The sequence below is a fragment of the Telluria sp. ZB4P34 genome (assembly GCF_059686055.1).
The window spans coordinates 1-112,763 of the sequence record NZ_JCASIF010000001.1 but is presented as its reverse complement, the minus strand read 5'-3'; the positions used below and the strand labels follow the sequence as shown (position 1 = coordinate 112,763).

Below are 112,763 nucleotides of genomic sequence, written 5' to 3'. Positions count from 1 at the left end.
CATCCACCAGTACTCCGACCTGCACCTGCAATCGCGCGATGCCAAGGCGGCAGGAATGGTGAACGACATCCGTGACTTCCGCCCGCCGAAAGGCAGCATGCTGCGCAATATCTGAGCACGCCGCGCCGCGGGTGGCGCTGCGCCCGCCGTCTCGTCCCTTCCAGGCAAAACAGCCCATCGCAGTGCGCGATGGGCTGGCGACTCCGTTAGCGCCGGCAGGCCGGCCTGCCCCGCGGTCAGCGGTTCTTGTCGTTCTTGTGGCTCTGGCGGCCGGCTTCCGCATGCTGTTCCGGGGTGCCGCCCCGCGTGCCGCCGCCGCTGCCGCCGCTGCCGCCCGAACGCGAGCCCGAGCCCGAGCCCGATTGCTTGCTGCCGCCCTGGCGGCCGGCTTCGGCGTGCTGCTGCGCGCTGCCGCCTTGCTTCGACTTACCTTGATTCGAGGCCATGATCATTTCCTTTCACAGTGGGGAAAAATGTCCTGCTTGCCGAGCCGGGGCGCTGCCCCTGGCGTGTCCGGTCGAGTCATCATGCTGCCCGTACTGATGAATCGGTATCGGAGCGGAACGTGAGCTGGCGTAGGACGGCCACCGACGCCTTCCGGGCATTACTGCCTTCACTGTGATGGCGAAACGACAGATGGCGGGGTGGATCGCAGTATGTATGCATCCTTTCTATTGCCACACGGAAATAATATGGCACAATGGAATTTCCTCGTCGAATCGCCAAGGTCGTGAATATCGCCCAGACTCCTGCTGTCCGAAAGGCTGCCGCCACGCAGGGCGCGGTGCTGGACGAACTTGTCGGTATCGCCGTCAGCGCGGTATCCGCCGCGCTGATGGACACGGTCAAGCGCATGACGGCCGTCCTGCTGGACCTGACCTGCGCCGGACCCGACCCGCAGGAGGCAGGGCGCCGTATCCGCTCCGGCAACCTGTTGCGGGACAATGCCTACGCCTTCGTGCATCTGGCATCGACCGGGATCGAGCTTGCCCTGCGCAAGGAAGTGGCTGCGCTGGCGCCCGCATTGGCGCCGCCTGCCGCCGCTCCGCTGTCGCTCAGCCTGGTGCCGATGGAAGAATTGGACGACCAGCTTGCCTTTGCCGCCATCAGCCGGCCTTTCGACATCCAGCAGTCCGAACGCCTTGCCTGCCTGGGCGTACGGCTGGGCATGCTGCTCGGACGCGAACTGGTGCGGGCCGGCCACAACCCGTTCCGACCCGAGGTCGTGCTGCGCGCGCTGCGCGAAGCCTGGTGCGAGTTCGAGCCCGACGTGGCTGCGCAGGGCCTGGTGCTGCCACTGCTGCGCCCGGGCGTCGTGTTCGAGCTCGGTCCGGTCCTCGATGCCCTGAACGACCGGCTCAAGCCGAACCGCGCCCGCGAGGAACGCTTCGCCAAGACCGACGACAGCGCCGCCATCCGGGCCGCGCGGGCGCGCCGCGACGCCGCCGTCGCCCTGGGATTGCGCCAGCTGTTCGGCGCAGCCGACGCCGCGCCCGGCGCCGACCTCGGGATTCCCCTGATCCCCAATCTGCCGCCGGGCGGCGGCTGGCGCCCGAGCGCTGCGGCCGGGTTCGCGGCGGGGCAGGCTGCCGACCACCCGCCCGCGACGGCCGGGTTGCCAGGGCAGGGCGCCCAGGCGGCCCATCCCGCGCCCCTGATCGACGTCCTGGAGCAACTGGCCGGGTCGGCGCCGCCCGTCGCTGCCACCGGCGGGCAGGCAGGTCCGGGCGCGGCCGCGCACGGGGTGTTTTACCTGCCGCGCCTGAAGCAGAGCCTGCCGCAGGGCAGCCTGTCGCGCGGCGACGAAACCACGCTCGACCTGCTGTCGCGCATCTTCGAGACCGTGCTGCTGGACGAGTCGATTCCGCAAGAGACGCGCGAACTGATTGCCTTCCTCCAGGTGCCGGTGTTGAAGGCCGCCCTGAAAGACCGCAACTTTTTCTTCGAGGACGCGCACCCGGCGCGGCGCATGCTCGACCTGCTCTCGAGCGCAGGCTGGGAGCGGGCCGGCAACCCGGACGACCCGGTCTATCGCGCCATGCGGCGCGGCGTGGACCGGGTGCGCCGGGAGACCGGGCCGGACGACTCCGTGGTCGCCTTCGCCGCTGCGGTGGCCGAACTGGAAGCGAGCATGGCCGAGCGCGACGGTGCCGAGCAGGCCGCGATCGCCGGTCCGATCGCACAGGCGACACACCAGGAAAAGGCGGCTGCGGCGGCCCGCTCGGCCAGGAAGGCGGTGGCCCTGCGACTGGCGGGCGAGCAGGTGGTGGCCCTGATCGGCACCTTCCTGGAACAGCGCTGGACGCCTGTCCTGACGCTGGCCTACACCATCGAGGACAGCCGTCCGGGCGCGGTCGACAACGCCACCCGCGCCATGGATGACCTGATCTGGAGCGTCAAGCCCAAGGCCACCCAGGAGCAGCGCAAGGCCTTGATCAAGCGTCTTCCAGGCCTGCTCACGACGCTCAACAAGTGGCTGGACGCCGTTAAATGGCAGGATGCCGAGCGCCTGCAGTTCTTTGCCGGCCTGGCCGAATGCCACGCTGCGATCGTGCGCGCGCCGGTCGAACTGTCGCCGGAGCGCCAGCTGGAACTGGCCGTGGAAGCCGCCCAGCAGGATGCGCTGCGGCGCATTGCCCAGGAAGCGGCGGCCGAGGAAGAGCCGCAGGCGCCGGTGGACCCGGCGGACCCGGCCACTGCGGCGCTGGCGGCGCTGGAGCGCGGCATGCGGGTGGAATTTTCCAACCCGGCCGGTGTGCGCCGTGTGCGGCTGGCCTGGGTCAGCCCCCTGCGCACGCTCTACATCTTCTCCGGCGCCGGCCGCCAGGAGGCGTTCTCGGTGCCGGCGGAGCGCCTGCTCGACGCCTTCCGCAGCGGCAGCATCCGGGTGCTCGCCGCCGAAGGCGTGGTGGGCCGCGTGCTGACCCAGGCGGTGGGCGAGGCGGCCATGAACGATCCTGCGCGCGCGTCCGGTCCTGCCTTGCGCAAGGTCTAGGCGCCCGGCCGGACGCCTGGCGACCGCTCTACCGGGTTCGGGAGGCCGCTTCTTGGCCGAAATGCAAGCAACCAATGATATGATGGGGCCTTTGACGACTCTCTAGCCCAGCCGAAGCGAACGTGCGCCTCTCCTCCATCAAATTGTCGGGATTCAAGTCTTTCGTCGATCCCACCAATTTCCAGGTGCCCGGCCAGCTTGTCGGCGTGGTCGGCCCGAATGGCTGCGGCAAGTCGAACATCATCGATGCCGTGCGCTGGGTGCTGGGCGAATCCAAGGCGTCCGAGCTGCGCGGCGAGTCGATGCAGGACGTGATCTTCAACGGCTCCACCTACCGCAAGCCGGCCGGGCGCGCCTCGGTCGAGCTGGTGTTCGACAACAGCGCGGGCAAGGCGGCGGGGCAGTGGGGCCAGTATGCCGAGATCGCCGTCAAGCGCACCCTCACGCGCGACGGTACCTCCACCTACTACATCAACGGCCAGCCGGTGCGCCGGCGCGACATCCAGGACATCTTCCTCGGCACCGGCCTCGGGCCGCGCGCCTACGCCATCATCGGCCAGGGCATGATCTCGCGCATCATCGAGTCGCGCCCGGAAGAGCTGCGCGTCTTCCTCGAGGAAGCGGCCGGGGTGTCGAAATACAAGGAACGCCGGCGCGAAACCGAGAACCGCCTGTCCGACACGCGCGAGAACCTGCTGCGGGTCGAGGACATTCTGCGCGAACTGAACGCCAACCTGGAAAAGCTCGAAGCCCAGGCGGCGGTCGCCAGGCGCTTCCACCAGCTGCAGGCCGACCAGGAAGAAAAGCAGAAGCTGCTCTGGCTGTTGCGCAAGAACGAAGCCAAGGCCGAGCAGCTGCGCTATTTCCGCGAGGTCGAAGAAGCGCAGACCGGCCTGGAAGCGCAGACCGCCAGGCTGCGCAACGTCGAGCTCGAACTGGAACACATGCGCCAGGCGCATTTTTCGATCGGCGACCGCCTGCATACGGCACAGGGCGCCCTGTACCAGACCAATGCCGAAATCGGCAGCCTGGAAGCGCAGATCAAGTTCGTGGTCGAATCGCGCACCCGCCTGCAGAACCAGCTCGGCACCCTGGGCGCGCAGCGCGACCAATGGCTGGCCCAGCGCCAGCAATACGAAGAACAGCTGCTCGAGGCCGAGATGACGCTGGAAGAACTCGGCGTGCGCGCCGAGGGCGCCCAGATCGCGGTGGAGGCGCATGGTGAGCGCGTGCCGGAACTGGAAGCCGCCTGGCGCCAGGCCCAGGAGGCTGCCGGCGAGTCGCGCGCCCGCATCATGGCGGTGCAGCAGCGCATCGAGCTGGCCAGCGCCCACCAGCGCAACGCGGCCAACATCCTGACCGGCCTGGCGACGCGGCGCGAACGGCTGCAGCAGGAGAGGAACGGCCTGAACCTGCCGGACAGCGCCACCCTCGACAACCTGCGCCAGCAGCTCGAGGAAAAGCAGCTGGCGCTGGAAGAGCAGACCATGCTGCTCGACGAGGCCAGCGCGCGCCAGGAGGTGGTCGAGGGGGAGCGCAGGGAGGCGCACGCGCTGGTGGCGCAGGAGTCGGCCGCATCGGCCCAGCTGGAAGCGCGCCTGGCGGCGCTGCGCCAGGTGCAGGACCGGGTCCAGACCCAGGGCAAGGTCCAGCCATGGCTCGAGAAGCATGAACTGTCGGGCCTGCCGCGCCTGTGGCAGAAGCTCGACATCGAGGAAGGCTGGGAAGCCGCGCTGGAGGCCGTACTGCGCGAACGCGCCGGTGCGCTCGAGGTGTCGAACCTCGACTGGGCCAAGGCCTTCTTCAGCGATGCGCCGCCGGCCCGCCTGGCCCTGTACGCGCCGGCGCCGGGCGCAGCCGCCCCGGTGGATGCGCAGGGCCTGAAACCCTTCGCCAGCCTGCTGCGCCTGAACGACCCCGGCGTGCGCGGCGTGCTGAACGACTGGCTGCAGCATGTCTACGTCGCCCAGGATGCCGCCGAGGCCTTTGCCAACCGTAGCCGCTTGCCGCCGGGCGGCTGCTTCGTCACGCGCCAGGGTCACCTGGTCGGTGCATCGAGCGTACGCTTCCACGCCCCCGATGCGGAACAGGACGGCATGCTGGCGCGCCAGCACGAGATCGACAATACGACCAAGCAGTTGCGCGCCCAGGCCCTGCTGCTGGACGAAGCGCGCAGCCGCGCCACCCGCGCCGACGCGGCCGTGAGCGAACTGACGCGGCGCTTGCAGGATGCGCGCCAGCGCGTCGCCACGCTCACGCGCGAGGTGCATGCCCTGCAGATCGAGGTGCTCAAGCAAAGCGAGATCGAGGCGCGCTTCAACCAGCGCAGCGGCCAGATCGCGGCCGACCTGTCCGAGATCGCGGCCCAGGAAGCCGAGCAGCGGCAGGCCGCTGCGGAAGCCGAGCAGGAGTTCGAACAGCTCGACATGGAGCTGGCCGAGCTGCAGGGCAGCCACGAGGACGGCCAGACCGTCTTCATCCAACAGGAGCAGCTTCTGGCCGACGCGCGCCAGAAGCTGCGCGACCTGGAACGCGGAGCACAGGAAGCCCAGTTCGCCGAACGCCAGCAGCGCAGCAGGATCGACGAACTGCGCCGCAACATCGCCACCGCCACCAGCCAGGCCGAGCAGGTTGCGGCCAGCCTCGGCGCCGGCCGGCTCGAACTGGAGGCCCTGGAAGCCGGCACTGCCCATGAAGGGCTGCAGGAACTGCTCGAGCGGCGCGGCACGCAGGAACGCGCGCTGGCGGACGCGCGCCATGAACTCGACCAGATCACGCTGCAGCTGCGCCAGTTCGAGGAAGCGCGCATGGGCAACGAACGCAGCCTGCAGCCGCTGCGCGACCGCATCACCGAGCTGCAGCTGAAGGAGCAGGCCGCCCGCCTGAACCAGGAACAGTTCGCCGAGGCGCTGGCCGCCACCGGCGCCATCGAGGCCGAGCTGGCGGAAAAGCTCGACCCCGAGCTCAAGCCGCAATACCTGCAGGGCGAGGTCACGCGCCTGGGCAACGCCATCAGCGGCCTCGGCGCCGTCAACCTGGCCGCCGTCGACGAGCTGGCCCAGGCCGCCGAGCGCAAACGCTACCTCGATTCGCAGAATAACGACCTGCAGGAAGCCATCGGTACGCTGGAAGACGCGATCCACCGCATCGACCGCGAGACGCGCGACCTGCTACAGGACACCTTCGATCGCGTGAACACCCATTTCTCCGAGCTGTTCCCGATCCTGTTCGGCGGCGGCAACGCCAGGCTGGTGATGACCGGCGACGAGATCCTCGATTCCGGCGTGCAGGTGATGGCCCAGCCGCCGGGCAAGAAGAACGCCACCATCCACCTGCTGTCGGGCGGCGAAAAGGCGCTCACGGCGACGGCCCTGGTGTTCTCGATGTTCCGCCTGAACCCGGCGCCGTTCTGCCTGCTGGACGAGGTGGATGCGCCGCTGGACGACGCCAATACGGAGCGCTTCTGCCGCATGGTCAAGCGCATGTCGGACCAGACCCAATTCCTCTTCATTTCGCACAACAAGATCGCGATGGAGATGGCCAATCAACTGATCGGTGTGACGATGCAGGAGCAGGGCGTATCGCGCATCGTGGCGGTGGACATGGAGTCCGCCGCGAACTTCGCAACTGAGGCACAAGCAGCATGACTGATTTCCAAATGAGCCTGATCGCAGCGGCCGGCGTCTTCGTCGGCGGCGTCATCGCGTACAACAAGTGGCAGGAGTACCGCGCCCGCAAGAGTGTGGAACGCGCCTTCGCATCGGACCACGACGATGTCCTGATGCGCTCGGGCGACGCGCCGGCCGAGCGCGGCGCAGCCGAGGGCGCCTTCGTCGAGCGCCAGGAGCCGGTGCTCGACCTCGGCGCCGAGAGCCCGCTGGCCCCGCTCGACGTGGAGCCGGGCGGCGCGGCGCCGCAGCCGGGCCTCGACGCAGCCGCGCCCCCGGAACCGGAGCCAGCGCCGGCGCCGGCTCCCGCGGCAGGCGCGCGCAAGCCAACCACCATTGCTTCACTGGCGCCGGCTGCGCCGCTGCCGGATGCGCCCGCACCCGCCGAACTGGCCGAAAGCCTGGTCGACCCGCTGATCGACTGCATCATTCCCCTGAATTTCGAAGGCGCACTGCGCGGCGACAAGATCCTGCCGGCCCTCTCGAGGCTGCGCCTGGTCGGCAACAAGCCGATCCACTACATCGGCTTTGCGGTGAGCGGCGACTGGGAACCGATCGTGCACGGCGGCGTATACACCAGGCTGCAGGCCGGCGTGCAGCTGGCGACCCGCACCACGGCCCTGAACGAGATCGAATATTCCGAAATGGTGACGCGCCTGCGCGCGGTGGCCGACGAGATCGGCGCCGAGCCGGAAGTGCCCGACATGATCGAGGTGATGAGCGAAGCACGCACGCTGCACCGCTTCGTGGCCGGCCACGACGCCCAGCTGGGCGTGAACCTGGCCGCCAACGGCGCTCCCTGGGCGATCTCGACCCTTATCGGGGCGCTGGAAAACCACGGCTTCGACGTCCGTCCGGACGGCCGCTTCTCGATGCCCGACAAGGGGGAGGGAGGCACCGGCGGCGTGCTGTTCACGCTGACGACCAATGTCACCCTGGGCGCCGACACCACCTCGCGCCTGACCCTGCTGCTCGACGTGCCCTGCGTCGCGCCAGGCCGCGACGGTTTCGGCGCCATGGTCAAGTGCGCCAAGGAGCTGACCGCGCGCCTGGACGCCACCATCGTCGACGACTTCGAGCAGCCGCTGCCCGATCCTGCGCTGGAAGAGATCAAGGGCCAGGTCGCCGAGTTCTACCAGGAGATGGAAGCGGCCGACATCCCGGCCGGTTCCACCCGCGCGCTGCGCCTGTTCGTCTGAGGGAGGCCAGGTGGCTGAACGACAGGATCATCTGACCCGGATGGCGTGGCTGGTCGAGGAACTGAATCGCCACATCTACAACTACCACGTCCTCGACGCCCCGACCATTCCCGACGCCGAGTACGACCGCCTGTTCAAGGAATTGCAGGACCTGGAGAGCGCCCATCCGCAGGCGGCCAGCCAGGACTCGCCGACCTCGCGCGTCGGCGCGGCGCCGATCCCCGAGTTCAGGCAGGTGGCGCACTCGGTGCCGATGCTGTCGCTGAACAACGGTTTCTTCGATGAAGACGTCGAACACTTCGACCGCCGCGTGCGCGACGGGCTGGAGGCGAAGCAGGTCGCCTATTCAAGCGAGCTGAAGTTCGATGGCCTGGCGATCAGCCTGCGCTACGAGGACGGCGTGTTCGTGCAGGCCGCCACCCGCGGCGACGGTTACACGGGCGAGGACGTCAGCGCCAACATCCGCACCGTGAAGGTGATCCCGCTGCGCCTGCATGGGCCGGACGTGCCGGCCGTACTCGAAGTGCGCGGCGAAGTCCTGATGTTCAAGGAAGACTTCAAGCGCCTGAACGCGCGCCAGCGCGAGCTTGGGCAGAAGGAATTCGCCAATCCACGCAACGCGGCCGCGGGCAGCCTGCGCCAGCTCGACGCGCGCATCACGGCCCAGCGCAAGCTGCGCTTCTTCGCCTACGGCATCGGACGCCTGGAAGGCGCCGCACTGCCGGAAACGCATTCCGGCGTACTCGACTGGTTCGACCGGCTCGGCCTGCCGGTCTCGAAAGAACGCGCCGTCGTCGCCGGCTGCGCGGGCCTGCTCGGCTATTACCGCAGCATCGGCGAGCGCCGTGCGAGCCTGCCCTACGAAATCGACGGCGTGGTGTACAAGGTCGACCGCGTGGCCGACCAGGCCCAGCTCGGCTTCGTATCGCGCGCGCCGCGCTTCGCGCTGGCCCACAAGTTCCCGGCAGAGGAAGCCCTGACGCAAGTGGCCGCGATCGAGGTGCAGGTCGGCCGCACCGGCGCCATCACGCCGGTGGCGCGCCTGCAGCCGGTGTCGGTGGGCGGGGTGACCGTCACCAACGCCACCTTGCACAACGAGGATGAAGTCCTGCGCAAGGACGTGCGCGTGGGCGACACCGTGATCGTGCGCCGGGCCGGCGACGTGATTCCCGAAGTGCTGGCTGTGGTGCTGGAGCGCCGCCCGAGCCCGGAGCCGGCGCGCTACAAGCTGCCGGAAACCTGCCCGGTGTGCGGCTCGCACGTGGTGCGCGAGGAAGGCGAGGCGGTCGCGCGCTGCACCGGCGGCCTGGCCTGCGCCGCGCAGCGCAAGGAAGCGATCCGCCATTTCGCCGGCCGCCGCATGATGGACATCGAAGGCCTGGGCGACCGCTACATCGACAGCCTGGTCGAGTGCAGCCTGGTCCACGGCGTGGCCGACCTGTACAAGCTCACGCTCGACGACCTGCTCGCCATGAAGCGCATGGCTGACGAGCGCGACGGCTCTACTCCGGAAACCGTAAGGCAGGGGAAGGTCGCCACCAAGTGGGCCGATAACCTGCTTGCTGCGATCGAGGCCAGCAAGACGCCGCCGCTCGAGCGCCTGCTGTTTGCGCTCGGCATCCGCCACGTGGGCGAATCCACCGCGAAGACCCTGGCCGACTGGCTCGGGCGCTTCGAACTGGTGCGCCAGGCCCCCGCCGCGCTGCTGCGCGTGCTGCCGGATATCGGGGGCACCGTGGCCGAGGCGATTGCCGAGTTCTTCGCGGAAGAAAAGAACCAGCGCGAGATCGATGCCTTGCTCGCGGCCGGCGTGGCGCCGCAGGGCGAGCACCCGCCGAAGGCGCAGCTGCGCGAGAAGCTGGAAGAAGTGAAACTGCTGGCGGCGCTCGGCATTCCCAAGCTGAGCGAGCCGCGGGCACGCCAGCTGCTCGGCGCCGGACAGACGCTGGAGTCGCTCGCGCACCTGAACGTGTTTACCGTGTTCGGCCTGCCGGCCAACGTCGCCGCTGCGCTGGAAGCCTGGATGGCGGCCCCCGGCAAGCGCGAGGAACTGGCTGCGCTGGCGCGGCTGCGCGCCGAACTGCTGGCCCAGCTGCCACAGGAAGCGGCCGCGGAAGGACGCTTCGCCGGCAAGACCTTCGTGCTGACCGGCACGCTGCCGACCATGAGCCGCGAGGCCGCCGGCGCCCTGATCGAGGAGGCGGGCGGCAAGGTGTCCGGCTCGGTCTCGAAGAAGACCTCGTACGTGGTGGCGGGTCTTGATGCCGGCAGCAAGCTGGCCAAGGCGGAAGAACTCGGTGTCGCCATCCTTGACGAAGCGGGCCTGCTGGCCCTGCTCAATTCCTGAAAGAAGAAGAACATGACCCTGATTCGCAAGGCAGTCTTTCCCGTCGCCGGCCTCGGCAGCCGCTTCCTTCCCGCCACCAAGGCGCAGCCGAAGGAAATGCTGCCGATCGTCGACAAGCCGCTGATCCAGTATGCCGTCGAGGAGGCGGTGGCGGCCGGCATCACCGAGCTGGTATTCATTACGGGCCGCAACAAGCGTGCGATCGAAGACCATTTCGACAAGGCCTACGAGCTGGAATCCGAGCTGGAGGCGGCCGGCAAGCACGCGCTGCTGGAGACGGTGCGCGGCGTTATCCCGAAGAACGTCAACTGCATCTACATCCGCCAGTCGGCCCCGCTGGGCCTGGGCCATGCGGTACTGTGCGCCCGCCCGGTGATCGGCAACGAGCCCTTCGCGGTGCTGCTGGCGGACGACTTCATGGATACCGACGGCGGCACGAAACCGGTGCTGGCGCAAATGACCGACCTGTATGCCTATGAGCGTTCGAGCATCCTGGCCGTGCAGGACGTGCCGCGCGAGAATACCCGCCAGTACGGCATCGTCAGCGCTTCGCCTTATCGTCCCGACCTGGAGCTGGTGTCCGGCATCGTCGAGAAGCCGGCGCCGGAAGTGGCGCCGTCCACGCTGGCGGTGGTCGGCCGCTATGTGCTGTCGGGCTCGATCTTCGGCTATCTCGAGACCCTCGGCAAGGGCGCGGGCGGCGAGATCCAGCTCACCGACGGGATCGCCGCGCTGATGCAGGCCGAGCGCGTGCTGGCTTACCGCTACCACGGCCGGCGCTACGACTGCGGTTCCAAGCTCGGCTACCTGCAGGCCACCGCCGCCATGGGCCTGAAGCATCCGGAGACCGCCGCGGGCTTCCGCGCCAGCCTGGCCGCGCTGCTGCAACAGGGCGCTTGACCATGGCCGTCCGCGAGATCCTGCGCATGGGCGATCCGCGCCTGCTGCGCGTGGCCGACAAGGTCGAGGACTTCGACACGCCCGAACTGCACGCCCTGGTCGCCGACATGTTCGAGACCATGCAAGCCGTGAACGGGGCGGGCCTGGCCGCGCCGCAAATTGGCGTCAACCTGCAACTGGTGATCTATGGCTTCGCGAACAACGCGCGCTATCCGGATGCGCCGCCGGTGCCGGAGACCGTGCTGATCAATCCGGAGCTCACACCACTGTCGGACCACATGGAAGAGGGCTTCGAGGGCTGCCTGTCGGTGCCCGGCCTGCGCGGCAGCGTGCCGCGCCATACGGCGCTGCACTACGAAGGCTTCGACCAGTTCGGCAAGCGCATCGTGCGCGACGCCGAGGGCTTCCATGCGCGCGTGGTGCAGCACGAGGTGGACCACCTGTTCGGCATCCTGTACCCGATGCGCATCCGCGACTTGTCGCGCTTCGGCTTCACCGAAGTGATGTTTCCCCATCTCGATCCGAAGGCCGACGACTGATGCGTCTTGTTTATCTTCCGCTGCTGCTGGCCTGCTCGGCGCCACTGGCACAGGCCCAGTTCCAGGGCGGGCCGCTGTTCACGAAAATCGATGCCGCCCCGAGCAGCGAATTCTGGCTCGACACCGGCTTTGCCACTGCCCACTTCGACAGCGACAAGGACCTGAACGGGGCCAATAAGGGTCTTGGCGCGGAGTACCGCTTCAACGGCGCCACGGCCGCCATCGCCGGCCGCTTCCACAACAGCGACCGGCGCTGGTCGAACTATGCGGGGGTGATCTGGCAGCCATACGCGCTGGGACCTGTGCGGGTGGGACTGGCGGTGGCGGCATTCAACGGCTACCCGAACATGCGCGACGGCGGCTGGTTTCCGGCGGCGATTCCGACGCTGACGTATGAGTACCAGCGGGTCGGGGTCAACGTCGGGATCATTCCGACTTACAAGGACCGCCTGTACGGAGGGGTGTCGTTCCAGCTCAAGTTCAGGCTCTTGTAGGGCAGGCGGCGAGGCCTCTTCAGGACTCCTTCGGATACGGCGACTTTCCGCCCTCCGCAATGAAGGCATCGATCCGCTGCTGCAGCACCGGCAGCGGCACCGACCCCAGTTGCAGCACGGTGTCGTGGAAGTTGCGGATGTCGAACTTCGGCCCCAGCGCCTTTTCCGCGCGCGCCCGCGCTTCCTGGATCGCCATCTGTCCCAGGTAGTAGGACAGCGCCTGCCCTGGCCAGGAAATGTAGCGGTCCACTTCGGTCTCGACTTCGTGCTTCGCCAGCGCCGTGTTCTCCATCAGGTAGGCCTGCGCCTGCTCGCGGGTCCAGCCTTTCGCGTGGATCCCGGTGTCGACCACCAGGCGCGAGGCGCGCCAGGCCTGGTAGCTGAGCATGCCGAAGTGCTCGTACGGCGTCTCGTAGATGCCCATTTCCACGCCCAGGCGCTCTGCGTACAGGGCCCAGCCTTCGCCGAAGGCAGAGATGTAGGCGCGGCGGAAGTTCGGCACGTTCTTCTGTTCCATCGCGACCGGCATCTGGAAGGCGTGGCCCGGGGCCGATTCGTGCAGGGTCAGGGCCGGCAGGCTGTACAGTGCGCGCGCGGGCAGGTTGTAGGTGTTGACCCAGTAGGCGCCCGGCCCGCCGCGGCCGGCCGTGTAGAACGGCGCCTGGTCGTCCGGCACCGGAATGATCGCGAAGCGGCGGCGCGGGAGGTAGCCGAAATACTGGTCGGCCTTGGCGTCGAATTTCTTCGACGTCCAGGCCGCGTGCATCAGGAGTTCCTTCGGCGTCTTCGCGTAGAACTGCGGATCGGTGCGCAGGAAGGCCAGGAAGGCCAGCAGGTCGCCCTTGAAATCGGCCTTCTTCATGGTGTCGAGCATTTCGGCGCGGATCTTCGCCATCTCGGCCAGGCCAATGGCGTGGATCTGCTCTGCGGTGAGGTTCGTGGTGGTGAATTCGACGATCTTCGACTGGTAGTAGGCCTTGCCGCCTGGCATGCTCTCGGCGGCCAGCGTGGTGCGCGCCTTCGGCACGTACTCGTTGCGGAAGAAGGCCAGTACCTTCGCATAGGCCGGCTGCACCGCATCGCGGATCAGGCTTGCCGCCTGGCTGCGCAACGCTTCCTGTTCGGCTGCCGGCACCGCCGCCGGGAAATTCTTGAAGGGCGTATAGAACACGGTCTCCTGCGGCGTCTTCGCGTCCGCGACCGAGGCCAGTGCGACGTCGCGGCCGGTCAAGGTCACCTGCGGCGGCGTGAAGCCGCGCGCCAGGCCGGCGCGCATGTTCGCGGTCTCCTGCACGAAATAGTCTGGCAGCGCGGCAAGCTGCTTCAGGTAATTGCGGTAATCCTCGACCGTCTTGAACGGACGCCGGGCAGCGAAAGTGACGTCGGTCCAGAATGCGCTGTCGGCGTTGACCGGCTGCTCGTACTCGCGGAAGCGCTGGGCGTCGAGCAGCGCGGCGATCTGGGCCCGGTACACGGCGAAGTTTACCCGCTCGGCCGGGGACAGGTTCGCCGGCCCGATGCCGTCGAGCTCTCTCAGGATGCCTTCCCAGTAGACGCGGCGCGCCTCCTGCGCCGGCGCATCCACGCGCGCCAGCGCGGCGCTGACGCCGCGCTCGTCGTCGGCCCGGGCGAGGCGTTCCGTGACGCGCCATTTCCACTCTTTCGTGTAGATTGTCTTGAAGCGCGCATCGGCGCCTGGCGCGGCGCCGGCAGGGGTGCTCGCAAGACTCAGCACGACACACGCCGTCATCGCGACGGCCCGCAGATTTTTTTTCATGGCTATCCCGTAATTGGCGAGCAAGCTTGCTCGGCGATATGCATCTTAGCGGGTAAGTGCCGAATTGACACGAGTAAAAATGTTTCTGAAAGTTCGTTGGCGAAATACACAGCTTGCCGATTCGACACGCTATAATTCCCTCTGCTACGGGGCCGATTACCCGCGCCCGCGTCCGGTGACTCGCGCCAGTCACGGAGAACAACATCACCAGCGGCAATCATTGTTCAATGACGAAGATATGACGAATAGTAAGGGCGCGCAGGAATTCACCGCTGGACGCGGCGATCCCTTGCAAGCCTGGCGGCACATCGCAAGCAAGCTCTCCCCATTGATTGGCGAGAGCGGCTTTTGCGCCTTGTTCGGCCGCGCAGTGCACGTCATCGGGCCCGACCATGCATGGCTGGCCCCGCACCAGTCCTGCCGCTCGCCCGAACAGCTGTTCAGCACGCTCGCGGAGCGCATGTTGCATGCCGACCCAGAGCGCGCCGCCTTGGCCAACGCCGCATTGCTGCGCACTTTCACCCAGCTTCTCGCCTCACTCATCGGCGAGAGGCTGACGCAGCAGTTGCTGGCGTCGGTCACGGCCCCTGCCCATACGGCGGCAGAACAGCAGAACGCACAGGAGCAGAAATAAATGAGCGACAAAGTAAGCTTAGGGAAATTGGCTACGGGTATACCGGGGCTCGATATTCTCCTGGGCGGTGGCTTGAACGAGTATTCGTTCAACCTGATCACCGGAGCTCCCGGTTGCGGCAAGACCACGATGGCCCACCAGATGATGTTCGCCCTGGCCAGCCAGGAGCGTCGCGCGCTGTTCTTCACCGTGCTGGGCGAACCGCCCCTGAAGATGCTGCGCTACCAGCAGCAGTATGGGTTCTTCGACATGGCGAAGGTCGGCACCTGCATTCGCTATGTAAACCTGGCCAGCGACCTGCGCGCCGGCGACTTCAGCGGCGTACTGGAACGTATTACGAAGGAAGTCGAGGACTTCGGCCCAAGCATGGTCTTCGTGGATTCCTTCCGGTCGGTCATCCAGACGGCCCGCAACGGCAACGAAGGGACGAGCGACCTGCAGCACTTCGTGCAGGAGCTCGGCACTCGCATGACGAGCTGGATGGCGACCACCTTCCTCATCGGCGAGTACCAGCACAACGACATCGAAGCCAACCCCATCATGACGGTGGCAGACGGCATGATCGCGCTCAGCCAGCAGCACGAGCGGCACGCCGTGGTGCGCAAGATCCGCATCGTCAAGATGCGTGGGCAGGCCCACATGGCCGGCACGCACACCTTCCGGATCACCGGGGACGGCCTGCGCATCTATCCGCGCCTGTTGCCGCCGCTGGCGGAGGACCGCACGGCCGGCGCAGCGCCCGACCTCAGTCCAGCGCGCATCCCGACCGGCACGCCCGGGCTGGACGAGCTGCTGCACGGGGGGCTGCCGCAGGGACACTCGCTGCTGGTCATCGGCCCGACCGGCTGCGGCAAGACCATCATGGGAACGCGCTTCCTGCAGGAAGGCTGCGCTCAGGACGAGCACGGCATCCTGATGTGTTTCGAGAAAGGCACGGCGCGGCTGCGCAATGCCGAGCTTGCCTCCCTGACGCAGGCGGGCCGGGTCACGGTGGTCGAAAGCCGGATGATCGACTTGACGATGGATGAGCTGGAAGACGAGCTGCTGACCGCCATCGACCGCACCGGTGCGCGCCGCGTGGTCATCGACTCGCTGTCCGAGGTGACCCTCTACCTGGCGCCCGAATGCGCGCGCGACCTGCGCGAAGGCGTGTTCCGCATGCTGACCAGCCTGGCCAAGCGCGGGGTGTCGGTGCTGGTGACGGTAGGGCTCGACGAGCGTGTGAGCAACATGAACTACGCGCGCCCGGATATGGCCTACATTACCGATGCCATCATCGGCATGCGCTACGCCGAAGTCGACGGCCAGGTGCGCAGGTATATCGGCGTGGTCAAGGTGCGCGGCAGCAGCCACAGCACCGATATTCGTGAATACAGGATCACCGGCGAGGGCCTCGAGCTCGATCCCATCGCGGCGCCGGTCAATGGTGTACTGTTCGGCGGCACCGAGCGCGTGAACAACGGCGAATAGGGTGCCATGAATGGGAATGTATGACGAATCAAGTGCCGGCTCCGAACAACGCTCCCTGATGGGCAACGAAAGCAGCCACGATCCCGCCCTCGGCGGGCTGCAGCGCGAACAGCAACTGCAGCGCCGGATCGCCGTGCTCGAAGCCGAGCTGTCGCATGCCCGCATCCTGGCGCGCGAGCGCGAGCGCCTCGAAGGGCAGATCGAGCAGCTGCGCGAAGCTAACGAACACCTGGTGATGGCAGCCGTCAGCGCGCAGTCGCTGCGCGACCTGGCCGAAGCCACGAACCGGCGACAGACCGAGTTCCTCGCCATGCTGGCGCACGAGCTGCGCAACCCGCTGGCGCCGCTGAGCATGTCGGCCAGCCTGCTGCAGAGCCTGGGCGGCAGCTCGGGCCAGCTGGCCCATGTGGCCGGGGTGGTGCGGCGCCAGGTGGACCAGATGGCGCACCTGCTCGACGACCTGCTCGACGCGGCCCGCATCAGCAGCGGCAAGATCACCCTGTCGGTGCGCCCGCTGGCGCTGGGCGGCGCGATCGACCAGGCCATCGAAACGGTGGCGCCCCGTATCCGCGAGCGTGGCCAGTCCCTCGCGGTCGAGCTGCCTGAGGAGCAGATCGTCATCGAAGGCGACCCGGTGCGCCTCACCCAGGTGTTCTCCAACCTGCTCGGCAATGCGTCCAAGTACACGGGCCAGGGAGGACGCATCGTGCTGCGCGCCTGGCGTGCGGCGACCGACGTCGTGGTGCAAGTCATCGACAACGGATCCGGGATCGCGCCCGAGATGCTGCCCCAGGTCTTCGACCTGTTCATGCAGGGGCCGCGTTCGCTGGCCCGCTCCGAAGGGGGGCTCGGCATCGGCCTGAACGTGGTGCGCAACCTGGTCGGCATGCATGGCGGGACAGTGTCCGCCGAGAGCGACGGGGAAGGGCAGGGAAGCTGCTTCACGGTGCGCCTGCCCTTGTCGGCGGCGGCCGCGCCGGTCACCGAAATCTCGTCCGGGCCGAGTGCCGCGGAAGGAGCCTGCCGGATCCTGCTCATCGAAGACAACGTCGACGCCTGCGACACCTTGCGCACGCTGCTGGAGCTGGCCGGGCACGAGGTGGCGGTGGCCTACGACGGCCGCGCTGGACTCGACGCCGCCCAGGCGCGTCCCCATGACATCGTCATCTGCGACATCGGCCTGCCCGGCATGGACGGCCTCGCGCTCATGTCGCAGCTGCGCCAGGCGCAGGCCGAGGGTGGTCCGTTCACCATCGCGCTGTCCGGCTACGGCCAGAGCGAGGACCGGGAGCGCGCCCTGAACGCGGGTTTCGACCGCTACCTGGTCAAGCCGGTGGCGCCGGACCTCCTGCTTGGCATGGTGGGCGAAGCCCGCGAGATCCGGCAGGCCTGAACCGCATCCCTCAGGGACGCAGCAGGGGCGCCATGCGCGCGAGCGCTTCCTGGATGCGTTCCAGCCGGGTGGCATACGAAAAGCGTACGTGCCGGCGCGGCGCCGCGAAACCGAAGTCGTCTCCCGGCACGATCGCCACGTGCGCGTCGCGCAGCAGCGACCAGGCGAACGCCGTGCTGTCGCCGCTGTCGCGGTGCGCCAGCGCAGAAATATCCGCATATACGTAGAAGGCGCCGTCCGGCATCACCGGCACCCCGAAACCGAGTTCGCGCAGGGCCGGAACGAGCAGGTCGCGGCGGCGCTGGAACTCGCGGCGGCGCTCCTCGTAGATGCCGAGGGCCTCGGGCGTGAAGCAGGCCAGCGCGGCCTGCTGGGCCACCGTCGGCGCACAGATGAACAGGTTCTGCGCCAGCTTCTCGAAGGTCGGCACCAGCGCGTCGGGCACCACCAGCCAGCCCAGGCGCCAGCCGGTCATGCTGAAGTATTTCGAGAAGCTGTTGACGGTGATGACGTCCGGATCGAGCGCCAGTGCGCTGACGGGCTGGTGGTCGTACGACAGGCCCTGGTAGATCTCGTCGATGATGGCGAAGCCGCCGCGGGCGCGCACGGCGCCGAGCATGTCATTCAACTGCGCCGGGGTCATCGAGGTGCCGGTCGGGTTCGAGGGCGAGGCCACCAGCACGCCGCGCGAGCGCGGGCCCCAGTGGGCCTCCACGTGGGCGCCGCTCAGCTGGTAGCGGTCATTGCTCGACGCCGGAATGAGCACCGGCTTGCCGCCGAAGGCGGAGACGAAGTGCCGGTTGCAGGGGTAGCAGGGGTCGGGCATCAGGACCTCGTCGCCGTCCGCCACCAGGGCCGCGCAGGCCAGCAGCAGGCCGGCCGAGGCGCCGGCGGTGACGACGATGCGGCGCGGATCGATGTCGAGGCCATGCACGGCAGCGTAGTGGCCGGCAATCGCGTCGCGCAGTTCGCGCAGGCCGAGCGAATCGGTGTACTGGGTGCTGCCCGCCTTGATGGCTTCCATCGCGGCGTGGGCGACGATGTCGGGGGCGGTGAAATCGGGCTCGCCGACGCTCATGCCAATGACGTCGGCGCCGCTGCGCTTCATGTCGCCTGCGGCTTTCACCATCTCCATGACGCGGAAGGGTTCGATGGCGTGGACGCGCTGGGCGACCCGCAGGGCGCGCTGGGCCTGGTTTTCGGAAGGAGTGGAGGTAGTCATGCCGGAATCCGTCAAATCTGATCCGCCATGATAGCGTAGGGTGGTCGGCTCTGCCGACCGCGCGTCCAAACTACCTATGCATCGATGCGATGCGACTGCACGCCCGTCTGCCGAACGCGCGGTCGGCGAAGCCGACCACCCTACGATCGTTTGGCAAGCAAATTCACTGATGCGCGTGGTGCGTCGCCGTCAGCCTGCGCATCAGCGGCAGCGCCGCCAGCGCAATCAGCGTGCAGGCGATCGCCGCCACCCCCAGCTTGTTGAACAGGCTGGTGTAGACCGGCAGCGTTTCCACCGCACTGGTCATGCCCTCCGGCACCGCGGCAAGGTTCGCCACCACGCCGCCCAGGTATTGCGAAATGCCGACGCCGACGTAGTAGGCCCCCATCATGAAGCCGCCCATGCGCGCCGGCACGTAGCGGGCGATCATGGCCAGCCCGAGGCCGCTCACCAGCAGTTCGCCCGGCGAATACAGGCCGTAGCCGGCGATCATGATCCACGACGAGGTGAGCCCGTCCACGGCGAAGGCGCCGGCCACGCCGTAGGTGAAGAAGCCGGCCGCCACCACCGCGAAGCCGAGCGCGAACTTGGCCGCGATCGACAGGTCCTTGCCGCTGTTGCCGGCGCGGGTATAGATCCAGGCCAGCACCGGGCTCAGGACCATGATCCAGATCGCGTTCAGCGCCTGGAACTGGGCCGGCGACCAGGTCCACAGGTGGGCGCCGAGCACACTGAACTCGAGATCGACGTTACGCAGCGCGAACAGCGACAGCGAGGTCGACATCTGCTGGTAGAAGATGAAGAAGAACACCGTCTGCAGCGTCAGCACCAGGGCGGCGATCAGGCCCGCGCGGTCGCTCGGCTGGCTGGTGCGGATCAGGTGGACAAAGATCCCCAGCACCACGAAGCCGGCCACGTACACGAAGGCGCGCGCGACGTCGCGGTATTCGAGGATGACCGCCGATGCGGCCACCGCCACGACGCCGCCGGCCAGCACCGCCAGCAGCTTGCCCATCTCGAGCGGCCGGGCATCCGGCGGTGATCCGATATGGGCGATGGTCTTGCGCAGCACGCCGACGGTCAACAGGCCGATGCACAGGCCGACGCTGCACACGGCGAAGGCCACATGCCAGCCGAAGTTGTTGCCGTAGGTGGCGTTGATGGTGTCCTTGATCCAGGGCGTGGCCAGCATCGAGAAGGTCGAGCCGACGTTCACTGCCATGTAGTACATGGTGAAGGCGCTGTCCATCCTGGAGTTGTCGCCCTCGTAGATCTTGCGTACCAGGTTGGCGGTGTTCGGCTTGAACAGGCCGTTGCCGACCACGATCACGCCCAGGGCCGAGAACGTCATCCAGGTGTTCGTGGTGGGCACCGCCATCAGCGCGTAGCCGAGGGTGAGGATCAGGGCGCCGAGGATCATGCAGCGGCGCGTGCCGAGCACCTGGTCGCCGATCCAGCCGCCGATGGCCGGTGCCACGTAGATCAGGGCGGCGGCGGCGCCCCACACCAGGTTGGCGCGGCTGTCCTCGAAGCCGAGGCGCTGCACCATGAAATACACGATCAGCGCCTGCATGCCGTAGTAGCCGAAGCGCTCCCACAGTTCGATCAGGGCCACCGTGAGGAAGGACCGGGTCTGGCTCACGGAGGGATGTTCGTTCTTCATCTGTCTCCTTGTTCTAGCTGGTCGCACGGCGCGCGTGCCCGCGTGCGGTGAACCGGGGCGATGCTACGCGAGCAGCATGCAAGATGCAATCTTGACAGTGCTTGGTGTCAGTGAGATAACATGGCGCTTTGGCCGGACGCAGGCGTGCGCGGCCCACTACGATCGAGGTGTATGCATGAAGCGTCTTCCCCTCCTGCTCTGGGCCATCCTGGGCGCAGCGTCGGCCGCCCCGGCCACGCCGACCGTGCCCGCGCTCAGGGCGCCGGTGGCGGACCATCACCAGCTCGTCTATAGCCCCGCGGCGGCGGCCTTCCTGTCTTCGGCGGCGGTGCTGCGGCCAGTGTCGGCGCGCGACCTGATCCCGCAGCTCGACGCGGCCGGCATCGAACGCGCCGCGCTGCTGTCGGTGGCCTACGCCTACGGACAGCCGGAGCGCGCGCGCGAGGACGAGCACGCGGAAGCCACGGAACACGTGCGCGAACACGTGCGCGAACACGTACGCGAATACGTGCGGGTGCGCGCCGAGAACGACTGGGCCGCGCGCCAGGCCGCGGAATACCCCGAGCGCCTGGTGGCCCTGTGCAGCGTCGACCCGCTGAGGGACTATGCGCTGGCCGAACTGGCCCGCTGCGCGGCCAGCCCGGGGTTCGGACGCGGCATCCGGCTGCAGCCCTCCAGCGGTGGCATCGGTGCGGACGACCCGGAACAGCTGGAGCGCCTGCGCCGTGTGTTCCGCTCGGCCAATGCACGCGGCATGGCGATCGTGCTGCAGTTGCACGAAACCGGCACGCGCGAGGCGCGTTTGCTGGTCGAGCAGCTGCTGCCGCACGCGCCCGACGTGCCGGTGCAGGTGGACTATGCCGGTGCATCCGACGCCGCGCCGCAGCTGGCAGCGCTGGCCGTGCTGGCCGATGCGGCGGCGCGCCGCGATCCACGTGTGCGCCACGTGTGGGTGGACGTGACGGCCTTTGCGCGGCCCGGCCTGTCGGCGCCCGATGCGCGCCGGCTGGTGCGCCGGCTGCGCCAGGTCGGCATGGAGCGGGTGCTCTACGGTTCCGACGCCGCGATCGGCGCGGCAATCCGTCCGCGCGAGGCCTGGACCGCCTTCCGCAGCCTGCCGCTCACCGAGGCCGAGACGGCGCGCGTGGCGAACAACGTAATGCCTTATTTGCGCTGAGCTGCGCTGACCCCCTTCCCGGGATTGTCCCGAGACGGCACCCGCCTGCTGCGGGTTTCAGCGCCGCTATGTGCGCGCGCTAACCGAAGGCCGCGCTCGCTTGCCTACACTGGCCCAACACATGGACGGCGAGGGGGTGGCGAGGATGACGCGGACGACGACGGAAGTTGCGATACTCGGGGGTGGGCTGGCAGGGCTGGCATGCGCGGTCGCGCTGGCGGATCACGGCATCGCCGTGACGGTGGTCGAACGCGCCGACGGGCTGGGCGGACGGGCGCGCTGCTGGCGCGAGCCGGTGACGGGCGACGTGGTCGACATCGGGCCGCACATCTTCCATTCCGAATACCACAACATGCTGGCGCTGCTCGATCGCCTCGGCAGCAAGGACCTGATCTGCTGGCAGCCCGGCAAGGTCCTCACGATCGCCAGCAAGCCCAGGCCCACCGTCCTGCGCCATTGGCCGCTGCCGGCGCCCCTCAGCCTCATGCCGAGCATCCTCGGCGCGCCGGGGCTGAACATGCACGACTACCTTTCGATGGCGCCGACCGGCTGGCGCGGCATGCGCTTCGGCGAGGAACGGGTGGCGGAGCTCGACCGCATCTCGGGCCTCGACTTCTTCCGCTCGCAGGGCATCAGCGAGGCCATGATCGACTGGTGGTGGCGCTTCGCCTCGATGGTGGTCACCAATGTACCGCTCGAGCGCGTGTCGGCGGCTTCCTTGATGCGCATCCATGCTCAACTGAGCGGCTACCGCGGCCTGCATTTCGGCTTCGCCAGGGTCGGGCTGGGAGAGTTGTATACCCGGCAGGCCGTGCGCGTGATCGAGCGGGCCGGTGGCCGAGTGCTCAAGGGCAGGGGCGTGGCTTACCTGGCAGGCCGTGAGCGTGTCGACGGGGTCGTGCTGTCGGACGGCAGCGGGATCGCCGCGCGCCATGTCGTGTCCGCGCTGCCGCCGCAGGACCTGGCCTCGGTGCTGCCGGCCGCCTGGCGCGCCAGAGCACCCTTCGACGTGTTGCCGCGCTTCGAGCCGAGCCCGTATATCTGCTGCTACCTCTGGTTCGACCGCGACATCAAGGCCGAACGCTTCGCCACCCACCTCTGGTCCCCTGGCCGGCTGAACTACGACTTCTATGACCTGTCGCAGATTCGCAAAGGCTGGCCCGGCCGCCCGACGGTCATCGCCAGCAATATCATCTACAGCCACCGGGCCCACCACCTGAGCGACGCCGAGATCGTGCGCCGCACCGTAGCAGAACTGGCCGAGATGGCGCCGCGCGCAGCCCGCGCGCGGCTGGTGCACGCCGACGTGCACCGGATACCGATGGCGATTCCTTGCCCGACAGTCGGCTTCGAGAGCATGCGTCCGCCCGCGCGCTCGCCGCTGCCGGGCCTGACCCTGGCCGGAGACTGGATCCGCACCCACATGCCCTGTACGATGGAAGGGGCGGCCAAGTCCGGCTTCATGGCGGCCGAAGCCGTGCTGGCCGAACGCGGCGTGCGCGCCCGGCTGGCGATCGACGCCCGCATGTACGACGACCTGGCTGGCATGGCGCGCATGACCGTCCCCGGCCGGACGATCCCGTAAGTTTGCCTCCGGCGCCGAAGATTTTATGTAACTTTATTACATAGCACTTTTTCCACGGCCGGAATTCTGTCATGCTCTCGCTTGTCCCATTGACAATCGAGACCATGACCAAAACGACGATCGCCCGGCTGGTGCTGTGCCTGTTCACGGCCGCCCCCGCCTTCAGCCCGCTTGCCCTTGCCCAGAACGCCGACCGCCAGCTGCAGGGAGTCACCCGTAACCAGAACACGCTGGAGTTGCGCACCAGCGATGGCCGCTACCTGATCAAGCCGTATTCGGCGCAGGTCGTCGAAACCACCTTCATCCCGAACGGCCAGCAGCACGAGCCGGCTTCGCACGCCGTGGTGCTGGCCCCGGGCGACGTGGCGACGACGCTGAAGGAAGAGGGCAGGCGCATCGAATTCGCCACCCCGGGCATCACGGTGGTGGTCGACAGGCAGCCGTTCCGGATCAGCTACCTCTACAAGGGCAAGCCGCTGGTGGCGGAGAAGGGCGGTTATGCCCGCAGCAGCAGTCACGAGAGCATCGAATTCGCGCTGGACGAAGGCGAGGCGCTGTACGGCGCCGGTGCGCGCGCGGTAGGCATGAACCGCCGCGGCAACCGCTTCCGCCTCTACAACCGCGCCGACTACGGCTACGGCAAGACGTCCCAGTTGTTGAATTACACGATTCCGGTGGCGCTGTCGTCGAAGAAGTACGCAATCCACTTCGACAACCCGCAAGTCGGCTACCTCGACTTCGACAGCAGCAAGGACGGCAGCCTGCGCTACGAAGTGATCGGGGGCCCCAAGACCTACCAGGTGGTGGCTGGCGACAGCTGGGCCGACGTGATGGCGAACTATACGGGCCTGACCGGCCGCCAGCCGCTGCCCCCGCGCTGGGCCTTCGGCAACTTCGCCAGCCGCTTCGGCTACAAGACCGAGGCGCAGACCCGCGCCGTGGTCGACAAGTTCGCCGAGGAGAAAATTCCGCTCGACGCCGTGGTGCTCGACCTGTTCTGGTTCGGCAAGACGGTCAAGGACACCATGGGCAATCTGGCCTGGGACCGCGACAGCTTCCCGCATGCCGAACAGATGATGGCCGACTTCCGCAAGAAGGGCGTGAAGACCATCGTCATCACCGAGCCCTTCGTGCTGACGACATCGACGCGCTGGCAGGAAGCGGTGCAGCAGAAGGCGCTCGCGACCGACGCGGCGGGCAAGCCTGCCACCTACGACTTCTATTTCGGTAACACCGGCATCATCGACCTCTACCGTCCAGAAGGCCGCGACTGGTTCTGGAACATCTACAAGGACCTCAAGAAGGGCGGCGTGGCCGGCTGGTGGGGCGACCTGGGCGAGCCGGAGGTGCATCCGGCCTGGGTGCAGCATGGTCCGGACGGCGCCAAGCGCGGCGCCGACCAGGTTCACAACATCTACGGCCACGACTGGGCGCGCCTGATCGCGGAAGGCTACCGCAAGGATTTCCCGAACGAACGCCCGTTCATCCTGATGCGGGCCGGTTACTCGGGTTCGCAGCGCTTCGGCATGATTCCCTGGTCGGGCGACGTCAGCCGCGGCTGGGGCGGTTTGCAGTCGCAGGTGGAGATCTCGCTCCAGATGGGCATGCAGGGCCTGGCCTACATGCACTCGGACCTGGGCGGTTTCGCCGGCCCGGTGCTGGACGACGAGCTGTACGTGCGCTGGCTGCAATACGGCGTGTTCCAGCCGGTGTTCCGCCCGCACGCCCAGGACGACGTGGCGCCGGAACCGGTGTTCCGCTCCGAGCGCACCAAGGTGCTGGCGCGCGAAGCGGTGTGGCTGCGCTACGCCATGCTGCCGTATAACTACACGATGGCCTTCGACAACAGCCAGACCGGCATGCCGCTGATGCGGCCGGTGCTGTTCGAGGACGACGGGGCGACCACCCTGGCCACGACTTACCTGTGGGGCCGCGACCTGCTGGTGTCCCCGGTAGTGGAGCCTGGTGCGACCCGCCAGGAAGTGCACTTCCCGGTCAAGGACAGCATCTGGTTCGACTTCCACACGGGCGAGAAGCACCACGGCGGCATCAATGAGGTAGTAAAACCGGTCGAGGCAAGCATTCCGGTGTACGTGCGCGCCGGCGCGTTCATCCCGATGGCGAAGGTGGTGCAGACCACGCGCGACTACGCGACGCGCCAGATCGACCTGCACTACTACCATGACGCCACAGTCAGCAGCGGCGAAGGCAAGATGTACGATGACGACGGCGAAACCCCGGATGCCTACGCGAAGGGCAAGTACGAGATCGTGCGCTTCGCCAGCAAGTTCGCTGCCAACGGCGACGGTGGCAGGCTCGAGGTGCGCCTGCAGACCGAAACCGGCAGGGCGCAAGCGCCGGCCGAACGCGGCTTCGCGCTGAAGGTGCACAACCTGCAGCGTCAGCCGCGCGCCGTGACGATCGACGGCCGCGCCGCGCAATTCAGCTGGAACGGCAGGCAGAAACTGCTCGAAGTGCCGGTGGCGGCGCGCAGGCAGCCATCGAGCACGGTGGCGATCACGATGTAAGCCGCCGGGGGCCGCTGGCGTACGGCGGCCCCTTGCGAAACGCGCTAGATTGGGGCCTTCGATCAATGGAGGCCCCAATGGCCGGTTTTGCTCCCATCCCGTATCAGGCCTCGTTCGAGGTGGTCCGCAAGGACGAAACCGACGCTATCGAGACGCTCCAGAACGCCTTCGCCGGCACGGTCAGCGAGGTGGCGCAGAAGCGGGGCCATGCCTACCGCGCCGTGCATGCCAAGGGCCATGCCATCCTGCGCGGCAGCCTTGAAGTGTCCGGCGGCCTGGAGACCTGCTTCGCCCAGGGCCTGTTCGCCGCTCCCGGCAGCTACGAAGTCCTGCTGCGCTGGTCGTCGCCGCCCGTCGAGCCGCTCCCGGACGGCATCTCGACCCCGCGTGCGGTCGCGTTCAAGGTGCTGGGCGTGCCGGGCGAACGGCTGGACGCGTCGCGCCCCGGCCGCTCGCAGGACTTCCTGATGGTGAACGCGCCCGCCTTCGCGCTTGCCGATCCGCAGCGCCTGCTGCCGGCCACGCCGCTGCTGGCGGCCAGCACCGATCGCTTCGAGGCCGGCAAGAAGGCCTTCTCGGCCGTGATGCGTACGGTGGAAGGGGCAATCGAGGCGCTGGGCGGCATGAGCGTCAAGCTCAAGGGTATCGGCGGCGAACCCCAGCGCCACCCGCTCGGCGAAACCTACTACACCCAGACACCCTTCCTGTACGGCCCGTACATGGCCAAGTTCGCACTGGCGCCCGTGTCGCCTTCGCTATTGGCGTTGGCCGGCGCCCCGCTCGACAATGGCGACGACGCCCAACGCGCGGCGCTGGCGGCGCACTTCGCGCAGGAGGGCGGCGAATGGGAGCTGCGCGTGCAGCTGTGCACGGACCTGGAACGGATGCCGATCGAAGACGCAGCGGCCGAATGGCCGGAAGCGCTCAGCCCCTACGTGCCGGTGGCGCGCCTGAAGGTCGCGCCCCAGCCCAGCTGGGATGCGGCCGCGTCGCCTCGGCTCGAGGACGCGATCGCCTTCGATCCGTGGAACTGCGTGGCGGCGCACCGGCCGCTCGGGGGCATCAACCGCGCGCGGCGCCAGGTCATGGCCGTGTCGCGGGAGCTGCGATCGCGCCTGAACCGCTGTCCGATCCATGAGCCGGCCGCGGCGCGTTCAACGGGCGACGATCAGCCTTAGCCCCAGGCCCACGAAGATCGCGCCGGCCAGCCGGTCGAGCCACATCCCTGCGCGCGGCGTGCGGTTCAGCCACTGGCCGATCGTGCCGGAAAAATATCCGAGCAGGCCGAACAGCAACGCCGCCTGCAGCGTGAAGGTGAGGCCAAGCCAGGCTATCTGCCAGTTCGCATCGCCACGCGAGGCGACCACGAACTGCGGCAGGAAGGTCAGGAAGAACAGCACCACCTTGGGATTGATGGCATTGGCCAACAGGCCCTTGAGGAACAGCTGGCGCGCCGACTCGTCCGGCACACTGCCGGCCACTTGCGCGCCGCCGCGGCTGCGCAGCGCGCCAATGCCCATCCAGATCAGGTACAGGCCGCCCGCAAGCTTGAGCGCCGTGAACGCCGCCGGCGACGCGGCGATGAGGGCGCTGACGCCGATCGCGGCCAGCAGGGTGTGGTTCAGGCAGCCCAGTGCGCAGCCGAGGCCGAAGGCAATGCCGCGCGCCCGGCCCTTGGCGATGCCCACGCCCAGCACCATCATGTTGTCGGGGCCGGGCGAGAGGGTGATCAGGATGGCGGCGGTGAGGAAGCCGAGGAATTGTTCGGGCGTGAGCATGGCAGTGCGGGTCGTTGGCAGGGCAACATCTTAACGCAAGGCATGGCATAAGAAGGGTTTCGTAGGGTGGCCGGCTCCGCCGACCGCGCGTCCAGCTCCGGCATGCGATCCAACGACGCGTGCGACAGTCGAACGCGCGGGCTAGGCGCCCCCGTCGCAAGCCGACCACTCTACGCCGTGACCACCGCTCCCATGTCCAGCTCGACCCAGGTCGGCGCGTGGTCGCTCGGCTTCTCCTTCGCGCGCTGGAATTTGTCGACGCCGGCGGCGCGCAGGGCCGGCGCCAGGGCTGGACTGAGCAGCAGGTGGTCGATGCGAATGCCCGCGTCGCGCCCGAAGGCATCGCGGAAGTAATCCCAGAAGGTGTAGATGACCTGGTCCGGATACATGGTGCGCAGCGAGTCGGTCCAGCCCTGCGCCATGAGGCGCTCGAAGGCGGCGCGCGATTCGGGCCGGAACAGCGCGTCGTTGACCCAGCGCTCTGGCTTGTACGCGTCGAGTTCGGTCGGCATCACGTTGAAGTCGCCGCACATGAGGACCGGGACCTGCGCCGCCATCAGCTCGGCGCCGCGTGCGATCAGGCGCTCGAACCAGGCCAGTTTGTAGTCGAACTTCGGGCCGGGCGCGGGGTTCCCGTTCGGCAGGTACAGGCCGCAGACGAGGATGCCCTGGTAGGCCGCCTCGATGTAGCGGCTCTGTTCATCAAGCGGGTCGCCCGGCAGGCCGCGCTGCAGCTCCTGCGCCGGGCCGTCGCGGGTGAGGATGGCGACGCCGTTCCAGCTCTTCTGGCCATGCCAGATCGCGTGGTAGCCGGCATCCAGGATCGCCGCCTCCGGGAATTTCTCCTGCGGGGCCTTCAGCTCCTGCAGGCAGACGACGTCCGGCTTGCGTTCCTCGAGGTATTCCAGCAGGGCGCCGAGGCGGGCGCCGATTCCATTGACGTTGTAGGTAACGACCAGCATCCTGTCTCCGTGTGGGTCCGTGAGTTGCTTGCTACTTTAGCATGGGTGCCCGGCCGGGGTCCGGTACGGGAGGTGGCGTAAGAATTTCTTAGCGCTTATAGTCGAGAACACATTTTCTTATGGCTAATTGATCGTTCGGCCATGCAAGACCATGCCGTATACTGCGGCGATCGCATTGTTGCAGTCTGGAGAAGAACATGTTTACCCGCCGTCACATCCTCATCGGCACGCTCGCCCTGGCCGCCAGCGTGCTCGCCAACGCCGCGCAGGCCGACCAGCTCGCGGACATCAGGAAGAAAGGCGAGATCGTGTTCGGCGTGCTGGGCACCGACGAGCCGAACAGCTTCATCGATCCGAAGACCCGCCAGCTGGTGGGCTACGAGATCGACATCGCCACCGCAGTGGCCAGGAAGATCGGGGTCAAGCCCGTGTTCAAGCAAATGTCGGTCTCGAGCCGCATCCCCGAGCTGCAGCAGGGCCGGGTCGACGTGCTGGCCGCCACGCTCACCCACAACAAGGAACGCGAGTCGCAGGTGGACTTCGCGCTGACCCACTTCGTCACCGGTTCGAAGGTGATGGTGCGCACCGGTAGCGGCGTCACCGCGCTGCCGCAGCTGGCCGGCAAGAAGGTCGTCACCGTGCGCGGCGGGACCCAGGAATCGAACATCCGCAAGGCCGTACCGAGCGCCGAAGTCGTGACCTTCGAGAACACCCAGCAGGCTTTCCAGGCCCTGCGCCAGGGCAAGGGCATCGCTTACGTGAACGACGAATCCTCGCTGCTGGCCGACTACGGCAAGCTGGGACCGGCCGCGAAAGGCTTCGCGATCCTGCCGACCAGCATCGGCATCGAGTCGATCGCCCTCGGCCTGCGCAAGGGCGAGAAGACCCTGAAGGCGGTGGTCGACGAGACCCTGCGCGGCCTGGAAGCGAGCGGCGAGGCCGAGAAGCTGTTCAACAAGTGGTACGGCCCGGGTACCCGCGCCAACATCGCCAGGCGCACATTCAAGATCAGCACCGACAAGATCTGAGTCTGGGCTTTGCAGTTCTTCGATCCCGGTATCCTGCAATCCGGCCAGTACCATGACTGGCTGGTGCAGGGACTCATCCTGTCGCTCCAGCTGACGGCGGCCAGTTTCGTCGTCGCCCTGCCTTTCGGCGCACTGCTCGCCCTGATGCGCAGCTCCGGCTTTGGACCGCTGCGCGGCGTCGGCGCCACCATCGTGGAAGGCATCCGCAATGTGCCGCTGCTGGCGCACCTGCTGTTCTGGTACTTCGCGTTTCCCGAACTGCTGCCCGAGGGCGCACGCGAACTCCTGTACGCAAACAACCCGGAAGCCGTGTGCGCCGTGATCGCACTGGCGCTGTACAGCGGCGTGCACATGGCCGAAGACATCCGCAGCGGCATTCGCGCCGTGCCGGCAAGCCAGCTGGAGGCCGCGCGCTCGCTCGGTCTCGGCCGCTTCGCCAGCGTGCGCCTGGTGTTGCTGCCGCAGGCCCTGCGTGCGGCGACTCCGCCGCTGCTGTCGCAGACCGTCAATCTATGGAAGGACACCAGCGTGGCCACCGTGATCGGCGCCGCCGAACTGATGTACCAGGCCGCGCGTGTGGAGACCAGCAGCTTTCGCAGCGTGGAAGCCTTCAGCTTCGCGACCCTGGCCTACCTGACGGTATCGCTCCTGATCTCCCTGGCCGCCTGGCTGTTCCAGCGGCGCTATCCGGTCCGCCCGGCGTAAACGGAGGCGACCGACCATGCTCCATTCGATCCTCGAACTCATCGATACCTACTGGCTGTATTTCCTTGTCGGCCAGTACCCGGAGGGCCCGCTGGGCGGCCTGGCGCTGACCGTGCTGCTGTCGTTTGGGGCGCTGCTGCTGGCAATGCCGCTCGGCCTGTTGCTGGGCGTGGCGCGCGTGAGCAGCCGGCGCGCCATCCGCTGGCCGGTCGCCACCCTGGTGCAGCTGGTGCGCGCCGTGCCGCTGCTGCTGGTGGTGTTCTGGGTCTACTTCTTCCTGCCGGCCGTCACCGGCGTCAAGACCGGGCAGGCGACCACCATGCTGATGGTGCTGGTGCTGTTCGACGGCATCTACCTTGCCGAGATCGTGGCGGCGGGCCTGCGCGCGCTGCCCAAGGGCCAGCTGGAGAGCGCACGCTCGCTCGGCCTGTCCTATCCGCAGGCGCTGCGCCTGGTGGTGCTGCCGCAGACGTTGCGCCATGGCCTGCCCTCGATCGTCAGCCAGCTGGTCTCGACCATCAAGGCGACCTCGCTGGGCTACATCATCGGCCTGTCGGAAGTCTCGTTCATCGCGACCCAGGTGAACACCCTGGTGTTCACCCAGGCGGTCGAGGTCTACCTGATCCTGGCGCTGAGTTATTTCATCCTGTGCTTCGGCCTGTCCCGGCTGGCCTTCCGGCTGGAGCGGCGCACGGGAACCCAATCTGCAGGGAGGTGAACGATGATCGTTCTCGAAGGAGTCAACAAGTGGTACGGCCAGGGGGCGAGCAGGTATCACGCGCTGGTCGATGTCAGCGAGCGCGTGGAAAAGAATGAAGTGGTGGTCGTCTGCGGGCCTTCCGGCTCCGGCAAGTCGACGCTGATCCGTACCCTCAACCGGTTGGAAGAGATCGACGGCGGCCGCATCAGCATCGATGGCGTTGAGGTCCACGCCAAGGGTACGGACGTCAACGCCTTGCGCGCGGGCATCGGCTTCGTATTCCAGCATTTCAATCTGTTCCCGCATCTCACGGCGCTGGAAAACTGCACCTTGGCCCCGGTGAGCCTGAAGCGCGCCACGCCGAAGGAGGCCCGCGAATTTGCGATGGGCTTGCTCGAACAGGTGGGGCTGGCGCACAAGGCGGATGCCTTTCCGAACGCGCTTTCGGGCGGACAGCAGCAGCGCGTGGCGATCGCGCGCAGCCTGGCGATGCGTCCGCCGGTGATGCTGTTCGACGAGCCGACCAGCGCGCTCGACCCGGAAATGGTGGGCGAGGTGCTCGGAGTGATGCGTTCGCTGGCGCAGCAGGGCATGACCATGGTCTGCGTGACCCACGAGATGGGGTTTGCGCGCGAGGTGGCCGACCGGATCCTGTTCATGAGCGAAGGGCGCATCCTCGAGCGCGCCACGCCCGAAGAATTCTTTACCAACCCGCAGCACCCGCGCGCGCAGCAATTCCTGGCCGACCGCCGGCGCGACTGAGCGTTGGCCCCGTGCGTGGCGGGCCGCGAGGCCTGGTCAGTCGGTCACGATCAACCAGGGCAGGTAGGCAATCCCGTGCTGTAACGTGCCGACCAGCGAGGCCACGTGTTCGCTGCTCTCGCTGAAAGCCAGCAGCACGTCGGAAACCTCGGCCGCACCGCTGTCGAGGGCCTGGGTCCAGAACGCGGCGCCGGCCGCATCCGGCGTGCGGTCCAGGATGTTCGTGTAGAACTTCGCGACGATGTCGGCATGCGAGGGCGCGGCGCCGTACAGGCTGCGGAACTCGGCGGACGCGACAAACGCGTCGGCGACGGCCTTCAGGCTGGCACCTGCGTCGAGCTGGTGGATCCAGAAACCGATGCCGGTCTGGTCGGGCGTGCGGTCCAGGGACGCCTTGTACAGGCGGTAGGCCTGGCCGGCATTGCCGTCGACGTCCAGGGCGATATAACGCTCGACCCGCTGCGCGTCGAGGTAGCCGAGGCGCTCGACATCGATCAGGACGTCCACGTTCGGACTGGTGCCGTCCATGGTCATCACGTTCCATTCGTGCGGCTTGCCCGTCGTGTGAGACAGCAGGTAGAGGTCCTGGCCGATCACATAGGTATCGCGCCCCGCGCCGCCGTCGATGCGGTTGCCGCCGATTGCGTGGCGGATGATATCGTTCCCGCCCGCGGCGAAAATCTCTTCGCCGTAGCCCCCGGCGGCGATGGTCTGCGCGCTATCCGTGCCGAGCACGACGACCTTGTTGGCGATGCCGAACTGGTGATCGGCGCTGGCGTCCGCATAGTCGACGAACAGGCGCACCGCGGCAGGCGCGTCGGCACCCAGCGTCAGGGTGGGACCGGTGGCGCCCGGCACGGTGGTCCATGCCCCGTTCCGGCCCATCACCTCCCATGCGTAGTGGATGGTCTCGATGCCGTTCGGATCGCTGACCTCCGCGCGCAGCACCGCGTTCGGGGTGACGCTGCCGATGATGCCGGCCTTGCCGGGCATGTCGAGGGGGATCGGGCGGTCGCCGCTGACGACCGTTGTCAGGCGCCCGCTTGCGTCGGTATAGCTGCCATGCAGCCTGACCGGCTGGCCCGCGAAGCGCGCTTCGAGGATGAACTCGCTGCCGAATGCGCCGGCGATCGGCTTGTCGCCCACGAACCACTGGTAACTCATCGGGCCGCGGCCGTCTTCGTCCCGGATCCCGTCGATCGCCACATATTTGGTGTCGCCGCCTGCGGCTTCGGTGGTGAAGAACAGCACGCCGGTGGGCTGGTCGTTGATGCCGGCCACAAGCTTGGTGTTGCTGGCGGCGATCTTGCCGACAGGTTCGCTCCCGCTGACGGGGAAGACGGCTGTCACCGAGATTTGCTTGCCGATGTCGGCGTCGTCCGGCGTGTAGCTGTTGACCGTGCCGGTGTTGACGATCCGGTCGCCGATCTTCCATTCGTAGGTTACGCCGCGCAGGTCCTCGGCCTTGATACCGGTCCAGACCGCGACAAGGGCGCGTTCTTCATAAGCGTAGGTGCTGCGGAGCAGGGTGCCGCCACCCTGGATGTTCAGAACGCCTGGTACCGATGTCATGACGGGCCGCCTGGAATGTGTTTGATGGACTGGACGATTCTAGGTGTCGTGTTTCGGCAGCTGCAATGGTGAATTTGTACGGATATGTAGAACTATGTAATCTCCTTGTCCTCGGGCAGGGCGTCGGGGGTCTCTGGCGGATAGAGGATCCGCGTCCCGTCGACCCGCGCGAAGGGCGTGAGCGTGTGCGGCCTCGGTTTACCCTTGTTGATGATGTGTTCGACCGGTACGCCGCGCACCGCCAGCGCGTCCGCCACCATAGAGCGGTGGCAGCGCCACGGCACCGCCTCCGCGCACATCAGGGCGCAGCGCAGCCCGGCCGCCATCTGCGCCACCTCGTCGACGTGCGCGTTGAATTCGCCGGTCTGCATGTGGTCGGCATAGCCGCGGAAGGACGCGTTGCGCCAGGCGCCGTTGGGCGTGTCCTTGTGCGGCTTGCGCAGGCCGCCCAGCTCGCGGATGTACGCATAGCCGATGCCGGCCTGCGCCAGCGATGCCGGCAGTTGGTCTTGCGCGAACTGCGGGTTGTGGCGCGACTTGGGGACGGTCCTGATATCGAGCACCCGTTCGATGCCGTGCTCGCGCAGCAGGTCCAGGAATTCTTCGATCGGCCGGTTCGAGTGGCCGATCGTGTAGACCGGTTCCATGTTGTTCTCGCGTCGTCGTTGCTGATGGGGCCATTGTCGCGCAGCAGGGGCGGCGGCGGCGCATGGATGGGCGCCCAGGTATGGTAGGGTAGCGCTGTTTCAGTCAACCACGATGGAGGAGACAGGGATGATCTACGAGGGAAGCTGCCACTGCGGCGCAGTGGCATTCGAGGCGGAAGGGGAAATCGACGGGGCGCTGGCCTGCAACTGCTCGATCTGCAGGAGAAGGGGTTCGCTGCTGTGGTTCATCCCGCGCGAGGGGCTGCGCCTGAAGACGCCGGAGGATGCGGCCAGTACCTACACCTTCAACAAGCACGTGATCAAGCACCGCTTCTGCCCAACTTGCGGCATCCATCCCTACGGAGAAGGCATCGACTCGAAGGGCAACGCGATGGCGGCGGTGAACCTGCGCTGCCTGGAGAATGTGGATCTCGACAGCATTCCCGTGCACCACTATAACGGCCGGGGAAGCTGAGCGCCGGCCCCCGTTTTCAGAACTGCTCGTCCGGCCGCAGGTAGCGCCACTGCCCCTGCGGCAGGTCGCCCAGTTTCACCTTGCCGATGCGCACGCGCTTCAGGCCGATCACCTTCAGGCCCACCATGTCGCACATGCGGCGGATCTGGCGCTTGCGGCCTTCCTTCAGCGTAAAGCTGAGCTGATCCTCGTTCTGCCAGCGCACCTTGGCCGGCAGCAGCGGCTTGCCGTCCATCCACAGGCCGTGGTTGAGCTTGCGCAGGTCCGCCTCGGGCAAGGTGCCAGGCCTGGTGTACTGCACGCGCACCAGGTATTCCTTCTCGATGTCCGTGCGTTCGCCGATCAGCTGCTTGGCGATGCGGCCGTCCTGGGTCAGCACCAGCAAACCCACCGAATCGATGTCGAGGCGCCCCGCCGGCACCAGGCTGCGCAGCTGGGTCGGGTGGAACTGTTCCGGCGAGGGGTCGTCAGGCCAGCGGTTCTCCGGCTTGACCAGGACGACGGCCGGCTGGTAGCCGTCCTCGGCCTGGCCGCTGACGTAGCCTACCGGCTTGTTGACCAGGACCGTGACGCGCTTGGACTGCTCGGCGGCGGCCTGGCGCTCGACGGTGATCTTCTGGTGCGGCAGCACCTTGCTGCCCAGCTCCGAGACGACCTTGCCATCCACGCGCACCCAGCCTTTGGCGATCCAGTCGTCGGCTTCGCGGCGCGAGGACAGGCCAAGTTCGGACATGCGTTTGGAGAGGCGGACAGGTTCGGTCATCGGAAAACAATCAGGGTAGAAGAGGTTGGATCTCGGCTTCAGATCTTGAGCGCATCCAGCAGGTCGGTCTCGAGCTGCAGCTGGGTGCGTGGATTGCCGAGGGCAGCGCCGTCGATCAGGAACACGTCCTCGACGCGTTCGCCCAGGGTCATGATCTTAGCGGTGTGCAGGTTGATGCGGTAGCGCGTGAGCACGTTGGCGACCGCATACAACAGGCCGGGGCGGTCGTTGGCCGCCACCGACAGCACGTAGAACTGGCCGCGCTCGTCCGGCCTGAGCTCGACGGTCGGGGTCACCGGGAAGGTCCGCGACAGGCGCGACAGGCGCCCGTGCGTGGGCGGCGGCAGGGCTTCCTGCGAGGCCAGCTGGAGGCCCAGGTCGTGCTCGATCAGGCTGATGATGTCGCGGTAGCTGCCGGCGAAGTTTTCCTCGGTGACGAGGAAGGAGTCGAGTGCGTAACCGTGGCGCGTGGTGTGGATCTTGGCGTCGAGGATGCTGAAGTTCTTGCGTTCGAAGAAGCCGCAGATGCGCGCGAACAGGTCTGGCTGGTCCTGCACGTACACCGCCACCTGCAGGCCTTCGCCGATCGGCGCCAGGCGCGCCTTGACCACCGGGCGCGGGCTGTCGGTCTTGTCGTGCAGGGCGCGCGTCTGCCACGCGATGTCCGAGGCGTCGTGGCGCAGGAAGTAGGCGACGTCGAGCTGCTGCCACAGCGCCTCGTGCGCCGTGGCGCTCAGGCCGTACAGGCGCAGCGTGGCCAGCGCTTCCTTCTGGCGCGCGCGCAGTTCGCGGTCGGCGCTGTGCGGCTCGCCGCCCAGCACGCGCAGGGTTACCTTGTACAGGTCTTCCAGCAGCTTGGCCTTCCAGGCGTTCCACACCTTCGGGCTGGTGCCGCGGATGTCGGCCACGGTGAGCAGGTACAACGCGGTCAGGTGGCGCTCGTCCTTCACCTGTGCGGCAAAGGCCTGGACCACGTCCGGGTCCGACAGGTCCTGTTTCTGCGCCACCGTCGACATGCTCAGGTGCTGCTGCACCAGGAATACGACCAGTTCGGTGTCCTCGCTTGATAAGCCGTGGCTGCGGCAGAAATCCTGGGCGTCCTGCATGCCCAGCTCGGAGTGGTCGCCGCCGCGGCCCTTGGCGATGTCATGGAACAGGGCCGCGACATACAGCAGCCAGCGATCGCGGAAATTCGCGATCAGCTGGCTGCCGAAAGGGTATTCGTGGGCGTGTTCCGGCATCGTGAAACGGCGCAGGTTGCGCACTACCATCATGATGTGCTGGTCCACCGTGTAGACGTGGAACAGGTCGTGCTGCATCTGGCCGATGATGCTGCGGAAGGCCGGCAGGTAGCGCCCCAGGACGCCCATGTCGTTCATGCGCCGCAGCGCGTGCACCAGGCCGCTCGGCGCTTTCAGGATGCGCAGGAACAGGGCGCGGTTGACCGGGTCGGCGCGAAACGCCTCGTCGATGACGTGGCGCGCATGCCAGAGCGCGCGGATGCTGCGTGCGGTCATTCCCTTGATGTCGGGCCGCTCGGTCATCGCCACGAACACGCCCAGCACGGTCGACGGGAAGCGCTCGAAGCTATCGTCCTGCGCGATGTCGATGAAGCCGTTGACTTCGTTGAAATGCTCATTGAAGTCGCCGCCGATCGGGCTGGATGCCGCCGGACGCGGGAACAGCTGGGCCTCGATATTCTGCAGCATGATGGTGTTCATCTGGGTGACCACCTTGGCCGCCCAGTAGTAGCGCTGCATCAGGAATTCGCTGGCGCGGCGCCCGTCGACGTTTTCCAGCCCGAAGGTCCTGGCGATCGCGGTCTGGACGTCGAACACCAGGCGGTCTTCGCGCCGGTTCGCATGCAGGTGCAGGCGCACGCGGATGTCCTTGAACGCGTATTCCTTCTCCATCAGCTGGCGCGCCTCGGCCCGGGTGATCAGCTTGGCGCGCGCCATCTGGCTCCACGACCCGGCCAGGCCGGCGGCCTTGGCCACCCACAGGATCACCTGCAGGTCGCGCAGCGCGCCCGGGCTTTCCTTGACGTTCGGCTCGAGCGCGAAGGCCGTGTACTCGTACTTGGCGTGGCGCAGCCGCATCTCGGCGGTCTTGGCCTGGAAAAAGGCTTGCGGGTCGAGGGCGGCGCGGTGGCGCCGGCGCAGTTCGTCGAAGAGCTGGGCGTCGCCGCTGACCAGCCGCGCTTCCAGCAGGCTGGTTTGCACGGTGATGTCGGCGCCGGATTCGACCAGGCATTCGTCCACGGTGCGGATGCTGTGTCCGATCTCCAGGCCCAGGTCCCAGAACAGCTGCACCAGCCCTTCCAGTTTCGCCTGGGTGATGGCGTCGGCCGGCTGCCCGAGCAGGATCAGGAGGTCGACGTCGGAATAGGGGAAGAGTTCGCCGCGGCCGTAGCCGCCCACCCCCACCAGCGCCGTGCTGGCCGGCAGCCCGGCCGCGCGCCAGGCCTCAAGCAGGACGCCGTCCACGCAGGTGCGCAGGCCGCGCAGCAGCTTCTCCGGCTTGCCGTCCTGGTGGAAGGCGTCGATCAGGGCTTGGCGCTCGGCCTTGAGCCGCCCGCGCAAGCTGGCGCGCGAGCTGTCGAGAAGCGCGGGCTGGCCCATGTCGATCTCTCCGTTCAGGCGGGGACGGCGGCGCCCTGGGTCAGCAGCGGCAGCACGATGGCGGGCGGCGGCGGGCTGCCGGCCGACATGGTCAGCACGTCGACGCCGGTCTCGGTGACGAGCACGGTGTGCTCCCACTGCGCCGACAGGCTGCGGTCCTTGGTCTTGATGGTCCAGCCGTCCGGCATCTCGCGGATCTCGCGGCGGCCGGCGTTGATCATTGGTTCGATCGTGAAGATCATGCCGGGGACCAGCTCTTCGCCGGTGCCCGGGCGCCCGTAGTGCAGCACCTGCGGCTCCTCGTGGAACACGCGGCCCACGCCGTGGCCGCAGAACTCGCGCACCACGCTGTAGCCATGCTTCTCGGCGTGCTGCTGGATCGCATGGCCGATGTCGCCCAGGCGGTTGCCCGGCTTGACCTTGGCGATGCCCAGCCACATGCACTCGAAGGTGACCTCCGACAGGCGCTTGGCCAGGATCGTGGGCTCGCCCACCAGGAACATGCGGCTGTTGTCGCCGTGGAATCCTTCCTGGGTGATCGGGGTGATGTCGATGTTCAGCGCATCGCCGCTCTTGAGCACGCGATCGCCCGGGATGCCGTGGCAGATGACGTCGTTGATCGAGGCGCAGATCGAGCCGGGGAAGGGCGGGTAGCCCGGCGGGGCGTAGTTCAGCGTGGCCGGCACGGTGCCTTGCACATTGATCATGTAGTCTTTGGCCAGGCGGTCCAGTTCGCCGGTGGTGACGCCGGGCTTCACGAAGGGCGTGATGTAGTCGAGCACTTCCGAGCCGAGCCGGCAGGCGACGCGCATGCCTTCGATTTCTTCCGGGGTCTTGGGGATGGAGGCCATAGAGTCGTATCCTGCAAATAAATTGGCCCGGGAGCCGGGCGATATTGCGTCATTATAAGTGATGGATGATGGCCGTAGGGTGGTCGGCTCCGCCGACCGCGCGTTCAAACAGTGCCAGAAATGCGGTAAGGTCCAATCATGTTGTCGTTGAACGCGCGGCCGGCAAAGCGTAGTCCAGTCCACTGGACTGGACTACCCCTACAGAACCCTTGAAACATACGCCAAATCCCGCTAGAATCTCGGGTTGCTCGTATTCGCATCGAGCAATGTTGTTATATTTATCTTTTAATTGAAATCGCGAACGTCGCCGCAAAAGGGTGCCTCCAGGAGAGGTGACTGGCAACGTTCAAGACCCAACCCTGGAGAATTACATGTCCGTTACTATGCGTGAAATGCTGGAAGCCGGTATCCACTTCGGCCACCAGACCCGTTTCTGGAACCCGAAAATGGCGCCGTTCATCTTCGGTCATCGCAACAAGATCCACATCATCAACCTGGAAAAGACCATGGCGATGTACCAGGATGCGATGAAGACCATCAAGCAGATCTCGGCCAACCGCGGCACCATCCTGATGGTCGGCACCAAGCGCCAGGCCCGCGACATCATCGCCGCCGAAGCAGCGCGCGCAGGCGTGCCGTACGTCGACCAGCGCTGGCTGGGCGGCATGCTGACCAACTTCAAGACCATCAAGACCTCGATCAAGCGCCTGAAGGACATGGAAGCGCAGATCGAATCGGGTGAAGTCGAGAAGCTGTCGAAGAAAGAAGCGCTGATGTTCTCGCGCGAACTGGACAAGCTGCAGAAGTCGATCGGCGGCATCAAGGACCTGGGCGGCGTGCCTGACGCGATCTTCGTCGTCGACGTCGGCTACCACAAGGGCGCCATCACCGAAGCCGGCAAGCTGGGCATCCCGGTCATCGGCGTGGTCGATACCAACCACTCGCCGGAAGGCGTCACCCACGTGATCCCGGGTAACGACGACTCGTCGAAGGCGATCACCCTGTACGCACGCGGCGTCGCCGATGCGATCCTGGAAGGCCGCGCCAACGCCACCAACGAAGTCGTTGAAATGGTCAAGGCTGCCGGCGCCGACGAGTTCGTCGAAGTTTCCGAGCAGGCATAATGCCGGGCAGGTCGATCCTGCCTGAGTAGCGAAGGGGCGCCGAGCCATAGCACGAGCGCCCCTTTTTTCAAGCACGACGCTTGGCAAGAAAATATCATGCGGGTGTCCACGGGACATCCGCGTTTTACATCAAACAATTGGGAGAATTCAACATGGCAGCTATTACTGCAGCGATGGTTGGTGAACTGCGCGCGAAGACCGACGCGCCAATGATGGAATGCAAGAAGGCACTGACCGAAGCCGAAGGCGACATGGGTCGTGCCGAAGAGATCCTGCGCGTCAAGCTGGGTGGCAAGGCATCGAAGGCAGCATCGCGCATCACCGCTGAAGGCGTGGTCGCTGCTTACATCTCCGGCAACGTCGGCGCGCTGGTTGAAATCAACAGCGAAACCGACTTCGTCGCCAAGAACGACGACTTCCTGGCCATGGCCAACCTGGCGGCCCGCCTGGTCGCCGAGAACAACCCGGCCGACGTTGCCGCCCTGGCAGCCCTGCCGCACGAAGGCAAGACCTTCGACGACGTGCGTACGGCACTGATCGGTAAAATCGGCGAGAATATGAGCGTTCGCCGCTTCCAGCGCTTCGACACCACCGCCAAGCTGGCTTCGTACCTGCACGGCGCCCGTATCGGCGTCATGGTCGAGTTCGAAGGTGACGACCAGGTCGGCAAGGACGTGGCCATGCACATCGCCGCGATGAAGCCGGTCTCGCTGTCGGCAGAGCAAGTGCCTGCTGAACTGATCGAGAAAGAGCGTTCGGTTGCCCAGCTGAAAGCCCAGGAAGACGCCGACAAGGCCGCCGCCGAAGGCAAGCAGCCGCAGTCGGCCGAGATCGTCGCCAAGCGTATCGACGGTTCGGTACAGAAGTACCTGAAGGAAGTGTCGCTGCTGAACCAGGCGTTCGTGAAGAACGACAAGCAGTCGATCGAGCAGATGCTGAAGGCCTCGAACGCCAGCGTGAAGGGCTTCGTCATGTATGTCGTCGGCGAAGGCATCGAGAAGAAGGTGGACGACTTCGCAGCAGAAGTCGCAGCCCAGATGGCTGCCAACAAGCAGTAATCGACAAAGCGGGCCGTAAGGCCCGTTTTTGTAGGGTGGTGCCGCGCGCGTCGGTAGGTGCGCAGCGGCGGGGGCGCGCCGCGAGCGGCGGCCCGCACCGCCCGCCAGCCATCTGTTCGCTGCAGATGAGACCGCCGCCCGGCGGCGGTCGGACCCGAATTCGAAACACAACATAGGAGCCGCTTCATCATGACCAAACCAGCCTACCAACGAGTCCTCCTCAAACTGTCTGGCGAAGCGCTGATGGGTGACGACCAGTTCGGCATCAACCGCGTCACCATCGACCGCATGGTGGCCGACGTGGCGGAAGTGGCGAAGCTGGGCGTGCAGGTGGCGATCGTGATTGGCGGCGGCAACATCTTCCGCGGCGTTGCGCCCGGCGCCCAGGGCATGGACCGCGCCACTGCGGACTACATGGGCATGCTGGCCACCGTCATGAACGCCCTGGCCCTGGCCGATTCGATGCGCCACGTGGGCATCACCGCGCGCGTGATGTCGGCCATCAGCATCGAGCAGGTGGTCGAGCCCTACGTGCGTCCGAAGGCGCTGCAGTACCTGGAAGAGGGCAAGGTCGTCGTGTTCGCCGCCGGTACCGGCAACCCCTTCTTCACCACCGACACCGCCGCCGCGCTGCGCGGCGCCGAGATCTCGGCCGAGATCGTCCTGAAGGCCACCAAGGTCGACGGCGTCTACACCGCCGACCCCAAGAAGGACCCGACCGCCACCCGCTACAATTCGATCACCTTCGACGAGGCGATCGCCAAGAACCTGCAGGTGATGGACGCCACCGCGTTCGCCCTGTGCCGTGACCAGAAGCTGCCGATCAAGGTCTTCTCCATCACCAAGCCCGGCGCCATGAAAGCCGTGATCATGGGCGAAGACGAGGGTACACTGGTACACGTTTGAATCCCGTTTCGGAATCTCGCGATTCCCGTCTCGGGAGTCGCGCATCAACATCAACAAGAACAGGAGTGCAGCATGTCCTTAGCTGACGTCAAGAAGAACGCGCAGGAGCGCATGACCAAGTCCATCGAAACCTTGCGCGCCAACCTGGCCAAGGTCCGTACCGGCCGCGCCCACGCCGGCATCCTCGATTCCGTCATGGTCGAATACTACGGCTCGCCGGTGCCGCTGTCGCAGGTCGCCAACCTGACCCTGATCGACGCCCGCACCATCGGCGTGGCCCCGTTCGAGAAGAAAATGGCAGGCACCATCGAAAAGGCGATCCGCGACTCCGACCTGGGCCTGAACCCGTCGTCGCAGGGCGACACCATCCGCGTGCCGACCCCGCCGCTGACCGAGGAGCGCCGCAAGGAAATGGTCAAGCTGACCAAGTCGGAAGGTGAAGACGCCAAGATCGCCGTGCGCAACATCCGCCGCGACGCCAACGAAGCCGTCAAGAAAATGGTCAAGGACAAGACCGCGTCGGAAGACGACGAGCGCCGCTCGAGCGACGAGATCCAGAAGCTGACCGACAAGTTTGTTGCCGAGATCGACAAGCTGCTGGCGGACAAAGAAAAAGACATCATGACCGTGTAAGACCGGGCCCATGCAGGTGCGCTATGCGCACCAGGCCCAGGCGGACCGGCCCCGGCATTAAAAATGCTGCGGCCGGTCCGACTCCCTTTAAGACCGGCTGCCGCGCCACACCGGACGCGCCAGCCCTGCTGGAAGCAACGATGTTCAAAAGTTCGACCACTGCCATTCCCGAAGCGCCTGCCGTGCCGCGCCATATTGCCATCATCATGGATGGCAATGGCCGCTGGGCCACGAAGCGCCTGCTGCCGCGCGTGGCCGGCCACGTCAAGGGCGTGGAGGCGGTGCGCGGCGTCGTCGAGGCCTGCGTCGAGCGCGGCGTCGAGTACCTGACGCTGTTTGCCTTTTCGTCCGAAAACTGGCGCCGCCCGGCCGAGGAAGTCTCGCTCCTGATGCGCCTGTTCGTCACCGCGCTCGAGCGCGAGGTGGCGAAAATGCATGCCAATAACATCCGCCTGAAAGTCGTAGGCGACCTCAGCCGCTTCGATGCGAAGCTGCAGGAAATGATCATGGCGGCCGAGCGCCGCACCGCCAACAACACCCGCCTCACGGTCAGCGTGTGCGCCAACTACGGCGGCCGCTGGGATATCATGCAGGCAACGAGCAAGATGGTGGCCGCCAACCCCGGGGTGAGCGAGTTCACCGAAGAGATGCTGGCGCAGCACCTGGCAATGGCCTACGCGCCCGAGCCCGACCTGTTCATCCGCACCGGCGGCGAGGAGCGCATCTCGAACTTCCTGCTGTGGCAACTGGCGTATTCCGAGCTGTACTTTACCAAGACCTTCTGGCCGGACTTTTCCAAGGCCTCGCTGGACGAAGCGATCGGCTCCTTCCAGCAGCGCGAGCGGCGCTTCGGCCAGACCGGCGACCAGGTTGCGCAGAAGACCAAGGCCTGAGAGGCGCTGACAAGATAATGCTGAAAACCCGGATCCTTACCGCGCTCGCACTGCTGGCCATCCTGCTGCCGGTCCTGTACTCCAACAACTATACGGCGTTCGCGGTAGTGGCTTCGGTGTTCTTCGGCGCCGCGATCTGGGAGTGTTTCCGCCTGTTCAATCCCGGCACCGGCAAGGCGACCCTGATCGCCGCCTTCTGGACGGCGGCCTTCGTCTACGCCTTCTTCATCTCCCCCAGCCCCAACCCCACGTTCTGGTTCGCCATCAGCGTGCTGGTTTGGGCGCTGCGCTTCGCGCCTTCGCTCAAGCTCGGGCTGCCGCCGCTGAACAGCACCGGCAATACCTTCCTGAGCCTGGTCTACGCGATTGCCGTGGTCGGCTGCTTCGCAGCCATCGTGGAAATGTACCGGCACTCGCCGCTGTACCTGCTGTCCGTGATGGCCATCGTCTGGACCGCCGACGTGTTCGCGTACTTCTCCGGCAAGGCCTTCGGCAAGCGCAAGCTGGCGCCGTCGATCTCGCCGGGCAAATCGTGGGAAGGAGCGATCGGTGGCTGCATCGCCGTGCTGGTGCTGGGCACGCTCATCATCGTGTTCGCCAGCGACACACTGGCGGACACCTTCCCGGTGCGCGTGCAGGCCAGCCTTGGCTGGGCCGCACTGTACCTGGTCCTCATCCTCATCGTCGCGGCCAGCGTGGTCGGCGACCTGTTCGAATCCCAGCTCAAGCGCCGCGCCGGCATGAAGGACAGCAGCAACCTGCTGCCCGGCCATGGCGGGGTGCTGGACCGCGTGGACGCACTCGTCCCGGTCCTGCCGCTGGCGGCCCTGATCGGCGCCCGGCTCTAGCAAAGCACGCAAAGGAATCCCACAATGCAGCGCATTACCATCCTGGGCGCCACCGGCTCGATCGGCGCCTCGACCCTCGACGTTCTCGCCCGCCATCCGGAGCGCTACCGCGTGCATGCCTTGAGCGCCCACGGCCGCGTCGAGGAACTGGCCGACGCCTGCCGCCGCTTCAGGCCGGCGCGCGCGGTGGTCGGCACGGCGGAGGGCGCCCAGCGCCTGGCGCGACTGCTCGACGGCCTCGACATCCAGGTCGACCATGGCGAGGCGGCCCTGTGCGAGGTGGCCTCGAGCGCGGAGGTCGATACCGTGATGGCGGCCATCGTCGGCGCCGCCGGCCTGGCCCCGACACTGGGCGCCGCGCGCGCCGGCAAGAAGGTCTTGCTGGCCAACAAGGAAGCGCTGGTCATGTCCGGCCAGCTGTTCATGGACGCCGTTCGCGAGCACCGCGCCACGCTGCTGCCGATCGACAGCGAGCACAATGCAATCTTCCAGTCGCTGCCGGGCGGGTTCGATACCGCCTATGGGCGCGACCCGCAGGCGGCGGGCGTGGCGAAGATCCTGCTCACCGCTTCCGGCGGCCCCTTCCTGAACCGCGCCGTCGAGTCCCTCGGCAACGTGACCCCGGATGAAGCCTGCAAGCATCCGAACTGGGTCATGGGCCGCAAGATCTCGGTCGATTCCGCCACCATGATGAACAAGGGCCTGGAAGTGATCGAGGCCCACTGGCTGTTCGGGGCCCCGGCCGACCTGATCGAGGTGGTGATCCACCCGCAAAGCGTGATCCACTCGATGGTGTCGTACACCGACGGCTCAGTACTGGCCCAGCTGGGCAACCCCGACATGCGCACGCCGATCGCGCATGCGCTGGCCTACCCGGAGCGCATCGCTTCCGGGGTGCCGCAGCTCGACCTGACCGACATGGCCGCGCTGCAGTTCTACAAGCCCGACTTCGACCGCTTCCCCTGCCTGGCGCTTGCATTTGCCGCATTGCGCGCGGGCGGCACGGCGCCGGCCCTGCTGAACGCCGCGAACGAAGTGGCGGTGCAGGCTTTCCTGGAACGCGAGATCGGTTTCCGTGATATCGACCGCGTGATCGGGGCGGTGATGGATGCCGTTCCGCACGGCCCGGCGCCTTCGATCGAGGCGGTGCTGGAACAGGACGCGCGCGCGCGCGACGCCGCCCGCGCCGCCATCGCCCGCCTGAGGGGCTGACATGGGCCTGGTCTATACCGTGCTGGCCTTCGTGCTGGCCCTCGGTCCGCTGATCGTCCTGCACGAACTCGGCCACTACCTGGTCGCGCGCCTGTGCGGCGTGAAGGTGCTGCGCTTTTCGGTAGGGATGGGCCGCGTGGTGTGGTCGCGCCGTTTCGGGCCGGACCAGACCGAGTGGGCGATCTCGGCGCTGCCGCTGGGCGGCTACGTCAAGATGCTGGACAGCCGCGACCCGGAGACGGCGCCGAAGGACGAATCCGAGCTGCACCGCGAATTCACGCGCCAGAGCGTATGGCGCCGCATCGCCATCGTGGCGGCCGGTCCGCTCGCCAACTTCCTGGTCGCGATCGGCCTGATGGCGGCGCTCTTCATGCACGGCGTCGAGGAACCCTCGGCCCGCCTGCGCGCCGTGCCGCAGGGTTCGGCCGCCCAGCTGGCCGGCGTGCGCGGCGGGGATACCGTGGTGGCCGTCAACGGCAATCCGGTCCGGTCCTGGTCCGAGCTGCGCTGGCAGGTCATGCATGCCGCCGTCGACAAGACCGAGGCGCGCTTCGAGCTGCGCGCCCAGGATGGCGGCAGCGAGGGTAGCCACTACAGCGCAACGATTCCCGCCGAACGCATCGCCGGCCTCGACGTCGAAGGCGACGTCGCCATGGCCCTGGGCCTGGACCTGTGGCGCGCCCGCGCCCGCATCGAGAAGGTGATGCCGGGCGGGGCAGGGGAACGCGCCGGCCTGCAGCCCGGCGACGTGGTGCTGCGCGCCGACGGCAAGCCGGTCGAGGACGGCATGGTCTTCACCGAGACCATGCGCGGCGCCGCCGGACGCACCGTCCAGCTCGAACTCGAGCGGGCGGGGCGGGTAGTGGCGGTGGCGGTCACGCCGGAACGCGACGCGGCCAGCGGCCGCGGGGTGGCCAAGGTACTGCTGTCCCAGCCGGTCGAGATGGTGACCGTGGCGTCAGGCCCGTTCGAGGCGCTCGCCAAGGGTGTCGAGCGCACCTGGGAAACCAGCACGATGACGCTGAAGATGATCGGCAAGATGATTACCGGGGAAGCATCGTGGAAGAATGTTACCGGTCCGATCACGATTGCCGACTATGCCGGACAGACAGCCCGCGTCGGCCTGGCCACTTATTTGCAGTTCATCGCATTTATTAGTATTAGCTTAGGCGTCATGAATTTGTTACCAATTCCGGTTCTGGATGGGGGCCATTTACTGTATTATTCGCTGGAAGTTTTGACCGGGCGTCCCCTGCCTGCGCGCGTTGGAGAGTTCGCACAGCGATTCGGGGTCGGCCTGCTGTTCATGCTGATGGCGCTCGCCGTCTTCAATGACCTGGTGCGCCTTCTTTAGCGGCGCCTGATCGAGCGGCACTTCGCTGCGCCGCAAGCATGGCCCGCCCGGTATGGTTCCACGACCGGAACGCCGGCAAAAACAATATGCAACGATGTCCAATGACTGACCCACAGATCCAGCCAATGAATTCACAACCGAACCGTTTTGCCCTGCCGTTCATCCGTCGCAGCATGATCGGCGCAGCCGTACTGGCTCTCTGCGCCGGCAATGCACTTGCCGCCAACCCGTTCGTGGTCAAGGACATCCGGGTCGAAGGCATCCAGCGTACGGAAGCGGGCACCGTGTTCAGCTACCTGCCGGTGCGTGTCGGCGAGACCTTCGACGACGCCAAGGCGACCACCGCCATCAAGGCCCTGTTCGCCACCGGCTTCTTCAAGGACATCCGCCTGGAAGAAGAAAACGGCGTGCTGGTGGTGCTGGTCGAAGAGCGTCCGGCCATTTCGACGGTGGACTTCACCGGCACCAAGGAATTCGAGAAGGACATGCTGGTCAAGGCCCTGCGCGAAATCGGCGTGGGCGAGACCAAGATCTTCGACAAGGCCGCGGTGGACCGCGCCGAGCAGGAGCTCAAGCGCCAGTACCTGTCGCACGGCCTGTACGGCGTGAAGATCACCACCACCGTGACCCCGATCGAGCGCAACCGCGTGACGATCATGTTCAACGTCGACGAAGGCGACGTCGCCAAGATCCGCCAGATCTCCTTCGTGGGAAACAAGTCCTTCTCGGACAAGGAACTGCGCGAGATCCTGCAGCTGTCCAAGACCGGCTGGTTCACCTGGTACTCCAAGGCCGACCAGTACTCCAAGCAGAAGCTGACCGGCGACCTGGAAGCGATCAAGTCCTTCTACCTGAACCGCGGCTACCTGGAAGCCAACGTCGAATCGACCCAGGTGTCGATCACGCCGGACAAGCGCGACATCTACCTGACCATCAACATCACCGAGGGCGAGAAGTACACCGTCTCGGGCGTGAAGCTGGAAGGCGAGATGTTCGGCCGCGAGGAAGAGCTGCGCACCCTGATCCTGCTCCAGCCGGGCAAGACCTACTCGGGCGATGCGATGGAAGCGACCAACAAGCTGATCGCCGACCGCCTCGGCACCTTCGGCTACGCCTTCGCCAACGTGACGGCGAACCCGGAGATCAACCGCGAGAAGCGCGAAGCCAGCTTCACCTTCTTCATCGACCCGGGCAAGCGCGCCTATGTGCGCCACATTAACATCGCCGGCAACACCGTCACCCGCGACGAAGTTATCCGCCGCGAGTTCCGCCAGTTCGAAAGCTCGTGGTACGACGCCAATCGCGTCAAGCTCTCGCGCGACCGCGTCGACCGTCTCGGCTACTTCAAGGACGTCAAGATCGAGACGCCGGAGTCGCCGGGCACCACCGACCAGGTGGACGTCAACATGGTGGTCGAAGAGAAGCCGACCGGTAACTTCATGATCGGCGGCGCGTTCTCGCAGTCGGAGAAGTTCACCTTCACTGCGTCGATCTCGCAGGCCAACTTCGCCGGCAGCGGCAACACCGTTGGCCTGGAGCTGAACACCAGCAAGTACAACAAGACGATCGCGTTCTCGCATACCAATCCGTACTTCACGGACGACGGCATCTCGCGCTCGTTCCAGGTCTACCTGCGCACGATGCGCCCGCCGGCGCTGAACCTCGGCCTGTACACGGTGCGCCAGACCGGCGCCACCATGACCTTCGGCGTGCCTTTCTCGGAATCCGACACCGTCTTCTTCGGCGCCGGACTGGAACGCACCCAGATCGAGACCGACATCACCTCGCCGATCCTGTACAAGACCTTCGTGTCCAACAACGGCGGTCCGGAGAGCGGCATCGGCAAGGCCGAGACCAATGCGATTCCGCTGACGGCCGCATGGGGCCGCGACACCCGCGACAGTGCGGTGACGCCGACCCGCGGCCGCTACCAGCGCGCCAACCTCGAGATCGACGCACTGGGCGACTCGAAATACTACCGCCTGGTGTACGAGCACCAGTGGTGGCGTCCGCTCACGCGCTGGATGACGCTGGCGCTGCGCGGCGAATTCGACTATGGCAAGGGCATCGGTGGCAGCTCCTACCCGGTCTTCAAGAACTTCTACGCGGGCGGCATCGGTTCGGTGCGCGGCTACGAAAGCTCCTCGCTGGGCGTGGTCGATCCGAACTACTACGATGCGGTGGGCGGCTCCAAGCGCCTGATCGCCAACGCGGAACTGCAGTTCCCCTTCCCGGGCAGCGGCACCGACCGCAGCCTGCGCTGGTTCACTTTTGTCGACGGCGGCCAGGTCTACCAGGAGAAGGAAAAGATCCGCCTCGACCGGATGCGCTACTCGGCCGGTATCGGCCTGTCGTGGATTTCCCCGGTGGGCCCGCTCAAGTTGAGTTATGCTAAGCCTTTGAATGCCTTGCCGGGCGACAGGCTGGAACGCTTCCAGTTCCAGATGGGTACCGGCTTCTGACCGGCCAATGGTCGGCAAATGATCGGCCAGCGCGGGGCTGCCGCCATGCGGCCCGGCCGGCCATCCTCGATTTGCGGAGAACGATGTTGAAAACGCTGATAGCCTCCTTGCCCAGGACCCTGCTGCTTGCCGCGCTGTGCGCGGCGCCGCTGGCCCAGGTCCATGCCCAGGGGCAGATGGGCTCGGGCCGGATCGGTTTCGTCGCCACCGAGCGCCTGATGACCGAATCGAAAATGGCGAAGACGGCCGACGCCCGCATCCAGGCCGAGTTCTCGAAGCGCCAGAAGGTGGTCGAGGAAACGGTTACCAGGCTCAAGCAGATGTCGGAGAAGTTCGACAACGAAGCGGCCGGGCTGAACGACGTCGAGCGCACCCGCAGGGCACGCGAACTGCTGAACATGGAAAAGGACGTGCAGCGCATGCAGCGCGAGTTCCAGGAAGACCTCATGCAGCGCAAGAACGAAGAGCGCGCCGCCATCGCGTCGCGTGCCTACAAGATCATCGAACAGGTCGCCGAGCAGGAAAAGCTCGACGCCGTGCTGGCCGAGGCCGCGTGGTCGAGCCCGCGCATCGACATCACCGACAAGATCCTGAAACTGCTCGACAAGTAAACCGCGCGCGCTCAAGTTCCAACGCGCCGTGACATTCTATTCAGACACACCTATTTTGACCGACACAGCACACACCACGATCGGCATCCGGCTGGCAGACCTGGTCGAGCGCTTCGGCGGGCAGCTGGTGGGAGACCCGGACATCAGTGTCTCGGGCATCGCGCCGCTCGACAGCGCGGGCGCCACGCACATCAGCTTCCTCAGCAACAGCAAGCTGCGCGCCCTGGCGGCCCAGAGCGGCGCCGCGGCACTGATCCTGTCGCCGCTGGACGACCCGGCCGTGAGCGCCACCTACGAGGGTGCGCGCATCGTCACCACCAATCCCTACGCCTACTTCGCCCGCGCCGCGCAATATTTCGTGTCGCTGACGGAGACCGCGCCAGTGCCGGGCATCGACCCAAGCGCGGTGGTCTCGAAGGACGCCGTGGTCGACCCGACCGCGTCGGTCGGCCCGCACGTGACCATCGAAGCGGGCGCCGTGATCGGCGCCCACGTGGTCGTCGACGCCGGCTGCTTTATCGGGCGCGATGCACGCATCGGCGAAGGCACCCACCTGTTCGCCAACGTCACGTTCCACGCCCGCTGCACCATCGGAGCGCGCGGCATCCTGCACTCGGGCGCCGTGATCGGCACCGATGGCTTCGGCTTCGCCGTCGAAGGCGGCAGGTATATCAAGATTCCGCAGACCGGGCGCGTGGTGATCGGCGACGACGTCGACATCGGCGCCAATACCTGCGTCGACCGCGGCGCGATGGCCGATACGGTCATCGAAGACGGCGTCAAGCTCGACAACCAGATCCAGATCGGCCACAACTGCCACATCGGCGCGCATACGGCCATGGCCGGCTGCGTCGGCGTGGCCGGCAGCGCCAAAATCGGCAAGCACTGCACCTTCGGGGGCGCGGCCATGGTGCTGGGCCACCTCGAGATCGCCGACAACGTGCATATTTCGTCGGGCAGCATGGTGTCGCGCTCGGTGCTCGAGCCGGGCCAGTACACCGGCTTCTACCCGCTGGCCAAGAACGCCGAATGGGAACGCAGCGCCGCGATCGTGCGCAACCTGGCCTCGATGCGCGAGAAGATCCGCGCGCTTGAAAAAACAATCAAAACACTCACAGAAGAAAAATGAGCACTCAAGAGATCAAGACCCTGGATATCAACCAGATCAAGGAATACCTGCCTCACCGCTATCCGCTGCTGCTGGTCGACCGCGTGCTGGACGTCGAGCTGGGCAAGCGCATCACCGCGATCAAGAACGTCACCGTCAACGAAGAATTCTTCAACGGCCACTTCCCGCACAAGCCGGTGATGCCGGGCGTGCTGATGATCGAAGCGATGGCGCAGACCGCCGCCATCCTGTCCTTCATGACCATGGACGTGAAGCCGGACGAGAATTCGGTGGTGTACTTCGTGGGCATCGACAACGCCCGCTTCAAGCGTCCGGTCGAGCCGGGCGACCAGCTCAGGATGGAAGTCGAGATCCTGCGCGTCTCGCGCGGCATCTGGAAGTACAAGGCGGTGGCCACCGTGGACGGCAAGGTCGCGGTCGAGGGTGAACTGATGTGCACCATCCGCGCCAACGACAACGCAGCAGCGGGGCAGTAAGCATGAGCAGGATTCATCCGAGCGCGATCGTCGACCCGAAGGCCGAGCTGGACAGTTCGGTCGAAGTCGGCCCGTATTCGATCATCGGCCCCGACGTGCGCATCGGCGCCGGTACCGTGGTGGGTCCGCACGTGGTCATCGAGGGCCACACGACGATCGGCAAGGACAACAAATTCTTCCAGTTCTGTTCGATCGGCGCCGCGCCGCAGGACAAGAAGTGGAACGGCGAGCCGACCCGCCTCGAGATCGGCGACGGCAACACCATCCGTGAATTCGTCACCATGAATCTGGGCACGGCCCAGGACGTCGGCGTGACCCGCCTGGGCGACGACAACTGGATCTCGGCCTACGTGCACCTGGCGCACGACTGCCAGGTGGGCAGCCACACGATCTTCTCGAACAATGCGCAGCTGGCCGGCCACGTGCACGTGGGCGACCATGCGATCCTGTCCGGCTATTGCGGCGTGCACCAGTTCTGCAAGATCGGGGCGCACGCCTTCATCGGCATGTACACCAGCCTGACCCAGGACGTGCCGCCTTTCGTGCTGGTGTCGGGTAACCCGGCCGGCCAGCGCGGCGTGAACATCGAAGGCCTCAAGCGCCGCGGCTTCACGCGTGAGCAGATCGACGGCATCCGCAGCGCCCACAAGCTGGTGTACCGCTCGAACCTGACGCTGGAAGAAGCCAAGGCCGCCCTCCTGGCCGAAGAAGACCGCTCGGCTGCCGCTGCGGCCGATATCCGCACCATGCGCGAATTCCTCGGCACTGCCACCCGTGGCATCGTCCGCTGAGGTCCCGCTCCCGGGCGTCTCGCTGGCGATGGTCGCCGGCGAGGTGTCCGGCGACATGCTCGCCGCGCGCCTCATGGCCGGCCTGCGCCCGCAATTGCCGAACCTGCGCTTCCACGGCATCGGCGGGCCGCGCATGCTCGAGCAGGGATTGCACAGCGACGTGCCGATGGAAACGCTGACCGTGCGCGGCCTGTTCGAGATCATCCCGCGCTACCGCGAGATCAAGGGCATCCAGAACCGCCTGCGCGACCGCCTGCTGGCCGAGCGTCCGGCCGCCTTCATCGGCGCCGACTACCCGGGCTTCAACCTGGGGCTGGAGGAGCAGCTGCGTGCCGAGGGCATCCCGACCGTCCATTTCGTCAGCCCGCAGATCTGGGCCTGGCGCGGCGGGCGCATCAAGAAGATCAAGCGCGCCGTGTCGCACATGCTGGTGATCTTTCCCTTCGAGGAAGCGATCTACCGTGCGGCCGGCGTGCCGGTGACCTATATCGGGCACCCGCTGGCCGAGATGATCCCGCTGGCGCCCGACGTGGCGGCGGCGCGGGCATCGCTCGGCATTGCGCCGGAGGCGCGCGTGGTGACCATCCTGCCGGGCAGCCGCATGAGCGAGCTGAAGTACCTGGTCGAGCCCTTCGTGGCGGCTGCCAGGCTGCTGGCCCAGCGCGACCCGAGCCTGGTATTCGTGGCGCCGATGGCGGGCGAGCGCCAGCGCGCCTGCTACACGGACATCGTGACCCGGGCCGGGCTGGCGGACGTGCCGGTGCGCCTGCTCGACGGGCAGTCGCATGCCGCGATCGCAGCAAGCGACGCGGTGCTGGTCGCCTCCGGCACGGCCACGCTCGAGGTGGCGCTGTTCAAGAAGCCGATGGTGATTGCCTACAAGGTCATGCGCGCCTCCTGGGAGATCATGCGCCACATGGGCTACCAGCCATGGATCGGCCTGCCGAACATCCTGGCGCGCGAGTTCGTCGTTCCGGAGTATCTTCAGCACGCGGCGACGCCGCCAGCGCTGGCGGATGCGGTGCAGCGCCAGCTGGACGACCCGGCGGGGAAGGAGGCGCTGGCGCGGCGGTTTACCGACATGCACCACAGCCTGCTGCGCAATAGTGCGGAAGCGAGCGCCGACGCGGTGCTGCGCGTGATTGGACGCAAGAAGTGAGGCAGTCGTGAGCAAAGCCATCAGGAAACCCAAGGTCAATTTTTACCCGGGCCTGCCGCCCAGGCTGCGTCCCTTCACCGATGCCGACATCGTGTGCGGCGTCGACGAAGCCGGCCGCGGTCCGCTGGCCGGTCCGGTGTTCGCCGCCGCCGTGATCCTCGATCCGCGCAAGCCGATCGACGGCCTGCGCGACTCCAAGAAGCTGAGCGAGGCGAGACGCGACGAACTGGCGCCCCTGATCCGGGAGCATGCGCTGGCCTGGGCCATCGCCGAATGCTCGTGCGAAGAGATCGACACCCTGAACATCCTGCATGCGACCATGCTGGCGATGCGCCGCGCCGTGGAAGCGCTGGCGACCATCCCGACCATCGCCCTGATCGACGGCAACCGCTGCCCGCCGATGGCAATCCGCGCCCATGCGGTGGTGGAGGGCGACGACAAGGTGCACGCCATCTCGGCCGCCTCGATCCTGGCCAAGACCGCGCGCGACGCCGCACTGGTGCAGCTGCACGCCCAGTATCCGCAGTACTGCTTCGACCAGCACAAGGGCTATTCGACCGCGCTGCACCTGGAGCGCCTGCGCCAGCACGGCCCTTCGCCGGTGCACCGCCGCTCGTTTGCTCCGGTGCGCGAGCTGCTGCAGCCCGACCTGTTCGCGGCTTGAGCGCTTCCATGAAAAGCATCAGCTCGCGCGACAACGCGTTCTACAAGGAGCTCAAGGGGCTCGCCACCAGCTCGCAGGCGCGCCGCAAGGCCGGCCTGAGCCTGCTCGACGGCGTGCACCTGTGCCAGACCTGGCTCGACCTGCGCGGCGCACCCGCACACTGCGTGGTGTCGGAGGGCGCGCTCGCCAATCCGGAGGTCGGCGCCATCGTGTCGCGCTGCGAAGCGCTGCATGCGCCCGTGACCGCGCTTCCCGACGCCCTGTTCGGGGCCATCAGCCAGGTCGAGAACGGGGTGCATCTGCTGTTTTTGGCGCCGACGCCGATGCCGGCGGCGCCGCCCGGCCTGGTCGTATCGAGCGTGCTGCTCGACGGCGTGCAGGACCCTGGCAACGTCGGCTCGATCCTGCGCAGCGCGGCGGCCAGCGGCATCAAGCAGGTCTACTGCAGTCCCGGCACGGCCTTCTGCTGGTCGCCCAAGGTGCTGCGCGCCGCCATGGGCGCCCACTTCGTGCTCGACATTTTTGAGAACATCGCGCTGGCGCCGCTGGTGCGCGACGCCAAGGTGCCGGTGCTGGCCACCAGCGGTTATGCGGCCGAGCAGCTGTATGCACTCGACCTGCGCCGGCCGGTGGCGTGGGTATTTGGGCACGAAGGGCAGGGCGTATCCGGCGAACTGCTGGAGCTTGCGACGCACCGCGTCGCCGTGCCGCATGCGGGCCAGGTCGAGTCGCTGAACGTGGCCGCCTGCGCCGCGGTGTGCTTCTTCGAAGGGCTGCGCCAGGGCCTGGCCGGCACGCAGGCGTAGACGCCGCCTCGGCCTTCGGGTTAATCTGGCGCAAGCTCGTTCGAGAAGCAAAGGGGAGTAGAGATGGACATCGCGCATTTGCACTTCCTGGTGGCGGAAGCCGACGCCTCCCAGCGCAGGACGCTGGTGGAGCTGCTCGGCCAATTGGGTGCGAGCCGCGTGACCGACGTGCCGGACGGCCACCTGGCGCTGCAGCGGCTGGAAGCGGGTTTCTCGCCGAAGGTGGACATCGCGATCGTCGACCTGGCGCTGCCGGGCATGGACGGCCTAGAGCTGATCCGCCACCTGGGCGCGCTCGACGTCGGCGTGCGCCTGGTTGTCACCGGCGCCCAGCCGGCCGGGCTGCTGTTCTCGGTGGAGACGCTGGCGCAGGCCTATGGCGTGGACCTGCTGGGCACCACCGCCAAGCCGGTGACGGCTGCCCGGCTCAAGGCCCTGCTGGACAACTACACGCCGCTGGCCGGGAGCCCCGAACGCCCGGCGGCGCCGCGCTTTTCCTTCCAGGAGATCGGCATCGGCCTGCAGAAGCGCCAGTTCGAGCCCTTCTTCCAGCCGAAGATCGAGCTGGCCACCGGCCAGGTGAAAGGGCTGGAAGCCTTCGCACGCTGGCGCCATCCCGAGCACGGCGTGCTGGGTCCGGGTTCCTTCATCGACGCGCTGGAGCAGAACAACCGGGTAGACTTCCTCGACTGGAGCATGATCGAACTCTCCGCCGAGCGCTGCCGCTGGTTCCAGGACCAGGGCATGCAGGTGCCGATCTCGCTGAACCTGGCGCCGGAGACGCTGGCCCACCCGGCCTTCCTGCGCCAGATCACGGCCTGCATCGCTCGCCACCGGATTACACCGGATTACCTGACCTTCGAAATGCCGGAATCCTCGGTGCTGAACACCGATCCCGAATTCATCGAGCGCCTGGTGCGCCTGCGCATGCTGGGTTTCGGCCTGGCGATCGACGACTACGGCACCGGCCGCTCGAACCTGCAGCTGCTGGCGCGCATCCCGTTCAGCGAGCTGAAGATCGACCGCAGCTTCGTCGACGGCGCCTCCAAGCGCCGCCCCCTGGGCACGGTGCTGCGCTCCTGCCTCGGCCTGGCCCACAGCCTCGACCGCATGTCGGTGGCGGTCGGCGTGGAGACCCGCCAGGACTGGGACTTCCTGCAAAACCTCGGCTGCACCTACGCCCAGGGCTACCACATCGCCAACCCCATGGAAGCCGCCGCCTTCCCCGGCTGGCTCGAAGACTGGCGCCACTTCTTCTAACGTTGGGGTCAGAGTTGAATTGTTGGGCAATTTTAAGGAATTGCCTGGTATTCGACTCTGACCCTAATTGCCGTTTAGCTCGTTCCTAAAAAACAAATTGGGGTCAGAGTCGAATTGTTTGACAACTTTCGCGAGTTGCTCGGTAATTTGACTCTGACCCTATTTGGTTTGGTCGGATTCCGCTGCCGATGTCGGCGATTTGCTGCGCGCTGTTTTGGCGAGGCAATATATTTCCCATTAACCCTGCAATTCCGTTCCGAATGGACCGAAAAAATGAGGGTCAGAGTCGAATTATCGAGAAACTTTTAGCAATTTCCCGATAATCGTACTCTGACCCTCAGTGTTTTTCGGAAATCGGATACGCAATTTAATGAGGGTCAGTGTCGAATAACAGGCAATTTTGGAAAATTACTCTGTAATTCGACTCTGACCCCACATTAGTATTCGCGGCGGTCGGGTTTGATTTCTTGCAGGATGGTGGTGGCGATTTCTTCGATCGACTTGGTGGTCGACGACAGCCAGCGGATGCCTTCGCGGCGCATCATCGCTTCCGCCTCGTTCACCTCGTAGCGGCAGTTTTCGATCGACGCATATTTGCTGCCCGCACGGCGCTCGTTCCGGATCTGCGACAGGCGCTCGGGCGTGATCGTCAGGCCGAACAGTTTCGATTTGAACGGCGGCAGCGAGGAGGGCAGCTTGCCGCGCTCGAAATCGTCCGGGATCAGGGGATAGTTCGCCGCCTTCAGGCCGTACTGCATCGCCAGGTACAGGCTGGTCGGCGTCTTGCCCGAGCGCGACACGCCCACCAGGATCACGTCGGCCTCGGCCAGGTTCTTGTGCGACTGACCGTCATCATGCGCGAGCGAAAAGTTGATCGCTTCGATCCTGTTCTTGTACTCCTCGGTGTCCACTGCATTGTGGATGCGCCCGATCGTGTGGGTGGACTTGATGCCCAGCTCCTGCTCGAGCGGCGAGACGAAGGTCTGGAACAGGTCCATGTGCATGCCCTTGGCCGCGCGGATCACGCTCGACAGGTCGTGCTTGACCAGCGTCGAGAACACGATCGGCCTTTGGCCGTCGCGTGCGAAGCTGTCGTTGATGCGGCGCGCCGCCTCGTGCGCCTTGTCGATCGAGTCGATGAACGGGAGGCGGATCTGCCTGAAACGCATCTCGAACTGGCTCAGCACCGCGTGACCGAAGGTCTCCGCCGTGATGCCGGTGCCGTCCGAGACGAAGAAGACGGTGCGGGAGGAAGGAGGGGGGACGGCGCTGGCTTCGAGAGTCATGGTGTCGGAATGCTAAGTTCTAATGCCAAAGTTGCAGCATGGTCTGCCGGTCACGGGGTAAAATGCTCGGCAACGGGTCTGCATTGTGCTGCACGACGGCCAGAATAACAAGAATACCCCGTCGCCCCGCACATTGAGCGAGCAACCACACGGTTTCCATCATCAAGTAAGGGTGTTTTACCATGACTAACCTGTCTGAAGCAGTAATGAAGGAGCCTGAGCAGGCGACAACGGCGACCAGGACCTACGTCGCCTCGTTCGAGAACCTGCGCATGACCGACGTCGAATCGGTCGGCGGCAAGAATGCCTCCCTCGGCGAGATGATCTCGCAGCTGGCCGGCGCCGGCGTGCGGGTCCCGGGCGGCTTCGCCACCACGGCCGACGCCTTCCGCGACTTCCTCGACCACAGCGTCGAGGGCGGCCAAGGTGGGGCAAACTCGCTAGGGCAGCGCATCGCCACCCGTCTCGAAGGCCTCGACATCGACGACGTGCGCTCGCTGGCGGCCGCCGGCGCCGAGATCCGCCAGTGGATCGTCGACACCCCCTTCCCGCCGCGCCTGGAACAGGAAATTCGCGCCTACTACGAGCGCCTGGTGGCCGACTCCGATACCGAAGTCTCCTTCGCCGTGCGTTCCTCGGCCACCGCCGAGGACTTGCCCGACGCGTCCTTCGCGGGCCAGCAGGAGACTTTCCTGAACGTGGTCGGCATCGACAATGTGCTGGAAGCGATGAAGCACGTGTTCGCCTCGCTGTACAACGACCGCGCGATCTCCTACCGTGTGCATAAAGGCTTCACCCACGCTGAAGTGGCGCTGTCGGCCGGCGTGCAGCGCATGGTGCGCTCCGACACCGGCGCGGCGGGTGTGATGTTTACCATCGATACCGAATCCGGCTTCAAGGACGTGGTCTTCGTCACCTCCAGCTACGGCCTGGGCGAAACGGTGGTGCAGGGCGCGGTGAACCCGGACGAGTTCTACGTCCACAAGCCGATGCTGGCGCAGGGCAAGCTGCCGGTCATCCGCCGCAACATCGGCTCCAAGCTGATCAAGATGGAGTTTACCAACGAAGCCAAGGCCGGCCATTCGGTGCGCACCGTCGACGTCCCGATCGAGATGCGCAACCGCTATTCGCTCACCGACGCGGAGGTGGTCGAGCTGGCCAAGTACGCCGTCATCATCGAGAACCACTACGGCCGACCGATGGACATCGAGTGGGGCAAGGACGGCCGCGACGGCAAACTGTACATCCTGCAGGCGCGTCCGGAAACCGTGAAGTCGCAGCAGAAGGCGACCGATTCGCAGCAGCGCTTCAGCCTGAAGGGCTCGGGCACCGTATTGACCTCCGGCCGCGCGATCGGCCAGAAGATCGGCGCCGGTCCGGTGCGCGTGATCCACGATCCGAGCGAGATGGAACGCGTGCAGCCGGGCGACGTGCTGGTGGCCGACATGACCGACCCGAACTGGGAGCCGGTGATGAAGCGCGCCTCGGCCATCGTCACCAACCGGGGCGGGCGTACCTGCCACGCGGCGATCATCGCCCGTGAACTGGGCGTACCGGCCGTGGTCGGCTGCGGCGACGCCACCGAGACGCTGAAGGACGGCACCTTCGTCACCGTCTCCTGCGCCGAAGGCGACGAAGGCAAGATCTACGACGGCCTGCTGGAAACCGAGATCACCGAAGTCTCGCGCGGCGAACTGCCGCCGATCCCGACCAAGATCATGCTCAACGTCGGCAATCCGCAGCTGGCCTTCGACTTCCAGTCGGTGCCGAACGCCGGCGTCGGCCTGGCGCGCCTCGAGTTCATCATCAACAACAACATCGGCGTGCACCCGAAGGCCATCCTCGAGTACCCGAACATCGACGTCGACCTCAAGAAAGCCGTGGAGTCGGTGGCACGCGGCCACGCCTCGCCGCGCGCCTTCTACGTCGACAAGCTGGCCGAGGGCGTGGCGACCATTGCCGCCGCCTTCTGGCCCAAGCCCGTCATCGTGCGCCTGTCCGACTTCAAGTCGAACGAGTACAAGAAGCTGATCGGCGGTTCGCGCTACGAGCCGGATGAAGAGAACCCGATGCTGGGCTTCCGCGGCGCCGCGCGCTACCTGGCCGAGGACTTCGCCGAGAGCTTCGAGATGGAATGCCTGGCCATGAAGCGCGTGCGCGAAGACATGGGCCTGACCAACGTCCAACTGATGATCCCCTTCGTGCGCACCCTGGGCCAGGCCGAGAAGGTCATCGAACTGCTGGCCAGGTACGGCCTGAAACGCGGCGAAGGTGGCGGAGAAGGCGGCCTGCGCGTCATCATGATGTGCGAAGTGCCGTCCAACGCCATCCTGGCCGAGGAGTTCCTGCAGTACTTCGACGGATTCTCGATCGGCTCGAACGACCTTACCCAGCTCACCCTGGGCCTGGACCGCGACTCCGGCATGGAGCTGCTGGCCAAGGACTTCGACGAGCGCGACCCTGCCGTGAAAGCCATGCTGTCGCTGGCCATCAAGGCCTGCCGCGCGCAGGGCAAGTACATCGGCATCTGCGGCCAGGGGCCGTCCGACCATCCGGACTTCGCGCAGTGGCTGGTGGAGCAGGGCATCGAATCGATGTCGCTCAATCCGGACTCGGTGATCGAGACCTGGCAAAAACTGGCGTCCGCGCAGTAATTCGCTTGCGACGCTGAACGGAACCCTCGCCGCCTGCCGCAGGCCGCGGGGGTTTTTTACTTGTGCAAACCGAAAAGGAGACAAGCCCATGGACCACTGGATGATGTGGCTGGTAGCAGCCGGCGTGCTGGTGATCGCCGAACTGGTCACCGGCACCTTCTACTTGCTGATGATTGCGATCGGCCTTGGCGCCGGCGCGCTGGCGGCACTGGCCGGACTGAGCGGCCCCATCCAGACCGTGGCGGCGGCCGCGGTTGGCCTGGCTGCCACGGCGGTCCTGCAGCGCAGCCGCTTCGGCCGTCCAGCGCGCAGCGAGGCCACGCGCGACCGCAACGTCAACCTCGACATCGGCCAGCTCGTCGCCGTCGCGCAGTGGGAGAACGGCCGGGCGCGCGTGATGTACCGCGGCGCGCTGTGGGATGTCGAACTCGGACCGGGCGGATTGCCGGACGCGGGCGACTACCGTATCGTCGAAGTGCGCGGCAACCGCTTGATCGTCGCCAGCTCCTGATCGATTCATAAGACAAGCTAATAATTAACTACTCATCTATAAGGGATGCTCATGGAATTCTCCTTCGGCACGGTAGCGCTGGTAATCCTCGTCATTGCGTTGGTATTCATCTTCAAGACCATCAACGTGGTCCCGCAGCAGCACGCCTGGGTGGTCGAGCGCCTGGGCAAGTTCCACGCCACGCTGGCGCCGGGCCTGAACATCGTGGTGCCCTTCATCGACCGCATCGCGTACAAGCACAGCCTCAAGGAAATCCCGCTGGACGTGCCGCCTCAGGTCTGCATCACCAGGGACAATACGCAGCTGCAGGTCGACGGCATCCTGTACTTCCAGGTGACCGACGCGATGCGCGCGTCCTACGGTTCGTCGAACTACATCCAGGCCATCACCCAGCTGGCCCAGACCACGCTGCGCTCGGTGATCGGCAAGATGGAGCTCGATAAAACCTTCGAGGAGCGCGACCACATCAATACCACGATCGTCAATGCGATCGACGAGTCGGCCGCCAACTGGGGCGTGAAAGTGCTGCGTTACGAGATCAAGGACCTGACCCCGCCGGCCGAGATCCTGCATGCGATGCAGCGCCAGATCACCGCCGAGCGCGAAAAGCGCGCCCTGATCGCCGCCTCGGAAGGCCGGCGCCAGGAACAGATCAATATCGCCTCGGGCGAACGCGAAGCCGCGACCCTGCGTTCCGAGGGCGAGCGCCAGGCCGCCGTCAACCGCGCCCAGGGCGAGGCCAGCGCCATCGTCGCACTGGCCGACGCCAGCGCCGCGGCGCTGCGCCAGGTGGGCGCCGCGATCCGCGAGCCGGGCGGCATGGATGCGGTCAACCTGCGCGTGGCCGAACACTATGTGGATGCCTTCGGCAAGCTGGCCAAGACCAACAACTCGCTCATCGTGCCGGCCAACATGGGCGACATGAGCAGCGTGATCGCCAGCGCGCTGCAGATCGTGAAGTCGCAGCAGCCCGAGATCCTGCGATGACGAGAGTGGTCGTGATCACCGGCGCATCCGACGGGATCGGCGCCGAGATGGCGCGCCGGCTGGCGGCGCAGGAGGGCGCCGCGGTCGCACTGGTGCTGGCCGCCCGCGGTGCGGCGCAGCTCGACGCACTGGCCGCCGAATGCGCGGCGCTGGGCGCGCAGACGCTGGCCGTACCGACCGACGTCGGCGTGCAGATCCAGTGCCGGCGCCTGATCGTCAGCGCTGTCGAGCGCTTCGGCCGCATCGACGTCCTGGTCAACAACGCCGGCCGCTCGGCGCATGCGCTGTTCGAGGAAGTCGAGGACCTGTCCTGGTACGAGGAGCTGATGCGCGTGAACCTGTGGGGCAGCGTATGGTGCACCCAGGCCGCGCTCCCGGCGCTGAAGGCCTCGCAAGGCAGGATCGTCGCCGTGTCCTCGCTGGCCGGCCTGGTCGGGGTGCCGGGACGGACCGCCTACTGCGCGACCAAGTTCGCAATGACCGGTTTCTTCGAGGCGCTGCGCGCGGAAGTGAAGGGCCATGGCGTGTCGGTCACGACCGCCTATCCGGGCGTGGTGGCCACCCGGATCCGCTATCGCGGCTTCAATGCCCAGGGCGAGGCGATGGGCGCCAGCGCGCTGGACGAGACCGGCGCGATGAGCGTGGAGAAATGCGCGCGCCTGATCATCGCCGGCATGGATGCGCGCAAGCGGGAGGTGGTGATGACGGCCAAGGGCAAGTTGGGACGCTTCATCAAGCTGCTGGCGCCCGGGATGGTGGAGAGGATGGCGCTGAAGGCCTTGAAGAAGGATGTGCGGCCGCGGCCCTGAGGAAACGTGTCTGACGGCGATGCAGGGCTAATTGGGCCTGCGCCGGGAGCCATGGGCGCCAGTGGCGCGCATGACCCCGCCGCGAAGCGCCGAACAGGTCAGATCAGAAATCCACCGTCGCCGACACCACCACGCTGCGCGGCGCCCCCTGCACCAGGTAGCCGAAGCCCGGATAGCCGCCGGCCGAGGCCCAGTAGTTCCGGTCCGTGAGATTGTCGATGCGCGCCCGCAGCGTCAGCTCGCGGTCCATGAAGCGGGTGGCGTAGTTCGCCCCGATGTCCAGCCGCGACCACGAGGGCAGCTCCTGCGTATTGGCCGCATCCGCATACTGGCTCGAGGTATGCAGGGCGCGCGCATTCAGCGACAAGCCCTGCACGCCCGGCACTTCCCACTCGGCGCCCAGGTTCAGCTGCGCGCCCGGCACGCCGATCGCATCCTTGCCTTCGTTGAGGCCGCCGGCAGTGCGGCGCTGCTCCGCATCGAGCAGCGTGAGCCCGCCCAGCAGGCGCAGGCCGCGCGCAGGCTGGCCGAACACGCTCAGCTCGAGGCCGCGGTTACGCTGCTCGCCGAACACGCCGAAGCGGCGGTCCTGGACGAAGGCGCTCGGTTGCGCGGTGCTGAACACGGCTGCCGACATGCCCAGGCGGCCGGTGTCGTACTTGACGCCGATTTCCTTCTGGCGCGAGACGAAGGGCGCGAACACCTCGCCCTGGTTGACGATGTCGGTGCCGAACGCCACCGGCCCCTTCTGCAGGGCTTCGCTGTAGTTGGCATACACCGACAGGCCCTTGGCAGGCTTGTACACGATGCCGGCCACCGGCGTCACTTCGCTGGCGTCGTAGAGCGCGCCCGGCGCGCCCGTGTTGTAGTCGTAGCCGACGTCCTTGATCTTCTGGTGGCGAACGCCGAGCGTGAGCAGCAGGCGCTCGTCCAGGAAGCCGAGCGTATCGGCCAGCGCGACGCTCGACAGGATCGATTTCTGCGTGAGCCGCGGATTGCGCAGGTCGCCGCCGGTGAAGAAGGCGTTCGAGGGCGCGGCGGCGTCGCGCGGGCGGTAGATATTCGAGGGGAAGCCGGCGAAGTCGCTCATGGCGTAGGCGTTCCTCGACTCGACATGGTAGCCCGAGACCGATGCGCTCAGCTTGTGCGACACGGCGCCGGTGCGCAGCTGCGTGCGCACGCCCGCTTCGCCGGTGCGCACCTCGTCCTCGCGCTCGTTGTCGAAGCGCGTCATGGTGGCGCCGCCGTCCGGCGCATTGACGGTGGGCGAGGAGATCACGTTGGATTCGTCGCCCGCGCGCACGCCGAGCGCGGCCCAGGCCACGGCGCCGCCGGGCAGGTCGGCTTCCGCGCGCAGCGTGCCGAAGGTGTCGCGTGCGCCGGAGAAGGTCCAGGGCTGGGCGTAGTTGCTGCTGCTGTCGGGCGCCGCGACGATCGGCACGCCGGCCGCCACCGTCACGCTCGGGCGCGCGCCGCGCAGCTGGTGGTCCTGGTGGCCGACGTCGCCCGACAGGCGGACCCCGCGGCCGCGGTAGTCCACGCCGACCGAGTACATGCTCAGCTCGCGGCTTTCGCGGTCCACCGCGGTGTCGCCGTCGCGGCGCACGGCGTTGACGCGCACGCCGAGACGGCCTTCGTCGCCGAAGCGGCGCGCGGCGTCAAGCGCCGCATAGCCCTGGCCGCCGGTCTCGACGCCCACGGTGACCTGGGTGAGGGGAGCGTTCGGCGCGCGCTTGGGCAGCAGGTTGATGGCGCCGCCGATGCCGCCGCCGCCGGGCGCGGCGCCGTTGACGAAGCTGTTCGCACCGCGCAGCACTTCCACCCGCTCGAGCAGCTCGGAGGCCACGAACTGGCGCGGCAGCATGCCGTACAGGCCGTTGTAGGACAGGTCGTCCGAGTTGGCGGCAAAGCCGCGGATCATGTACAGCTCCTGGTAGTTGCCGAATCCGCGCGCCACACGCACCGACGGGTCGTTCTGCACCACGTCCGCCACGCTGCGCGCCTGCTGGTCCTGGATCAGGGCCTGGGTGTAGTTCATGGTATTGAACGGGGTATCCATGATGTCCACGTTGCCCAGCAGGCCGAGGCGGCCGCCGCGGGCGACCTGGCCGCCCGCGTAGGCGGCGGGCAGGCCCTGGGCCGAGGCGTCGGCGGACGCGCTGACGACGACGGTGGCAACGGGTTCGGAGGGAGCGGCGTCCTGGGCTTGTGCGGCAAAGGCTGCGGCCGCGAAGGCGATCGGGGTGAGGCGAAGCAGTTTCATCTGGAAAGTTCTATCTTCTTATTGAGAATGATTGTCATTCTATCGTTCCACCTTGCGCTTGTAAATGAGAACGATTATTATTTGATGGACTTTACGATTGCGACGCCCATGTCACCCACTTATGTCACCGAATAAGCTCCGCCGCTGGGGTTGGATCCACAAATGGAGCAGCCTGGTCTGCACCGTCTTCATGCTGCTGCTGTGCCTGACGGGCCTGCCGCTGATCTACCACCATGAGATCGGCCACCTGCTCGGCACCGACGTCGAGGCGCCGGCCCTGCCGGCCGGCGTGGACACTGCGCAGCGCGGCAACATCGATGCCGTGCTGACCTCGGCCAGGGAGCTGTATCCCAACAAGATTGCGATGTACATGTCGCAGGAGATCGACGAGCCGGCCATCTGGAACGTCACCCTGGGCGACCATCCGAACGACGAGCACTACAAGCCGATCGCCGTCGACGCCCGCACCACCAGGGTGATCACCGAGCCGGCCTTCGAAGGCGGCGCCTTCATGTCCACCATGTTCCGCCTGCACGTCGACCTGTTCGCGGGCCTGTACGGCAAGCTCTTCCTCGGCTTCATGGGGCTGCTGCTGATCGTTGCGGTCGTGAGCGGGGTGGTGCTGTACGCGCCCTTCATGCGCAAGCTCGACTTCGGCGAGGTGCGCCGCGAGCGCAGCCGCGTCATCAAGTGGCTCGACCTGCACAACCTGCTCGGGATTGTGACCATGGTGTGGGTGCTGGTGGTGGGCGCCACCGGCATGGTCAATACCTGGGCCGACCTGCTGCTGAAGTACTGGCAGAACAACGAGCTGGCAGTCATGCTGAAACCCTATCAGTCGCAACAGCGGGGCCAGCCGGCGGTGACGAAGATGTCTTCCATCCACGACGCCATCCTGCGCGCGGAAGCCGCGGAGCCGGGCATGAAGGTCGCCTTCGTGGCCTTCCCGGGCACGCCCTTCAGCAGTCCGTACCATTACGGCATCTTCATGCGCGGCGACGAAGCCTTCAGCTCGCGCCTGTACAAGCCCGTGCTGATCGACGCCGCCACCGGCGAGATCACCGACCGCCGCGAACTGCCCTGGTACCTCACCGCGCTGCTGCTGTCTCAGCCGCTGCATTTCGGCGACTACGGCGGCCAGGCCATGAAGCTGCTGTGGGCGCTGCTCGACATCGGCGCCATCATCATCCTCGGCAGCGGCCTCTACCTGTGGCTCAAGCGCAGCCGCAAGTCGGCGACGGCGCAGCAGCCCAGGGCCACGGTGCACGACGCGCCGGCCCTGGCCCGCGGCACGGAGGCGCCATGATCCGCAGCCGCGCGCAGATCTGGGCGATGCCGGTCCTGCTGGCCATCCTCACCGCCATCGGCCTGGTGGCGGCCCTGCTGGGCGACGGCGCCTGGGACCTGGTGTCCGCCCTGACCCTGGGTGCGCCGGTGGCGGCGGGCGCCTGGTACGCCCTGCGCCGGCCGCCCGTGCGACGCTAGCGCCGCCCGGCGCGCTCCAAAGCGGGCTCCGACGCTGTATACTTCGCCAACACGGCAGTCCGGTTGGCGGACCCGCCGGCTATCCAAGCGAGAGAGCGCGTATGTTTGCAGCAGTGGACCTGGGGTCCAACAGCTTCCGGCTTCACATCGGCGAACCGGCGGGCGGGCGCATGCACATCGTGCGCACCGCGCGCGACCCGATCCGCCTGGCCGCGGGCCTGGACCGCGACAACATGCTCACCGAGGCCGCCATGGATGGCGCGGTGCGCACCCTGCGAGACTTCCGTGCCATCCTGGACGAATACACGCTAGACGCCGTGCGGGTGGTCGCCACCAACACCCTGCGCGTGGCGCGCAATGCCGAGCAGCTGCTGCCGCGGCTGGAAGCGGCGATCGGCTATCCCGTGGAGGTCATCTCGGGCGAGGAGGAAGGGCGCCTGATCTACATGGGCGTGGCGCGCGCCATCGACAACCCCGGCGAGCGCCGCATCGTGGTGGACATCGGCGGCGGCTCCACCGAGGTCATCGCCGCCATCGGGCCGGACATCAACCTGGTCGAATCCTTCGGCATCGGCACCCATCCGCAGACGGCCGCCTTCTTTGCCGATGGCCGCATCACGCCGCAGGCTTTCGATGCCGCCGTCACCGAGGCGCGCTCCCGGTTCGAGGACGCGGCCGACCTGTACAAGGCGCAGGGCTGGGACGCCGCCTACGGGTCCTCGGGCACCATGCGCGCCATTAACGAAGTCATCGGCAGGAACAGCATCGGCGACGGTACCATGTCGCAGGCCAGCCTGCATGCGCTGCGCGACATCCTGCTCGAACTGGGCCACGTCGACGCTTTCAACATGCCCGGCATCAAGAAGGAGCGCGTGCCGGTGATGGTAGGTGGCCTGACGGTGCTGATCGGCGTGATGCAGGAACTCGGTGTCAACCGGCTCAGCGCCATCAATGCCGGCCTGCGACTGGGCGTGCTGTCCGACCTCGAACTGCGCGCCAACCGGCGCGACCGCCGCGACGCCGCCATCCGCGCCTGCATGCGCCGCTTCGGCATCGACAGCCAGCGCGCGCTGCGCACGGCGAAGATCGCCTCGACCCTGTACGAAAAGCTCAACCCGTCGGACGCGCAGCACTACCTGTGCTGGAGCGCGATGCTGCATGAAGTCGGACTCGCGATCTCGATGACGGGCGCCCACAAGCATGGCGCCTACATCGTCGAACACGCCGACCTGCCGGGCTTCACCACGCGCGAACAGCGCCTGATGGGCTGCCTGGTGCTGGGGCAGAAGGGCAACCTGCGCAAGATCCGCGAGGCCCTGGGCGACCCGGATGTGGCCAAGGCGGTGCTGGCGCTGCGCATGGCGGTGGTGTTCATGCATGCCCGCGCCGACGACGACCTGGCCGGCCTCGGCCTGCGCATGCAGGCCCGCCCGCGCACGCGGCTGGACGCGGCGCGCATCGAGTTCGATCTGCCGGCAGGGCTGCTGGCGAAGCATCCGACGCTGGGGCCGTGGCTGCAGAAGGAAGAGGGCGCGTGGGAAGAGATCGGGATTGCGTTTCAGACCAGGACTGCCTGAATAACGTAGGGTGGGCGGGTTCCCCGCCCACGCGGTGATCGCTACGATGTGAATGTCGCGCGGACTGCAGTACCGTAATTTGAACGCGTGGGCGGGAGACCCGCCCACCCTACCGCAGCTGCCCGATGAAATCCGGCCCCACCACCAGCTTCACATAGGGCATCCCATCGCTGCTCTTGTGCGTGATCCAGAACACCCCCGCCTTGCGGATGCGCCAGTCCTGCTTGCCCCCGCACAGCAGCATCGAGGCGACCTGGCCGAGCAGGGGCTGGTGGCCGACGATCAGGGCCGGCTGGCGGTGATCCGGCCAGCCTGCCGCCTCGATGATCGCCTCGGCGCTCGCATCCGGCGCCAGCGCCGGCACCAGCTTGTAGTTGCGCCCCAGCGCTTCCACCGTCTGCACGCAGCGCTTGGCCGGGCTGCTCAGCACCCGCACGTCGTCCGGCAGCTGGCGGTGCAGCCAGGCGCCGACGCGGGCGGCGTGGCGCTTGCCCTTCGGCGTCAGCGCGCGCCGCAGATCGAGCTCGACCTCGCCCTCGGCGGCGTGCGGTTCAGCCTCGGCGTGACGCCACAGGATCAGGTCCATGCTCGTTCTCCTTGTCGGGATGCAGGTTCGCGCCGAGCGATTCCATCAGGTCTTGCTGTGCGCTGAAGGCCTTCTGGCCGTTACGGGTCTTTTTGCGGCGGTAATGCCCGTCGCTGCCCAGCTCCCAGGCGTTGACGTTGTCCTTCAGGTAGGGATGCAGGCCCTCGCGCAGCACGCGGCGCTTGAGCGCCGGCGAACGGATCGGGAAGGCCACCTCGACCCGCCGGTACAGGTTGCGGTTCATCCAGTCCGCGCTCGACAGGTAGACGTCGTGCTTGAGGTTGTTGCGGAAGTAGAAGATGCGCGAATGCTCGAGGAAGCGCCCGACCACCGAACGCACCTTGATGTTCTCGCTCAGGCCCGGTACGCCGGGGCGCAGCGAACAGGCGCCGCGCACGATCAGATCGACGCGCACGCCCGCCTGCGAGGCATCGTACAGCGCACGGATGACGGAATCGTCGGTGAGCGAGTTCATCTTCGCGATGATGCGCGCCGGCTTGCCGCCACGCGCGATCGCCGCTTCTTCCTTAATGGCGCGCACGATCTCCTTCTGCAGCGAGAAGGGGGCCAGCCACAGGCTGGTGAGCTGCTTCGGGCGCGTCAGGCTGGTGAGGTGGATGAAGACCTCGTTGACGTCGGCCGTCAGCTCGTCGTCGCAGGTGAGCAGGCCGAAGTCGGTGTAGAACTTGGCGGTGGTCGAGTTGTAGTTGCCGGTACCGAGGTGGGCGTAGCGGCGCAGCCCTTTTTCCTCGCGGCGCAGCACCAGCGCCAGCTTGGCATGGGTCTTCAGGCCCACCACGCCATAGACCACCTGTGCGCCGGCCTGTTCCAGGCGCTCGGCCCAGTTGATGTTGGCTTCCTCGTCGAAGCGCGCCATCAGTTCGACGATGACGGTGACTTCCTTGCCGCGCCGCGCGGCGGCGATGAGCGCTTCCATCAGGTCCGAGTTCATGCCGGCGCGGTAGATGGTCTGCTTGATCGCGGCCACGCAGGGGTCGTTCGCCGCCGCCTGGATGAAGTCGATCACCGGCTGGAAAGATTCGAAGGGATGGTGCAGCAGCATGTCCTGCTTGCGCAGCACGCCGAAGATGTCGGGCCCGACCAGCTTGCTCGGGAAACCGGGCGTGAAGGGCTTGAACTTCAGCTCCGACTTGTCGTGGGTATTGGCGATCTCCAGCATGCGCCCGAGGTTCACCGGGCCTTCCACCGCGAACAGGCGCGAACGGTCGATGTCGAACTGGTCCAGCAGGAAGTTCGCCAGGTGCGGCGGGCAGGCATGGCCCACCTCGAGGCGCACGGCGAAACCGTAGTTGCGGCTGTGCAGTTCGCTCTGCAGGGCCTGGCGCAGGTTCTTGACCTCGTCCTCGTCGACCCACAGGTCGCTGTTGCGGGTGACCCGGAACTGCGAATACGACACCACTTCGCGCCCGGTAAACAGGTCGGCCAGGTGGGCCTGGATGACGGAGGACAGCAGGCAATAGGACTCGCCCTTCTTGTCGGACAGCTCGCTGGGCAAACGGATCACGCGCGGCAGCACGCGCGGCGCCTTCATGATGGCGATGCCGGAGCCGCGGCCGAAGGCGTCCTTGCCGGCCAGTTCGACGATGAAGTTCAGGCTCTTGTTGACCACGCGCGGGAAGGGGTGGGCCGGGTCGAGCCCGATGGGCGTCAGCAGCGGCCGCACCTCGCGGTCGAAGAACTGCTTGACCCAGGCGCGCTGGGCCGCATTGCGCTCGCTCCGGCGCAGCATGTGGATGCCTTTTTCCGCCAGGCGCGGCAGGATCTCGTGGTTGAACAGCTTGTACTGGCGCTCGATCAGCTTGTGGCATTCGACGCTGGCGCGGTCCAGGTCGTGGGCCAGCGCGTGCGGAATGCCGTTGTGGCCGGCTTCCATGCGGTGCTGGGCCAGCAGGCTGGCCACGCGCACCTCGAAGAATTCGTCCAGGTTGCCGGACACGATGGTGAGGAAGCGCAGGCGCTCAAGCAGTGGTACGGTCGGGTCCTCGGCCTGGGCCAGCACGCGCCGGTTGAACTCGAGCAGCGACAGTTCCCGGTTCAGGAACGCGCCGCCTTCGGGAATGCTCCTGGCCTCGGATTCCAGGGCCTTGTGTTTCATATCCATGATCTGCGTCGTAGTGTCGGCGCAGGCAGTGTAGTTGGTGAATATGACAACGCTGTTACATCCGCGGCGCGCGCTGCGTATTGAGGTTTAAGCATCGCTAAAGCCCGGACGCGTATAAGGTTCTCATCATAACAAGAGGAGGGTCGTTCGATGAAAGCGTTTGTGCGGGCCAACAAAGGTTTCCTGTTATTCATGCTGCTGTTCGGTGTGTTCCGCACAGCGGTGGCCGACTGGAACCCGATTCCGTCAGGGTCGATGCGGCCCAACCTGCTCGAGGGCGATGTCGTGTTCGTCAACCGGCTTGCCTACAACGTCAAGATCCCGCTCACCGACGTCGTCATCGCCCGCACCGGCGAGCCGCGCCGCGGCGACGTCGTCACCTTCGCCTCGCCGCTTGATGACACCCGCCTGATCAAGCGCGTGCTGGCGCTGCCCGGCGACCGGGTCGAGATGCGGCAGGAGCGCCTCGTCATCAACGGCGTCGAATCACAGTAGTCGCTGGCGGAGCAGGTAGAGGAAGCGAGCGCGGAGGGCCGCATGGATGCGCTGCGCATGATTGAAACCGTGGGCGGCCGGCGCCACCGCATCCAGGTACTGCCGCAGCGCCTGGTCATGCGCGATTTCGGCCCGGTCACCGTGCCACGGGACGCCTACCTCATGTTGGGCGACAATCGCGACAACAGCGCCGATTCGCGCGTCATCGGCTTCGTGCCGCGCCACCTGCTGATCGGGCGTGCCGAGCGCATCCTGGTGTCGGCCGACTACCAGGGCAACTGGATGCCGCGCACGGAGCGCTTCGGGATGTCGCTGCGCTGAAGGTCAAAGTAGGGTGGGCGGGTCTCCCGCCCACGCGTCCAGCCAGCTGATGAAGCATCGATCCGTCTGCCCACGCGTGATGTGAACGCGTGGGCAGGAAACCTGCCCACCCTACGGTCTGACCGGGCCACCGGACCAGATTGTTGAAATCCAGTAAAATCCCGTCCCCCGGACGCTTGCCTGTCGCAGTGCCGGTTTCATCTCCAAGGCACTGCCATGCAACGACTCCTCACCACCATCCTCGCCTGCCTCGGCATGATCGGGGCCCTCGCGATCGACACCTACCTGCCCTCGATGCCGGCCATCGGCGTCGAGTTCGGGGTCGGGCCGGTGGCGGTGCAGCAGACCTTGAGCGTGTTCCTGTTCACCTTCGCCTTGATGATGCTGTTCTACGGGACGCTGTCGGATTCCTTCGGGCGCCGGCCCGTGATCCTGGGAGCGCTGCTGCTGTACACGCTATCGTCGGTGGGCGCGGCCCTGGCCCCGACTTTCGGCTGGCTGCTGTTCTTCCGCGCCGTGCAGGGCGTGGCGGCGGGCGCCGGCTCGGTGATCGGCCAGGCCATCGTGCAGGACCGCTTCGAAGGCGCGCAGGCGCAGAAGATGATGTCGCACATCATGATGGTGTTCGGCCTGGCGCCGGCAATCGCGCCGGTGCTGGGCGGCTGGCTGCACGTGAGCTTCGGCTGGCGCTCCACCTTCCTGTTCCTGGCCGTCTTCGGCGCCGCGATGATCCTGCTGGTAGCGCGCATGCTGCCGGAGAGCCTGCCGCCTGCGAAACGCCAGGTCTTCCATCCGGCGACCATCGCGCGCAACTACCTGATGGTGCTGCGCCATCCGCAGTTCGTGATGCTGTCGCTGTCGCTCGGCCTGGTGTTCGGCGGCCTGTCGCTGTACATCGGCTCGGCCGCCAACTTCGTGATGGAGATCCTCGGCCTGCCGGAGACGGCCTTCGCGTGGATGTTCATCCCGCTGATCGGCGGCATGGTGATCGGCTCGGCCTGGGGCGGCAAGCGCGCCGTCAAGGCGCCGCCCGGGCGCCTGCTGTGGATCGGCTACGGGGTGATGGCGCTGGCCTCCAGCCTGAACGTCGGCTACAACGCGCTGTTCCCGGCCAGCGTGCCCTGGGCGGTGCTGCCGCTGGCCGTGTTCACCTTCGGCCTGGCCGTGGCCATGCCGGGCATCCAGCTGTCAGCCATGGCTTTGTTCCCGCACAACCGCGGGCTGGCTGCCTCGATGGTGGGCTTCATCCAGATGATGTCGTTTGCACTGGTCTCGGGCCTGGTGGCGCCGCTGCTGTTCGGCAGCGCGCTCAAGCTGGCATGCGGCGCCGCGATCGGCTGCGTGCTGAGTTTCCTGATGTGGCGCCTCAGCTTGCGCTTTGCGATGCCAGGAAACTGAGATGCAGGGTGGCCGGCTCTGCCGGCCGCGCGTTCAGCTCCGGTATGCGTTTCGACTGCTCATGCGCTGGTTGAGCGCGCGGTCGGCAAGCCGACCACCCTACAGAAGACGCGAGGCCTAGCGGCGGTGCGTCTTCATCGCCGCGGCGACTTCGCGCTTGGCGTCGCGGTCCTTCTCGGTGGCCCGCTTGTCGTGCTGCTTCTTGCCCTTGGCCAGTCCGACCTCGCATTTCACGCGGCCACCCTTGAAGTGCAGGTTCAGCGGCAACAGGGTGTAGCCGGCGCGCTCGACCTTGCCGATCAGCTTGTCGACCTCGGCCCGGTGCAGCAGCAGCTTGCGGGTGCGCAGTGCCTCCGGGTGGCTGAAGGCGGACGCCGTGGTCAGCGCGCTGATGTGTGCCCCGAACAGGAACAGTTCCCCGTTACGCACGACGACATAGGCTTCCTTGATCTGTACCTTGCCTTCGCGGATGGCCTTGACCTCCCACCCCTCGAGCACGATGCCGGCCTCATACCGGTCCTCGATGAAGTAATCGAAAAAAGCTTTTTTATTGTCAACAATACTCATGAAATAGCGAAAATCCGCGTCTCGGTTAAACTACTGCTGTGGCGCCAGGGTGGGATCCGGTGGAGTCTCCATGGCGCAAAATGCAACTCGTCCAACATCATAACAAACGGTTGACCAATGGCAGTAGTGCACAAATCAGTTTTTCTCGGCTATAGCACCGAGCAGATGTTCGACCTCGTCGCCAAGGTCGAGGATTATCCGAAATTCCTTCCGTGGTGCGGCGGCGTGAAAGTACTGGAGCGCAGCGAAGACAGGCTGGTGGCCAGCCTGCAGATCAACTTCCATGGTGTGAAGCAGAGCTTTACCACCTCGAACCACAACAACCGCCCCACCCAGATGAAGATGCACCTGGTCGATGGACCGTTCAAGGTGCTGGAAGGTACCTGGACGTTCAAGGCGCTGCGCGCCGACGCCTGCAAGATCGACTTCGAGCTGCACTACGAGTTCTCCAGCATCATCCTGGAACAGATCATCGGCCCCGTGTTCGGCATGATCGCCAACACCATGGTCGACTCCTTCAGCAAGCGCGCCGAGGCGGTCTATGGTTGAAGAAGTACAGGTAGTTGTCTGCTACGCCACCGCGCGCGACGAGTTCCTGCGCGCGATGAAGGTGGCGCCGGGCACCACCATCGGCCAGGCCATCGAGATGAGCGGCGTGCTCGCGGCCTATCCGGACATCAACCTGAGCACCCAGCCGGTCGGCATCCATGCCAGGAAAAAGACGCTCGACACGGTGCTGCGCGAGCGCGACCGCATCGAGATCTACCGTCCGCTCGTGGCCGATCCCAAGGATTCGCGTCGCAAGCGCGCAGCGAAGAAGCTTGGTGCAGAGGCGCCGCCCTCCGCCTGAGCAGTCGCGCTCGGCCGGATTGACAATCTCAGTTGTAAAATTGCGACCAGGCAATAATTGTTGCCCATCTCTTGGTATGATATGGCTCACCTCGGAGCTCGGTAGACGGACTGCCTTGCCTCAAGGGCCGGCAGCGTGCGCAATCGGCCCGGCACGGGGCCGTTCCCAGTTCGTTCCCTGCCGCCCTCCATGCTGAGTACCGTGAGTCTCCTGTTGGTCACCACCGCCATGTCGGTGGTAATGTTGCTTGTCCTGACCTCGCTCGCCGGCAGCAAGGTGGAAGGCATCCGCGAATGGGGGCAGGCCAATGCGATCGCCGTAGTCGCGCTGCTGCTGTTCTCAGCGCGCGGCGTGCTGCCCGACTTCCTGACCATCGAGTTTGCCAACGCCCTGCTTTTGACTACCTCGGCCCTGATGCTGGTCGGTTTCCGGCGCCACCTGGGTTTGCCCGTGCCGGTGCGTACCCTGGCCGCCGGCGGGCTCGCAGCGTTCGCAGGGGTGGTCGTCTTCCATCACGTCCATGAGTCCTTGCCGCTGCGCGTCGTTGCGGTATCTGTTTTCCATGCAGGGAACTGCCTCGCCATCCGTGCCAGCGTGCCACGCGCCGCGCCCGGACGCCTGCGTTATCCCTACGCGTTCACGCGCATCGCGGGGCTTGCCCTGGGCCTCGGCCACGCGGCCCGCGGCGCTCTCTATGGGACAGAAGCCTGGTCGCCAGGATGGCTGGCCGATCCGGCATTGGCGAACCTGGTGTTTTTCGCGATCGGCACGCTGGCCCTGCCTGCGCTCACCCTGGGGGCGGTGATGATGTCGAATGCACGCCTGATAGCCGAGACCGCCCATGCGGCCGACCACGACCACCTCACCGGCGCTGCCTCGCGTCGCGCCTTCTTCGGCGCTGCCGAGCGTGAGCTGGCGCGGGCGCAACGCTACCGCAGCAAGCTGGGACTGCTGCTGGTGGACGCCGACCACTTCAAGCGCATCAACGACACCTACGGCCACGGCGTGGGCGACCAGGTCCTGCGCGACCTGGTCCAGCGCATCCAGGAAGTCATCCGCAAGATCGATTATTGCGCCCGGCTCGGCGGGGAAGAATTCGCGGTGCTGCTGCCGGATACCGACCAGCAGACGACGATGGTGGTGGCGGAACGCCTGCGCGCCGCCTTGGCGCAGGCGCGCGAGGGAGAATCAGGTGGAGCGGCGGTGTCGTATACCGTCAGCATCGGTGTCGCGATGCTGGAGCATGGGGAAGGTTTCGCCAGCCTGATGGCGCGCGCCGACACGGCCCTGTATGCGGCCAAGGCCGGCGGGCGCAACCAGGTGGCCTGCGCGCCCGGCGTGGCGTCTTCTTAAGGGCATTGCGCCAGCGCCCGGTTGGCGCGGGCGGCGTCGGCGGCCTTTTCCTCGTCCGTCACGAACACGCGTTCGCCGGCGGCATTGAACTTCGTGACCCGTACGTCGGACTCGGCCTGGGCCTTCATCTGGCGCGCCAGTTCGCAGTGCTCGGCCAGGTCGCGGCGGCGCTGGGCTTCGGCAGCTTCCTTCTTTTCCTGTTCGGCGCGTTGCCTGACGCGCTCGAGGTAGGCTCGTTCGCGCGCGGCCAGCTCTGGCAAGTTTTGGTGGCCAGCAGTGGGACGCTCGGCCACGGGCGCCGGTAATACTGCCGGGGCCGCCACCGCGCGACCGGGCGATTTCAAGATCTTGTGTGGTGGCGTTCCAGGCGGCGGTGCACGGTCGGAAAAATGACGCACGCCTTTCGCGTCGATCCATGCGTATTGGGCCTGCGCCAATGGCATGCCCAGGATTAGGCTGACAGCAACAACGAGGCGCGGAAATGGGGTAGAGCGCAGCATAAAGAATTCCCTAAGGTAACCATCCGATTTCGCCATGCTTTGTTCGCGGTGTCAACCGAAGGGGAGAGGACCAGGCCAATTTTTAGGCAGGGCTGCGACAGCTGTAGCTACATTCTGTATAATTCACTTTTGCGCCTATAGGAAAATGCTATGCGTCTACTCCAGAAAGCACTCACGTTCGATGACGTGCTGCTCGTCCCGGCCTACTCGAATGTTCTTCCGGCCGACACCTCCCTTCGCACCAGACTGACCCGGAATATCACGCTGAATATCCCGCTGCTGTCCGCGGCGATGGACACCGTGACCGAGGCCCGCCTGGCGATCGCGATGGCGCAGGAAGGCGGCATCGGCATCATCCACAAGAACCTGAGGCCGGCCGACCAGGCACGTGAAGTAGCGCGCGTGAAGCGTTTCGAGGCGGGCGTGCTGCGCGACCCGATCACCATTCCTCCCACCATGAAGATCCGCGAAGTGCTGGCGCTGTCGCAACAGCACGGCATCAGCGGTTTCCCGGTGGTCGAAGGCAAGCAGGTGGTCGGCATCATCACCAACCGTGACCTGCGTTTCGAGGAAGACCTGGACGCGGAAGCGCGCGCCAAGATGACGCCGCGCGAAAAACTCGTGTACGTGAACGAGGACGCGAATACCGAAGAAGCCAAGCGCCTGATGAACAAGCACCGCCTCGAGCGCGTGCTGGTCGTGAACGACGAGTTCGAACTGCGCGGCCTGATCACCGTCAAGGACATCCAGAAGTCGCACGAGCACCCGCTGGCTTCGAAAGATTCGCGCGGCCAGCTGCTGGTCGGTGCGGCCGTGGGCGTGGGCGCGCGCGACGAAGAGCGCATCGAGCTGCTGGTGGCGGCCGGCGTCGACGTGCTGGTGGTTGACACGGCGCACGGCCACTCGCAGGGCATCCTCGACCGCGTGAAGTGGATCAAGGAACGCTTCCCGCACGTGGACGTCATCGGCGGCAATATCGCCACCGCGGCGGCGGCGCGCGCGCTGGTTGAACACGGTGCGGACGCGGTCAAGGTCGGCATCGGCCCGGGCTCGATCTGCACCACCCGCATCGTGGCCGGCGTCGGCGTGCCGCAGATCACGGCGATCTCGAACGTGGCCAAGGAACTGGAAGGCACCGGCGTGCCCTGCATCGCCGACGGCGGCATCCGCTTCTCGGGCGACATCTCGAAGGCGCTGGCAGCGGGCGCCCACACCGCCATGATGGGCAGCATGTTCGCCGGCACCGAGGAAGCGCCGGGCGAAGTGATCCTGTACCAGGGCCGCAGCTACAAGTCCTACCGCGGCATGGGCAGCCTGGGCGCGATGGCCGAAGGCTCGGCCGACCGCTACTTCCAGGAAGCCTCGAGCAAGGCCGACAAGTTCGTCCCGGAAGGCATCGAAGGCCGCGTCGCCTACAAGGGCAGCGTGCTGGCGATCATCTTCCAGCTGGTCGGCGGCGTACGCCAGTCGATGGGCTACTGCGGCTGCTCCACCATCGAAGAACTGCGCGAGAAAGCCGAATTCGTCGAGATCACCTCGGCCGGCATGCGCGAATCGCACGTGCACGACGTGCAGATCACCAAGGAAGCGCCGAACTACCGTTCCGAGTAAGTATCCAATGAAACGCGGCCGGAAGGCCGCGTTTTTGTAGGGTGGTCGGCTCCGCCGACCGCGCGTCCAGCCAGCGTGGTTCACTACTGAGCAGGGGTCAGTCGAACGCGCGCACGGCAGAGCCGTGCACCCTACGTTCCGATTTTAATCACCGTCGATATCTTTCATGCACTCCAAAATCCTCATCCTCGATTTCGGTTCCCAGGTTACCCAGCTGATCGCGCGCCGCGTGCGCGATGCCGGCGTGTTCTCAGAAGTCTTCCCCTACGACGTCAGCGGCGAATTCGTGCGCAACTACGGCGCCGCCGGCATCATCCTGTCGGGCAGCCACAACTCCACCCTGGAGGGCGATTCGCCGCGCGCCCCGCAGGCCGTGTTCGAACTCGGCGTGCCGGTGCTGGGCATTTGCTACGGCATGCAGACCATGGCCGCCCAGCTCGGCGGCAAGGTCGAGAACGGCAAGGTGCGCGAGTTCGGCTACGCCGAGGTGCGCGCGCGCGGCCATACCGCGCTGCTGAACGGCATCAATGACTTCGTCACCGGCGAAGGCCACGGCATGCTGCGCGTCTGGATGAGCCACGGCGACAAGGTGCTGGATATGCCGCCTGGCTTCAAGCTGATGGGCTCCACCGACAGCTGCCCGATCGCCGCGATGGCCGACGAGGAGCGCCGCTTCTACGCGCTGCAGTTCCACCCGGAGGTCACCCACACCACGCAAGGCGAAGCCATCATCGGCCGCTTCGTCCACGAGATCTGCGGCTGCAAGTCGGACTGGAACATGCCGGACTATATCGGCGAAGCAGTGCAGAAGATCCGCGAGCAGGTCGGCACCGACGAGGTGATCCTCGGCCTGTCCGGCGGCGTCGACTCGAGCGTGGCGGCGGCCCTGATCCACCGCGCCATCGGCGACCAGCTGACCTGCGTGTTCGTCGACCACGGCCTGCTGCGCAAGGACGAGGGCAAGATGGTGATGGACATGTTCTCGAAAAACCTCGGCGTCAAGGTGCTGCGCATCGATGCCGAAGACCAGTTCATGGGCCACCTGGCCGGGGTCTCCGATCCGGAACAGAAGCGCAAGATCATCGGCCGCGAGTTCGTCGAGGTGTTCCAGGTGGAAGCGGGCAAGCTGACCAATGCGAAGTGGCTGGCGCAGGGCACGATCTACCCGGACGTGATCGAGTCGGCCGGCAAGGGCAAGAAGGGCCAGACCATCAAGAGCCACCACAACGTGGGCGGGCTGCCGGAGACGCTGAACCTGAAGCTGCTGGAGCCGCTGCGCGAGCTGTTCAAGGACGAGGTGCGCAAGCTGGGCGTGGCGCTGGGGCTGCCGCATGACATGGTTTACCGTCACCCGTTCCCGGGTCCGGGCCTGGGCGTGCGCATCCTGGGCGAGGTGAAGAAGGAGTACGCGGACCTGCTGCGCGAAGCGGATGCGATCTTCATCGAAGAGCTGCGTAATACGCCGTTCGAACTGCCGGCAGTGGCCGGCATCGATCCGGGCAAGGCGCCGACCAACTGGTACGAGGCGACCAGCCAGGCCTTCGCCGTGTTCCTGCCGGTGAAGTCGGTGGGCGTGATGGGCGACGGCCGCACCTACGAGTACGTGGTGGCGCTGCGCGCGGTGCAGACGCTGGACTTCATGACGGCGCAGTGGGCGCACCTGCCGCATGCGCTGCTGGGCAAGGTGTCGAACCGGATCATCAACGAGGTGCGCGGGCTGAACCGCGTCGTGTATGACATTTCGGGGAAGCCGCCGGCGACCATCGAGTGGGAGTGACCGGGATTCACTCGGTAGCTGATTGAGCTGAAAAATGAAGAGCCGTTGATCATCTGGTGAATGATCGACGGCTTTTTACCTTCTGACGGGACGGAAGGAGGACCCCTTTCGACAGTCAATCGGGAGATCATGCGCAATGGCGGCCAATTGACCAGCGCGCAACACCTCGCCATTGGGCCATCCGAATGGCTCGGTATGGACGTCATCGTCATTGCGATACGGAATATCTTCTCTAGCGCCATAAGCCATGCGACAAGGCGCGCCGGACCGGGCCAAGGGGCTCCGCAGTCGGCGCCAGCGTGCCGGGGAAGCTGCGCTGAACGTGGCGCGCTTCCCTCCTCGTAGCGGGCGGCAGGGGGGAGGGGGCTTGTCATATAATTTCTACAAGCCCGTATCGCTGAGGAGATGCATGAAATATCCGGTCGCGGAGATTCTTCGATATCGCATGACTCTAAACGGGACCGCGGGCTTTGACAGCGCTGTCGAGTCCGCTTACCAGTCCGACCTGCAAGCCGAGAAGTGGCGTGTCTTCTGGCAAACCAACCTGCTGTGTGTCGCCCTGTATGGTGGATTCGGTGTGCTGGACATGTGGGCGATGCCTGCGGAATTGCATGCGGCCTGGCTCGTACGCGGCCTGGTGATGTTCGTGACGCTGGGCGTCAGCTGGGTTTGTGCGCGGCGCCCGCAGTGGTTTGCGCGCCACTATATCGTCATCGTCAGCGCCGTCTACCTGGTCTGGGCCGAAGGCATCGTGCTGCTGATCGCGCTCTCGTCCCGCAGCGAGCTTGCCTGGAGCAGCTATTACGCCGGATTGATCCTGGTGTCGACCGCGCTCTACGCATGGACCTACTTGTCCTGGAAGCGCGGATTGGCGCTCGGTGGAGTGATCGTCGGATCCTACTTCATCTGCGCGATCGCTTTCCAACAGATGGCCGCCGATCCCGCGTCGCGCGCGACATTGATGGTGAATGGCTTCTTTCTGGTGTCGGCCAACGTCATCGGATTATTTTCCATGCTCACGCGCGAGCATTTCTCGCGCCAGGCCTTCCAGTTGAAGAACCAGTTGCAGAGCGAACTACAGCTGGAAGAAGCAGCGCGGCGCGCGCACGCCCACCGCGCCGACCATGACTCGCTGACGGGACTGCGCAACCGCGCCGGCTTCGTCCGGCAGTTGCAGGAGCTGCTGGACGGTGGGGGAGCGCACACGGTTGCCGTCCTGTTCATGGACCTGAACGGCTTCAAGCCCGTCAACGATACCCACGGACATACCGCGGGCGACCATGTGCTGAAATGCACCGCCGAGCGGATTCGCCAGACCATCCGTGCGAACGATCTCGCTGGCCGGGTCGGTGGAGACGAATTCGTCGTTGCGCTCGTCTCGCTTTCTCCCCATGAGCATTGGTTGCAGAGGTTGTCGGACCAGCTGCAGGAGGCCATACGGCAGCCCATCGCCTGGAACGGGCACGAGCTGCGGGTGACGACCAGTATCGGCGCCGCGACGAGCCGCGAAGTCAGCGGCATTGCGACTGAACTCATCGACGCGGCAGACCTGCGCATGTACAGGATGAAGCACGGCCGAACGAGCTGACCGGCGCTGTATCGCCACCATACCTTCGCTAAATCAGGACGCGTCGCGCGTTCCGGCTCACGCATGACGAAGCGTTGAGCGGGAGCGAGTGCGCCACGCTGGCGAGCGTCAGCAAGCCCGGCATCAAGGCGCCGGTGGCGCCTCAAAAAATGTAACTAACCCACGCTGACTCTTGGCGGGCACGAAAATCTCGACGCCAACGACCATTCATATCGCAACAGTGCATTCCCAAGGCTTGCAGGAAGTCCGGCCATGCATCGCAGGCTCGCGGATTTGCTAAGATGTCTCGTTTGACAGGTCGACAAGCGTGCCATCGGCGGGCGTGCATTTCCTGCGCCTCCATGACGCCAACTCATTTCATGATTCCATTCACTTTCAACGACATCGAGGTAGGCGTGCGCCTGGTCGAGGCCCTGGCCCGCCAGGCGACTTCCCTGCGTGGGATGCCGATCACCTATGGCGACCTGCTCACGCTGGCGCGTTCCCTGCATCCGAAAGACGAGGTCCTCGCCCGCGCGGTACCGGTGGGCATCGGCTCCAAGCTGCTGTTCGTGGAAGGCTTTTGCGCTGCGCACGGCTATCCCAACCTCGCATCCCTGGCGGCGAACAGGGAGAGTTTGCGGCCTGCGCCCGCCTATCGGGGCGATTGGGAAGCCGACAGGCGCGCCGTCGCCGGCTTCGACTGGAGCGCAGCGGATTCGCACCTGGCCGCCTACGTGCAGGCGATGCGCGCCAAGGTGCCCCCACGCTACAAGCCGCGCAAGGAACGGCCGGCCGACGTGGCCTGGTACGCGTATTTCTGCTCGCACCGCGCGGCCTGCGAAAAACTGACGCCGGAAGACAAGCAGGAGATCATCAACCAGATGATGGCGGGTCTGGACCCTGGGACGGCGCTCGCACGCGTGCTGGCCGCGAAGCAGGACTTTGGCAGCGCCGCCTGAGGGGAGAGCGGCCGGCATGACCGGGGAGAAGACCGGCGGCTTGACGCTGCCGGTTGCCTTGGGCGCGGAAGGCCCTGGCCGCAAGCGTCCTGGCCAGCCAGCGTCCGCTTCGAACTGCTCGGCCCGGGCGCGCTCGCCGGCGGGTGGCATGCCTGAGCGCCCGATCGCCGCTATTGCTTGAAGAACAGCGACTCCCATCCGGCGCGGGGCGACATGTCGTCCAGGTTCCACGCGGCCGGATCGAAGGCGCGGCGGGTCGGCGCGTAAGCCGGGTAGCCGCTCGACTGCGCCTCTGAATCGACGATCCTGCCACGCCCTTCGGCCACGTCGGAAATGATCTTGAAGTCGATCGGATCACGCGCCCAGGGCCGCATGCCCGCGCTCGTGTAGATCGCGTTTTCGAGCTGCGCCGCCGGTAGCGGCTCGAGACCCGCGGGCAGGTAGGCCGGCTCGACCTTGACGATGCGTGCGCCGGAGGCGGTGTAGCTGCCGGTCTGCGGCAAGGGCTTGCCGTTGGCGTCGACGGCCACGTTATCGCGCAGGTACAAGCCGACATCGCCCGCACCGCCCAGGCTGAAGAGCGGTACGCCCGGGTGCGAGTCCGGCCCGCCGCGCACGACATTGCCGACCAGGGTCACGATGCCCGGCTGCGGCGCTTGGACACCCCACTCGTGCGCGATCAGGTTGTAGTGGATCGCCCTGGCCCCGAAATCATGGATCAGGTTGTTTACGACGGCCACGTGGGCGCCACCCTTGATGAGCGGATTGCGTTCGTGGTTGGCGTTGTACAGGTTCCCGTAGATGAGCACCCGGCTGGCATTGTCGTGGATGAGCGTGCCTTTGGAGTGCTCGCCTTTCGAGTGCGTGGAATTGCGCAGCCCTTCGGCCACGATGTTGTGGCTGAAGGTGATGCGGCGCGAGGTCCCCTGGCGCCATTCCTCCACCGTCGCACCCTTGAAGCGTGGTCCGGATGCCGACAGGTTCTCATCCGTGGCCCAGCTGAAGCTGCAATGGTCGACGATGACATTGTCCACCCCACTGGCGGACAGGCCATCGGATTCCCAGCCGCTGCGCTTGGGCCGGCCGAATTCCCCGGGACGCACTGCGATGTGCTGCACGATCACGTCATGCGTGGCAAGCGAGATGCCGCCGCGGATGAAGGTGATGCCGGGATCGGGCGCGGTCTGGCCGGCGATCGTCAGCTGCGGCTGGTTGATGCGGATGGTGGCGCCCTGCAGGTCGATCACGCCGCCTACCTCGAACACCACGATGCGCGGGCCGCTCGCGCCCACTGCGGCGGCAAACGAGCCCTCACCCGAGGCGTTCAGGTTCGTCACCCGGACGATCCTGCCACCGGCGCCGCCCCGTGTGGTCGCCCAGCCCTTGACGTCGATGCCCCCGCGCGACATGCCGTGCCCCTCGGCGGACGGCTCGGCGGCGGTGGCCGGCAGGCACCAGCACAGCATCGTCAGCATCGCCGCGCGCACGGAAAACCGCATTCTCATCTCCTGTTTGTTTTCTAGTAGTAGGAAATTATGGCACAGCAATGGGACCTTGCCGAACTTGCCACTGCATGGCACGGCCGGGAACCTGCATCGGGTGCTGCGGGCAGCCGGTCATGGCTCGCCAGGGCCGCATGCGTTCAGGATGGCGTTCATGCCGGCCAAGGCCAGGCCTTGAGTGCGGGGTGGCGCACGCGTGGGGGCCGTGCATTTGCAGCCGGGCTAGCCGAAGCGTATGCTGGCCATACAACAGAGCAAGTTAGCGGAGACAATCATGAAACTTCGACTGGCGTCCCCGAGCCTGGCTGCCCGGTTCCACGGTCCCTTGCGCTTCGGCCGCGCTTTCCGCGGCCACGAACTGGCCTTGCGTATCGTCCAGCTGGCGCTGTTGGTCGTGCTCGCAGCGGCAGGCGCGAAACTGATCGCCACCGGGGTCGCGCTGCTGACCAGATCGGTTGCCGGCCTCATCGGCTGAGCTAGCCGGACGCTTGCCGTACCGGCAGATCGTCTGGCCCCTGCGTGCGCCGATGCGGCTTGCCGAAGCTGCGACTTTTGGCCGGGCAGGCCGTGCAGCGGTGTATCATGCGGGGAATTGGTTCTCCGGGCGCCGGAAAGACGCACGTCGCGCCCGTTCGACAACACGGCTCCGCCACTGTCGCGGCGCGGCAGTGGCGTCAACGCACATTTAATCGTGGTTTCACATAGAGCCCTGTCCCTGCAGGGCTTTCTATTTTGAATTCGGCCACCTAAATCACGCAGGTTCAGGATTTTTCATGGAAATTAAGGTCAACTTTCTCGACAAGCTACGCCTGGAGGCGAAATTCGACGACTTCACGGTGATCGCCGACCAGCCGATCCGCTACAAGGGCGACGGCTCGGCGCCCGGCCCCTTCGATTACTTCCTGGCCTCGTCGGCCTTGTGCGCCGCATATTTCGTGAAGCTGTATTGCAATACGCGCGATATTCCGACCGAGAACATCCGCCTGTCGCAAAATAATATCGTCGACCCGGAAAACCGCTATCAGCAGATCTTCAAGATCCAGGTCGAACTGCCGCCCGATATTTCCGAGAAAGACCGCCAGGGTATCCTCCGCTCGATCGAGCGCTGCACCGTGAAAAAGGTGGTGCAGGCGGGGCCGGAATTCGTCATCGAGGAAGTCGACAACCTGGACGCCGATGCGCAGGCCCTCCTGACCCTGCAGCCGGACGCCGGCGCGCGCACCACCATCCCGGGCAAGGACCTGCCGCTGGAGCAGACCATCGCCAATATGTCGAGGATGCTGGCCAGCTGGGGCGTCAAGATCGAGATCGCGTCGTGGCGCAACATCGTGCCCAACGTCTGGTCGCTGCACATCCGCGATGCCCATTCGCCGATGTGCTTCACCAACGGCAAAGGCGCGAGCAAGGAAAGCGCGCTGGCGTCGGCCCTGGGCGAATACATCGAACGTTTGAGCTGCAACCATTTCTACGCCGGCGTGTACTGGGGCGAGGAGTTCGCCAATGCGCCTTTCGTCCATTACCCGAACGAGCGCTGGTTCAAGCCGGGCCCGGACGATGCGCTCCCGGGCGGCATCCTCGACGACTACTGCCTCGGCATCTACGACCCCGATGGCGAATTGCGCGGCTCGCATTTGGTGGACACCAATTCCGGCAATGCCGCGCGCGGCATCGTCTCCTTCCCCTACGTACGCCAATCGGACGGCGAGACGGTCTATTTCCCGTCCAATCTGATCGAGAACCTGTATGCCAGTAATGGCATGAGCGCCGGCAATACGCTGGCCGAAGCCCAGGTGCAATGCCTGTCCGAGATCTTCGAGCGGGCGGTCAAGCGCGAAATCCTGGAAGGCGAGCTGGCCCTGCCGGACGTGCCGCAAGAGGTGCTGGCGAAATACCCGGGCATCGTGGCCGGCATCAAGGGCCTGGAAGAGCAGGGCTTCCCGGTGCTGGTCAAGGACGCGTCGCTGGGCGGCAGTTACCCGGTCATGTGCGTCACCCTGATGAACCCGCGCACGGGCGGCGTGTTCGCCTCGTTCGGCGCCCACCCCAGCTTCGAGGTGGCGCTGGAACGCAGCCTGACCGAACTGCTGCAGGGCCGCAGTTTCGAAGGCCTGAACGACCTGCCGCAGCCGACCTTCGCCAGCGAAGCCGTGACCGAGCCCTACAACTTCGTCGAGCACTTCATCGATTCCAGCGGCGTCGTGTCGTGGCGCTTCTTCAGTGCCAGGGCAGACTACGATTTCGTCGAGTGGGATTTTTCGGCGCCGGGAGAGCATGCGAACGCCGAGGAAGCTGCGACCCTGCTGGGCATCCTGGCAGACATGGGCAAGGAGGTCTACATGGCGGTGCACGACGAGCTCGGCGCGACGGCCTGCCGCATCCTGGTGCCGGGCTACTCCGAAATCTATCCGGTGGAAGACCTGGTCTGGGACAATACCAACAAGGCCCTGCTGTTCCGCGAAGACATTCTGAACCTGCACCGCCTGGACGACGACAGCCTGGCCGCGCTGCTCGACCGCCTGGAAAACAACGAGCTGGACGAGTACTCCGACATCGCCAGCCTGATCGGCATCGAGTTCGACGAGAACGCCGACTGGGGACAGCTGACAGTGCTCGAGCTGCGGCTGCTGATCAACCTGGCCCTGCAGCGGCTCGAGGAAGCCCATGAACTGGTCGGCGCCTTCCTGCAGTACAACGACAACACCGTCGAGCGCCGCCTGTTCTACCAGGCGATGAACGTGGTGCTCGAAGCAGTGCTGGACGACGAGCTGGAGCTAAGCGATTACGTGCACAATTTCCGCCGCATGTACGGCGACGCGCGCATGGACGCGGTGATCGGCTCGGTGGACGGCAGCGTGCGCTTCTTTGGCCTGACCCCCACCAGCATGGGGCTGGAGGGCCTGGACCGGCACCACCGCCTGATCGACAGCTACCGCAAGCTGCACGGCGCGCGCGCCAGGGCCGCGGGTATCGCCGTCTAAGGGCGAAGCGGGCGGACCCAGATGTTCCGGAAGCTCACCGCGTCGCCATGGTCCTGCAGCCTGATCGGCGCAGGACCGTGCTGGCGGTAGGCCGGCTTGCCCGCATACACCGTCTCACCCGCGAGGGCCACGTGGTGCTGTACCAGCACGCCGTTGTGGAGCACGGTCACGTGGGCCGGCGATAGCAGGGCGCCGTCCGGCGCGAAGCGCGGCGCCGTCCAGAGGATGTCATAGCTTTGCCAGGCGCCGGGCGCGGCGCAGGCGTTCACCAGCGGGATGTGCTGCTTGTAGACGCTCGCCGCCTGGCCGTTTGCATAGGTCCGGTTAGCAAGGCAGTCGAGCACCTGCACTTCGTAGCCGCTGCCGGGGCCGGTCGCGGCGAGGAACACGCCGCTGTTGCCCCTGGCCTGGCCTTGCCCGCTGAGCACAGCCGGCACGCGCCACTCGAGGTGCATCTGGAAGTCCGTGAACAGGCGCCGGGTCTGGATGTCGCCGCTGCCGCCGCGCACCGTGAGCACGCCGTCCGCCAGGATCCAGCCGGCCGGCTTGTCGGGGGACGCCGCCGACACCCACTCGCGCAGGTCGCGGCCGTCGAACAGGACGATGGCGTCGCCAGGTGCAGCGCCCGGAGCGCCGGGCAGGACGCGCGAGGGCTCAGGCGCCCACACTTCCGTGTCCTTCGGGTCCGGCTGCTGCCGGTCCTGGGCGGCGCAAGGCAGCATCAACGCCAGTCCGAGCATGGCCACACCGGGTTTCGTCATCATCGCAAGTCTCCAGGGAAATAGCTTGCGAGGATAGCATGCGCAGCCAGGGACCCTAGCGGCCTGGCCTCCCCACGAAGGCCGAGAGCAGCCGGTTGAAGGCGGCCGCGTGGGTGACGTTCATCCCGTGCGAGGCGCCGGCAACGGTGCGCTTGTCCACGTGGCCGATCCATCCGGCCAGGCTTGCCACATTGTCGCGGTAGGCGCGCGGGCTGCGCTCGCCTTCGACGAGCAGGGTTCGGCATGCGATGCCACGCGCTGCGGCGGGGGTATAGGCCGGCAGCGGGTCGCGGAACTGCTTCGGCAGCGTGCCCGCGTTCGCCAGCGCCATCGCGCGAAAGCTCGCCGGGCTCTTGCGCCAGATGCCGGGCATGCTGACCGAGTCGACGAACAGTTCCAGGCCTGCGTCGAGTTCTCCCTGGCCGATGAGTTCGGCGACGCGCGCACGCAGGACCTCGTCATGCGGCGCCAGCGCCGGGGGCGGGGTGGGCCCGCGCTGCAGCGGACCGGCGGGGTCGGCCAGGGTCAGCGTGTCGATGAGCTGCGGATAGTCGTGCGCGAGCCTGAAGGCAAGGCTGGCGCCGCGCGAGTGCCCGACCAGGTGGACCGGGCCGGCGCCCAGCTGCGCGATGAAACCGGCCACTTCCTCCACGTGCCGCTCCCAGCCGAACGCCCCAGGCGCCTGCGCGGCGTCGCCGGGCCAGTAGTGGCTCAGGCTGAGGGAGACGCAGTTGAAGTGTTGCGACAGGGCCTCGGTCTGCGGCGTCCAGTAGCGGTAGTCGCACAGCGAGCCGTGCACGAAGACCAGCGCTTCGCCGGCGCCGGAGGCCACGTAGGGGATGCGCGCGCCGCCGGGGACATCGGCGAAGCGCAGCTCGGGTAGGGCGAAGAGTCGGGGATCGATCGGTGCGTTCATGTCTGGCCTCCTTTTGCACCACTATGCACGATGGCGATGATTAAGAAAATCGCATAATATTGAAGCAATCCATTCGATTCCCTGATAGATCGCAGACACATGAAAGCACTCGACCTGGACGTCCTGGCCATGATCGTCGCGGTGGCCGACACCGGCAACATCAGCCGCGCGGCGGAAGTGGTCCACCGTTCGCAGTCGGCCGTCAGCATGCAGATCAAGAGCCTGGAGACGGCGCTCGGCAAGCCGCTCTTCGTGCGCCGCTCGCGCAGCGTCACGCCGACCCAGGACGGCGAAGTCCTGCTGACGTACGCGCGGCGCATGCTGGCCCTGCGCGCCGAAGCCTGGGCCGCGGTGGTCCGGCCCGACGTCACCGGCCGGGTGGTGCTCGGCGTGCCCGACGACTACGCGTCCTCGCTGCTGCCGCCCATCCTCAAGAAGTTCTCGGCCACCTATCCGAAGGTGCACATCCAGGTGGTGGGACTGCCGAGCGTGGCGCTCGCGCCCATGGTCAGGGACGGCTCGGTGGACCTGGCCTGCGCCACGCGCGTAAAAGGCCTGTCGGGAGAGTTCGTGCGCTTCGAGCCGATGGTCTGGGCTGCGTCCCCCGGGGCGCACGAGATCTGGCGCGAGCGGCCCTTGCCGATCGCCGTGTTCCTGCCCGGCAGCGTGGCGCGCGAAAACGCCATCCGCAGCCTGGAGGCGGCAGGAATACCCTACCGCACCTCGTATGAAAGCCCGAGCCTGATGGGCCTGCTCAGCATGGTGGAGGCAGGCCTGGCGATCGCGCCGCTGGCGCGCTGCGCCGTTCCCGCTCACCTGCACCAGCTCGGCCAGGCGCAAGGACTGCCCGAACCCGATGCGCTCGAGGTGGTACTGGCCCGCAGCACCAAGTCGCGCCGGCCGCCGTGCGATTTCATGGCCGAGAACATCATGTCGGAATTGCGGCGCTAGCGGTCCTTGGACCGGGGTTTGCGCGGGTCCCGGGCCCGCAGTGCTGCCAGGTGCATTTTCCTTGTGGCTGGCCCACAATGGATGCGTTGGCCGGATTGTTCTCAACGAGGAGGAATCGGATGCGCGACGCAGTCATCATCGGTGGCGGCCACAATGGCCTGGTGTGCGCCTTCTACCTGGCGCGCGCCGGGCTGAAGGTCACGGTGCTCGAGCGGCGCGAGGTGGTCGGCGGCGCGGCAGTGACCGAGGTATTCCACCCGGGCTTTCGCAACTCCGTGGCGGCCTACACCGTCTCGCTGCTCAATCCCAAGGTCATCCGCGACATGGACCTGGCCAGGCACGGCCTGCGCATCGTCGAGCGGCCGCTGTCCAACTTCCTGCCGCTGGATGAGAACAACTACCTGAAGGTCGGCGCCGGGCGTACCGCCGGGGAAGTCGCCCGTTTCTCGCAGCGCGACGCCGGGCGGCTCGACGCCTATTCCGCCGTTCTCGACAGCGCAGCGGACCTGCTGCGCGGGCTGGTGCTCGAGACGCCCCCCAACCGGGTGGAGGGCGGCTGGCTTGCCGCGCTGCCTGAACTGATCAAGGCGGGCCGGCTCGGCAACCGGGCGCGCAAGCTGTCCCTTTCCACCCAGCGCGAGCTGCTGGACCTGTTCACCAAGTCGGCCGGGGACTACCTGGACGGCTGGTTCGAGAGCGCGCCCATCAAGGCAGCCTTCGGCTTCGACAGCATCGTGGGCAATTATGCGAGCCCGTATTCGCCCGGATCGGCCTATGTGCTGCTGCACCACGTGTTCGGCGAGGTCAATGGCAAGAAGGGCGCATGGGGCCATGCCATCGGCGGCATGGGCGCGATCACCCAGGCGATGGCAGGCGCGGCGCGGGCGCTCGGGGTCGAGATCCGCACCGCCTGCGCCGTCGACGAGGTGCTGCTGCAAGGAGGACGCGCCACCGGCGTCGTGACGACGGGGGGCGAACGGATCGACGCCCGCGTGCTCGTGTCGAACCTGAATCCGCGCCTGCTGTACACGAAACTGGTCGACCCGGGCGCGCTGCCGGGCGACTTCCTGCGGCGCATGCAGGCCTGGCGCTGCGGCTCCGGCAGCTTCCGCATGAACGTGGCGCTGTCGGAACTGCCGGACTTTCGCTGCCTGCCGGGCAAAGAGTTGGCCGAACACCACGCCAGCGGCATCATCATCGCGCCCAGCCTGCAGTACATGGAGCGCGCCTGGATCGATGCCCGCAGCATGGGGTGGTCGCGCGAGCCGATCGTCGAGATGCTGATTCCATCCACGCTCGATCCGACGCTGGCGCCGCCCGGACAGCACGTGGCCAGCCTGTTCTGCCAGCACGTGGCGCCGCAACTGCCGGACGGGTCGAGCTGGGACCTGCACCGCGAGCGCGTCGCCGACCTCATGACCGAGACCGTGGACCGCCATGCCCCCAATTTCCGTCGGTCGGTGCTGGGCCGGCAAATCCTGACCCCGCTCGACCTGGAGCGCACTTTCGGACTGGTCGGCGGCGATATCTTCCACGGTGCGCTGGGTCTCGACCAGTTGTTCGCGGCGCGTCCGATGCTGGGCTACGCGGACTACCGCGGCCCGATCGCCGGCCTGTATACCTGCGGCGCAGGTACCCATCCGGGCGGCGGCGTCACCGGTGCGCCCGGACACAACGCGGCGCGCGAGGTCTTGCGGGATTTCAGCCGAGGGTGAGGGCAGGCGGTGAACATACTGGCCGGGCTGGACCGCCTGCCCACTTGCGTCACATCGACGGTAGAATCTGCCCTCAGCGTCCAGACACCACTACCAGCAAAGGAAAACATGGCCAGTATCCTCCCTTCGACCCTACCCCTGATGGAACCCGTGTGCATCTGGGACGTCGGCGCCCACCTGGGCGAAGGTGCGCTCTGGCATGCCGCTTCGCGCTCGGTGTACTTCGTCGACATCAAGGGGCGCCGCATCCACCGCTGCGCCGAAGACGGCAGCGATCGCCGCAGCTGGGATGCGCCCGGCCAGCCCGGTTTCGTGGTGCCGGCCTCGAACGGCGGCCTGGTGTGCGCGCTGGAAGACGGCCTGTACCGCTTCGATGAAGACAGCGGCGCCTTTGCGTCCCTGCGCAAGGTCGAGGAAGACTTGCCGGGCAACCGCTTCAACGACGGCCATGTGGATGGCGGCGGCAACCTGTGGTTCGGCTCGATGGATAACGGCGAGACGGGGGTAAGCGGGGCACTGTACCGCCTCGGCCGGGACGGCGCGCTGGCGCGCGCCGACGACGGCTATCGCATCACCAACGGCCCCGCCATCAGCCCGGACGGCAACACCCTGTACCACAACGATACGCCGCTGCGCCGCGTGTACGCCTTCGACCTGGGACCGGACGGCAGCCTGTCCGGCAAGCGCCTCTTCCTCGAGCTCGCGGAAGGCAGCCGCCCGGACGGCATGGCGGTCGATCGCGAAGGCCACCTGTGGATCGCACTGTTCGGCGCCGGCCGCATCGAGCGCTATACGGCGGAGGGCCGGCTGGTGGGCAGCGTGCGCTTCCCATGCCCGAACATCACCAAGCTGGCCTTCGGCGGAGAAGACCTGCGCACCGTCTACGTCACCACCGCGTGGAAGGGAATGTCGGCGGCGCAGCGCGCGCAACAGGCGCTGGCAGGCGGACTGTTCGCCTTCCGCAGCGACACGCCGGGCTTGCCCCACCACGTGCTGGCGCTCGGCTGAAGTGGCGCGCATGCCAGCCTCGCCACTGCACATCCGTCCCGCGGTCCCGGCCGACCAGGACTTTTTCGTCGAGCTGTACCGATCGACCCGCGACGACTTGCTGGGCCTGCTCGCGGACCCGCGTTACATCGACGCGCTGGTCGCCATGCAGCAGCAGATGCAGGCCGCCGACTACGGCAGGCGCTATCCCGAGGCGCTGTACCAGGTGCTGGAGCTGGACGGCGTTGCGGTGGGGCGGCTGGTGACGGCCGAGGTAGGGGAAGCCCTGCATGTGGTCGATATCGCCGTGATGCCGTCGGCGCGCCGTCGCGGGGTCGCTGGAGAGGCGCTGCGCCGCCTGCAGGATGCGGGCGCGCGTGACGGGCGCGACCTGAGCCTGGCGGTACGCACGCACAACACCGGCGCGCGCCTGTTGTACGCCGGGCTCGGATTCGAGGTGGAGGAAGAGAACGCCGCCAGCCTGCAGCTGCGCTGGCGCGCCTCCCGTCAAGCCTAGCGGCGCGGCGCTACACCAGCCACAGGCCGCTGCCGGCGAACTGTGCGTTCGCCACGCCGTCGGCCTGCAGCCAGCTGGCGATCAGCTCGGCCCGGGTGTGGGTCGCCAGGTAGCTTTCCCAGTTCCGCCGGCCGCCGGCCGCAGCGGCCTTGTCGATGCCGATCAGCCGGTGGACGTTGGCCTTGTCGGCCACCTTGACCGCGCCGGTCGCGTCGATCAGGAAGCAGCCTGCGCCTGCAGGTAGTGCACGTCGGATTGCGCGCGCAGCTGGGCGGCCGCCTGCTCCGGCGTCAGGTCGCGCTGGGTTTCGGCCAGCATCTCGAAGCCGACCATGAACTTGCGTACCGATGCCGAGCGCAGCAGCGGCGGATAGAAATGTGCATGCAGCTGCCAGTGGGCGGTGTCGTCCTGCGAGTAGGGCGCGCCGTGCCAGCCCATCGAATAGGGGAAGGAGGTCTGGAACAGGTTGTCGTAGCGGATCGTCAGGCGCTGCAGGGCCTGGGCCAGGTCGGCGCGCTGCGCCCGGTCGAGGTCTTCGAGGCGGCGTACCGGGAAACGCGGCAGCAGCAGGATCTCGAAGGGCCAGCTGGCCCAGTAGGGAACCACGGCCAGCCAGTAGTCGGTCTGCACCACCACGCGTTCGCTGTCCGACTCGCGCTCGGCGTAGTCGAGCAGGAGCGGTCTGCCGTGCTGGGCGAGGTAGTCGCGCTGCTGGCGGTCTTCGGTTGCCGGCAGGTCGGGCAGGAAGCTGGTGGCCCAGATCTGGCCGTGCGGGTGAGGATTCGAGCAGCCCATCACCGCGCCCTTGTTCTCGAACACCTGCACCCAGCGGTGGCTGGCGCCGAGTTCCTCGCACTGGGCGCACCAGGTGTCGACCACACCTTCGATGGCCGGCAGGTCGAGCAGCGGCAGCGACTTGCCGTGGTCGGGCGAGAAGCAGATGACGCGGCTCGTGCCGCGCGCGCTCATGGACTGGAACAGCGGGTCGGCGCCCGGATCCGCATCGGGCGTGTCGGCCATCAGGGCCGCGAAATCGTTCGTGAACACATAGGTGCCGGTGTAGTGCGGGTTCTGTTCGCCGTTCACGCGGGTGTTGCCCGCGCACAGGTAGCAGCTTGGGTCGTGGGCCGGCCTGGGCGCGCGGTCGACGGCTTCCTGCTGGCCCTGCCATGGCCGTTTTGCCCGGTGCGGCGACACCAGGACCCAGTCACCCATGAGCGGGTTGTAGCGGCGGTGCGGATGGTCGGTCGGATTGAACATCGGTGGCCCTGTACGAAGCGAGTGGTTGCGCCATTCTAGCAACGCCGGCCATGAGGCCGCGCCCGCAAGCGTGCGCGCAACACTCGCCGCTCAAGCTTGCGGGGCACGGTCGAGCAGGCCGCGTCCGCGCAGCCATTCCTCGGCGCGCTGCGGCCAGCGCGACGCCGTTCCCAGTCCGTCGCGCATGCCCATGCCATGGGCGCCATGCTCGAACAGGACCATCTCGGCCGGCACGCGCGCGCGCGTGAGCGCCTGGTAGAACAGGATGCTGTTTTCCACCGGCACCGAGGCGTCGGCCTGTGTGTGGATCAGCAGGGTGGGCGGCGTCTGCGCGCTCACCTGCCGCTCCGGCGACATGAGGTGCAGGTCCGCCGCGCCCGGGGCTGCGCCCAGCAAGGCCTTGCGCGAACCGGCGGGCAGCGCCGGCCCTTCCATCGCGATCACCGGGTACAGCAGCATCAGGAAATCCGGCCGCGCGCTGACCGCATCGAGGGGGGCGCCGGTGCGTCCGAGTGGATGGTCGAACAGGGTGCCGGCGCAGGCCGCCAGGTGTCCGCCGGCCGAGCTGCCCATGACGCCGATGCGGTCCGGCCGGACGCCGAAGCGCGCCGCCTGCGCGCGCACCAGGCGTAGCGCGCGCAGCACGTCGCGCAGCGGCGCCGGGTGCCCGAATTCCACCTGGCGGTAGGTCAGTACGAAGCTGGCGATGCCGAGCGTGCCGAGCCACTGCGCATACTGCTCCCCTTCGCGCCGCGTGGACTGGCGCACGTAGCCCCCGCCGGGGCAGATGAGCACCGCGGTCCCGTTGGCCCGGTCGACCGCCGCCGGGTACACGGCCAGGCCCGGCTCGGTGATGTTGGTGGTGCGCCCGTCGCCGTCGACGCGGTTGGGGCCGAGTTCCGGCTTCGCGCCTGGGACGCCTTCCGGCCACAAGGGCAGTAGCAGCGGGCCGGCGGCGTAGGCGGGCTGGGGTCCGGTGGCGGCAAGTAGCAGGCCGGCGGCAAGCTGCGTCATCGTGCGTCTCCTGAGGTCGTTCATTGGCTCATCCTGTCATGGTAATGCGTGCTCGACTGGGCAGCATTCTCGCATGTGCCGCGCGAGGCAGTGGCCGAGGCGAGGCGCATGGCCTAAGGGCAATTCCGCTGGACGGAGGCCCATCGGGGCGAAGGGGCTGCTTCGTACCAGGCCATGCGCCCTGCAGGGCGCACCCACTCGGGTTATCATCATGGTTTGCGATCCACTCAATACAGGAACCGAGGCCCCATGACGACTTCCAGCTATCCCGACACCCGACTCCTCATCGCCAACGAATGGCAGGACGCCCAAGGCGGCAAGACGATTCCGGTGCTGAACCCGGCCACCGGACAGCCGATCGGCAAGGTTGCCCACGCCAGCATCGCCGACCTGGACCGCGCCCTGGCTGCTGCCCAGCAAGGTTTCGAAGCCTGGCGCTTCGTTCCCGCTGCCGAGCGCGCCGCCACCATGCGCCGCGCCGCCAACCTGCTGCGCGAGCGCGCAGGCGACATCGCGCGCCTGCTGACCCAGGAGCAGGGCAAGCCGCTGGCCGAAGCGAAGATGGAAGCGCTGGCCGGCGCCGAGATCATCGACTGGTTCGCGGCGGAAGGCATGCGCGTCTACGGCCGCATCGTCCCGGCCCGTAATCCGCAGGCCCAGCAGCTGGTGCTGAAGGAGCCGGTCGGTCCGGTCGCCGCCTTCACGCCGTGGAACTTCCCGATCAACCAGATCGTCCGCAAGCTGGCCGCCGCCCTGACCACCGGCTGCTCGTTCCTGGTCAAGGCGCCGGAAGAAACCCCGGCTTCGCCCGCGGCTCTGCTGCAGTGCTTCGTCGACGCCGGCGTGCCGCCGGGCGTGGTGGGCCTGGTGTTCGGCGACCCGGCCGAGATCTCCGGCTACCTGATCCCGCACCCGGTCATCCGCAAGGTCACCTTCACCGGCTCGACCCCGGTCGGCAAGCAGCTGGCCAGCCTGGCCGGCGCCCACATGAAGCGCGCGACGATGGAGCTGGGCGGCCACGCCCCGGTGATCATCGCCGAGGACGCCGACGTGGCACTGGCGGTAAAGGCTGCCGGCGCCGCCAAGTTCCGCAATGCGGGACAGGTGTGCATTTCGCCGACCCGCTTCCTGGTGCACAACGCGATCAAGGACGAGTTCACCCGCGCCCTGGTCAAGCATGCCGAGGGCCTGAAGCTGGGCGACGGCCTGGCGGAGGGGACCACCCTCGGCCCGCTGGCCAACGCGCGCCGCCTGACGGCAATGGCCAAGGTGGTCGAGGATGCGCAGGCCAAGGGCGCCGTGCTGGCGACCGGCGGGCAGCGCGTCGGCGAGGCCGGCAACTTCTTCGCGCCGACCGTGCTGGCCGACGTGCCCCTGGGCGCGAGCGTGTTCAACGACGAGCCCTTCGGTCCGGTGGCGGCGATCCGCGGCTTCGACAGCCTGGACGACGCCATCGCGGAAGCCAACCGCCTGCCGTACGGCCTGGCCGGCTATGCCTTCACCCGCTCGATCAAGAACGCCCACCTCCTGATGAACCGCGTGGAAGTCGGCATGCTGTGGATTAACCAGCCGGCCACCCCGAGCGCGGAACTGCCGTTTGGCGGCATCAAGGATTCGGGCTATGGTTCGGAAGGCGGTCCGGAGGCGCTGGAGTCCTATCTGAACACCAAGGCGGTGTCGATGGTCGGCGTATAAGCCGCCAGGACTTGTCTCCCACGGATACCCGCTTCGGCGGGTATTTTTTTGGCGCTGTCAGCGCTAACTGTTGATGACCCCGATCGCAATGCGCAGCAATTGCTGCGCGGTACTCACCCGGTCGCCATCGAGCGCGCGGCGCCAGCCCAGGTAGTTGGGCAGGTAACGCGAGGCCACCCCACGAAACCGGCTCAACCATTGCCGGAATCGCTGGTGATAGCCATTCACGTTCTGCACGTGGATGGCGCCGGCAGCGCCCCGGCGCACCCGCACGCCGGCGCGCAGGTTGACGGCCTCGTGCGCGATGCCGTGCTTGCGGGCGAAGCTGCGGTACGCCGCATGCGCGTCGCTTACCAGGAGCACTTGCCGATCCAGCCTGGGTAGCAGGTGACGCTCCAGTTGCGGCGCCGTCAGCGCGCCGCAGCCCGTTACAGCGTCGACGGTCTGTCCGCTACGGTCTCTTGCCACCAATATGCAGTCGAGCTCGCGTGAAATGCCTCGCCTGCCCGCCTTGCCGCCGCGTTTGCGCGCCGGCCGGTCCAGCTTGCGCGAGCCCTTTTGCGATTCCAGCAAGAACATTTCATCGGCTTCGACAATGCCGCTGAGCTGCCGGGGCTGGTCGTCCCGGGGCCGCTGCAGGAAGCGATGGCGCCAGCGAAAGGCGGTGTTGCGGTGCACCCCGACCTGGCGGGCGCTTGCCCGCACCGACTTCGATTCGAGCATGGCGCCCAGGTAATCCAGCCATTTATCGCGCAACCGCAGCCGCGCCAGCGGTGTACCGCTCAGGTCGTTGAACGTGCGGCCGCAGGCGCGGCAGCGGTAGCGCTGCAGGCCGTTGGCCTGGCCATGCCGGTGGTATCGATCACAGGCGCAACCCGGGCAGCGCCGGGCGGTGGCGCCGATCTCGATGATGAGCGAGATCACCTGCTCGAGCCCGGCGGCCGGTTGCAGGGCCGCGAGTGTCTTGAGGCGCTGGGGGACATTCAGCGCAGGGAGTTTGGCAAACCACTTTGTGAACTGAGGCGATCGCATGCTCGTTCCCCGTCTGTCGTGACCGGTGTTCGACAGCGATTCAGCTCAGCAGTTCCTCTCTCATCCATACATAAGGTTGACAGAGCCTATTTTTTCGCCGGTCTGTTTCCCATTGCACCGTCCGGTTCCCGGCTTTGATGCACACTCGCGTCACCACAGAGTGCATGGCGGAGGAAGGATGATGGGGAGCGGGACCGCAACAGTCGAGCAGGGCATCCAGGCAGCCGGCGTCGGCCGCTTCCAGTACCGCCTGTTCGCCATCTTCGGCCTGGTCTGGGCGGCGGACGCCATGCAGGTGCTGTCGATCGGCTTCAGCGCGCCCTCGATCGCAAAGACCTTCGGCATCGGCCTGCCTCAGGCGCTCGAGACCGGCACCGTCTTTTTCGTGGGGATGCTGGTCGGCGCCTTCGGCTTCGGCCGCCTGGCGGACCGGATCGGACGGCGTCCGGTACTGATGGCGGCCGTGGTGCTGGATGCCTGCTTCGGCGTGGCCTCGGCCTTTGCGCCGGATTTCACCTGGCTGTTGCTGCTGCGCTTCCTCACCGGAGTCGGCGTGGGCGGTACCCTGCCGGTGGACTACACGATGATGGCGGAATTCCTGCCCAGCGACCGGCGCGGACGCTGGCTGGTGATGCTCGAGTCGTTCTGGGCGGTCGGCACCATCGCGCTGGCCGTGCTGGCCCTGGTGGCGGTCGAGCAGGGCGACGACGCCTGGCGCATGATCTTCTTCGTGACCGGGCTGCCTGCGCTGATCGGCGTGGTGCTGCGCCTGTACGTGCCGGAGTCGCCCATGTACCTGAACCGCAACGGCCAGACGGAGGCGGCCCAGGCCGTGCTGGAACAGGTGGCGCGGGTCAATGGCCGGGGCGCGGCAATTCCGCGGCTGGCGCCGGAGCATCCGGTGACCCGCTCGCTCTCGGCGCTGTTCGCCGGGCCCTTGCTGCGCCGCAGCCTGGCCCTGTTCGTGGCCTGGGCCCTGATCTCGATCGCCTACTACGGCGTGTTCGTTTACCTGCCGGTGCGCCTGAGCGCGGAAGGTTTCGGCTTCATGCGCGGCCAGGAATTCCTGATCCTGCTGGCGCTGGTGCAACTGCCCGGCTTCGCGCTGTCGGCCTATGGCGTGGAGCGCTGGGGGCGCAAGCCGACACTGGTCGGTTTCCTGCTGCTGAGCGCCGCCGGCTGCATGGCTTACAGCCTGGGCAGCACCACCCCGGTGGTGGTCGGCTCCACCCTCCTGATGAGCTTTGCGCTGCTGGGCACCTGGGGCGCGCTGTATGCCTTCACGCCGGAGGTCTACCCGACCGAGCTGCGCGCCAGCGGCATGGGCACGGCCGGCGCGGTGGCGCGTTTCGGCGGCCTGTTCGCCCCGAGCATCGTGGCGCCCGTGATGGCGACCCATTTCACGCTCGCGCTGGCGATGCTGGCGGGATTCCTCGTAATCGGTGCGATCGCAATCCTGTGTGTCGACGTGGAGTCGCGCCAGCGCGCGCTCGAATAAGCCGCTCAGCGGTACTCGCGGCGCGCCGGATCCTTTTCCTCTTCCGCCGCATCCGGCGTGCGCGCGGTCGGCAGGTGCCAGCCGAAGCGGATCGCGGCCAGGCGCAGGCCGAAGCACAGGGCCGCGCCGGCGCAGGCGGTGGCGGTGGTAGGCAGCTGCAGGGCGTCGCCCAGCACGACGACGCCGGCGCCGGCCAGGGCGGCCACGGCGTAGATGTCGGAGCGGAACACGGCCGGCACGTCGTTCAGCAGCACGTCGCGCGCGATACCGCCGCCGATGCCGGTGAGCATGCCGAGCAGGGCCGCCATCACCGGGTCCAGGCCGAATACCAGCGCTTTCTGGGTGCCGGCCACGCAGAACAGCGCCAGGCCGCCGCCGTCGAACAGCAGCACGGCATTGCGCAGGCGATTGATCACGGGATACCAGAAGAAGATGACGATGCCGGCCAGCAGCGACACGGCCAGATAGCGCCAGTCGCTGATCGCGGCGGGAGGCGTGGCGCCGATCAGGAGGTCGCGCACGATGCCGCCGGAGTTGGCGGCGACGAAGGAGAGCACCAGCACCCCGAAGATGTCGAGGCGGCGGCGGGCGCCGGCGATGGCGCCGCTGAGGGCGAACACGAAGGTGCCGATCAGGTCGAGCGTCAGCACCAGGGTTTTCATGGCGGCTCCCATGTCGAGAGCGAGTACGTCAAACACGTGTGTCCTGAAAATAGAGGGGGCGGAAGAATGCCCGGCATGGTAGCTTACCTGCCGGGATCCTGCCGTGCGCCCTCCAGTTCGCCGCACGCGCCTGGCGTGTCTGCCCTCGTCTGTCGCTCTTTGCCAGCCGCTGCCGCGTCAGCTGCGCCGGTCGTCCAGCCAGTCGAAAATCGCCGGCCAGATGCGCGCGTGCGCGCTGTTGCCGACCAGGACCCCCACGTGCTGCAAGTTCACGCCCACGTCGCCCGTGTAATGCAGCAGGCACTTGTGCTCGCTCGCGGCGGCCTCGTGGAAGGGCGCCAGCGCGGCTTCGGGGATCAGCTTGCTGCGCGGGTCGATCACGCTGACGAGGGGCGCGCGCAGGTCCTGCGGGCCGATGCGGCGACCGCCGACCTCCAGCCCGCCCTGCATGAACGCGTCATTGTGGTACAGGTCTTCGACCAGTTCGGTGAACAGGCGGCCTGGCAGGGGGAACTCGTCGTGGGTCCAGCGTTCCACGCGCATGTGGGTGGCCATGGCCTGCGGGTTGCCGAGAGACAGCCAGCGGTCGGCCATGCGTTCCCACCCGAAGGCTTGCGGTTCGGCCAGCGCGCTCACCATGTTGAGGAAGACGCCGGGCACCTGGCCGAAGTGGTCGGCGATCTGACGCGCGTGCGGCGACGCATCGATGAGCGGGCGGAAGCAGCAGGAACGATGCTCGAAGTGCAGCGGCGACTCCAGCAGGATGGTGGCGTCCACCTTGTCGGGGTGCAGGCAACTGTAGATCGCTGCCAGGATGCCGCCGAGCGAGTGCCCGGCCAGCGTCAGGGTCGGCCTGCCGCTGTCGCGCTCGATGGCCTGCCGGCAGGCTTCCAGCAGCCGGTCGCCGTAGTCGTCCAGGCCGAAGTCCGCGTCGTCTTCGAGCACCGGCGTCCATTCGGCCAGGTAGACGCGGTATCCTCGGGCCATCCAGCGCCGCACCACGCTGACGTCCGGGGCCAGGTCCCAGATGTAGGAGCGCTTGATCGGCGCCGGCACCAGCAGCACGGCGGGGCGATCGGGCTCCGCCGGGCCGGCGCCGTCGTCGCGGAAGCGGCGCAGGTTCAGGCCGGGTTCGCGATGGAGGACGGTGAACGGGGTTTCCTGCGGCCCGTAGCCGGCCCGTTCGAGCAGCTTGCCACGCGCCTGGCGGCTGCGGTCCATGTTCTTCAGGGCGGTGACGCCGAGGGCGGCGAGCACGGGCGTCGCAAACGGCGGGGGCAGGGAAAACAGGGAGGAAGGGTTCGGGGCATGCATGGGCGGTCTCGTCGGGTTCGGAGACCGCTACTCTACGCCGCACTGGCCCCGGCTTCAATCGTGCGCGCCCCACACGCCTTCGTCGTTTGCGGCGTATTAAACTAGGGATCCCAATCGTTTCCCGGAAGATCGTACAAGCGTGGCGTATCGTTTCCTGGCCGACGCGGTGCTGCTGGTGCACTTCGGCTTCATCCTGTTCGTCGTGTTCGGCGCGCTGCTGGTGCTGCGCCGGGCCCGATTGTTGCCGCTGCACCTGCTTGCTGTCGCTTGGGGCTTCGGCATCGAGGTGCTGGGCGGCGTGTGCCCGCTGACGCATGCCGAGAACCACATGCGCCTCCTGGCCGGCGAGGCAGGCTACGCCGGCGGCTTTATCGACCACTACCTGCTGCCGCTGGTCTACCCGGGCGAGATGACGCGCAGCCTGCAGCTGGGACTGGCAGCAGGCGTGCTCGTCATCAACGGCGTGCTGTACGCATGGATCCTGCGACGCCGCCGCACGGGGCCAGGCGCTTACTCGACCCAGGCGAAGCCGTCGCGCGCCAGCAGCGCGAAGGATTCCGCCGGACCCCAGGAGCCCGCCGCGTAGGGGTGCGGCTTCTCGCCCAGCGTGGACCAGCCTTCGATGATCGGATCGGCCCATTCCCAGGCCGCTTCCAGTTCGTCGCGGCGCATGAAGTGGGTCAGGCGGCCGCGCACGACGTCGATCAGGAGGCGCTCGTAGGCTTCGGCGCGGCGCTGCTGGAAGGCCGACTGCAGGTCGAGGTTGAGCGCCACCTGCTGCATCTGCATGCCGCTGCCGGGCTGCTTGGCCATGATCTGCAGCTTGATCGCTTCTTCCGGCTGCAGCTCGATGACGAGGCGGTTGGCGACGCCGCCCGGCATATCGGGGAATAGCGGGAACGGCGGGTTGGCGAACTCGACCACGATCTTGGACGAGCGGCGCGCCATGCGCTTGCCGGTGCGCAGGAAGAAGGGCACCTTCGACCAGCGCCAGGTGTCGATGTGCGCGCGCAGGGCGACGAAGGTTTCCGTCTTGCTGTCCTGCGGGACATTCTTTTCTTCGAGGTAGCCGTTCACTTCCTGGTTGCCGCTGACCCCGCGGACGTATTGCCCGCGCACCGTGTCGCGCGCAATGTCGGCCAATCCAAAGCGGCGCAGCGAGCGGAGCACCTTGAGCTTCTCGTCGCGCACGGCGTCCGGCGACAGCGAGGTGGGCGGTTCCATGGCGACGATGCACAGCAGCTGCAGCAGGTGGTTCTGCACCATGTCGCGCATGGCGCCGGTGCCGTCGTAGAAGCCGGCGCGGCTGCCCACGCCCACTTCTTCGGCAACCGTGATCTGCACGCTCGAGATGTTCGGCGCGCGCCACAGCGGCTCCAGGATCGAGTTCCCGAAGCGCAGCACCATCAGGTTCTGCACCGTCTCCTTGCCCAGGTAGTGGTCGATGCGGTAGATCTGCGACTCGGCGAAGTGCTTGCCGACGGCTTCGTTGATCTCAATGGCGGAAGCCAGGTCCTGGCCCAGCGGTTTCTCGAGCACCACGCGCGCCTTGGCGTCGACCAGGCCGGCTGCGGCCAGCTTTTCGCAGATGGTGGTGAACAGGGCCGGCGCGGTCGACAGGTAGAACACGCGCTGCGCGCCCGGATGGGCGGCGCGGGCCAGCGGGCCGAAGTCGGGCGCCTGCTGGACGTCGAGCCGCACGTATTCGAGCAGTTGCAGGAAGCCGTCCCAGGTCTTTTCGTTGAAGTTGTTGCTCGCGATGAAGGAGCGCGAATGTTCTTCGACGTGGGCAAGATAGGCTTCCCGATCGAGTTCCTGGCGGCCGGTCGAAATGATGCGGGTCGGCGCCGGCAGGTTCCCATGCAGGAAAGCCATGTAGAGCGCAGGGAGCAGCTTGCGCATCGCCAGGTCGCCCATGCCGCCGAAGATGATCATGTCGAGCGGAAGACCGGTGTCAGTGTCTGTCGAAGAAGTCATAGAAAAGCCATTAGTAGCCAAACAGGTTGAAAAAGACGTTGTCTGCACCGGCACGGAATGCTCCTCCTCGCGCCGTGGCCGGCGGCGCTCGCCGCACGATACCGGGCCGGGCTGCTCCGCCGCCAGTGCTCCGATACGGTAGCAGAATGACAGCGGATGCGCACGAGACGTCCCGGCTTGTGGCCGGACGGGAGCGCCCGGGCGCGGATGTGCGCCGCGGGCATGGGCCAGCGCTTGCGCTGGGCCCCGTAGCTTACATCCTGGGCAATAATAAGGAAATGACAAAGTGCGCCGGCGTGTAGTACGGCACCTGGACCGTTTCAGAGCCAAATTTGCTTAAGTGGGCGGTAATGCAAATAAAATTTGCATTGTATGCGCTCGCTGCAAATTTCGTTTGCATGACATTGGGCGAGCCCGGTGATGTATCGGACACGTAAGGCGATGCCTTATACTGGCCGCTTTCGTCTATCACTCTTCCGCATGCCTCGTTCCGTCCGCGCCGCTGTCCTCGCAAGCACCCTGGCCGCCACCCTGCTTGCAGCAGGATGCGCGAACGTCAATCCCTACTATGACGCCGCCAAGCGCCATCACCGGCCGGAAGGCTTCGCCAACAATTACCCGAACAATCCGGCCTACCAGCGGCCGCAGGTCGGCTTCTTCGAAGGCTGGGCCGGGCGCTTCAGGAACTGGACCTCGGACGGTTCCGAGCGGGCCCCGCTGGCGCCGGTAGAGACGGTCAAGCCGGATCTCGCCTGGCTTCACCAGAACCGCACCGAGCCGGCGCTGACCTGGATCGGCCACGCCAGCTTCCTGCTGCAGACGGGGAATGGCGTGAACATCCTCACCGACCCGATCTTCGACGAGCGCGCCTCGCCCGTCTCCTTTGCCGGCCCGAAGCGGCAGCAAGCCCCCGGTATCGCCCTGGCCGAGCTGCCGCATGTGGATGCGATCCTGATCAGCCATTCGCATTACGACCACCTGTCGCTGGATTCGCTGCGCGCCTTGTACCGCCAGAAAGGCGGGCCGCCGAAGCTGTACGCGCCGCTCGGCATCGACCTGTGGCTGGCGCAGCACGTGACAGGCGGCGACCGTACCCATATCGTCCGGCTCGACTGGTGGGACAAGGCGAGCCTGCGCGGCCTGGAACTGCAGCTGCTGCCGGTGCACCACTGGTCAGCACGCGGCCTGTACGACCGCAACCAGACCCTGTGGGGCGGCTGGGCCGTGACCCGTCCCGGCTTCTCCTTCTTCTTCTCGGGCGACCTGGGGTATTCGAAGGACATCGGCGACATCGCCGCGCGCTTCCCGGACGGCTTCGACCTGGCGGCGATCGGCATCGGCGCCTACCAGCCGGTGTGGTACCGCAACTCCCACGTCAGCCCGGACGAGGCCGTGCGCATCCACCGCGAACTGCGGGTGCGGCGCAGTATCGGCATGCATTGGGGCACCTTCCCGATGGGACAGGAACGCATCGACCAGGCGCCGCGCGACCTGGCCATTGCGCGCCGCGCCCAGGGCGTGGCCGACGGCGCCTTCGGCGTGCTGCGTATCGGCGAGACCTACCGCGTGCCGCCGCGCCCGGCGGGGCAGGGCGTGCAGACTGGCGCGGCCGCGCCGGCCGCCGCCGCGTCCGCTCCCTGAGCCTGCAGGCACGGCCCGGTCAAGCCTTGACGGCGCGCTTGTTGGCCTGGGTGATGGTCCAGTAGTAGATGGTGCGGCCGTCCACCTCGTCCTTCCTCTCGGCCGGCCAGTCCGGCCCCATGTCGAAGGCGTGCGACACGACGCGGGTGCCCACCTTCAGCTGCTGCCACAGGCGCGGCCGCAGCTTCACGTTCACCGAGGGCAGCAGGTAGAGGGTGACCACGGTGGCGGGCGACACGTCGGCCTGGAACAGGTCGCCGACCATGAAGTTGACGCGGTCCGCCACGCCGGCCTGTTTCGCATTTGCCTTGGCCTCGGCAATGCGCACCGGGTTCAGGTCGATGCCGGTGCCGCGCGCGCCGCGCGCCCTGGCGGCCGTGACCACGATCCGTCCGTCGCCGCAGCCCAGGTCGTACAGCACGTCGTTCTTGCCGACCTTGCCCATCTCAAGCATGCGGTCGACCACTTCCTGCGGCGTCGGCACGTAGGGCACGTCCAGGCGGGACGGTTCGGCCAGGTCCTGGGCCAGCGCCTGCCGGACGGGCAGCAGGCCCAGGCCTGCGGTGGCGGCGGCGGACAGCATCAATGTACGGCGGCGATAGTCGCAAACTGCATCGAAAGTCATGTGCGCTCCTTCAGGTGGGTTTAGGGGACGGTTCTTGTCGGCGCCGCGTCGCCGTCGTTTCGGTCGAGAAAGAACAGCAGCAGCAATCCGCTGGCGAGGACGGCCACGCCGATCCAGGCCGCGTTCAGCCCGCCGAGCGACTGGCTGTAGACGTAGGACAGGCTCGACCAGAGCATGTAGGCGCAGCTGGCGCAGAACAGTAGCGGCAGCAGCGGATACAGCGGCACCCGGAACGGGCGCGGCAGTGCGGGTTCGCGCCGGCGCAGCACGAACAGCGATATGCCACTGAGCAGGAAGAACAGCCAGAACACCGGCGCCGTGAACTCGACCATGGCCTTGAAGCCGCCACCGAAGGCCGCCCCCACGCCCACCAGCAGCAGGGCCGCGACGCACTGCACCGACATGGCCACGGCCGGGGTGCTGTTCTCGCCGTTCCACTGGCCCAGCCGGCTGAGCAGGCGCCAGTCGCGTCCCATCGCGAATCCGGTACGGGCGCCGACGATCATGGTGGCGTTGATCGAAGTGAGGGCCGCGATCGCCACCAGGATGGAAATCACTTTCTCCCCGGCGGGGCCAAAAGCCTGCCCCATCACATCGGCTGCCAGCGCCTCGGACCTGGCCATGCCCTGCAGCCCGAGCACCTGCAGGCAGGCCCAGGTGACCATCAGGTACAGGACGGTGATGATGAGGATCGACAGTGTCAGCGCGCGCACCATGCTGGCCGGGCCGCCGCGCATCTCGGCGCTGATGTACGCGGCCTCGTTCCAGCCGCCATAGGTGAGCAGCACGAACACCATCGCCATCCCGAAGGACAGCGGGGCCGCCGCAGACACGGCCGAGGCGGATTGAGGGCCAGGGGCGCTACCGTCAGTAAAGAACGCGGCGGCTACAGCGAGCAGCAACAGGCCGGCGATCTCGGCGAGCGTCAGCCACATCTGGGCGCCGGCGCCGGCGCGCAGGCCCTGCAGGTTGACGACGGACAGGACCACGATGACGGCCGCGGCGTAGGCAATGGCGCCCCAGCCGTCCGGCAGCATCGTGAGCGGCACGGCCTGCTGCATGTAGTCGCCGAACACGAAGGCGAGCAGGGCGATCGAGCCGGTCGTGATCACGGCAAAGCGGGCCCAGCCGAACAGGAAGGCGGTGGAGCGGCCGTAGGCGCGGTGCAGGAAGTGGTAGTCGCCGCCGGGATGGGGATAGGCGGTGGTGAGTTCCGAGTAGCACAGGGCGCCGACCAGCGAAATGAGCCCGCCCAGGATCCACATGGCGAACATCCACTCGGCGCTTCCGCTGAGGCCGGCGACGATGGAGGGCGACTTGAAGATGCCGGCGCCGATGACGACGCCGACGATCAGGGCGACGGCCTGGCGCAGGCCGAGCAGCCGGCGCGGCGTAGTGCCGTCGTCGGTCGACGCAAACAGTTCCTCATCGGTACGGTCCATGGGTGCCGATCAATGCGAAGGTGGGAACTCTGCCGGCAAGGGTCGCCGGGTCGGTGAAGCATCGTGCGCAGGACCGTTCTTCCAGGGCGCAGGGGCCTGCGGCGACCGATTATAGGCAAGCGTGTTGCAGCGTGGCGCGCGCCTGACAGGCGGCGTGTTCGAGCCAGTGGGCGGCGCTCTGCTGCGCCAAGGTAGATTGCTGAGTCGCGCGCCAGCAACGCTGGCAGGCTATTGTGCGCCGCCGGGTCCGGTTCAGCCAAATACTGATCCCCTGCACTTCGGAAGCAGGAGGTTTTATGCCCAAGGTGACCCAGGCTTTTTTCACACCGTTGACGGCGGCATCGTGAGTATCCGTCGCGTCTCCTCGACCCCTGCCTTCGCCGCGCCGCTGACGCTCGCTCCCCGTTCGACAGGTATCGCTTTCGCGAATCCAAGGGTATGCTGTTCCTTGAGGCTGGAAGCGACGCCAGCCGGGCGCCAGCGTCCTGACCAATGGCCGTTGAGGCCCGTCTTCGATCGCCGGGTCCGCCGCCTGCGCGACCATGCGGCATCGAGCACGGCGCGCAGATGGTCGCCAATCTTTGCATGGGGGACCCGAGCTTGCACCACGCCGGCACCTGCATCACGGCGTTCTACAGTTTGGCCTCCTGTCGGCAGGCCACGTCATGCCGCGCATGCGGCCTCACTTCAAGGATCAGACAATGTCTCACCTTGCCAAACCTTGCTACAAGCTTTGCTGCCTGTTGCTTTGCGCAACGCCAGTCGTTGCGCTGGCAGAGCCCGTCACCATCACCACGCAGTCGACCGGCACGGTCCGGGCATTTCCCGGACTGCTCCAAGCGCTCGGCATGGACAGGGCGTACGGGCTGCAGGAGCTCCCCTACGAGTTGACGCTCACGTCCACGTACGATCCGGGCAGGTTCAGCACACCGAACGAGTACGACTTCGACTACGTCAGCGCGATTGCAGTGGAATTTCGACTGGGCGACATGCGCTATTACGCCAGCGGCAGCGGCTTCAGCGCCGTGCGGCGAGCACCGAGCGACGGCAATGACTCATACGAACACGTGGTCGAGTTCCTGCCGGCGGGCTCGCAATGGTCGTACGAATTCACCCAGGTGGGCATCCTGAAGCTTCCCAGCACATATTGGGGAGCGCTGGAGCCGCGCCAGCTGGACCCGGTCGACGTGGTCTTCGGGTATCTCGAGGTCGGCGCCTACCCGGTCGGTCCGGACGCACCAGACGGTCCCGCGGGCCTGCTGGACAGCACGATGTCCCGCATGGCCGTACAGGTGAGCGTCGTGCCGGAGCCCGCGCCGTTCGTGATGTTGGCCGTCGGCGCGCTGACGCTGGGACTGCGGCGGCGGTTCGGACGCGTGCCGGCTGGCCGCAAGGCGGCATGAGCAGAAAAGTGCGGTGGCGCGGTGCCGTTCAGTTGCATTCTGAGCGCGCGGCGCCAGCTCTTGATTGTGCTACGCCAGGTCGACGATCAAGCGCTGGCATCCTGTCGAGCGAGGCCTCCGTCCAACGCAAGCGTAGCAACGAGAGCAAGCTTAACGGTTGGCTGGCTCGACAGTCGGAAACAGAGACTAGGAAGCGGTAGGCCAGTCGATCAGACCGCGTTGAGTACTGCCGTAGAAGCTGGCAGGTTCAGGTTGGGTCAGCGCGACTCCGTCACGCAGGCGTGCCACCAAATCCGGGTTGGAAATGAAGGGACGCCCAAAGGCGACGAAGTCGACAACTGACTGGTTCACACGCCGTTCCGCGAGTGCCAGATCGTAGCCGTTGTTCCCGATGAACGCGCCCTTGAATCTAGTGCGCAATATGTCTAGATCGATACCTTTTGGATAGTCGCGCGCGCCACCGGTGACCCCTTCCACGAAGTGGAGGTAGGCAAGCTGAAAACGGTTAAGCTCCTCGATTAAATGGCCGTAGGTGCCCATCACATTGCTGTCCAGTGGCGTCTCGCCAAGCTGCATCGAAACCGGGGACAGACGGATGCCTACACGACCGCCGCCCCACACATCCACCACAGCTTGGGTCACTTCCAAAGTAAGGCGCGCGCGATTAGCCACAGACCCTCCATAGATATCCGTGCGCTTGTTCGTCGAGTCGCGTAGGAACTGATCTAGAAGATAACCATTTGCTGCGTGAATTTCGACGCCATCGAAGCCTGCACGCCGGGCTTTTTCGGCAGCCTCGCGGTATTGTTGAACGATGCCCGGAACCTCGTCAGTACGCAGTTCCCTAGGCATGGAGGGCTCGACGGAGCCGGACTGGGTGAACACCATGCCGCCTGCGCGGATAGCAGACGGAGCAACCGGCGCAGCGCCATCCGGCTGCAAATCGACATGGGAGAGGCGGCCGACGTGCCATAACTGCAGGAAGATCTTTCCACCTGCTTCGTGCACTGCGCTTGTTACCTTGGCCCAGCCTGCGACTTGCTCCTCGGTCCAGATACCTGGAGTGCCGGCGTAGCCCCGACCTTGCGCGGAGATGTTGACGCCTTCGCTGATGATAAGTCCTGCGCTTGCGCGCTGTGCATAGTAGACGGCGTGCATGTCTTTCGGCACACCGTCCGAACCGGCTCGGGTGCGCGTCATCGGCGCCATTACGAATCGATTCGAGGTAGAAACGGAACCTAGCGTGGCGGGAGAAAAGAGTTTGGACACTTGAACTTGTGTGTTCATAAGAGCTCCTTGATTGAAGGACAGTATGAAAGTGACGGATTCGCGCTGCCATTGGCAACGCAGGAAAGGCGCTGAGCATCAAACATCACTAGACAAGGGACGAGTGCTGGGCGTATGAGATACTGTAGCGAGTAACAGTTACCGTTACTAGGCGAGGGATGCGAGATTCTTTCTAACGATTAGCGTTATAACGATGGATACTATCAACCTGGAAGTTTTTGTCGCTGCCGTCTCTGAGCGCAGCTTGTCTGGAGCTGCACGCAGGCTCAAGCTGACCCCGATGGCGGTGACCCGGCGAATCGCCGCGCTGGAGCATGAGATAGGTATCCGGCTAATTCACCGTTCTACGCGCGCGATCTCCCTGACGAGCGAGGGGGAAGCCTTCCTGCCATTCGCGCTCGAAATCCTGGAAACGCATGAGGCCGCGCGTGCCGCCCTCAATCCGTCAGGGTCTGGCGCGTCGGGGCTGCTTCGCGTGAGCGCGCCGGTTACCCTGGGACGCAAGGTCATCATGCCACTCGTCCCCCATTTGCTTCAGGCCCACCCAGGCTTGCGCATCGATCTCGGACTGAGCGACGCGCTAGTGGACATCGTGTCGTCCGGCGTCGATGTCGCAATTCGGATCGCCCCGCTACGGGACTCAGCTTTGGTTGCGCGCCATCTTGCCGATAATCCGAAACACCTCTACGCGTCGCCATCCTACCTTGCTGCGCGAGGGAAGCCCGCATCGCTGCAGGACTTGGAAGCACACGAATGCCTGACGTTTTCCGACGCCACGCATTGGAAGTTTAATGTCGGCGAACAAGACTATACGGTACGCACCTCTAGCCGCTTCAGTTCGAGTGGCGTAGACGGGTTTCTGGCAGCGTGCACTGCTGGCTTGGGCATTGCCCGTTTGTCATGGTGGGATGCATGGGACGATGTCCGGTCGGGGGCACTTGTGCGTATCGATTTGCCGGGTGTCAAACCTCAGGATCTGTCCGTCTGGGCCGTGTATCCCACCAGGCGACAAGTGCTTCCGAAACTGCAGGTCTTCCTGGGCGCTCTCAAAGACGCCTTGGCGCACGGCAGGCCCCCGTCTGCTGAGAACAGCTTACACCCTCATGAATAGCCATAAGGTGGCTTGGCAACTGGCCAAGCCAAAGCTGCCAGCAATTCCGCATATATCGCTTGATCCTTGCACGATCACAAGTAGTTCCGCTGTAGGTCCAGCCTGTGTAGAAACTCATCAGCAGGACCCGTAAGCCGAATTGTACGGTTCACGGCAAGCCCGAGAGCATATGGAAGCGCTACCGTCCTGGCCATCCTGTTCTCCTATTCTCGGCAACACCAGCAGAAGAAGCGCTCCACACCTGCCGTGACGACTTGCAGCGTCGGCCTTGAGATGACCGGCGGCATTTACCTTGGCGCGCGCTGGATGCACGAGCGATCCTGAATCCCCCTTTGCGGTGCCCTACGAAGCTTTTGGAGCGCATTCTCGCAGCTACAAAATTTTCATCTCAAGACCGTCTGTCGAACTGCTTCCCATGGATAATGGAATCCTCGAGTTATCAATCCGACAGATCCGCCAATGAAAAAATTCCTGATTGCCGCCGCTGCCATTGCATTCGCCGGCAGCGCCTTTGCCGCCACCGTCCAGGACGTCGCGGAGCGTTACACCAAGCTGGTGCTCGCCATCGGCGTGCACGATCCCGCCTACGTGGACGCCTATTACGGCCCGCCCAAATTGCAAGAGCAAGTGAGCAAGGAGCGCCAGGCTTTGACGGCCATCCGCGCCGAGATCGAACTGGCCCTCGAGGAACTGGCCCGCCAGCGCGCGACCGGTGCCGACGAAGTCCTGCGCATCGAATTCCTGAGCAAGCAGTTGCAGTCCATGCTCACCCGCGTCGACATGTTAAGCGGTAAAAAGTTCAAGTTCGACGAGGAGAGCAAGCGCCTGTACGACGCAGTATCGCCGCACCACGACCGGGCCTATTACGAACGCATCGTGCAGCAGATCGACAAGATGCTGCCCGGCAGCGGCACGGTGAGCGATCGGCTGATGGCCTATCGCAGCAAGTTCGTCATTCCGAAGGACAGGCTCAAGCCCGTGTTCGACGCTGCCATCAAGGCTTGCCGCGAGCGCTCCGCCAAGTACATCAGCTTGCCGGCCAACGAGAGCTTCGTGCTCGAATTCGTCACCAATAAACCATGGAGCGGCTACAACTGGTACAAGGGCAATGCCCAGAGCCTGATTCAGATTAATACCGAGTTCCCGATCTACCTGGACCGCGCCGTCGACCTGGGCTGCCACGAAGGGTATCCCGGCCACCACGCGTATAACGCGCTGCTGGAAAAGTCGCTCGTGAAAGACAAGAATTGGCTTGAGTTCAGCGTGTATCCGCTGTATTCGCCGATGTCGCTGATCGCCGAAGGCACCGCCAACTACGGCATCGACATGGCGTTCAGCGACGCCGAGCGCCTAGCCTTCGAAAAAGCGGTGTTGTACCCGATCGCCGGCATCGACCCTGCGCTGGCCGATCAATACGCACAGCTGCGCAAACTGACTGCCAAACTCAGCTACGCGGACAACGACGCCGCCATGCACTACCTGGAAGGAAAGTGGGACAAGGCGAAAACCATCGAGTGGCTTGTCAACGTGCAGTTGTACCCGCCCGAGAAAGCCGCCCAGCGGATCTCGTTCTACGACGCCAATCGCAGCTATGTCATCAACTACAACCTGGGAGCGGATCTGGTGAATGCGTATATCGAGCGCAAGGCCACGTCGAAGGACCCGGAAACCGCACGCGCGCAGCGCTGGGCCGCGTTCAAGGAGCTGCTCTCCTCGCCGCGCCTGGCCAGCGGCTTGCGTTAGTCGTTATGGAGGCCCAGGTAGCTTGGTCTGGCAAGCTCCTGGGCCGGTCTACCGCAATGCGGATGCGCGAAGGTCGATCGCACGATGCGGGCGAGGGCGGACGTGAAAGATTTCCGCCTCCATTTTGATTGCGTGGCGTGCCTGGCAGTTAACTAAAGGGACGATCCTTGTCGACGGGGCTGCGCAGCGGGTGCCTTCGCACAGCAAGATGGGTGGGGGTAGACCCAGCATCCTCGTGCTGCGCCTTCTCCTTACGCTTGAGAAAGTCAATGGTATAGGAGGCAGTCAGGAACGTGCACACTGCCACTGCTGCGCCCATCGAAAGATCCCAGATGAGCATGCTGGGCAGCGCGGCTGCCAAACCGATCCAGGCGGAGGTTTTCGCGTTGGCGAGGACTGCAGCGTGTTCCGGAAGCAGAGGGGCTGTCCGCGCTTGCTGTACTGCGGCTTGCGGAGCACTTGCAACCTCAAAATCGTCCGGCCGCATCGCGTAAAGCACTGCGGCCACGTAATGAGGCGGGACTTCTACAACAAACGAAATTCCTTCGCGGCGGTTCTCGATCTTGAGACGCAACGGAGTGTGCAAGTAAGCGGACAGCAACTCGCTGTTCAAATCGACGGCAAGGTCCTCGATCCACTGCCCACTTCCACCGGAGCGGTCGACGTTCGACGTAATGTGCTCGAGGCGGATTCCAACGCCTTCAGGAAGGACAGCACGGTCGTAGCCTACCAGTCCTTGTTCTGGCCTGTTGGCGACAACGACGTAGAGCTGAATTAGGCAACCGAGCTCGTTCGAGAAGACGCGTGCGAATACGCTCCAGCTCGATGGCTCATTCTTTGGCCCGCCAATCCCAAGGAAAGCTTGGGAAAATTTTATTTCCGGGAAAGTAGTAAGGGAGGAAGCATCAAATTCGCCCCTCTCAGTGCGAGCCTGAGAAGCAACAAGCATCGCCTCGTAAGGAATAGTTGGTTGGGGAAGTGGGGCGATATCGCTCATATAGTTTCAGTAAATGTCAGTCGTAAGGATTCTACCGTTATAGTTTCCAAGGGGCAATGGAGGCGTGTCACTTGGCGTGGTCCTGATGCCATCCATTGATCTTGCCCCGCTTTTCCCAGACACAGCCCGATGCCTATTTAGCGTCAGTTTCCAGAGCCTGACGGCGTCGCTCTTTCCTAAACATGCGCGGCGATTTGTAGCCGAGCGCAGAAT

96 protein-coding genes and 2 pseudogenes (1 of these 98 running past the window's edge) are annotated in these 112,763 nt (G+C 66.3%); 66 read left to right on the top strand and 32 right to left on the bottom strand.

Annotated elements, in window-relative coordinates; translation table 11 throughout:
• On the top strand, positions 1-115 hold the final stretch of the coding sequence (locus AC56KL_RS00490; RefSeq protein WP_497178198.1) for an ATP-dependent Clp protease proteolytic subunit. The gene continues 446 nt to the left of window position 1, outside the view; 115 of the gene's 561 nt are visible here — the last part of the coding sequence; the start codon falls outside the window, past its left edge; it ends in the stop codon at positions 113-115.
• 121 nt (positions 116-236) lie between these two features.
• Here AC56KL_RS00490 and AC56KL_RS00485 read toward each other — a convergent pair whose 3' ends face one another.
• Positions 237-446, bottom strand: coding sequence for a hypothetical protein (locus tag AC56KL_RS00485; protein WP_497178197.1), 210 nt, complete (start codon positions 444-446; stop codon positions 237-239).
• A 254-nt stretch (positions 447-700) separates the two neighbouring features.
• On the opposite strand from AC56KL_RS00485, the gene AC56KL_RS00480 reads away from it, so the two are divergent.
• From AC56KL_RS00480 to AC56KL_RS00450, 7 genes are all read left to right on the top strand, one after another.
• Positions 701-2,995: a DUF1631 family protein gene (locus AC56KL_RS00480; RefSeq protein WP_497178196.1), complete on the top strand. Its 2,295-nt coding sequence runs from the start codon at positions 701-703 to the stop codon at positions 2,993-2,995.
• Positions 2,996-3,117: 122 nt separating this feature from the next.
• Positions 3,118-6,642, top strand: a complete 3,525-nt coding sequence (smc, locus tag AC56KL_RS00475) for a chromosome segregation protein SMC (protein WP_497178195.1) — start codon at positions 3,118-3,120, stop codon at positions 6,640-6,642.
• The gene (locus tag AC56KL_RS00470) at positions 6,639-7,862 is read left to right on the top strand and encodes a cell division protein ZipA C-terminal FtsZ-binding domain-containing protein (protein WP_497178194.1); all 1,224 of its coding nucleotides are present in this window, start codon (positions 6,639-6,641) and stop codon (positions 7,860-7,862) included. The genes smc and AC56KL_RS00470 overlap by 4 nt, the downstream gene beginning before the upstream one ends.
• 40 nt (positions 7,863-7,902) lie before the next feature.
• Complete coding sequence (ligA, locus tag AC56KL_RS00465) at positions 7,903-10,209, top strand: NAD-dependent DNA ligase LigA (RefSeq protein WP_497178933.1); 2,307 nt, start codon at positions 7,903-7,905, stop codon at positions 10,207-10,209.
• A gap of 12 nt (positions 10,210-10,221) precedes the next feature.
• Entirely contained in the window at positions 10,222-11,109 is an 888-nt protein-coding gene (galU, locus tag AC56KL_RS00460; RefSeq protein ID WP_497178193.1) for a UTP--glucose-1-phosphate uridylyltransferase GalU, read from the top strand.
• Positions 11,110-11,111: 2 nt separating this feature from the next.
• Entirely contained in the window at positions 11,112-11,648 is a 537-nt protein-coding gene (gene def / locus AC56KL_RS00455) for a peptide deformylase (protein ID WP_497178932.1), read from the top strand.
• Positions 11,648-12,142, top strand: coding sequence for a hypothetical protein (locus tag AC56KL_RS00450; protein ID WP_497178192.1), 495 nt, complete (start codon positions 11,648-11,650; stop codon positions 12,140-12,142). Before def ends, AC56KL_RS00450 begins: the two co-directional genes overlap by 1 nt.
• A gap of 19 nt (positions 12,143-12,161) precedes the next feature.
• Here the strand turns inward: AC56KL_RS00450 and AC56KL_RS00445 are convergent, their stop codons facing one another.
• Positions 12,162-13,919: a DUF885 domain-containing protein gene (locus AC56KL_RS00445; RefSeq protein WP_497178191.1), complete on the bottom strand. Its 1,758-nt coding sequence runs from the start codon at positions 13,917-13,919 to the stop codon at positions 12,162-12,164.
• 79 nt (positions 13,920-13,998) lie between these two features.
• Here AC56KL_RS00445 and AC56KL_RS00440 point away from each other — a divergent pair, with 79 nt between their 5' ends.
• The 3 genes from AC56KL_RS00440 to AC56KL_RS00430 are packed head-to-tail and all read left to right on the top strand — an operon-like array spanning position 13,999 to position 17,416.
• A complete protein-coding gene (locus AC56KL_RS00440) occupies positions 13,999-14,553 on the top strand; it encodes a hypothetical protein (RefSeq protein WP_497178190.1) in 555 nt (184 codons plus the stop codon).
• Positions 14,554-16,023: an ATPase domain-containing protein gene (locus tag AC56KL_RS00435; RefSeq protein WP_497178189.1), complete on the top strand. Its 1,470-nt coding sequence runs from the start codon at positions 14,554-14,556 to the stop codon at positions 16,021-16,023.
• 58 nt (positions 16,024-16,081) lie between these two features.
• Entirely contained in the window at positions 16,082-17,416 is a 1,335-nt protein-coding gene (locus AC56KL_RS00430; RefSeq protein WP_497178188.1) for a hybrid sensor histidine kinase/response regulator, read from the top strand.
• Between the two features lie 10 nt (positions 17,417-17,426).
• On the opposite strand, the gene AC56KL_RS00425 is transcribed toward AC56KL_RS00430, so the two are convergent.
• Positions 17,427-18,638 carry a pyridoxal phosphate-dependent aminotransferase gene (locus AC56KL_RS00425; RefSeq protein WP_497178187.1) on the bottom strand — a complete coding sequence of 404 codons (1,212 nt, stop codon included), beginning with the start codon at positions 18,636-18,638 and terminating at the stop codon, positions 17,427-17,429.
• 163 nt (positions 18,639-18,801) lie between these two features.
• A complete protein-coding gene (locus AC56KL_RS00420) occupies positions 18,802-20,301 on the bottom strand; it encodes a peptide MFS transporter (protein WP_497178186.1) in 1,500 nt (499 codons plus the stop codon).
• 175 nt (positions 20,302-20,476) lie between these two features.
• On the opposite strand from AC56KL_RS00420, the gene AC56KL_RS00415 reads away from it, so the two are divergent.
• The 4 genes from AC56KL_RS00415 (at position 20,477) to AC56KL_RS00400 (ending at position 26,769) form a co-directional block, all read left to right on the top strand.
• On the top strand, positions 20,477-21,478 hold the full coding sequence (locus tag AC56KL_RS00415) for an amidohydrolase family protein (RefSeq protein WP_497178185.1): 1,002 nt from the start codon (positions 20,477-20,479) through the stop codon (positions 21,476-21,478).
• A gap of 145 nt (positions 21,479-21,623) precedes the next feature.
• Positions 21,624-23,063, top strand: a complete 1,440-nt coding sequence (locus tag AC56KL_RS00410) for a hydroxysqualene dehydroxylase (protein ID WP_497178184.1) — start codon at positions 21,624-21,626, stop codon at positions 23,061-23,063.
• A 104-nt stretch (positions 23,064-23,167) separates the two neighbouring features.
• Positions 23,168-25,591: a glycoside hydrolase family 31 protein gene (locus AC56KL_RS00405; protein ID WP_497178183.1), complete on the top strand. Its 2,424-nt coding sequence runs from the start codon at positions 23,168-23,170 to the stop codon at positions 25,589-25,591.
• A 77-nt stretch (positions 25,592-25,668) separates the two neighbouring features.
• Positions 25,669-26,769 carry a catalase family protein gene (locus AC56KL_RS00400; protein WP_497178182.1) on the top strand — a complete coding sequence of 367 codons (1,101 nt, stop codon included), beginning with the start codon at positions 25,669-25,671 and terminating at the stop codon, positions 26,767-26,769.
• Here AC56KL_RS00400 and AC56KL_RS00395 read toward each other — a convergent pair.
• Together AC56KL_RS00395 and xth are read right to left on the bottom strand one after the other, a co-directional pair.
• On the bottom strand, positions 26,746-27,369 hold the full coding sequence (locus AC56KL_RS00395) for a LysE family translocator (protein ID WP_497178181.1): 624 nt from the start codon (positions 27,367-27,369) through the stop codon (positions 26,746-26,748). The genes AC56KL_RS00400 and AC56KL_RS00395 overlap by 24 nt on opposite strands.
• Before the next feature lie 170 nt (positions 27,370-27,539).
• On the bottom strand, positions 27,540-28,331 hold the full coding sequence (gene xth / locus AC56KL_RS00390; RefSeq protein ID WP_497178180.1) for an exodeoxyribonuclease III: 792 nt from the start codon (positions 28,329-28,331) through the stop codon (positions 27,540-27,542).
• Positions 28,332-28,528: 197 nt separating this feature from the next.
• On the opposite strand from xth, the gene AC56KL_RS00385 reads away from it, so the two are divergent.
• Genes AC56KL_RS00385 through AC56KL_RS00370 form a run of 4 tightly spaced genes read left to right on the top strand, consistent with a single transcriptional unit; the run spans position 28,529 to position 31,526 of the window.
• Complete coding sequence (locus AC56KL_RS00385; protein ID WP_497178179.1) at positions 28,529-29,359, top strand: ABC transporter substrate-binding protein; 831 nt, start codon at positions 28,529-28,531, stop codon at positions 29,357-29,359.
• A 9-nt stretch (positions 29,360-29,368) separates the two neighbouring features.
• Positions 29,369-30,064, top strand: coding sequence for an amino acid ABC transporter permease (locus AC56KL_RS00380; RefSeq protein WP_497178178.1), 696 nt, complete (start codon positions 29,369-29,371; stop codon positions 30,062-30,064).
• 28 nt (positions 30,065-30,092) lie between these two features.
• On the top strand, positions 30,093-30,782 hold the full coding sequence (locus AC56KL_RS00375) for an amino acid ABC transporter permease (protein ID WP_497178931.1): 690 nt from the start codon (positions 30,093-30,095) through the stop codon (positions 30,780-30,782).
• Positions 30,783-30,785: 3 nt separating this feature from the next.
• Positions 30,786-31,526, top strand: a complete 741-nt coding sequence (locus tag AC56KL_RS00370; protein WP_497178177.1) for an amino acid ABC transporter ATP-binding protein — start codon at positions 30,786-30,788, stop codon at positions 31,524-31,526.
• A gap of 36 nt (positions 31,527-31,562) precedes the next feature.
• Here the strand turns inward: AC56KL_RS00370 and AC56KL_RS00365 are convergent, their stop codons facing one another.
• On the bottom strand, positions 31,563-33,098 hold the full coding sequence (locus AC56KL_RS00365) for a DUF4214 domain-containing protein (RefSeq protein ID WP_497178176.1): 1,536 nt from the start codon (positions 33,096-33,098) through the stop codon (positions 31,563-31,565).
• Between the two features lie 92 nt (positions 33,099-33,190).
• Positions 33,191-33,745, bottom strand: a complete 555-nt coding sequence (locus tag AC56KL_RS00360) for a DUF488 domain-containing protein (protein WP_497178175.1) — start codon at positions 33,743-33,745, stop codon at positions 33,191-33,193.
• A 127-nt stretch (positions 33,746-33,872) separates the two neighbouring features.
• Here AC56KL_RS00360 and AC56KL_RS00355 point away from each other — a divergent pair, with 127 nt between their 5' ends.
• Entirely contained in the window at positions 33,873-34,220 is a 348-nt protein-coding gene (locus AC56KL_RS00355; protein WP_497178174.1) for a GFA family protein, read from the top strand.
• Between the two features lie 16 nt (positions 34,221-34,236).
• On the opposite strand, the gene AC56KL_RS00350 is transcribed toward AC56KL_RS00355, so the two are convergent.
• The 3 genes from AC56KL_RS00350 to map are packed head-to-tail and all read right to left on the bottom strand — an operon-like array spanning position 34,237 to position 38,455.
• Positions 34,237-34,983 carry a pseudouridine synthase gene (locus AC56KL_RS00350; protein WP_497178173.1) on the bottom strand — a complete coding sequence of 249 codons (747 nt, stop codon included), beginning with the start codon at positions 34,981-34,983 and terminating at the stop codon, positions 34,237-34,239.
• Between the two features lie 38 nt (positions 34,984-35,021).
• Positions 35,022-37,604, bottom strand: a complete 2,583-nt coding sequence (locus AC56KL_RS00345) for a [protein-PII] uridylyltransferase (protein ID WP_497178172.1) — start codon at positions 37,602-37,604, stop codon at positions 35,022-35,024.
• Positions 37,605-37,618: 14 nt separating this feature from the next.
• On the bottom strand, positions 37,619-38,455 hold the full coding sequence (map, locus tag AC56KL_RS00340; RefSeq protein ID WP_497178171.1) for a type I methionyl aminopeptidase: 837 nt from the start codon (positions 38,453-38,455) through the stop codon (positions 37,619-37,621).
• A 371-nt stretch (positions 38,456-38,826) separates the two neighbouring features.
• On the opposite strand from map, the gene rpsB reads away from it, so the two are divergent.
• The 17 genes from rpsB to AC56KL_RS00255 all read left to right on the top strand — a co-directional run bounded on the left by rpsB (position 38,827) and on the right by AC56KL_RS00255 (position 55,841).
• Positions 38,827-39,579: a 30S ribosomal protein S2 gene (rpsB, locus tag AC56KL_RS00335; protein ID WP_497178170.1), complete on the top strand. Its 753-nt coding sequence runs from the start codon at positions 38,827-38,829 to the stop codon at positions 39,577-39,579.
• Positions 39,580-39,731: 152 nt separating this feature from the next.
• A complete protein-coding gene (gene tsf / locus AC56KL_RS00330; protein ID WP_497178169.1) occupies positions 39,732-40,637 on the top strand; it encodes a translation elongation factor Ts in 906 nt (301 codons plus the stop codon).
• A 189-nt stretch (positions 40,638-40,826) separates the two neighbouring features.
• Positions 40,827-41,543, top strand: a complete 717-nt coding sequence (gene pyrH / locus AC56KL_RS00325; protein WP_497178168.1) for a UMP kinase — start codon at positions 40,827-40,829, stop codon at positions 41,541-41,543.
• 72 nt (positions 41,544-41,615) lie between these two features.
• The gene (gene frr, locus AC56KL_RS00320; RefSeq protein WP_497178167.1) at positions 41,616-42,176 is read left to right on the top strand and encodes a ribosome recycling factor; all 561 of its coding nucleotides are present in this window, start codon (positions 41,616-41,618) and stop codon (positions 42,174-42,176) included.
• A 140-nt stretch (positions 42,177-42,316) separates the two neighbouring features.
• Positions 42,317-43,069 carry a polyprenyl diphosphate synthase gene (uppS, locus tag AC56KL_RS00315; protein WP_497178166.1) on the top strand — a complete coding sequence of 251 codons (753 nt, stop codon included), beginning with the start codon at positions 42,317-42,319 and terminating at the stop codon, positions 43,067-43,069.
• Between the two features lie 17 nt (positions 43,070-43,086).
• On the top strand, positions 43,087-43,917 hold the full coding sequence (locus AC56KL_RS00310) for a phosphatidate cytidylyltransferase (protein WP_497178165.1): 831 nt from the start codon (positions 43,087-43,089) through the stop codon (positions 43,915-43,917).
• 24 nt (positions 43,918-43,941) lie between these two features.
• The gene (ispC, locus tag AC56KL_RS00305; RefSeq protein ID WP_497178164.1) at positions 43,942-45,129 is read left to right on the top strand and encodes a 1-deoxy-D-xylulose-5-phosphate reductoisomerase; all 1,188 of its coding nucleotides are present in this window, start codon (positions 43,942-43,944) and stop codon (positions 45,127-45,129) included.
• A gap of 1 nt (position 45,130) precedes the next feature.
• Complete coding sequence (gene rseP / locus AC56KL_RS00300) at positions 45,131-46,483, top strand: RIP metalloprotease RseP (protein ID WP_497178163.1); 1,353 nt, start codon at positions 45,131-45,133, stop codon at positions 46,481-46,483.
• 125 nt (positions 46,484-46,608) lie between these two features.
• The gene (bamA, locus tag AC56KL_RS00295; RefSeq protein WP_497178162.1) at positions 46,609-48,945 is read left to right on the top strand and encodes an outer membrane protein assembly factor BamA; all 2,337 of its coding nucleotides are present in this window, start codon (positions 46,609-46,611) and stop codon (positions 48,943-48,945) included.
• Positions 48,946-49,028: 83 nt separating this feature from the next.
• Positions 49,029-49,556, top strand: coding sequence for an OmpH/Skp family outer membrane protein (locus AC56KL_RS00290; RefSeq protein WP_497178161.1), 528 nt, complete (start codon positions 49,029-49,031; stop codon positions 49,554-49,556).
• A gap of 79 nt (positions 49,557-49,635) precedes the next feature.
• Positions 49,636-50,685, top strand: coding sequence for a UDP-3-O-(3-hydroxymyristoyl)glucosamine N-acyltransferase (gene lpxD / locus AC56KL_RS00285; protein ID WP_497178930.1), 1,050 nt, complete (start codon positions 49,636-49,638; stop codon positions 50,683-50,685).
• Entirely contained in the window at positions 50,682-51,161 is a 480-nt protein-coding gene (fabZ, locus tag AC56KL_RS00280) for a 3-hydroxyacyl-ACP dehydratase FabZ (RefSeq protein WP_497178160.1), read from the top strand. Before lpxD ends, fabZ begins: the two co-directional genes overlap by 4 nt.
• A gap of 2 nt (positions 51,162-51,163) precedes the next feature.
• Positions 51,164-51,952 (top strand): acyl-ACP--UDP-N-acetylglucosamine O-acyltransferase, encoded by a 789-nt coding sequence (lpxA, locus tag AC56KL_RS00275; RefSeq protein ID WP_497178159.1) that lies wholly within the window; start codon positions 51,164-51,166, stop codon positions 51,950-51,952.
• On the top strand, positions 51,936-53,111 hold the full coding sequence (gene lpxB / locus AC56KL_RS00270) for a lipid-A-disaccharide synthase (protein WP_497178158.1): 1,176 nt from the start codon (positions 51,936-51,938) through the stop codon (positions 53,109-53,111). Before lpxA ends, lpxB begins: the two co-directional genes overlap by 17 nt.
• A 19-nt stretch (positions 53,112-53,130) precedes the next feature.
• Positions 53,131-53,775 carry a ribonuclease HII gene (gene rnhB / locus AC56KL_RS00265; RefSeq protein ID WP_497178929.1) on the top strand — a complete coding sequence of 215 codons (645 nt, stop codon included), beginning with the start codon at positions 53,131-53,133 and terminating at the stop codon, positions 53,773-53,775.
• A gap of 8 nt (positions 53,776-53,783) precedes the next feature.
• Positions 53,784-54,581 (top strand): TrmH family RNA methyltransferase, encoded by a 798-nt coding sequence (locus AC56KL_RS00260; RefSeq protein ID WP_497178157.1) that lies wholly within the window; start codon positions 53,784-53,786, stop codon positions 54,579-54,581.
• 63 nt (positions 54,582-54,644) lie between these two features.
• Complete coding sequence (locus tag AC56KL_RS00255) at positions 54,645-55,841, top strand: EAL domain-containing response regulator (RefSeq protein WP_497178156.1); 1,197 nt, start codon at positions 54,645-54,647, stop codon at positions 55,839-55,841.
• 437 nt (positions 55,842-56,278) lie between these two features.
• Here AC56KL_RS00255 and ppsR read toward each other — a convergent pair whose 3' ends face one another.
• The gene (ppsR, locus tag AC56KL_RS00250; RefSeq protein WP_497178155.1) at positions 56,279-57,127 is read right to left on the bottom strand and encodes a posphoenolpyruvate synthetase regulatory kinase/phosphorylase PpsR; all 849 of its coding nucleotides are present in this window, start codon (positions 57,125-57,127) and stop codon (positions 56,279-56,281) included.
• A 206-nt stretch (positions 57,128-57,333) separates the two neighbouring features.
• Between ppsR and ppsA the strand changes: the two genes are divergently transcribed.
• The 4 genes from ppsA to AC56KL_RS00230 all read left to right on the top strand — a co-directional run bounded on the left by ppsA (position 57,334) and on the right by AC56KL_RS00230 (position 62,088).
• Positions 57,334-59,781 carry a phosphoenolpyruvate synthase gene (gene ppsA, locus AC56KL_RS00245; RefSeq protein ID WP_497178928.1) on the top strand — a complete coding sequence of 816 codons (2,448 nt, stop codon included), beginning with the start codon at positions 57,334-57,336 and terminating at the stop codon, positions 59,779-59,781.
• Between the two features lie 88 nt (positions 59,782-59,869).
• Positions 59,870-60,292 (top strand): NfeD family protein, encoded by a 423-nt coding sequence (locus AC56KL_RS00240; protein ID WP_497178154.1) that lies wholly within the window; start codon positions 59,870-59,872, stop codon positions 60,290-60,292.
• Positions 60,293-60,343: 51 nt separating this feature from the next.
• Positions 60,344-61,279, top strand: coding sequence for an SPFH domain-containing protein (locus tag AC56KL_RS00235; protein ID WP_497178153.1), 936 nt, complete (start codon positions 60,344-60,346; stop codon positions 61,277-61,279).
• On the top strand, positions 61,276-62,088 hold the full coding sequence (locus AC56KL_RS00230; RefSeq protein ID WP_497178152.1) for an SDR family oxidoreductase: 813 nt from the start codon (positions 61,276-61,278) through the stop codon (positions 62,086-62,088). The genes AC56KL_RS00235 and AC56KL_RS00230 overlap by 4 nt, the downstream gene beginning before the upstream one ends.
• 103 nt (positions 62,089-62,191) lie before the next feature.
• Here AC56KL_RS00230 and AC56KL_RS00225 read toward each other — a convergent pair whose 3' ends face one another.
• The gene (locus tag AC56KL_RS00225) at positions 62,192-64,351 is read right to left on the bottom strand and encodes a TonB-dependent receptor (protein ID WP_497178151.1); all 2,160 of its coding nucleotides are present in this window, start codon (positions 64,349-64,351) and stop codon (positions 62,192-62,194) included.
• 121 nt (positions 64,352-64,472) lie between these two features.
• On the opposite strand from AC56KL_RS00225, the gene AC56KL_RS00220 reads away from it, so the two are divergent.
• The 3 genes from AC56KL_RS00220 to AC56KL_RS00210 all read left to right on the top strand — a co-directional run bounded on the left by AC56KL_RS00220 (position 64,473) and on the right by AC56KL_RS00210 (position 67,413).
• Entirely contained in the window at positions 64,473-65,657 is a 1,185-nt protein-coding gene (locus AC56KL_RS00220) for a PepSY-associated TM helix domain-containing protein (RefSeq protein WP_497178150.1), read from the top strand.
• A complete protein-coding gene (locus AC56KL_RS00215) occupies positions 65,654-65,836 on the top strand; it encodes a hypothetical protein (protein ID WP_497178149.1) in 183 nt (60 codons plus the stop codon). The genes AC56KL_RS00220 and AC56KL_RS00215 overlap by 4 nt, the downstream gene beginning before the upstream one ends.
• 101 nt (positions 65,837-65,937) lie before the next feature.
• Positions 65,938-67,413, top strand: a complete 1,476-nt coding sequence (locus AC56KL_RS00210) for a Ppx/GppA phosphatase family protein (RefSeq protein WP_497178148.1) — start codon at positions 65,938-65,940, stop codon at positions 67,411-67,413.
• Between the two features lie 109 nt (positions 67,414-67,522).
• Here the strand turns inward: AC56KL_RS00210 and AC56KL_RS00205 are convergent, their stop codons facing one another.
• Entirely contained in the window at positions 67,523-67,999 is a 477-nt protein-coding gene (locus AC56KL_RS00205; protein ID WP_497178147.1) for a SixA phosphatase family protein, read from the bottom strand.
• Positions 67,965-70,121: a polyphosphate kinase 1 gene (gene ppk1, locus AC56KL_RS00200; RefSeq protein WP_497178146.1), complete on the bottom strand. Its 2,157-nt coding sequence runs from the start codon at positions 70,119-70,121 to the stop codon at positions 67,965-67,967. The genes AC56KL_RS00205 and ppk1 overlap by 35 nt, the downstream gene beginning before the upstream one ends.
• 150 nt (positions 70,122-70,271) lie before the next feature.
• Here ppk1 and lepB point away from each other — a divergent pair.
• Positions 70,272-70,937, top strand: a pseudogene (gene lepB / locus AC56KL_RS00195) (signal peptidase I).
• A 216-nt stretch (positions 70,938-71,153) separates the two neighbouring features.
• Positions 71,154-72,335: a multidrug effflux MFS transporter gene (locus AC56KL_RS00190; protein WP_497178145.1), complete on the top strand. Its 1,182-nt coding sequence runs from the start codon at positions 71,154-71,156 to the stop codon at positions 72,333-72,335.
• A 117-nt stretch (positions 72,336-72,452) separates the two neighbouring features.
• On the opposite strand, the gene smpB is transcribed toward AC56KL_RS00190, so the two are convergent.
• The gene (gene smpB, locus AC56KL_RS00185; protein ID WP_497178144.1) at positions 72,453-72,902 is read right to left on the bottom strand and encodes an SsrA-binding protein SmpB; all 450 of its coding nucleotides are present in this window, start codon (positions 72,900-72,902) and stop codon (positions 72,453-72,455) included.
• 117 nt (positions 72,903-73,019) lie between these two features.
• Here smpB and AC56KL_RS00180 point away from each other — a divergent pair, with 117 nt between their 5' ends.
• The 3 genes from AC56KL_RS00180 (at position 73,020) to AC56KL_RS00170 (ending at position 75,105) form a co-directional block, all read left to right on the top strand.
• Complete coding sequence (locus AC56KL_RS00180) at positions 73,020-73,451, top strand: type II toxin-antitoxin system RatA family toxin (RefSeq protein ID WP_497178143.1); 432 nt, start codon at positions 73,020-73,022, stop codon at positions 73,449-73,451.
• Positions 73,444-73,752, top strand: a complete 309-nt coding sequence (locus AC56KL_RS00175; RefSeq protein ID WP_497178142.1) for an RnfH family protein — start codon at positions 73,444-73,446, stop codon at positions 73,750-73,752. The genes AC56KL_RS00180 and AC56KL_RS00175 overlap by 8 nt, the downstream gene beginning before the upstream one ends.
• 201 nt (positions 73,753-73,953) lie before the next feature.
• Positions 73,954-75,105: a GGDEF domain-containing protein gene (locus AC56KL_RS00170; protein ID WP_497178141.1), complete on the top strand. Its 1,152-nt coding sequence runs from the start codon at positions 73,954-73,956 to the stop codon at positions 75,103-75,105.
• Here the strand turns inward: AC56KL_RS00170 and AC56KL_RS00165 are convergent.
• Together AC56KL_RS00165 and AC56KL_RS00160 are read right to left on the bottom strand one after the other, a co-directional pair.
• The gene (locus AC56KL_RS00165) at positions 75,102-75,365 is read right to left on the bottom strand and encodes a hypothetical protein (protein WP_497178959.1); all 264 of its coding nucleotides are present in this window, start codon (positions 75,363-75,365) and stop codon (positions 75,102-75,104) included. The genes AC56KL_RS00170 and AC56KL_RS00165 overlap by 4 nt on opposite strands.
• A 57-nt stretch (positions 75,366-75,422) precedes the next feature.
• Positions 75,423-75,548: pseudogene (locus tag AC56KL_RS00160) on the bottom strand (DUF4124 domain-containing protein); the annotation flags it as partial.
• 207 nt (positions 75,549-75,755) lie between these two features.
• On the opposite strand from AC56KL_RS00160, the gene guaB reads away from it, so the two are divergent.
• The 4 genes from guaB (at position 75,756) to AC56KL_RS00140 (ending at position 81,522) form a co-directional block, all read left to right on the top strand.
• Positions 75,756-77,216 carry an IMP dehydrogenase gene (gene guaB / locus AC56KL_RS00155; RefSeq protein ID WP_497178140.1) on the top strand — a complete coding sequence of 487 codons (1,461 nt, stop codon included), beginning with the start codon at positions 75,756-75,758 and terminating at the stop codon, positions 77,214-77,216.
• Between the two features lie 166 nt (positions 77,217-77,382).
• Complete coding sequence (gene guaA, locus AC56KL_RS00150; protein WP_497178139.1) at positions 77,383-78,993, top strand: glutamine-hydrolyzing GMP synthase; 1,611 nt, start codon at positions 77,383-77,385, stop codon at positions 78,991-78,993.
• Between the two features lie 409 nt (positions 78,994-79,402).
• Positions 79,403-80,581 carry a GGDEF domain-containing protein gene (locus tag AC56KL_RS00145; RefSeq protein ID WP_497178138.1) on the top strand — a complete coding sequence of 393 codons (1,179 nt, stop codon included), beginning with the start codon at positions 79,403-79,405 and terminating at the stop codon, positions 80,579-80,581.
• A gap of 359 nt (positions 80,582-80,940) precedes the next feature.
• A complete protein-coding gene (locus tag AC56KL_RS00140) occupies positions 80,941-81,522 on the top strand; it encodes a hypothetical protein (protein WP_497178137.1) in 582 nt (193 codons plus the stop codon).
• A gap of 170 nt (positions 81,523-81,692) precedes the next feature.
• Here the strand turns inward: AC56KL_RS00140 and AC56KL_RS00135 are convergent, their stop codons facing one another.
• Positions 81,693-83,021, bottom strand: a complete 1,329-nt coding sequence (locus AC56KL_RS00135) for a pectate lyase family protein (protein ID WP_497178136.1) — start codon at positions 83,019-83,021, stop codon at positions 81,693-81,695.
• Between the two features lie 277 nt (positions 83,022-83,298).
• Between AC56KL_RS00135 and AC56KL_RS00130 the strand changes: the two genes are divergently transcribed.
• Positions 83,299-83,499: a hypothetical protein gene (locus tag AC56KL_RS00130; RefSeq protein ID WP_497178135.1), complete on the top strand. Its 201-nt coding sequence runs from the start codon at positions 83,299-83,301 to the stop codon at positions 83,497-83,499.
• Positions 83,500-83,797: 298 nt separating this feature from the next.
• Positions 83,798-86,002, top strand: a complete 2,205-nt coding sequence (locus AC56KL_RS00125) for an OsmC domain/YcaO domain-containing protein (protein WP_497178134.1) — start codon at positions 83,798-83,800, stop codon at positions 86,000-86,002.
• Here AC56KL_RS00125 and AC56KL_RS00120 read toward each other — a convergent pair.
• Positions 85,999-86,766, bottom strand: coding sequence for a 3-keto-disaccharide hydrolase (locus tag AC56KL_RS00120; RefSeq protein ID WP_497178133.1), 768 nt, complete (start codon positions 86,764-86,766; stop codon positions 85,999-86,001). The genes AC56KL_RS00125 and AC56KL_RS00120 overlap by 4 nt on opposite strands.
• Positions 86,767-86,818: 52 nt before the next feature.
• The gene (locus tag AC56KL_RS00115; protein ID WP_497178132.1) at positions 86,819-87,679 is read right to left on the bottom strand and encodes an alpha/beta fold hydrolase; all 861 of its coding nucleotides are present in this window, start codon (positions 87,677-87,679) and stop codon (positions 86,819-86,821) included.
• A gap of 99 nt (positions 87,680-87,778) precedes the next feature.
• Here AC56KL_RS00115 and AC56KL_RS00110 point away from each other — a divergent pair, with 99 nt between their 5' ends.
• The 4 genes from AC56KL_RS00110 to AC56KL_RS00095 all read left to right on the top strand — a co-directional run bounded on the left by AC56KL_RS00110 (position 87,779) and on the right by AC56KL_RS00095 (position 91,849).
• The gene (locus tag AC56KL_RS00110; RefSeq protein ID WP_497178131.1) at positions 87,779-88,630 is read left to right on the top strand and encodes a LysR substrate-binding domain-containing protein; all 852 of its coding nucleotides are present in this window, start codon (positions 87,779-87,781) and stop codon (positions 88,628-88,630) included.
• A gap of 119 nt (positions 88,631-88,749) precedes the next feature.
• Positions 88,750-90,345 carry a phytoene desaturase family protein gene (locus AC56KL_RS00105; RefSeq protein ID WP_497178130.1) on the top strand — a complete coding sequence of 532 codons (1,596 nt, stop codon included), beginning with the start codon at positions 88,750-88,752 and terminating at the stop codon, positions 90,343-90,345.
• Between the two features lie 108 nt (positions 90,346-90,453).
• On the top strand, positions 90,454-91,353 hold the full coding sequence (locus AC56KL_RS00100; protein WP_497178129.1) for an SMP-30/gluconolactonase/LRE family protein: 900 nt from the start codon (positions 90,454-90,456) through the stop codon (positions 91,351-91,353).
• 10 nt (positions 91,354-91,363) lie between these two features.
• Complete coding sequence (locus tag AC56KL_RS00095; protein ID WP_497178128.1) at positions 91,364-91,849, top strand: GNAT family N-acetyltransferase; 486 nt, start codon at positions 91,364-91,366, stop codon at positions 91,847-91,849.
• A gap of 10 nt (positions 91,850-91,859) precedes the next feature.
• Here AC56KL_RS00095 and AC56KL_RS00090 read toward each other — a convergent pair whose 3' ends face one another.
• The 3 genes from AC56KL_RS00090 to AC56KL_RS00080 form a co-directional block, all read right to left on the bottom strand.
• Positions 91,860-92,042 carry a hypothetical protein gene (locus AC56KL_RS00090; protein ID WP_497178127.1) on the bottom strand — a complete coding sequence of 61 codons (183 nt, stop codon included), beginning with the start codon at positions 92,040-92,042 and terminating at the stop codon, positions 91,860-91,862.
• 23 nt (positions 92,043-92,065) lie between these two features.
• A complete protein-coding gene (locus AC56KL_RS00085; protein WP_497178126.1) occupies positions 92,066-93,109 on the bottom strand; it encodes a UDP-glucose--hexose-1-phosphate uridylyltransferase in 1,044 nt (347 codons plus the stop codon).
• A gap of 90 nt (positions 93,110-93,199) precedes the next feature.
• Entirely contained in the window at positions 93,200-94,123 is a 924-nt protein-coding gene (locus AC56KL_RS00080) for an alpha/beta hydrolase (RefSeq protein ID WP_497178125.1), read from the bottom strand.
• 249 nt (positions 94,124-94,372) lie between these two features.
• Between AC56KL_RS00080 and AC56KL_RS00075 the strand changes: the two genes are divergently transcribed.
• On the top strand, positions 94,373-95,818 hold the full coding sequence (locus tag AC56KL_RS00075) for an NAD-dependent succinate-semialdehyde dehydrogenase (protein ID WP_497178124.1): 1,446 nt from the start codon (positions 94,373-94,375) through the stop codon (positions 95,816-95,818).
• Between the two features lie 63 nt (positions 95,819-95,881).
• On the opposite strand, the gene AC56KL_RS00070 is transcribed toward AC56KL_RS00075, so the two are convergent.
• Positions 95,882-96,850: an IS1595 family transposase gene (locus AC56KL_RS00070; protein WP_497178123.1), complete on the bottom strand. Its 969-nt coding sequence runs from the start codon at positions 96,848-96,850 to the stop codon at positions 95,882-95,884.
• A gap of 181 nt (positions 96,851-97,031) precedes the next feature.
• On the opposite strand from AC56KL_RS00070, the gene AC56KL_RS00065 reads away from it, so the two are divergent.
• Positions 97,032-98,348: an MFS transporter gene (locus tag AC56KL_RS00065; RefSeq protein ID WP_497178122.1), complete on the top strand. Its 1,317-nt coding sequence runs from the start codon at positions 97,032-97,034 to the stop codon at positions 98,346-98,348.
• 5 nt (positions 98,349-98,353) lie between these two features.
• Here AC56KL_RS00065 and AC56KL_RS00060 read toward each other — a convergent pair whose 3' ends face one another.
• Positions 98,354-99,046 carry a trimeric intracellular cation channel family protein gene (locus tag AC56KL_RS00060; protein ID WP_497178121.1) on the bottom strand — a complete coding sequence of 231 codons (693 nt, stop codon included), beginning with the start codon at positions 99,044-99,046 and terminating at the stop codon, positions 98,354-98,356.
• Between the two features lie 141 nt (positions 99,047-99,187).
• A complete protein-coding gene (locus AC56KL_RS00055) occupies positions 99,188-100,324 on the bottom strand; it encodes an alpha/beta fold hydrolase (RefSeq protein ID WP_497178120.1) in 1,137 nt (378 codons plus the stop codon).
• A 139-nt stretch (positions 100,325-100,463) separates the two neighbouring features.
• Here AC56KL_RS00055 and AC56KL_RS00050 point away from each other — a divergent pair, with 139 nt between their 5' ends.
• Entirely contained in the window at positions 100,464-100,910 is a 447-nt protein-coding gene (locus AC56KL_RS00050) for a DUF2784 domain-containing protein (RefSeq protein ID WP_497178119.1), read from the top strand.
• Here the strand turns inward: AC56KL_RS00050 and zwf are convergent.
• Entirely contained in the window at positions 100,835-102,301 is a 1,467-nt protein-coding gene (gene zwf / locus AC56KL_RS00045) for a glucose-6-phosphate dehydrogenase (RefSeq protein WP_497178118.1), read from the bottom strand. The genes AC56KL_RS00050 and zwf overlap by 76 nt on opposite strands.
• Positions 102,302-102,781: 480 nt before the next feature.
• Here zwf and AC56KL_RS00040 point away from each other — a divergent pair, with 480 nt between their 5' ends.
• Positions 102,782-103,942 (top strand): MBL fold metallo-hydrolase, encoded by a 1,161-nt coding sequence (locus AC56KL_RS00040; protein ID WP_497178117.1) that lies wholly within the window; start codon positions 102,782-102,784, stop codon positions 103,940-103,942.
• A 19-nt stretch (positions 103,943-103,961) separates the two neighbouring features.
• On the opposite strand, the gene AC56KL_RS00035 is transcribed toward AC56KL_RS00040, so the two are convergent.
• The gene (locus AC56KL_RS00035) at positions 103,962-104,567 is read right to left on the bottom strand and encodes an SAM-dependent methyltransferase (RefSeq protein WP_497178116.1); all 606 of its coding nucleotides are present in this window, start codon (positions 104,565-104,567) and stop codon (positions 103,962-103,964) included.
• Positions 104,568-104,587: 20 nt separating this feature from the next.
• The gene (locus AC56KL_RS00030; RefSeq protein WP_497178115.1) at positions 104,588-106,009 is read right to left on the bottom strand and encodes an APC family permease; all 1,422 of its coding nucleotides are present in this window, start codon (positions 106,007-106,009) and stop codon (positions 104,588-104,590) included.
• 701 nt (positions 106,010-106,710) lie between these two features.
• Here AC56KL_RS00030 and AC56KL_RS00025 point away from each other — a divergent pair.
• Positions 106,711-107,412 carry a hypothetical protein gene (locus tag AC56KL_RS00025; protein ID WP_497178114.1) on the top strand — a complete coding sequence of 234 codons (702 nt, stop codon included), beginning with the start codon at positions 106,711-106,713 and terminating at the stop codon, positions 107,410-107,412.
• Between the two features lie 186 nt (positions 107,413-107,598).
• Here AC56KL_RS00025 and AC56KL_RS00020 read toward each other — a convergent pair whose 3' ends face one another.
• The gene (locus tag AC56KL_RS00020) at positions 107,599-108,699 is read right to left on the bottom strand and encodes an alkene reductase (RefSeq protein WP_497178113.1); all 1,101 of its coding nucleotides are present in this window, start codon (positions 108,697-108,699) and stop codon (positions 107,599-107,601) included.
• Positions 108,700-108,892: 193 nt separating this feature from the next.
• Between AC56KL_RS00020 and AC56KL_RS00015 the strand changes: the two genes are divergently transcribed.
• Together AC56KL_RS00015 and AC56KL_RS00010 are read left to right on the top strand one after the other, a co-directional pair.
• Complete coding sequence (locus AC56KL_RS00015; protein WP_497178112.1) at positions 108,893-109,810, top strand: LysR family transcriptional regulator; 918 nt, start codon at positions 108,893-108,895, stop codon at positions 109,808-109,810.
• Positions 109,811-110,269: 459 nt separating this feature from the next.
• Positions 110,270-111,553 (top strand): hypothetical protein, encoded by a 1,284-nt coding sequence (locus tag AC56KL_RS00010; protein ID WP_497178111.1) that lies wholly within the window; start codon positions 110,270-110,272, stop codon positions 111,551-111,553.
• 148 nt (positions 111,554-111,701) lie between these two features.
• On the opposite strand, the gene AC56KL_RS00005 is transcribed toward AC56KL_RS00010, so the two are convergent.
• Positions 111,702-112,550 (bottom strand): hypothetical protein, encoded by an 849-nt coding sequence (locus AC56KL_RS00005; protein WP_497178110.1) that lies wholly within the window; start codon positions 112,548-112,550, stop codon positions 111,702-111,704.
• Positions 112,551-112,763 lie beyond the last annotated feature (213 nt).

What these genes read in the sequence shown, in the direction of transcription:
- AC56KL_RS00450 (WP_497178192.1), top strand. Translation starts at nt 11,648, where the DNA reads ATGCGTCTTGTTTATCTTCCGCTGCTGCTGGCCTGCTCGGCGCCACTG.
- AC56KL_RS00240 (WP_497178154.1), top strand. Translation starts at nt 59,870, where the DNA reads ATGGACCACTGGATGATGTGGCTGGTAGCAGCCGGCGTGCTGGTGATC.
- tsf (WP_497178169.1), top strand. Translation starts at nt 39,732, where the DNA reads ATGGCAGCTATTACTGCAGCGATGGTTGGTGAACTGCGCGCGAAGACC.
- fabZ (WP_497178160.1), top strand. Translation starts at nt 50,682, where the DNA reads ATGAGCACTCAAGAGATCAAGACCCTGGATATCAACCAGATCAAGGAA.
- AC56KL_RS00130 (WP_497178135.1), top strand. Translation starts at nt 83,299, where the DNA reads ATGAAACTTCGACTGGCGTCCCCGAGCCTGGCTGCCCGGTTCCACGGT.
- smpB (WP_497178144.1), bottom strand. Translation starts at nt 72,902, where the DNA reads ATGAGTATTGTTGACAATAAAAAAGCTTTTTTCGATTACTTCATCGAG.
- AC56KL_RS00035 (WP_497178116.1), bottom strand. Translation starts at nt 104,567, where the DNA reads ATGACTTTCGATGCAGTTTGCGACTATCGCCGCCGTACATTGATGCTG.
- map (WP_497178171.1), bottom strand. Translation starts at nt 38,455, where the DNA reads ATGGCCTCCATCCCCAAGACCCCGGAAGAAATCGAAGGCATGCGCGTC.
- AC56KL_RS00345 (WP_497178172.1), bottom strand. Translation starts at nt 37,604, where the DNA reads ATGGGCCAGCCCGCGCTTCTCGACAGCTCGCGCGCCAGCTTGCGCGGG.
- AC56KL_RS00445 (WP_497178191.1), bottom strand. Translation starts at nt 13,919, where the DNA reads ATGAAAAAAAATCTGCGGGCCGTCGCGATGACGGCGTGTGTCGTGCTG.
- AC56KL_RS00145 (WP_497178138.1), top strand. Translation starts at nt 79,403, where the DNA reads ATGAAATATCCGGTCGCGGAGATTCTTCGATATCGCATGACTCTAAAC.
- ppk1 (WP_497178146.1), bottom strand. Translation starts at nt 70,121, where the DNA reads ATGGATATGAAACACAAGGCCCTGGAATCCGAGGCCAGGAGCATTCCC.
- AC56KL_RS00480 (WP_497178196.1), top strand. Translation starts at nt 701, where the DNA reads ATGGAATTTCCTCGTCGAATCGCCAAGGTCGTGAATATCGCCCAGACT.
- AC56KL_RS00110 (WP_497178131.1), top strand. Translation starts at nt 87,779, where the DNA reads ATGAAAGCACTCGACCTGGACGTCCTGGCCATGATCGTCGCGGTGGCC.
- AC56KL_RS00310 (WP_497178165.1), top strand. Translation starts at nt 43,087, where the DNA reads ATGCTGAAAACCCGGATCCTTACCGCGCTCGCACTGCTGGCCATCCTG.
- AC56KL_RS00095 (WP_497178128.1), top strand. Translation starts at nt 91,364, where the DNA reads ATGCCAGCCTCGCCACTGCACATCCGTCCCGCGGTCCCGGCCGACCAG.
- guaA (WP_497178139.1), top strand. Translation starts at nt 77,383, where the DNA reads ATGCACTCCAAAATCCTCATCCTCGATTTCGGTTCCCAGGTTACCCAG.
- galU (WP_497178193.1), top strand. Translation starts at nt 10,222, where the DNA reads ATGACCCTGATTCGCAAGGCAGTCTTTCCCGTCGCCGGCCTCGGCAGC.
- AC56KL_RS00040 (WP_497178117.1), top strand. Translation starts at nt 102,782, where the DNA reads ATGCCTCGTTCCGTCCGCGCCGCTGTCCTCGCAAGCACCCTGGCCGCC.
- AC56KL_RS00080 (WP_497178125.1), bottom strand. Translation starts at nt 94,123, where the DNA reads ATGACGCAGCTTGCCGCCGGCCTGCTACTTGCCGCCACCGGACCCCAG.
- AC56KL_RS00105 (WP_497178130.1), top strand. Translation starts at nt 88,750, where the DNA reads ATGCGCGACGCAGTCATCATCGGTGGCGGCCACAATGGCCTGGTGTGC.
- AC56KL_RS00210 (WP_497178148.1), top strand. Translation starts at nt 65,938, where the DNA reads ATGTTTGCAGCAGTGGACCTGGGGTCCAACAGCTTCCGGCTTCACATC.
- AC56KL_RS00365 (WP_497178176.1), bottom strand. Translation starts at nt 33,098, where the DNA reads ATGACATCGGTACCAGGCGTTCTGAACATCCAGGGTGGCGGCACCCTG.
- AC56KL_RS00225 (WP_497178151.1), bottom strand. Translation starts at nt 64,351, where the DNA reads ATGAAACTGCTTCGCCTCACCCCGATCGCCTTCGCGGCCGCAGCCTTT.
- AC56KL_RS00025 (WP_497178114.1), top strand. Translation starts at nt 106,711, where the DNA reads ATGTCTCACCTTGCCAAACCTTGCTACAAGCTTTGCTGCCTGTTGCTT.
- rpsB (WP_497178170.1), top strand. Translation starts at nt 38,827, where the DNA reads ATGTCCGTTACTATGCGTGAAATGCTGGAAGCCGGTATCCACTTCGGC.
- AC56KL_RS00220 (WP_497178150.1), top strand. Translation starts at nt 64,473, where the DNA reads ATGTCACCGAATAAGCTCCGCCGCTGGGGTTGGATCCACAAATGGAGC.
- AC56KL_RS00075 (WP_497178124.1), top strand. Translation starts at nt 94,373, where the DNA reads ATGACGACTTCCAGCTATCCCGACACCCGACTCCTCATCGCCAACGAA.
- uppS (WP_497178166.1), top strand. Translation starts at nt 42,317, where the DNA reads ATGTTCAAAAGTTCGACCACTGCCATTCCCGAAGCGCCTGCCGTGCCG.
- AC56KL_RS00440 (WP_497178190.1), top strand. Translation starts at nt 13,999, where the DNA reads ATGTTTCTGAAAGTTCGTTGGCGAAATACACAGCTTGCCGATTCGACA.
- AC56KL_RS00255 (WP_497178156.1), top strand. Translation starts at nt 54,645, where the DNA reads ATGGACATCGCGCATTTGCACTTCCTGGTGGCGGAAGCCGACGCCTCC.
- AC56KL_RS00425 (WP_497178187.1), bottom strand. Translation starts at nt 18,638, where the DNA reads ATGACTACCTCCACTCCTTCCGAAAACCAGGCCCAGCGCGCCCTGCGG.
- AC56KL_RS00405 (WP_497178183.1), top strand. Translation starts at nt 23,168, where the DNA reads ATGACCAAAACGACGATCGCCCGGCTGGTGCTGTGCCTGTTCACGGCC.
- AC56KL_RS00180 (WP_497178143.1), top strand. Translation starts at nt 73,020, where the DNA reads ATGGCAGTAGTGCACAAATCAGTTTTTCTCGGCTATAGCACCGAGCAG.
- AC56KL_RS00175 (WP_497178142.1), top strand. Translation starts at nt 73,444, where the DNA reads ATGGTTGAAGAAGTACAGGTAGTTGTCTGCTACGCCACCGCGCGCGAC.
- lpxA (WP_497178159.1), top strand. Translation starts at nt 51,164, where the DNA reads ATGAGCAGGATTCATCCGAGCGCGATCGTCGACCCGAAGGCCGAGCTG.
- AC56KL_RS00140 (WP_497178137.1), top strand. Translation starts at nt 80,941, where the DNA reads ATGATTCCATTCACTTTCAACGACATCGAGGTAGGCGTGCGCCTGGTC.
- frr (WP_497178167.1), top strand. Translation starts at nt 41,616, where the DNA reads ATGTCCTTAGCTGACGTCAAGAAGAACGCGCAGGAGCGCATGACCAAG.
- AC56KL_RS00415 (WP_497178185.1), top strand. Translation starts at nt 20,477, where the DNA reads ATGAAGCGTCTTCCCCTCCTGCTCTGGGCCATCCTGGGCGCAGCGTCG.
- AC56KL_RS00430 (WP_497178188.1), top strand. Translation starts at nt 16,082, where the DNA reads ATGGGCAACGAAAGCAGCCACGATCCCGCCCTCGGCGGGCTGCAGCGC.
- AC56KL_RS00055 (WP_497178120.1), bottom strand. Translation starts at nt 100,324, where the DNA reads ATGCATGCCCCGAACCCTTCCTCCCTGTTTTCCCTGCCCCCGCCGTTT.
- AC56KL_RS00015 (WP_497178112.1), top strand. Translation starts at nt 108,893, where the DNA reads ATGGATACTATCAACCTGGAAGTTTTTGTCGCTGCCGTCTCTGAGCGC.
- AC56KL_RS00005 (WP_497178110.1), bottom strand. Translation starts at nt 112,550, where the DNA reads ATGAGCGATATCGCCCCACTTCCCCAACCAACTATTCCTTACGAGGCG.
- def (WP_497178932.1), top strand. Translation starts at nt 11,112, where the DNA reads ATGGCCGTCCGCGAGATCCTGCGCATGGGCGATCCGCGCCTGCTGCGC.
- AC56KL_RS00010 (WP_497178111.1), top strand. Translation starts at nt 110,270, where the DNA reads ATGAAAAAATTCCTGATTGCCGCCGCTGCCATTGCATTCGCCGGCAGC.
- rseP (WP_497178163.1), top strand. Translation starts at nt 45,131, where the DNA reads ATGGGCCTGGTCTATACCGTGCTGGCCTTCGTGCTGGCCCTCGGTCCG.
- AC56KL_RS00290 (WP_497178161.1), top strand. Translation starts at nt 49,029, where the DNA reads ATGTTGAAAACGCTGATAGCCTCCTTGCCCAGGACCCTGCTGCTTGCC.
- AC56KL_RS00020 (WP_497178113.1), bottom strand. Translation starts at nt 108,699, where the DNA reads ATGAACACACAAGTTCAAGTGTCCAAACTCTTTTCTCCCGCCACGCTA.
- ligA (WP_497178933.1), top strand. Translation starts at nt 7,903, where the DNA reads ATGGCGTGGCTGGTCGAGGAACTGAATCGCCACATCTACAACTACCAC.
- bamA (WP_497178162.1), top strand. Translation starts at nt 46,609, where the DNA reads ATGAATTCACAACCGAACCGTTTTGCCCTGCCGTTCATCCGTCGCAGC.
- AC56KL_RS00485 (WP_497178197.1), bottom strand. Translation starts at nt 446, where the DNA reads ATGGCCTCGAATCAAGGTAAGTCGAAGCAAGGCGGCAGCGCGCAGCAG.
- AC56KL_RS00260 (WP_497178157.1), top strand. Translation starts at nt 53,784, where the DNA reads ATGAAAAGCATCAGCTCGCGCGACAACGCGTTCTACAAGGAGCTCAAG.
- AC56KL_RS00395 (WP_497178181.1), bottom strand. Translation starts at nt 27,369, where the DNA reads ATGCTCACGCCCGAACAATTCCTCGGCTTCCTCACCGCCGCCATCCTG.
- AC56KL_RS00100 (WP_497178129.1), top strand. Translation starts at nt 90,454, where the DNA reads ATGGCCAGTATCCTCCCTTCGACCCTACCCCTGATGGAACCCGTGTGC.
- AC56KL_RS00190 (WP_497178145.1), top strand. Translation starts at nt 71,154, where the DNA reads ATGCAACGACTCCTCACCACCATCCTCGCCTGCCTCGGCATGATCGGG.
- zwf (WP_497178118.1), bottom strand. Translation starts at nt 102,301, where the DNA reads ATGACTTCTTCGACAGACACTGACACCGGTCTTCCGCTCGACATGATC.
- AC56KL_RS00385 (WP_497178179.1), top strand. Translation starts at nt 28,529, where the DNA reads ATGTTTACCCGCCGTCACATCCTCATCGGCACGCTCGCCCTGGCCGCC.
- AC56KL_RS00355 (WP_497178174.1), top strand. Translation starts at nt 33,873, where the DNA reads ATGATCTACGAGGGAAGCTGCCACTGCGGCGCAGTGGCATTCGAGGCG.
- AC56KL_RS00435 (WP_497178189.1), top strand. Translation starts at nt 14,554, where the DNA reads ATGAGCGACAAAGTAAGCTTAGGGAAATTGGCTACGGGTATACCGGGG.
- AC56KL_RS00230 (WP_497178152.1), top strand. Translation starts at nt 61,276, where the DNA reads ATGACGAGAGTGGTCGTGATCACCGGCGCATCCGACGGGATCGGCGCC.
- ppsR (WP_497178155.1), bottom strand. Translation starts at nt 57,127, where the DNA reads ATGACTCTCGAAGCCAGCGCCGTCCCCCCTCCTTCCTCCCGCACCGTC.
- AC56KL_RS00410 (WP_497178184.1), top strand. Translation starts at nt 21,624, where the DNA reads ATGACGCGGACGACGACGGAAGTTGCGATACTCGGGGGTGGGCTGGCA.
- AC56KL_RS00350 (WP_497178173.1), bottom strand. Translation starts at nt 34,983, where the DNA reads ATGACCGAACCTGTCCGCCTCTCCAAACGCATGTCCGAACTTGGCCTG.
- AC56KL_RS00065 (WP_497178122.1), top strand. Translation starts at nt 97,032, where the DNA reads ATGGGGAGCGGGACCGCAACAGTCGAGCAGGGCATCCAGGCAGCCGGC.
- AC56KL_RS00125 (WP_497178134.1), top strand. Translation starts at nt 83,798, where the DNA reads ATGGAAATTAAGGTCAACTTTCTCGACAAGCTACGCCTGGAGGCGAAA.
- AC56KL_RS00120 (WP_497178133.1), bottom strand. Translation starts at nt 86,766, where the DNA reads ATGATGACGAAACCCGGTGTGGCCATGCTCGGACTGGCGTTGATGCTG.
- AC56KL_RS00205 (WP_497178147.1), bottom strand. Translation starts at nt 67,999, where the DNA reads ATGGACCTGATCCTGTGGCGTCACGCCGAGGCTGAACCGCACGCCGCC.
- AC56KL_RS00085 (WP_497178126.1), bottom strand. Translation starts at nt 93,109, where the DNA reads ATGTTCAATCCGACCGACCATCCGCACCGCCGCTACAACCCGCTCATG.
- AC56KL_RS00370 (WP_497178177.1), top strand. Translation starts at nt 30,786, where the DNA reads ATGATCGTTCTCGAAGGAGTCAACAAGTGGTACGGCCAGGGGGCGAGC.
- ispC (WP_497178164.1), top strand. Translation starts at nt 43,942, where the DNA reads ATGCAGCGCATTACCATCCTGGGCGCCACCGGCTCGATCGGCGCCTCG.
- AC56KL_RS00470 (WP_497178194.1), top strand. Translation starts at nt 6,639, where the DNA reads ATGACTGATTTCCAAATGAGCCTGATCGCAGCGGCCGGCGTCTTCGTC.
- AC56KL_RS00030 (WP_497178115.1), bottom strand. Translation starts at nt 106,009, where the DNA reads ATGGACCGTACCGATGAGGAACTGTTTGCGTCGACCGACGACGGCACT.
- AC56KL_RS00215 (WP_497178149.1), top strand. Translation starts at nt 65,654, where the DNA reads ATGATCCGCAGCCGCGCGCAGATCTGGGCGATGCCGGTCCTGCTGGCC.
- ppsA (WP_497178928.1), top strand. Translation starts at nt 57,334, where the DNA reads ATGAAGGAGCCTGAGCAGGCGACAACGGCGACCAGGACCTACGTCGCC.
- AC56KL_RS00070 (WP_497178123.1), bottom strand. Translation starts at nt 96,850, where the DNA reads ATGCGATCGCCTCAGTTCACAAAGTGGTTTGCCAAACTCCCTGCGCTG.
- xth (WP_497178180.1), bottom strand. Translation starts at nt 28,331, where the DNA reads ATGCTGGTCGTTACCTACAACGTCAATGGAATCGGCGCCCGCCTCGGC.
- AC56KL_RS00135 (WP_497178136.1), bottom strand. Translation starts at nt 83,021, where the DNA reads ATGCGGTTTTCCGTGCGCGCGGCGATGCTGACGATGCTGTGCTGGTGC.
- guaB (WP_497178140.1), top strand. Translation starts at nt 75,756, where the DNA reads ATGCGTCTACTCCAGAAAGCACTCACGTTCGATGACGTGCTGCTCGTC.
- AC56KL_RS00235 (WP_497178153.1), top strand. Translation starts at nt 60,344, where the DNA reads ATGGAATTCTCCTTCGGCACGGTAGCGCTGGTAATCCTCGTCATTGCG.
- pyrH (WP_497178168.1), top strand. Translation starts at nt 40,827, where the DNA reads ATGACCAAACCAGCCTACCAACGAGTCCTCCTCAAACTGTCTGGCGAA.
- AC56KL_RS00360 (WP_497178175.1), bottom strand. Translation starts at nt 33,745, where the DNA reads ATGGAACCGGTCTACACGATCGGCCACTCGAACCGGCCGATCGAAGAA.
- AC56KL_RS00420 (WP_497178186.1), bottom strand. Translation starts at nt 20,301, where the DNA reads ATGAAGAACGAACATCCCTCCGTGAGCCAGACCCGGTCCTTCCTCACG.
- AC56KL_RS00115 (WP_497178132.1), bottom strand. Translation starts at nt 87,679, where the DNA reads ATGAACGCACCGATCGATCCCCGACTCTTCGCCCTACCCGAGCTGCGC.
- AC56KL_RS00400 (WP_497178182.1), top strand. Translation starts at nt 25,669, where the DNA reads ATGGCCGGTTTTGCTCCCATCCCGTATCAGGCCTCGTTCGAGGTGGTC.